The following is a 104,825-nucleotide window of genomic DNA, read 5'->3' as shown; positions in this document are numbered from 1 at the left end:
TATAGCTGCACGGGGACACCAAAGCGCTGCTGATAGCGTTTGAAGAACTCGGGTCCTTGCGGCATTTTTGCAGGCGGGACACCCGCCAGCGTGCAGTAGGTATCGTTGTTCATCGACGAGCCGGCCAGCTTGATGAACTGCGGGGTACACGCTTCATCGCCGGCGATGAACTTGACCTTCAACCCAAGCTTTTGTGCCTGCTGCACGAATGCTGCGGCTTGCGTGTCGCCACCCGTGAAAGCGATACCTTCTGGTTGACGGCTCTTGATGGTCGTGAGAATCGCCATCCAGTTCGTCGTCTTGTCGGTGCCAAATTCGCGGGCGACCACGTTGCCTCCGGCAGCCTTGACTGACTTTTCGACCTCATCGGCAAGACCTTGACCGTACGCGGTACGGTCATCGACGATGGCAACCTTGTGCGCGCCAAGATCGCGGACCAGATACAAGCCGATGACCGAGCCCTGCCTCACGTCATTCGCAACCATACGGAACACGGTCGTGAATCCTTGCTGCGTGAGCTTCGGATTGGTTGCCGATTCGGTGATCATCGGGACGCCGGCATCCGAGTAGATTCTGGAAGCAGGTATCGATGTCCCGGAGTTCGCATGTCCAACGACGCCCGCCACACCGTCGTCCACCAGCTTCTGCGCGACGGTCACCGCCGTCTTGGGATCGGCCGCATCGTCCTGCGAGTCGAGCACGAACGTCACGTTTTGCCCGCCAATGCGAATCCTTTTGCTGTTCAGATCTTCGATCGCGAGCCGCACACCGTTCTCGTCGTCCTTTCCGATGTGGGAGAGTTCGCCAGTCAGCGGAGAAACCTGCCCGATCTTTACCGTGAGATCTGCGTGAGCCGCGAGAGGTTGCAGGAAAACATCAGGGACGCGAGGCAAATCAATGGCCGGAATAGTTGCATGGTCGTACTCACGATAGGTTGGCTGGGGAACGGATCGACAGAACCCGCGACCCGTTGGGCTCGGCAACACTGCGCTCGCCCTGTAACCATCGTAATGACGCGGCACAGTAGCCAAAATCAGTCGCGAGGAGCTTTCTGCAAACTTCGATCGAAATGCAGGCAGTTTTCGATAATTTTTCTCGATGCCTGCTTTCCGGGCAGCCTGATCCTTTGCCCCGCTATCGAGGCGATTGAGAAACCCAGGCTACCCCTCGTGCCGAAGTCAGACATCCGAAACGTGGCGCATTGATCACACCGATGCGCCACCGTTGCGCGCCGCAGTCGAGCCAGCGAGAACGAGGACAGCCAGTACGAGCGGAACAGAAGACAGCCGAAGCACCGTGTCCCATCCATATGCCGTCAGCAGGCCACCCGACAGGAACGAGCCCAAGGCCATCGTTCCGAATACGACGAAGTCATTGAGCGACTGCACGCGTGCCTTTTCTTCCGGGTAGTGACATTCGAGCACGAGAGCCGATGCGCCCACAAACCCGAAGCGTGCCATTGAATGCCGAGGTTGGACGCATCATCGCTATGTACGCTCCGAGCTTCTTTACCAGGCGGTTGATTACGCGCTTCGGTGCGCATCGGGTGGTCATGGCCGGCCTGGCGCTCACAGCCCTATCGGCTGCAGTCGGCATGTTGGGCGTCGATGTCGCGCATTTCTGGCTCACGCGCATCCTGCTGGGCATCGGCTCGTCGCGGACGGGTAACTCAGGTGGAACGCCTTATGCAGCAACGGTCTCAGCGATGTCGCAGTTCGCTGAATTGAAGTGGAGGGTTGACGGATCACCGGATGAGGAGTCCGGCGTCGCTCCAGCCAGAGCTAGATCCGTCATGCGGTGCATTATCGGCTTGCGCTGCCGTCGCGTCATCATGCAAGTGAGCAAGAGACTCTTTCCGCATGAGTCAAAATGCAAGCGGCAAATCCATCCTCGAAGACAGGCCGCGCTCGCACATCCGTTAATATGTCGGATGCACCCGCGCCTTTAAATCACCGTTCGCCGCCCGCTTTGCCGACTTTTACGCTGCCCTCGACGCTTCACGCGGAACTCGAAATCCGCAAAAGCCGCTTCATTGCCTACGCGATTCCCGTGGCCGACCGCGACGCCGCGATGGAGGAATTGCAGCGCCTGCGCGCGGAGCACCCCACTGCCACGCACGTATGCTGGGCACTGCTCGCGGGCGGCCAGTCCGGCATGTCCGACGACGGCGAACCGTCCGGCACGGCAGGCCGACCGATACTCGAAGTGCTGCGTCACCACGATCTCGACGGCGTGCTGGCCGCCGTCGTGCGCTACTACGGCGGTGTGAAGCTGGGCGCGGGCGGCCTCGTGCGCGCCTACACCGACGCCATCGCGACCGCGCTGCACGACGCGCCGCGCGTCGAGCGGATTGCGCTCGCGTCGCTGAGCGTCGAAATCGGCTATCCCGACGAAGCACGCGTTCGCCGCTGGATCGAACAGGAAAATCACACGCTCGAATCAAGCGCGTATGGAATGAGCGTGCAATTGACGATACGCATGCCCATCACCGCCATCGACGCCGCGCGCGAAGCACTGCGCGATATGACGCAAGGGCGCGCGAGCTTTCCCGAAGACGTCTGAGCCGATTCGCGAGAACAAAAAACAAAGCGGCTGCGCGCCGGAAAACCATTCCGTACACGCGATCGCTGGCTTCTTCAGATAAGCCTGGCGAGCGGCGACCATCTCAGTTGCCACTTCGCGCACCTGCGCGCCGCCCGCTTGCGCGTCTTCGAGAACATTCGAAGAACGCATGTTGATGGGGCAAATTGACACCCAGACGACGAAGCACCAACGGATCGGACCGATGTATGGAAATGCGTCTATTCGAATGCTGCTTTAAAGACGCAGAAAGCGGCAGAACTGCCGTTAAGCGAGCCGGCATCGCGCCGGCTGCGAGTGACGGCGCGGCGGTTAATGCACCGCGCCCAGGGAAATGGCCGGACCTCGTGAGATCCGGCCGGGTCGTATCGAAGCGTTTGCGTCAGACGCGCAGCTCAAGCCTCGCCCGTAGTCTCGGCGGGCGCCTGTACTGCCGCCGGCGTTTCAACGACAGGCTCCACGGTCTTCACGGGCGCTTTCTTCGCGCTCACTTTTCTTGCGACGCCCTTCTTTGCGGGCGTCTTAGCTGCGGCGGCTTTCCTGGCGACCGTCTTCGTGGCGACCGCTTTCTTTGCAGCCGTCGGCGCGGCTGACTTTGCAGCGGTCTTTCTGGCTGCTGTCTTCTTGCCGGCTGCCTTGACGGACGCTTTCTTCGCGACCTTGCTCGCCGCGGACTTTGCCGTCACTGTTTTCCTGGCCGCGGTCTTCCTTGCGGTTGCCTTCTTTGCAGCCGTTTTTTTCGCGGCTGCCTTGACGGTCACAGCCGGTTCGGAAACAGCCTCAGCCGGATCGATCAGAAACTTGCTGCGGTCTTTCACATTCTTGATCCATGCCGGCGGACGCGCATGACCGCTCCACGTCGCCCCTGTCTTCGGATCGCGATATTTAGGAGGCAACTTGCCTTTCGTGGCCGTCGCCGACTTTGCCTTGCCGCCTGAAACACCGAGACGCTCTGCGAGCACGCGATCGCGTCGTGCCTTTGCACGCCGCTCGATATCCTCCGTCGTGAGACCGTGCTTGATCATCAGTTCGCGGATCTGGTCGAGCGCGCCCTGAGCGCGTTGCGCGACAATCGCTTCGGCCTGGGTTTGCAGCTTCTTTATACGTGCCTGGATAGATTCCAATGTCGCCATTATTGCCTCCCTTTGAATTGCATAGGCCGACTATGCCACGGAATTGCTTAGAAGCGCTATGGTTTTGAAGTATGAATAAGACAATCGTTGCGCGTTTATATCGCCTTCGCCCTTAAGTCCCGCATAAGGTTTGTAACACCTGGCCGGCAAGGCGGCTTTGATGCGCTTTAAAGAACATTGAAGCGGCTTTGGCGCCCCGTCGAAACCGCCTTGAAACGTCGTGCCTGGAAGCGTCGCCTCCACGGCATTGCAAGTCGCAAGAATAAGCAGGGGCTTTCGAACGTTGAGTCTTTAGATCCTGCTTGTGATGCACAGCCGCATGTCTGCGCCCGGCGTGAGCACACTGGTAGACTTTCATGGAACGATTTGCGCGTCATGCGCGTCACCGTGCTGCGTCGCTGTGCTCTTGGATAGCAGCTTCAATACCCGGAGAAATCGATGGAGCACGCGTACGTCCAGTTGCTGCACCTGCTTGCAGGCCATACGGCGTGGACGTTGGTCGTCGTCTTTCTTGCGGCCTTTCTCGAAGCCGTCGCTATCGTCGGCACGTTTGTGCCGGGCAGCACGGCGATGTTCATTGCGGGCGCGCTCGTCGGAACGGGCACGCTGAATCTCGGCTGGCTGCTGGTGTGTGCGATTGCAGGCGCCGTCGCGGGAGACGGAATGAGCTACTGGATCGGCCACCGCTATAAGGACAGAATCGGCAGGTTCTGGCCGTTCAGCACGCATCCGGGCCTGCTCGAAAGCGGCCAGAAGTACTTCGACAAACACGGTGCAAAAAGCGTCGTCTTCGCACGCTTCGCCGCGCCGCTGCGTGCCGTCGTGCCCGTGGTCGCGGGCATGCTCGAAATGCCGCCCGCGCGCTTCTACGCAATGAACCTGCTCTCGGCATTGCTATGGGCCCCCGCGCATATCCTTCCCGGCGTCGTATTCGGCGCGTCGATCCAGCTGGCGGGTGCCGTATCGTTCCGCCTCGTCGCCGCGCTTGCGATCGTCGTCGCCCTCGTGTGGGTCTGCTTCTGGGTCATGCGCGTGGTGGTCTCGCATGCGCGGGCATGGGCGAGCGCATCGCGCCAGGGCATCCTGCACTGGGCACGCAATCACGAAGCACCCTATGGCCGGCTGATCTATCGGATCGTCGATCCCGAACGCGAAGCTATTGGCCTGCTCGTCGGCATCTCGGTGTTCGTGCTACTGTGCGCGGGCGTATTCTTTGGCGTCATGCAGGACGTCGTGGCGGGCGATCCGCTCGTTCAGGTGGACATGTCCGTCTATCGCTTCCTGCAATCGTCACGCGCGCCGTGGATCGACGAAGCGCTTGCGCGCGCTTCGACGCTCGGCAGCATTCCGACGCTGATGGCGCTCGTCATCACGTCCGTCATTCTGATGGCCTATGAGAAGCGTTGGCGCACGCTCATCTATTGGCTCATTGCCGTGCTGTTCTCGCAACTGCTGATCTTCGCGATCCAGGTCATCGTCCATCACACGCCGCCGGCCGCCACGCAACCCGATATCTACGCGTTTCCCAGCAATCACGTTGCGGCGAGCGTCACGGTGTACGGCTTTCTCGCGTTCGTCGTCGCGCGGCGTGTCGGCATGCTGACGGGCATCGCAGTGACGGCGTTTGCCACGCTGACAGTGATCGTCATCGCGTTCGCGGGCCTGTACTCGGGACGCTTCGCGTTCTCCGATGCCGTGGGCGGCGCGGCATTCGCGGCCGTCTGGGTGGCCGTGGTCGCGCTGACGGCCGTATGGCGGCATCCTGAAACGCCGCCGTTGCGCGAAGCCATGCCCGCCATACTGCTCGCGGTGCTATGCGCGAGCGTGGGCGTGCAGATCAGCTTGGGACGCCAGCCGGATATGCCGAAAACCGCGCGCGAGCGTCCTCCTGTCGTCGTCACGCAAGCGCAATGGACGGACTCGTTGTGGAAGATCTTTCCCTGTTACCGCTCCGACATGAAAGGCGACCGGCGCGAGCCGATCACCGTGCAATGGACAGCCGATCCGCAGCAGATCGTCGCGCAGCTGCGCAGCCGCGGCTGGATGGAGGGCACGCATTTCAATGCGCGTAGCCTGTTCTCGCTGGTGTCGCCCGACGTGCCCGCGATGGATTTGCCCGTGCTGCCTAAGCTCAACGACGGCGAACCGTCGACGCTCGTATTCAGCAGACCGCGCGAGCGCCGCGACGAACGCGACGTGCTGCGCTTCTGGCGCACGGGCTATGCCGTTGCGCGCCGCGATGGCATTGTGCCCACACCGATCTGGCTCGGCTCGCTCGTACACGAACGGCTGCTGAGGCCGTCGTGGCCCTTCAATGTGTTGCGCACCGACCGGCAACTCGATCCGCTCATTTCGTCGAAGTCGCATGACGGCGAGTGGCGAGAGCTCGAAATCTCGCACAGCATCGGATGCACCGACATTCCTGTCACGCTGCTTGCGTCGAACCGGCGCTAGTGTCGCGTGTTCTCTTGGCTCAAGCTTGGTGCGCTCTTACGCTGACACGCGCGATGCGTTTAGCCGTGCAACAATGAGCGGCTGCCGGCGCGAATCACGCGACAGGCAACGCGAGACGCGAAGCGATGCAGAGCGCCAAGGAGTCGCTGCAATTGGTCGAGTTCCACTCATCGGCAATATCAACCTGGGGCGCAACCGTCGTTTTCGCGAACGTGCTGCTCACGCGCCTCGGCGTTCCCGTGCCCGCCGTGCCCGTGCTGCTGCTTGCGGGGACGGCCATCGCGAATGGCCATCTGTCGTTCTGGCACGTGCTGACAGCGGCCCTCGCAGGCGCACTGATCGGCGACGGCACGTGGTTCCTGGCGGGCCGCCTGCTCGGCCGACGGCTGATCCGCGCGCTCGCCCGCCTGTCGGCTGCTGTCGAAGTGCACATGCGTAAAGCGCGCGCGCTCTTCGTTCGCCTCGGCCCGGCCATCGTGTCGGTGTCGAAGTTCGTGCCGGGGCTTGCGATCATCACGCCGCCGCTGATGGGCACGACGCGCGTCGGCGCCGTGATTTTTTTCGCATGGGATGCCGTGGGTATCGTCGCGTGGGCGACGTTCTGGTTGCTCGGCGGCGCGATATTCGAGCATCAGCTCAGCCTGTTGATTTTCGAAGTGCGGGCTCATGGCTGGACGATCGTCGATGTGCTGTTCGCAATCGCAGTCGCGTATCTGGCGTTCCGCCTGATCCAGCGCTGGCGGCTGCAACAGCCGCTGTCGCTTGCGCCCGTCTCGTCCGAACAGCTCGATGCGATGATGCACGCCGACAAGCCGCCCATCGTGCTCGACGCCCGCCCTGCAGCAGTGCAAGCACAGGCGCCGCAGCGCATTCCGGGCGCACTGCCGCTCGACATCAATTCGCCCGGCACCGTCGACGCCGCATTGCTTGCACGCGATGTCGTCGTCTATTGCGTTTGCGCCGACGACGTCACGGCAAAGGCGTTGTCGCAGCATATGCGAAGCAAGGGCTTTACGCGAGTGCGCGCGCTAAAAGGCGGACTCGACGCATGGGAACGGCGTGGCTATGCGGTCGAGCCTTCGAGCGCCGAGGAAGAGAGCGTCGCGCATCCCACGCACGAAAAAAGCCGCGCGGTGCGCAAAGAGCGCGGCATTACACTGCGCGGTATTGCGCCGAGAGGCGCCGTTTCCTGAAGCGCGCATTTAATGCGTACGCGATTCCATGTGTCGGCAAGCGCCTCAACGCGTGCGATCGGCCGATCTGCTACGTCGTCAAATGGGCGCTGTTCCGTTCGAATTTGCGGGCGTTATTTACGTGCTTCAAAGGTGCTTCGCCTGAGCACTATTCTCCAGGCGTGTGTCTTGAGACTGCGTTAGCGCGACGCGCCGCTTTAGCCGCGCGCGGCTTCCTGCACGGGTGCAAACCCGCCGACGACGATCCGGTCGCGCCCCGTCGTCTTCGCCTGATACAGGCTGCGGTCGGCCTCCAGCAGCCACGTGTGATAGTCGGATATATCGTCGGTGAGTTGGGCGATACCCACGCTGATCGTACACGGACATTCCGCCGATGCTTCTTTGCACTTCTCCCGCACGCGCTGCACGAGTGCTTTCGCGACGGCATGCGCTTCGCGCAACGTCGCACCCGGCAGCACGACGCCGAACTCCTCTCCGCCGTAGCGTCCAATGCTGTCGCCCGCGCGGAAATGGCGGCGCAGCAGATCCGCGAATGCCTGTAGCACAGCGTCTCCAGCAGGATGGCCCATCGTATCGTTGATGCGCTTGAAGTGGTCGAGGTCGATCAGCAGAAGGCATGACGCGTAGCGGTTCGCGCGGCATCGTTCGAATTCGTCGGCGAGCAGCCCTTCCCAATGCCGCCGGTTCCACAAGCGCGTCAAGCCGTCTGTCCGGCTCAGACGTTCCAGTTCCCGTGTGCGCTGCGCAAGCTCGAGCGACAACCGGTAGCTCGTCAGACCGAAAGCGGGCGGATAAACGACAAGGAACGGCAGACACCCGAGAACCACGGGCATCTGCGATATTGGCGCAAAGATAAAGCCCAGTGTGACGAGCCCCACAAGCAATCCGAGTACATGCGCGACCGCGCCGCGTGCAAATAGCCGAAGACCGCCGGCCGCGATGTTGTCCATGCTGAGCATCGCGAGAATCAGTACACTGGGCAGCACATTGAACTGCATCGCGACGACCCAGAAGCCGCCCAGCAGCGTGTCGACCATCAGGTTCACGCGCTCGCCCCGAGAGGGCACGGAACAGGCAAGAGCGGCACGCCGCGCGACATGCGGCCAGAAGAAACCATGGAACACGAGCAGCGCCCACAGCACGAATCCGCGATGCTGTTGCGCGAATACGGAAGCGACACAGAAGAAACCAAGTCCTAGCCCGGCAATGCGCAAACGGTAGATGCGCTCGACAAAGCGTGTCCCTTGCGCGGCCTTGCTATTCGTTGCCAACTTCATCGCTCTCTGAGCAAGTGACTGCGGGGAATTCAGGCACGCGCGACGGTCATTGCGCGTGGTATGTGGGCCTTGCATTCAATGCAGACGCAAGGTCGTGGATTGATATAAAAAGAATACCAGCACCGCAACCTGCATTGAGCCCAATTAATGGGTGGAAGCGCTTCTGTCGCTCGTGTGTGTTGTTTTCCCACAAGAGGTTGATCGAGGCCTGGTGTGATCAATGGCCGCTTGTCAGTGGCACGGCCGATGCCGCCAATGTTTCGAAGCCAAGCAGGCGTTTTAGCGCTTTAGCCAACGCGCTCTTCTTTTAAGGCACTACAACATCGCATGCACGGACGAGCGCGCATCGCCGTTCAAAAACCCCTTGATTCAGGGCATAAACGTTAAGGGGCAGCATCCGTCACGCCGTTGTCATCGTACAGACATACTGCCCTTGCAGCATCGTAAATCCCCCGAACCTTCCCCCGAGGCCCAGGCCATGCCGGAACTCTCCTATCCGCAACCAGGTACTGCAACCGCGAAGAACCGCAATTTAGGCGTCGCCGTCTTTTTGATCGCGCTTGTCGCGGGCGTCATCTATTGCGCGTTCCAGTTGACCGGTGACCTCGAATCCGTGCGCATGGGTTCGTTTGTTCCGTATCTGCTTCTCGGTATTGCCCTGTTGATCGCGCTCGGCTTCGAATTCGTCAACGGCTTTCACGACACGGCGAACGCGGTCGCGACCGTCATCTATACCCACTCGCTGACGCCTGGCGTGGCCGTCGTCTGGTCGGGCACATGGAATTTTCTCGGCGTGCTGACTTCGACGGGCGCAGTCGCATTCGGCATTCTTCAATTGCTGCCCGTCGAACTGATTCTGCAGGTGGGCACCAGCGCCGGCTTTGCAATGGTCTTTGCGCTGCTTATCGCCGCAATCATCTGGAATCTCGGCACGTGGTGGTTCGGCTTGCCGTCGTCGAGTTCGCATACGCTGATCGGCTCGATCATCGGCGTCGGCTTGATGAACCAGATGCTGCACGGCCCGAACGGCACGAGCGGCGTCGACTGGGCGCAAGCGCTCGGTGTCGGCAAATCGCTGCTGTTTTCACCTATCGTCGGCTTCCTGCTGGCAGCGCTGCTGCTGCTGATCCTCAAGGCGGTCGTGCGCGTGCCCGAACTCTATGCCGAGCCGAAGGGCAAAGAGCCGCCGCCGTTCTGGATTCGCGCGTTGCTGATTCTGACCTGCACGGGCGTTTCATTCGCGCACGGTTCGAACGATGGACAGAAGGGCATGGGCCTCATCATGCTGATCCTGATCGGCACGGTGCCGACGGCTTATGCGCTGAACAAGGCTGTCAATGCAACGGAAACGCAGACGTTCCTCGCCGTTTCGCAGCAAGCTTCCGCGACGCTCGGCAAGTATGCAACCGAGGGCGCGCCGCCCGTCGCAGCACCACGCACCGAAGTGGAGAACTATGTGCGCACGCGTCAACTGACGCCCGCGACGGTGCCCGCACTGCAGAAGCTGTCGGAACAGATCGGCCAGCAGGTCAGCGCGTCCGGTTCGATGGCGAACGTGCCGCAAGACATGGTCGATAACGTTCGCAACAACATGTATGTGGCGTCCGAAGCGATCCGTCTGATGGAAAAAGCGAAGCAGCCCGCGTTTGCACCGGGCGACGCCAAAGCGATCGACAACTTCAAGAAGCAGATGGATCACGCGACGAAGTTCATTCCGACCTGGGTCAAGGTCGCGGTGGCGATTGCGCTGGGTCTCGGCACGATGGTGGGCTGGAAGCGGATCGTCGTGACGGTGGGCGAGAAGATCGGCAAGCAGCATCTGACCTATGGCCAGGGTGCGTCGGCCGAGCTCGTCGCGATGGTGACGATCGGTGCCGCCGACGTCTACGGTCTGCCCGTCTCGACGACGCACGTACTGTCCTCAGGCGTTGCAGGCACGATGGCTGCAAACGGCTCGGGGCTGCAATGGGGCACCGTGCGCAGCCTCGTGCTGGCATGGGTGTTGACACTGCCGGCGTCGATTGCGTTGTCGGCGTGCCTGTACTGGGTGTTCCGGCATACCTTCTGATCGACGGCCTTTCGCCCGCGAGGGCAAACAAAAAAGCGCGGCCAGCAAGCCGCGCTTTCATTTGAGCCCTATGAACAGGGCCTATGACCAGGGCCTATGACCAGGACCTATCAACCGGGTATCGATCAATAGACTTCTGGCACGATCATCGTCGACGGCACAGGCTGACGAATGTAATCGTCGTGATACACGCGTTCCGGCAACATGATGGACGGATGTTCGATCTCGTGATACGGGACCTGACTCAGCAGATGATGAATGCAGTTCAGGCGCGCACGCTTCTTGTCGACGGCCTGCACGACCCACCACGGCGCCTCGGGGATATGAGAGCGCTGCAACATCACTTCCTTCGCTTGCGTATAGTCCTCCCAACGCCGACGGCTTTCGAGGTCCATCGGGCTCAGCTTCCATTGCTTGAGCGGATCTTGAATGCGCGCCTGGAAGCGGATTTCCTGTTCCTCGTCGGTGATGGAGAACCAGTACTTGAGAATCTGGACGCCGCTGCGCACCAGCATCTTTTCGAATTCGGGTACTGAGCGGAAAAACTCTTCGTACTCGTCGTCGTTACAAAAGCCCATGACGCGTTCGACGCCCGCGCGGTTGTACCAGCTGCGATCGAACAGCACCATTTCGCCGCCTGCGGGCAGATGGCTCACATAGCGCTGGAAGTACCACTGCGTGCGCTCGCGGTTGTTCGGTGCGGGCAGCGCGGCGACGCGGCATACACGCGGATTCAGTCGCTGCGTGATGCGCTTGATCGCACCGCCCTTGCCTGCCGCATCGCGGCCCTCGAAGATCACGACGAGGCGATGACCCGTCTTGACGATCCAGTCCTGGAGCTTGACGAGTTCGCCTTGCAGCCGGAACAACTCGCGGAAATAGTGCTTGCGGGCTTCGCGTGCCTCGGGCGTAAAGCCCTCCGAGCCGTCGAGAATACGGTCGTCCACTTCCATTTCCAGTTCCTCGTCGTACGCGTCGACAAGGTCTTCTTCGAAACGGCGCTGCCGCGCGGCGAGCGCCGCGTCGTCAAATTCCTGCTCGGATTCCTTCATCACAGTGGCTCCTGGTTTCTTCCATTCCACGGAAGGGGGTTACTCTGCGCGTGGGCTCTTGTGATTGTGGCGATTGTGGGTATCATTCATATTACTCCATCTGCCGATGCGCCCAACAGCGCGCCAGCAGTGGCTTGCCTTGCGTTTGCGCGGCCGCAGACGAAAGGCGTTAAAGCCTCTTTGCAATACTGATCTCATGTCCATCGGGATCGCAAATATGAAAGTACCGCTCGCCCCATGAAGCATCGGCGGGCGCGGCCTCGGGCGTGAATCCCGCCGCAAGCGCGTTGCGATAGACGGCGTCCACGTCGGACACGTGAACGATAACCCGTCCCCACCACAGAACGGGCCCTCGCGTGTCGACGATCAGATTCAGATAAGTGCCGCCGAATGCAAACGACGTAAATGCTTCGGACGGCCCGCCATAAGAAAGCGGAAACCCAAGCGCAAGGTAAAACGCAACGGCGCGCTGCATGTCGTGCGTGGCCAGCGTAACGGCGCTCAATCCTTCGAAGCGCGGCCCGGCTGCATCGTTCTGTTTGACTGGCTGATTCATCGCTCTCTCCCGCTGCTGAAAGTGAAAACAGCGGACACTGCCATTCCGGCAATGCCCGCTGCAAAGCGAATCAACACGACGTGCCGATGCACGTCACGCTGTTACGGTATCACTCGCGTCACACCGCGTCCACGTGGGTCGGATACGGGTTGCGGCGTCTCTCCGTTGATCTTGATCGCCTGAATGTCGCCGTTGAAATTCTGTGCCTGCAACGTGTAGCCCTTCGCTTCGACCTGCTTCGCGAGGTCTCCGTCGATCGGCTTGTACGGCTCCCAGAAAATCGTGTTCGGCGGCAGCAGCTGATGGTGAAAACGCATCGCGCCAACGGCTTCGTTCAACGGCATGTTGAAGTCGTACACGTTGTTGATCACCTGGAAGATCGACGTGAAGATGCGCGAGCCGCCCGGCGTGCCGATCACGAGCGACACCTTGCCGTCCTTCGTCAGAATGGTCGGCGTCATCGACGACAACGGACGCTTCTTCGGTTCGATCGAGTTCGCGTCGCTGCCCACCACGCCGAACATGTTCGGCACGCCCGGCTTCGACGCGAAGTCGTCCATCTCGTCGTTCAGCACGATACCCGTGCCTTCCGCCACGACGCCCGAGCCGAAATAACCGTTGACCGTGTACGTGTTCGAGACGGCGTTACCCCACTTGTCGACCACCGAGAAATGCGTCGTCTCGGCTTTCTCGGGCATCGACGTGCCCAGCCCCGGCTGCACGCTCTTCGTGTCCGACGGCGTGGTCGGGTTCACTTCCGATGCGCGCTTCGCGATATACGCATCGTCGGTCAGTTGCGTAATCGGCACCTTATAGAAGTCGGGATCGCCAAGGTATTGCGCGCGGTCCGCAAACACGCGCTTTTCGATTTCCGAAATCAGATGGATGTACTGCGGCGAATTGAGCGCGACATTATTGAAGTCGTCCTTCCGGTCCGCCTTCATCTTCAGCAATTGCACGAGGCCGATACCGCCTGAGCTCGGAGGCGGCGCGGTAATCACGCGATAGCCGTTCCAGTTCGCCTGGACGGGCTGACGCCACACGGCCTTGTACTCCTGCAAGTCGCGCTTCGTGATGAGGCCGTGGCCCTTCTTCATCGACGCCGCGATCAGGTCGGCCGTCTTGCCGTTATAGAACTCGCGTGCGCCCTGATTCGCGATGCGCGTCAGCACAGCTGCAAGATCCGGCTGCCTGAAATTGACGCCCTGTTTCAGATTGCCGAAATAGGTGTCGAAATTCGTTTTGTCGCCAAAGTCCTTTTCCGCATTTTCGCGCCGCTGCGCAAGCTGCTCGTCGACTTCGAATCCATCGCGCGCATATTTGATTGCGGGCGCCAGCACCTGCTTCCACGTCAGCTTGCCGAAGCGATGCTGCGCTTCCCACATGCCTGCAACCGTTCCCGGCACGCCAACGGCATCGTAGCCATAAAGGCTCTTGCCCTTGATGACGTTGCCCTGCTCGTCGAGATACATCGTGCGCGTCGCAGCGAGCGGCGCACGCTCACGATAGTCGATGAAATACGGCTTGCCGTTCATGTACAGCGTCATGAAACCGCCACCGCCGATATTGCCCGCTTCGGGATACGTGACGGCCAGTGTGAACGCAATTGCGACGGCCGCATCGACGGCATTGCCGCCTTCCTTGAAGATCTGCTCGGCGGCATCGGCGCTGTACTTGTCCGCGACGGCCACGGCCGATGCATCGAGTACGACTTGCTGTTTGGGAGGGGCCTTGGCGTAGGCCGGTGCGGATTCGAGAAATCCCGCGGAGGTTGTGAAAAGCCCGGCCACTGCCAGGGCTGTTGCAGAGAACTTTGCTTTATCGATTAGTTTCAATGCGTGTCTCCAAAGACATTCTTCCGGTTCAGGAACGAAAAGCCTGTCTTTGGGCTTATAACACGCAATGCGCACAAATGCGAAGCGGCCCCATGCACTCGTCGTGCATGGGGCCGCTTTCTCACTCGATTACGCCAATTGCAATTCAGCGACGACGCTGTTATGCCGTGGCCGTATCCTTGAGCACCTGCGATGCGACTTCATCGACGGCGGCCTTGGTCAGCGAAACGATTTCGTCGACTTCGGCGCGCGTCGTGATGAGCGGCGGCGCAAAGCCAAGGATGTCGCCGTGCGGCATCGCACGCGCAATCAGACCGCGTTGCAGCGCGGCAGCCGACACGCGCGGACCGACCTTCAACGCAGCATCGAACGGACGGCGCTCTTCCTTATGCGCCATGAATTCGAGAGCAGCCAGCATGCCTGCGCCGCGCACTTCGCCGACGAGGGGATGCGAGTCGAACGCAGCGTGCATCTGCGCGAGCAGATAGCCGCCGACGTCGGCCGCGTTTTGCGTGAGCTTCTCGCGCTCGAGGATGTCGAGGTTCGCGAGCGCCGCAGCGGCGCAAACGGGATGCCCCGAATACGTCCAGCCATGTCCCATCGGGCCGTGTTCCTGCGAGCCCTGGGCGATCACGTCCCATACCTTCTCGCCGACGATCACGGCCGACAGCGGCGCATACGCGCTCGTCAGGCCCTTCGCGACGGTGATCAGATCCGGCTCGATGCCGAAGTGCTGCGCGCCCATCTTCGAGCCCAGACGTCCGAAGCCGCACACCACTTCATCGCTGATCAGCAGAATGTCGTGCTTCTTCAGCACCTTCTGGATCGCGGGCCAGTAGCCGGCCGGCGGCGGCAGGATGCCGCCCGTGCCCATCACGGGTTCGGCGATGAAGGCGGCGATCGTATCCGCGCCTTCCCTGGCGATCAGCTTCTCGAGTTCTTCGACGCAATAGTCGACGAACTGCGCTTCGCTCATGCCCGCGGGCGCCTGACGATACCAGTGCGGACATACCGTGTGCTTGACGCGCTCGATGGGCAGATCGAAATGCTGATGGAAGCTCGGCAGGCCCGTCAGGCTACCCGTGACGATGCCGGAGCCGTGATAGCCGCGCTGGCGCGAAATGATCTTCTTCTTGTTCGGGCGGCCCTTCACATTGTTGTAGTACCACACGATCTTGATCTGCGTTTCGTTCGCATCCGAACCGGACATGCCGTAGTACACCTTCTTCATGCCCTTCGGCGACCAGTCGATGATGCGCGACGACAGCTCGATGATCGTATCCGTCGAATGGCCGACATACGTGTGGTAGTACGCGAGCTTCTTCGCCTGCTCGTAGATCGCGTCGGCGACTTCCGTGCGGCCATAGCCGATGTTCACGCAATAGAGGCCGGCGAACGCGTCGATGAACGACTTGCCTTGATGGTCTTCGATGCGAATACCCTTCGCGCCCGTGACGATACGGCCGGGCAGCGCGCCGCTCGCGTGATCGTGAGCGTGCGTCGACGGGTGCATGAAGTGAGCGCGGTCCGCGCTAAACAGTTGATCGAGCTGGGTCATGGGAAACTCCGTTTTCTGATCGATAGTTGAATGACAAGTCTCAAGCGGCGTGGGGCCGATGAGCACAAGAAGCAGCGTCGGCGACAGGCAAGCCCAGTTGACCGAGGCAGTAGTAACGCGTTTCGACGAACGGCTCGAAACCTTCGAGTCCGCCTTCGCGGCCGAGGCCCGATGCCTTCATGCCGCCGAACGGAATCGGTGCGCCCGTGAACTTCACGCCGTTCACGGAGACCATCGCGAAGTCCAGTTGACGAATCACCTGGAACACCGTGTTCATATCCTTTGCGCAGAGATACGCAGCGAGGCCGTACTCCGTGTCGTTGGCGCGGGCGATCGCTTCGTCGAGCGTATCGAACGGCGATACAGCGGAAATGGGCGCAAAGTTCTCCTCATCATAGATGCGCATGCCCTTGCCCGCATCGGCGACTACGGTCGGCTCGAAGAACCAGCCGCCGCGCGCATGCGGCGCACCGCCCGCGACAATGCGCGCGCCCTTCGCCCGTGCATCTTCGACGCGTTGCACCGTTGCGTCGAACGCGGCCTGGTGCATCAGCGGACCTACTTCGCTACCCGCTTCGAATGCCGAGCCGACTTTCAGCGCGCGCACGGCTTGCGCATAGCGCTCGACGAAAGCGTCGTAAATCGGGCGCGCAACCAGAATGCGATTCGCCGCGCAGCAGTCCTGGCCCGACGTCTGGAACTTCGCGCCCACGGCGACGCGCACAGCCTGTTCGAGATCGGCGTCTTCCGTCACGATGAACGGCGCATTGCCGCCCAGTTCGAGCGCCGTCTTCTTGATACCGCTTTGCGCGACGGCCTGCATCACGAGTCCGCCGACACGCGTCGAACCCGTAAAGCTCACCGTGCGCACGCGCGGATCGCGCACGAGCGTTTCCATCGCCATTTGCGGTTCGCCGAGCACGACGTTGAACACGCCGGCCGGAAAGCCCGCTTCTTCCGCGAGTTGCGCAAGCGCGAGCGCAGAGAACGGCGTTTCGTGCGCGGGCTTCACGACGATGGTGCAACCCGCCGCCAGTGCCGCCGCCGCCTTGCGCGTGATCATCGCGTTCGGGAAATTCCACGGCGTGATCAATGCGGCCACGCCGACGGGCTCCATCATCGTGCCGAGATGCGCGCCGTCGATATGCGTCGGAATCGTGCGGCCATTCAGGCGCTTGCCTTCGTGCGCGAACCATTCGATGAAGCTCGCGCCATACGCGATTTCACCGGCGGCTTCTGCGAGCGGCTTGCCCTGTTCGAGCGCGAGAATGCCCGCGAGATCGTTCTGATGGCGCAAGATGAGTTCGTGCCAGCGCAACAGCAAGGCCGCGCGCTTCGCGACGGGCACCCAGCGCCACGTTTCGAACGCGCGCTGTGCGGCGTCGACGGCTTGCGTGATTTGCGGCGCTTCGAGCATCGGCACGTGGCCGATCACTTCCTGATCCGCGGGATTCTGCACGGCCACCGTGGATGCCGTTTCGCTATGCACCCAACGGCCATCGACGTAACACAGCGACTTGAACAGAACGGGATGACCCAGCAACATGACGATCTCCTATGTGCGTTATCTGACTGTTACTGTACGGGCGATACGCATCGTGTTTTTTTGGTTCGGAGCGTCGGCGCTGTGTGTTTTTTCTGTTTTAGCGCGGCGCTACGCGAAGTTTTTTTGGCCGCCCGTTTAGCACTGCATCGACGGCTTTATTCGCCGCCGCTGATTGCATCCGAGGCCCAGTCCGGCATCGTCTCGGGCACGTTCTTCACGACCTTCGTCACGATGTACGTGAAGTAACGCTCGATACCCAGCTCATCCGTGAGCAGCGCATCGATAAAGCGCTGATAGTGATCAATGTCGCGCGACATCACGTGCAGCACGTAATCGACCCCGCCGCCCGTCGCGTGACATTGCGTCACTTCGGGGGCGGCGGCGACGCGCTCTTCGAAACGGCGCATGTCTTGCGCCGTATGCCGCGCGAGCGTCACCTCGACGATGATGCGGCTGCCCTTGAATGCGCGTGCCCAGTCGATATCCGTCCGATAGCCACGAATCACGCCGCTCTCTTCGAGCCGCCGCACGCGCTCCCACGCAGGCGAGATCGACAGGTTCACTTCCTCGGCAAGACGCGACTTCGTGATGCGTCCGTCCTGCGCGAGGATGCGAAGAATCGCGAGATCGTAGCGATCGAGTTTCATCATCGGCACGTGCCCTTACTTTTTCGCGGCGGCCGTCGAAACGGGAATGCCGCGCTCGACGATATCGGCCACCACGGCCACCGTATCGCCGATATGCACGAGTCCCGGAAAATGCCGTGCCGCGAGCAGACCGCTGCGTTTCGCGCGATATTCGAACGGCTTTGCGCCCGTGCGCGTCGCGTCGTGAACGCGCGCGATCACTTCGCCTGCCTCGACGCTGTCGCCCAGGTCCTTGCACAATTCGAGCAGGCCGTCGTGCTCGCTCGTCGTGTAGCAAGTGCCGTCGGGCATGTCGAGCAACGTCGTCGTGCGCATCGATGCGTCGTCGGCAGGTGCCGCCGACAGCACACCCGCATTCGCGAGGAAGCCGCGCACGCCGCGCTCGGCCACGGCGACGCTTGCGACCGTCGCCGTTCCGCCGCCGCCCAGTTCCGTCGACACGAACACCTTGCCCGCTTCTTCGACAGCCGTATCGAACAGACCGACGCTATCGAGTTCGAGCATCCGCATCGAATACGGTGCGCCGAATGCGCGCATCGCCGCTTCGCAACGCGCCTGCTGCTTCGCATCGTCGAGCACGTGCACGGCTGCGAATGGCACGAAGTCGAGCGTGCGTCCGCCCGCGTGCAGATCGAGCACATAGTCCGCGAGCGGCAGCAGATAACGCTGGAAATAGTCGGCGATCTTCTCCGTCACCGTGCCGTCCGGCTTGCCCGGAAAGCTGCGGTTGAGATTGCCGCGATCGATCGGCGACGTACGGCTGCCCGCGCGAAACGCCGGATAGTTCATGAACGGTACGATGATCACGCGTCCCGTCACCTCGCTTGCCTTCAGCGTCGACGCGAGCTTCGACAGCACGATCGGACCTTCGTACTCGTCGCCGTGATTGCCGCCTGTCAAAAGAGCGGTCGGACCATTGCCGCGACGGATCACCGTGATGGGGATCATCACGGCGCCCCACGCGGAAGCGTCGTGCGAATACGGCAGTTTCAGAAAGCCGTGCTGTTCGCCGTCCGCTTCGAAATCGACAGTGGCATGAATGGGTGATGCCCGCATTGCACTACTCCTTGATGAACAGCTTGCGCGGCGTGTTGCAGAAGGGCTCGACACCCGACTCGGTAATCAGGATGCTCTCCGTGATTTCGAGTCCCCAGTCGTCGAGCCACAGGCCCGGCATGAAGTGGAACGTCATGCCGGGTTCGAGGACCGTCTTGTCCCCGGGACGCAGGCTCATCGTGCGCTCGCCCCAGTCCGGCGGATAGCTCGCGCCGATGGGGTAACCACAGCGGCTGTTCTTCTCGATGCCCGATTTGCGCAGCACCGCAAAGAACGCATTCGCGATGTCTTCACACGTATTGCCCGGCTTCGCGGCCGCAAGCCCCATTTCGATGCCTTCGACCACGGCCTTTTCCGCATCGATGAAATGCTGCGGCGGCTTGCCGAGATACACCGTGCGCGACTGCGGGCAGTGGTAGCGCTTGAAGCAGCCGGCGATTTCGAAGAACGTGCCCGCGTTCTTTTCGAATGGCGAGTCGTCCCAGGTCAGATGCGGCGCGGCGGCATCGGCGCCTGTGGGCAACAGCGGCACGATCGCCGGATAGTCACCGCCGTAGCCGTCGATGCCCGTGATCCCCGCCGAATAGATATCGGCGACGAGATCGCTTTTGCGCATGCCCGGCTCGATCCGCTCGACGATACGCGTGTGCATCTTCTCGACGATGCGCGCGGCGATGCGCATGTACTCGATCTCGCGCGGCGACTTGATGGCGCGCTGCCAGTTGACGAGCGCCGTCGCATCGCGCCACGTCGCGTTTGGCAGATTGCGCTGCAACGATGCGTAGGCGGCGGCGCTGAAATAGTAGTTGTCCATCTCGACGCCGATGCGGCGCGACTGCCAGCCGCGCGCCTCGATCACTTCGCGCGCGAGATAGTCCATCGGATGACGCTCGGTGGACTGCACGTAGTGATCGGGATAGCCGATGATGTTCTCGCGCTTCATGAACACGGTGCGCAGCGCGCCGTTCGCGTCCTGACCGCGGCCGTACCAGACGGGCTCGCCGTCGAGCGCGAGCAGCACGCATTGATGCACGTAGAACGACCAGCCGTCGTAGCCCGTGAGCCACGCCATGTTGGTCGGATCGGTGACGATCAGCAGATCGATCTGCGCCTTTTCCATCGCCTTGCGTGTCTTCGCGATGCGTGCGTCGTATTCGGCGCGATCGAAAGGCAGGCGAACCACGGGAGTCGCCGCCTGTTGGGGTGTATCTGACATGGTTTCCTCTCAGCGCTTCATGTCGTTACGGAAAATGGTGCCTGCGTTGGCCGCGCGGGCGCGCGCGACGGCGAGGGTCGCGATGGCCGTGTCCTGCGCGCCCGTGCCCGTGAGATCGCACAGCGTGATATCGCTGTCGCTCGTGCGTCCTTTGGCCTGTCCTGCGATGACCTGTCCAAGCTCTGCGTGCCTCGCATCCGCATCGACGACACCGGCTTCGATCGCGTGATGCAGTTCGCCGAGCACGCGCGTCTGCGTGACGCGATCGCATACGTAGCGCGCCGCTGCGAGTGCTTGCGGCGCGATTTCGTTCTTGTGTTCCGCATCCGAGCCCATCGCCGTGATGTGCAGGCCGGGATGCAGGTCGGCGGCCTGGATCAGCGGCTCGGTGCTCGGCGTCGTGGTGATCGCGATGTCGGCTTCGGCGAGCGCGTGATGAACGTCGCGCGCGACTTCTGCGGCAACGTGCAATTGCGCGGACATGTCCGCCGCGAATTGCTCGGCGTTCGCGCGATTGCGCGCCCATACCTTGACGCGCTCGATCTTTCGCACCATCGACAATGCCTGCAATTGCAGACGCGCCTGCTCGCCCGCGCCGATCACGGCAACGCTCGGCGCCTGCTGCTTCGCGAGCCAGCGCGCCGCGACGGCGCCTGCGGCCGCCGTCCGCACGGCCGTCAGATAGCCGTTGTCGAGCAACACCGCTTCCGTGAGGCCTGTTTTCGCGGACAGAACGAGCATCAGTCCGTTAAGGCTCGGCAGACCGAGCTTCGGGTTATCGAAGAAGCCGGGGCTCACCTTGATCGCGAAGCTGTCGAAGCGCGGCAGGTAGGCCGTCTTCACATCGACTTCGCCGCGATGCTCGGGCAGATCGAGCCGCAAGATGGGCGGCATCGCGACGGGCTCCGTGGCAAGCGACAGAAACGCGGATTCGACCTGATCGATTGCGGCGAGATCGAGCGGTACGAGTTCGCGCAATTGCGATTCGCCCAAGAGAGTAATGGCAGTCATGCAGTGTCTCCTTTGTCGACCAGAGTTGGCGCTTTAGCTGTCGGCTGGAGTTGGTGCTTCAGCACTTACTCCCGCCCCATGCAGAGCACTTACTCTGGTCCCATGCAATTCGTTCAGCCAGCGCGCACGATGCGGCGATGCTGGTTCATGTCGATATTCGCGCCCGTCACGATCAGCACGATTGGGCCTTGAAAATCAGGGGCATTGTGCAAACGCTGCGCGAGCAGCGCCGCGATGCCGACGGCGGCCGCGCCTTCGAGCACGAGCCGTTCGTGTTCGTACGCATGCACGAGGCCGCGCGCGATCGTCGCTTCGTCGAGCAACACGACTTCGTCGATCAGCTCGCGCGTGATCGGGAACGTGTACTGGTTGTCGAGCCCGATGCCGCCGCCCAGCGAATCCGCGAGCGACTCGACTTCATCGACGAGCACAGGCTTGCCCGCCTGGAGGCTCGCGTGCATCGCGGCGCCGCGCTCCATCGTCACGCCCGTCATGCGCACCGCGCGATTGATCTGCTTCGACGCAAATGCAATGCCTGCGAAGAGCCCGCCGCCCGACAACGGCACGACGATGTGCGCGACATCGGGCAAGTCTTCCGCGATCTCGACGCCGATGGTCGCCTGTCCGGCGATGACGTCGAGATGATCGAACGGCGGCACATACGCATAGCCTTCTTCGCGCACGAGGCGTTGTGCTTCGACCTGCGCGTCATCCTGGCTCTTGCCGACGATGCGCGCCTGCGCGCCCAGCGCGCGCACGGCCTCGACCTTGTTCGAAGGCACGAGCGACGACATGCACACAGCCGCCTCGATGCCGAGCGCGCGCGCCGCATGCGCGACGGCGCGCCCGTGATTGCCCGTCGAGGCCGTCACCACGCGCTTGCACCCCGTTTCCGCAAGACGCACGAGCGCGTTGGTCGCGCCGCGCAGCTTGAAGCTGCCCGTCGGCTGGACCGTTTCGAGCTTCAGATAGACAGGTTTTTTTGCAATCGCCGACAACGTGGGCGATTCGACGAGCGGCGTGCGCAGCACGCGCCCTTCGATACGGCGTCGAGCGCGATAGACATCGGCAAGCGAGAGAACAGACATTGGCATCGGCCCTGCATGAGAAACGCGACCGATGCGGAAAACCCCAGACGTCAGTATTTCAGTACCTTGAACGCGGGCCACACCGGACTCAGTGCGGCCAGTCTAATGTTCTAAATATTCTTTTCTATTGTCCTGGTACATTTCGTTTTGTATCGCTGCACGCTCACCCGATGCAGCCATACGATCACCCGAAGTCATGCACCTGCGGATACTGCTCGAACACGTCGTGCATCGTTTCGAGTGCTTCCTGATACACCTCTTCGCTCACCTCCGCGCCCACGCACAGCCGCACCGCATTGGGCCGTTCCGCGCCACGCACGAGGAAAGGATCGGGCGACGTCACGGCGATATCGCGATTGCGCAACTCGCGCACGAGCCGGTCCGCCTGCCAGTGATCGGGCACGCGCAGCCACACGGACAGCGCATGCGGATGCGACCCGAGCACATACGGTCCGAGTATCTTCTGTACGAGCGCCTGGCGCTTCGCGAGCCGCTCGCGCTGCATCTCCACCAGACGCGCGGCCGTGCCGTCGTTGATCCAGCGCGTCGCCACTTCCGCGATCGGCGAGTTCGCCATCCAGCTGCTCACGCGCAACACGCTCTCGACGCGCAGCGCGAGACGGCGCGGCGTCGTCATATAGCCCGTGCGCAAGCCGGCCATCACCGACTTCGTCATGCTCGTGCAGTAGAACGACAGCTCGGGGATGTGGCTCGAAATCGGCGCGGGACGCGTGGCGGGTAACGGGCCATAGACATCGTCTTCAATCACATACACGCCATAGCGCTCGGCGATGCGCGCAATCGCGCGGCGCCGCGACTCGGGCATCAGCGCGACGGTGGGATTGTTGAGCGTCGGCGTGCAGACGAGCGCGGTAATGCGCTCGCTATCGCACATCTCTTCGAAATGCTCGGGATGGATGCCGTATTCGTCGATCTCCAGCCCTTTCAACGTAAACCCCAGGACATTCGCGGAGCCGATCACGCCGTGATCGGTCAGACTTTCACACAGCACGGTATCGCCGGGACCGACCAGCGATGCGAGCGCGAGAAAGATGCCGTGCGCCGCGCCGTTGGTGACGAGCAGCGTATCGACGGAAGCCGGCATGCCGAGCGACTCCAGCCACGCGATGCCCGCCTGCCGGTGATGCTCGAAGCCCGCGATGGGCCTGAACGCGCGTATCCACGGCTGGTCGTCGATCTTCGCGAGCGTTGCGCAGACCTTGCGCCACATCGCGTCGTGCTCCGGTGTATGGATGATGCGTGCAATCGAGAAGTCGACCACGGAGCGCTCGGCCGTATCGAGCATATAGTTCGACATCGTTTCCGTAACGCGCTCGGCGACGAAACTGCCGCGCCCCACTTCGCAGCGGATCAGCCCTTGCCGCTCCAGTTCCTTGTATGCGTTCGTCACCGTCTGCACGCTGATCGACAGTTCGGACGCCACATCGCGCTGCGGCGGCAGACGCGCGCCCGCGCGCAGCGACTCGCTTTCGATATCCGTCGCAATCGCCTTCACCAGCCGTTTGTATTTCGACTCGACGCCACGCACCGCGCCGACCGCATCCCGCCATTGCTCTATCACTGCACTCTCCAGGTTTACAGCATGCATAGTGCGACGAAAGCAGCCCAGAAAATAATTGTCCTAGTGCAATGGGAACAAAAAAATGGCTTTGTATGCTGCGCTCATGGTTCGGTTCCGGGGTCGCTCAAAGCGCTGGAACGCTTGCCACACCGGGTTTTCCCGGGGATCGCGCCGCTGTGGCACGACATTCATTACTTTTACTTTCGCCCTACGGAATCGACATGAAATCGAAGCGCACGTCCGTCATGCTCGGCGCCCTCTGCCTCACGGCAGCCGGCCTTGCCATGCACACCCAGTTCGCGTCGGCTGAAACGACGTTGCAGCGCATCCAGCGCACCGGCGAAGTCCGCATCGGCTATGCGAACGAAGCACCGTTCGCCTATACGACGCCGGATGGCAAGGTGACGGGCGAATCGCCGGAAATCTCGCGCAAGGTATTCGAAAAGCTCGGTGTGAAGAAAGTGGATGCCGTGCTGACGGAATGGGGCTCGCTGATTCCGGGCCTGCGCGCGGGACGCTTCGACGTCATTGCCGCCGGCATGTACATCACGCCGGAGCGCTGCAAGCAGGTCGCTTTTGCCGATCCGCAATATCAGATCCAGGACACGCTGCTCGTGATGAAGGGCAATCCGAAGAACCTGCATAGTTTTGCCGATATCGCGAAGCAGCCAGACCTGAAGCTGGCTGTGATGGCGGGTGCCGTTGAAGTCGCCAATTCGCGCGATGCGGGCGTGAAGGACACGCAACTGTTGCAAGTGCCCGATACGACGGCGCAACTTCAGGCCGTGCGTACGCGCCGCGCAGATGCGGCGGCGGGCACGGCGCTCACGATGAAGGGCCTCGCCGCGAAGGACGCGGGCCAGGTCGAAACGGTCTCCGTCTTCAAAGACGATCCGAAGCATACGGGCTATGGCGCGCTCGCGTTTCGTCCGGAAGACACCGATCTGCGCGATGCGGTGAACAAGCAGTTGCACCAATGGCTCGGCACGCCCGATCATCTCGCGACCGTCGGACCGTTCGGCTTCGACAAATCGAATCTGACCACGAAAACGGCCGCCGAAATCTGCGGCCAGTGATTCGCCGCTCACGCATCGGGCCGCAGACAATGCAGCGCGATCGCACGCCGGGGGAGGCACTCAAAATGCTTCCCCCGTTCAATCCGAGGCGCGCCGAGGCGCCGTCATGCAAGCGAGGCCACCGCCATGCGTGAACTGTTTCCCCTGCTGCTGCAAGGCACGCTCGTCACGGTCGAGATCGCCGTGTTCGGCACGCTGCTCGCGATCGTGATGGCGTTCGTCGGCACGGCCGCAAGGCTCTCGCCGTGGACGCCGTTGCGCTGGATCGGCAACGTGTATGTCGAGGTGTTTCGCGGCACGTCGCTGCTCGTGCAGCTCTTCTGGTTCTTCTTCGTGCTGCCGCTGCCGCCGTTCCGGATCGAACTGACGCCGTTCACAGTGGCGATCGTCGGGCTCGGGCTCCACTACGGCGCGTATGGTTCGGAAATTCTGCGCGGCGCGCTGCGTTCAGTGCCGGGCGGCCAGTTCGAAGCAGCGCTCGCGTTGAACATGTCGGCGTTCTCGCGCATGCGCCGCATCATCCTGCCGCAAGCGATGATCAACGCGTTGCCGCCCGCGACCAATCTGATGATCGAATTGCTAAAGGGCACGTCGCTCGTATCGCTGATCACGCTGTCCGATCTCACGTTCCGAGCGCGCCAGCTCGACGAAGCGACGTTCAAGACGGCCGAGATCTTCTGCCTCACGCTCGTCATCTACTTCGTGCTCGCGCAATTGCTCGCCACGCTGATGCGCTACTTCGAGCGGCGCGTGAGCCACGGCATCGTCGTTCGAATCACCGTGCCAAAGGCGGCGTCATGAATCAATTCTTCGATTTGCAGTACGCCGCGCACATCCTGCCCCAACTTGCGCGCGCGTCGGTGTACACGATATTGATCACGCTGGTCGGCTTCGCGATCGCGCTCGTGCTCGGCCTCGTGCTCGCGATTCTGCGGCGCAGCCACATCAAGGCCGTGTCGCGCACGGTCGCGTTCATCGTCGAGTTCATCCGCAGCACGCCGCTGCTGATCCAGGTGTACGTGCTTTACTATGTGCTGCCCGTCTACGGCATCACGATGTCCGCGCTGATGGCAGGCACGATCGGCATTGCGCTGCACTATGCGTGCTATACGTCCGAGGTGTATCGCGCCGGGCTGAACGGCGTCGCGCGCGGACAGTGGGAAGCGGCATGCGCGTTGTCGCTGTCGCCGTGGCGCACGTATGCCGGCGTGATTCTGCCGCAAGCGGTGCGGCCCGTCATTCCTGCGCTCGGCAACTACCTCGTCGCAATGTTCAAGGACACGCCCGTGTTGTCGGCCATCACCGTGGTCGAACTGATGCAGCAGGCGAAAAACGTCGGCTCGGAAACGTTCCGTTATCTGGAGCCGATCACGCTCGCGGGCCTGTTCTTTCTTGTCATCAGCATTACGTTCGCACAACTCGTGCGGCGGCTCGAATTCAGTTTGAGGCTGCCATGAAGTCGCGCACCGACATCGATACCCACTTGCACTCCGAGTCCCCCGTGATGGAGAAAGACATGAAACGAGACGCCGTTTCCGCGCACAAGGACGCACCGAATGCCAACGGCCAGCAGCCAATGGTGCGGTTTGCCGGCGTCACGAAGCGCTACGGTGCGCTCACCGTGCTCGACGAACTCGATCTGGACATTGCGCCCAACGAGAAGGTCGCCATCATCGGGCCGAGCGGCTCGGGCAAGTCGACGCTGCTGCGCGTGCTGATGACGCTCGACCCGTTGACGGGAGGCATGATCGAAGTCGACGGCGAGCCGTTGACTCACATGCGCAAGAACGGCGGGCTCGTGCCTGCATCGCCTGCGCATCTGCGGCGCGTGCGCAGCAAGATCGGCATGGTCTTTCAGAGCTTCAACCTGTTCCCGCACATGACGGCGCTCGCGAATACGATCGAAGCGCCGATGCAGGTGCTCGGGCTGTCGCGCAAGGAAGCGACGGACCGCTCGCGCGAACTGCTGTCGATGGTCGGGCTCGAGGACAAGTGCAATCACTATCCGTCGCAACTGTCGGGCGGTCAGCAGCAGCGCGTCGCGATTGCGCGGGCGCTCGCGATGCGTCCGAAAGTAATGCTGTTCGACGAAGTGACGTCCGCGCTCGACCCCGAGCTATGCGGCGAAGTGCTGAACGTGATTCGTCGGCTTGGCGCAGAACACAATCTGACGATGCTGATGGTCACGCACCAGATGGGCTTCGCACGTGAATTCGCGGACCGCGTGTGCTTCTTCTCGCAAGGCAAGATCATCGAGCAAGGGCCGCCGCAGCAATTCTTCACGTCGCCGCAACATGAACGCACGCAGCAGTTTCTGCGTGCGGTGCGCGAGGCCGTTTGACGTCTTGATCGCAGGCTTCGACGCGGCGTTCATGCAAGGTCGCGCTGAGCGCGCGCGTCAAGCCTGCCCTCTGCCGCCGCGCGCGAGTTCTTCGCCGCTGTTGTGCGGCAGCTTCGCCGTGACGGGGATAGAAGCCAGCGAGAACAGGCCGATTGCGAGAAACGCGGGCCAGAAGTCGGTCCACACGATGGTCGGATGGCCCTGCAGTTCGTGCGAGATTTGCAGCACGATCCCCGCAACCGTCACGCCAAGGCCCAGCGATATCTGCTGGACGACGCTCGCGACGCTCGTCGCGCGTCCGACGTCGCTGCTCGGAATGTCCGCATACGCGAGCGAGTTCAGCGACGTGAACTGCAGCGACGGAAAGATGCCGCCGAACAGCACGACACACCAGATCAACCCGTGCGGCGTATCCGGCGTGAACAGTGCATAGCTCGCGATCGCGCAGCCGGCGAGCAGCGCGTTGAACATCAGCACGCGTCGAAAGCCGAAGCGCGCGAGCACAGATGAAGCAATCGTCTTCATGAAGATCGAGCCGAACGCCGATGCGCACGTGATTGTGCCCGCAACGAACGGCGTCATGCCGAGCCCTTCCTGCAGCTTGAGCGGCAGCAGAAACGGCACGGCGCCAAGACCGATGCGAAAGAGCGAGCCGCCGACCACGCTCGCGTGAAAGCTCGGAATGCGCAGCAGCTTCAGGTCTAGCACCGGCCGCTCGACGCGGCCCGCGTAGCGCCAGTAGATCAACAGCAGTGCGGCGCCGAGCACGCACATCGTCAGAGAGACGCTGTTCGACACCAGTTCGCCGCCCACCAGCGACAACCCGAGCATGAAGAGCGACGCGCCGCTCGCGGACAAAGAAAAGCCCGTCCAGTCGAGCGGTCCCGGATGCGCTTCGCGCATGTTCGCGATGTGCCGGTTCGTGAGCCAGATGCCAAAGAGGCCGATCGGAATGTTGACGATGAAGATCAGCCGCCAGTGCAGATACGTCGTGATGAAGCCGCCGAGCGGCGGTCCAATCACGGGCCCGAGCAGCGCTGGCACGGTCAGATAGTTGACGGCACGGATGAAGTCCGACTTCGGCACCGAGCGGAAGATGATGATGCGTCCGACGGGCACCATCATCGCGCCGCCGATGCCTTGCACGAAACGCGCGGCGACAAAGAGCGGCAGGTTCGTCGAGGCGGCCGCCATCAGCGAGCCCGCCATGAAGATGCCGATTGCCGTGCGAAACACGGAACGCGGACCATAGCGGTCGGCGACCCAGCCGCACACGGGAATGAAGACGCCCAGGCCGATCACGTAGCTGGTGATCGCGAGCTTCAGCGTGATGGGATCGTGCCCGAGATCGCGGGCGAGAACCGGCAGGGATGTGACGAGTACCGTCGAATCGACGTTTTCCATGAACATCGCGCACGCGACGATCAACGGAACGATGAATGCGCCTATTGCCAGGGGCATGGTTGACGAGGCGACAACGGGGCGACCGTCGGCGTAAAGCCGCAATTATCGCATCGGCTCGACAAACGATGTTGCGACGCTTGCAGCAAAAGAAAATCGCGTGCCGGTTGCACGTGCACGCGATTCTTTACAGCGCTGTCTATGATGCCTGCCTAGCGCGCCGCGCCCACCAGCGGTTGCAGCATCGGCAGGATTTCCGCCGCCGCGCGCTCGACGTCGTTCTGGAAGTCGATCTCGATCCACGGCGCGCCCGTCACGTCCGCCGTGTCGAACACGTGGCTGCGTTCAAGCAGCAGATCGCGCACGGCTTCTTCGTGAGGCATGTTCGCGCGGCCACTGTCGACGTAGCCCGCGACGATCTCGGCAAAGCGCTTCGCCGTTTCTTCGCGCAGACGGAAGAAGCCGACCGATTCGCCGATCGTGTCGTAGTCGAGACCGACAGCCAGTTGCTTGCGCAGCTCGACAGGCACGCCGTTTTTCAGGCACAGCTTGACGGGCTCGTCGCCCGTTTCGAAATCGCGGTCGATGAGCAGACGGTTCGTGTGCTCGCCCGCGACCAGCGCGCTCAGGATGCGCTCGTCGTACAGCACGTCGGCGTCCATCAGCAGCACGTCGCCGCCGCGCGTCAGCGCCTCTGCGACGGTGTGCACGGTGAGCACACTGCCGAGGTCGAAGCGCGGGTTCAGCTTGATCTCGACCTTGTGCGGCCATTCGATCCGCTTCAGTTCGGCTTCGACCAGTTCCGGCTGGAAGCCGAGCGCGAGCACGACTTCATCGACGCCCGCCGCATCGAGCATCTGCAGATGACGCTCGAGCAGGGTCACGCCGTCGAAACGCAGCAGGCATTTGGGAAACTGTTCTCCGGCGGGTTGCTGGAGACGCAGGCCAAGACCTGCAGCAAGAATGATGGCGCGCATTCGCGGTCCTTTCCAAAGATATCAATCGACAGCGGGCAGACGCGTTGCGCGTCGCCGCTGCCAGCTACGTTCGCTGAAATGCAGATAGAGCAGGCCTGGCAAGCCGAGCAGCAGCTCGCGCGCGCGCTTCACCAGCGACAGCGCCAGCGCCGCTTCGGGCGGCAGGCCGACGAGCGGCGCGAGCAGCAGATAGCCGCCTTCCTGGATGCCCAGCGAGCCGGGAATCGCGAAGGCTGCGCCGCGGATCGCCTGGCCGAGGCTTTCGAGCAGCAGCGCGTCGATCCAGCCGACGGGATGCCCGAGAAAGCGCAGCGCGAGCCACACTTCCACCGTGCCGACGATCCAGCCCGCGAGGCTCAGCGCGAAGCTCGCGGCGACCTTGCCGCGCTCGCCATAGAGTTCGCGCACGGCGACATCGACGGCATCGGCGCGTGTCGTCAGCGACGACCAGTCGCGCTTGCCGAACACCTTCGACAGCACGCGCAGCGCCTTGCCGAACAGGCCGCGCCGCTGCGCCATATAGAAGCCGGCGATCAGCGCGCCGAGCACGCCCGTCGCGATCAGCGCGGCTGTCTGCAGGTCGTGCATCGCGCCGTGCGCCGCCGATGCGCCGAACAGCAGCAAGCCGAGCATTGCGAACACGATCTGCGCGAGCGCCTGCAACGTCGTGCTGACGGTGACGGCCGCGGCGGCATCGCGCATGCGCAGACCGCGTTGCGACAGTTGGCGCACCATCATCACCGGCCCGCCGATCTGACCGGCCGGCAACAGGCTGTTCACCGATTCGCCGATCCAGCGCGCGAACACTGCGTCGCGCCCGGTGACGTGCTTCGCGTTCCTGTCGAACATCACGGAGATCGCGCCTGCGTCGAGCACGAGCGGCAGCAGATGGAACGCGGCGACGAGCGCGAGGCCCCAGCCCGCCGCCATCAGCGTCGACACGACGGGGCCGAAGCCCTGCCACGCGAGCAATGCGACGAACAGCGCGCCGCCGATCGTCAGCAGGATCATCGCCGCGCGCGTCACACACCTTCTCCCTTGGCATTGCGGCGCGCGAACTGGCTAAACACCTGGCGGAAGCCGAAGTACGCGATCGCGTCCTTCAGATTCGAAATTACGCGGCGCCACGGGCGCATGTTCGGGTCGGTCACGTATTCGAACGTCAGCGACACGCGCATTTCGTTGTCGAGCGCGGGCGTGATGCGGTGACGCAGCTTGTCGCCGTCGAAGAACACGAGGCCGCCCGGCGGAATCTGCACCGAACCAGGCACATCGGCCTTATCGGGATTGCGCGTGTGCAGCTCGTAGTCGAGGCGGCACGACGATTCGTCGATCACGCCGAGCAGCAGCGTATAGCGGCGCCCGTCGTAGTACGACGTGTCGTAGTGCCAGCCGATATGGTCGCCGGGCTTCGTGTAGTAGTAGAGCGCGTACGCGTGCGGATCGTCGGCCGGCGACAGTTGCAGCTTGTCGCCCGTCAGATGCTCGAGCCAGCCGATCAGCTCCTTCGAGCGATAAAGCTGCGCGATGAACGGCGCGAGACGGTCGATCGTATGACGGCTGACGCTGCCGCCCTGCTTGTGCCCCGGCAGATAGTTGCGGTTCACTTCGGGCAGCAGCGCGCGCGCGGCTGCGATTAGTTGCGCCGTCACTTCCGGCGCGAGGAAATCTTCGAGGTACAGAAACGCGCTTTGAACGTCGAAATCCTTGCGCAGTTGCGCGTTATCGAACGTGCGGATGCGGCTCGCGACGGCGCGATCCGCATCGGGCGCGCCATTCGCGGACGTCGAAGCAGCCCCGGAAACAGCAGAAGCCGGCGCGAGGCCGGCATTGTTCAGCGAGTTGGATGTGGTCACGTGTTCTTCTGCGGGTGTGCTCATCGGCTCACCCATGCCTGACTGGTTTCTTGCGCCGAGCGCGATCGGCGCACGACGCGACGGTAGTCGATCACCACATACGCGGCAAAGAGCGGCGCGCCGATCGACGCGGCCACGAGAAACGGCGCGACGCCGTCCGTCAGCGTGACGAGGGGCAGCAGATACAGAATGTCTTCCGTCTCGAAGCCGCCGACGGATGCCTGTCTGGTGCCCGCCTTGCCGGCCATCTCCTCGATGCGCATGCGCAGGAAGAAGATCAGCGCAACCGCAATGCCCGCGATCGTGCCGAGCAGGAACGGCGGCACGGCAAGGCCGATCAGATTGCCGACTTGCGATGACGTCATCCCGTAGCCCATGCCCGCAAACAGCAGCACGGTGACGAGCGCATCGCAGGCGAGGTCGTAAAAATGACCGATGCGGCTCGATTTGCCGCTGACGCGTGCAAGCTCGCCATCCGTGTGATCGACGAAGTTCGACAGCACGATCAGAAACGCGCCGACGTTGGTCCACGCAAAACCGCCGCGCGCCAATGCAAGGCCGCCTGCGAGACCGATCAGCAGGCGGACGGTCGTCAGATGATTGGGCGTAACGGGTGTATCGACGAGCGGCATGATGAGCCGCCGGGCGAGCCGGGCATCCCACATTTTGGGCGGCAGGACATTCCGGGGAGGATTGGATTGCGAAGTCATAACCCGGAAATATATACGGGATCGCGATTTCTTGCCTCGGTCGCTCACAATAATGTTGCTTTTCAATGACCTACCCGTGGATGACCTGACAGCACGAATTATCGAACGCAGGTAGAGTGCGCGTCTGTCGCGCAGGAGTTACCGGGTTTTATCGCGTTTGCCGCGTGGCGTGCGTTTGCCCGTGCGTTTGCTGGTTATGTACTCGTTATTTTGATTCGCCTCGCGTGAATCGCCGTTGCTTTTCCCTCTTGCTATTTCATTTGAAGTAGTCGTCCGCGCGCGAGCCGTTGCGCGGACTTCGTGTCGATACCATGAAACGCTTTTCTGTCCATCCTGTTCTGTTTGCGCTGATGTTGTCGGCGCTACCGTTCGCCGCGCGCGCCGCGTCGCTCGATGCCGCGCTCGCTTGCGACGAATCGGCGCACAAATTCATCGCCGACCTCGCCGCCCAGCAACTGATCGATCCGAAGCCGATGCGCGTCGAGAGCAACTCGATCAACGCGTTTAGTCCCGTGCGCGGCGCAAACCTGAACGCGTATGGCTTCAGTGTGTTCGCCGTCGTCGGATACGAACAGGGCGATCCCATCTTTCGCGTCGGCAACGGCGAGCCGCTGGCGAAGTCGGCTTATGGCGCCGTCGTCTGGGGCAGCGACGAGAAGGTGCAAGCCGCCGTCACCGCAGCGGGCAGCACGGCCATCGTCCATCACGTTGCGCCGCATGTGACGGCGATTTTTTGCAAGCGGAGTTAGGTTAAGGCGCTTGCGGTTCCCTATTGCCTGGCGCATGCAAAGCGCGCCGGTTATCAACACTTTTCGTGGGTAAGGCTGTGAGTAACCTGCGCATGAATGCGACAAGTCGTTGATGTGGCTAGGAATGTGTGGACTGCATGCGTCTGCGCTTTCGTCATCTGTCGACGGGCCTGTGCAGCGTGTATTGGCAGTGAGGTTGTCCACACTTTCTGTTCAAAAGGCTGTGAGTAACCTGGGCAAGACCCAGACAAGTCATTGATGCGACTCGAATTGCGCACGATGCACGCGCCGTCTCTTCAGTGACGCCCCCCTCGCCCGTGCCCAACCGTAACGCGAGCGTTGTCCACAGAATTCGTGGGTAACGATGTGGACAACCTGAGCACACGCCGCGTAAGTACCGGGCGCGAAAGAGAAATCGATGCGCGTTGCGGATCGATGCAATAAGACGATGCAACAGGTCCACGCATTGAGTCGATGCCCCAGGGAATGCAATACGTCCGATCTGGTCGGCTAAAATCTCCGGATCATTCATGCACGGCCTTCGACCCACAGCCGATGCGCCCGACCACCGGAGACTCCTATGCCCTACGATCAGCAGAACCCGTTTGCCCGTATCCTGCGCGATGAACTGCCGTCGATCCGCATCTATGAAGACGAGCACACCGTCGCGTTCATGGACATCATGCCGCAGGCCGAAGGTCACGTACTGGTTCTGCCGAAAGAGCCCGCCGCCGAACTCTTCGAACTGTCCGAGGACGCAACGGCCGCCGCGATCCGCACGACGCGCAAGGTAGCCATCGCCGTGAAGGCCGCGCTCAATCCGCCCGGAATGATGATCGCGCAACTGAACGGCGCCGCTTCCGGACAGACCGTGCCTCACGTGCACTTCCACGTGATTCCGCGCCACGACGGCATCCCGCTCAAGATTCACGCGGCCGAACGCGCCGACCTCGATGAATTGCGCGCGCTGGCCGAGCGCATCAGGACGGAGCTGGGCAAGAACGCGTCCGCCTGAGCGCAACTAGAACGATATAGATCGGATATCAAGCGGCGTCAGCCCGGCCGGCGAAATTCGTTCTCGACCCACGACGCTGCGCTCGCTCTGCTGAGCTTGAAGGTCGGCGCGACTTTGACTTGCGCCAGTTGCTCGCCGAGTGCGTCGAATGCGGTGAGCAACGCATAGGGGTCGTCCTCGTCGGGGACGATGTCGAGCGTGACTTCGACGCTCCCATCACCCGATTCCACCGTCAGCCGCTTGTGCAACTGCGCGTGCAGTTGCTGCTCATGCCGGCGCAGCACTTCCGATGCCGTCTTCACCAGCGTATTGAAAGCGGCAACATCGAGCGGCTTGGGATTCTTCTTGTCGCGGCCCATCGTCCATGGGCCCACCAGCGCAGGCTCCGCCTCGCCGTCCTTGATCATCTCGACGGCCCAGCCGTCGTCGTCTTCATTCTTGATGATGCGCGCGGTCCAGCCGTTGTCGCACCACAGACGGTCTTCATGCACGGCTTCGGATGCGTTGCCAGCGTCGGATTCGGGAAGAAGCGTATCGGTCATTGCGGGGAGGCTCGCGTTTCGTCAGGCGCCATCAGTGATTTCGGCGCGAAGGCATGCATTCTACCCGCGCATGCCGTCGCAAATCCGGCCAATGGCCATGCCTATAACGACAGGACAAGAAAACGACATCAATTCACGGTGCAAAAGGTTCAAATAAACTCACTATCGATTTGCGAAATAGTCTATTGCCGTTTATTCAAACGACCTTGGCTCCTATTTGAATCAGCCCAAAAAAAGCGGCCCGGAGGCCGCATAAAAAAGATGAAAAAGACAACCCTTGGTCGAAGGGGTAAAGGGATTCTATAAGTTACACCTACCCGGTTCGAGCCCATTCGCTGGAACAGTACCTTTCCAGAAATCGCATGAATCGATGCTTGCGGATATCGCCGAAGACAGCTTACAACCGGGTTAACCTGGTAGATCTCCCTTTCATCGTCGCGTCAGCGCAACAATCGACTGATTGACAATACCCAGCCCGATACTCAGCGGCTTCAGAAAACCGTTTAAACAAAAATACTTAGCGGCGTTAATTCGTCTATTCCCGATTCTGGAAGGTATTGTTGCACCGGATGGAAATAAGCAAATGCACATCGGTAATACACTTCGCTCCGGATCGACAGCACGCATTGCAGCACGTGTTCTGTATTGCGATCTCCACGCAAAGTCTCGGAGTAATAAAGCATGAAAAAAAACCTTATCGTCGCGGGCATTCTCGGTGCATTCGCAGCAACGGCCAACGCGCAAAGCAGCGTGACGCTGTACGGCACGCTGGACGCCGGCCTCGTCTACACGAACAACCAGGCGGGTCACAGCAACTGGCAGCAAGGTAGCGGCACGGTCTCGGATACGTACTTCGGCCTGCGCGGCAGCGAAGACCTGGGTAACGGCCTGCATGCGATCTTCACGTTGGAAAACGGCTTCGATCTGAACAACGGCCACCTGAAGGAAAACAACACGCTGTTCAACCGTCAGGCTTACGTCGGCCTGCAGAGCAACCAGTTCGGCACGCTAACCCTCGGCCGCCAGTACGACTCGATGGTCGACTACCTGGCGCCGCTGTCGGCAGCAGGTTCGGGCTTCGGCAACAACCTGGCCGGCCACCCGTTCGACAACGACAACCTCGACAACTCGTTCTCGATCAAGAACGCAGTCAAGTACACGAGCGCGAACTACGCTGGTCTGCAATTCGGCGGCCTCTATGGCTTCTCGAACGAAGCTAACGGCTTCGCGGACAACCGGGCATGGAGCGCGGGCGCTTCGTACAAGAACGGTCCGTTGAACATCGCGGCGGCTTACCTGCAACTGAACAACGCGGGCAGCAACAACACCAACGGCGCGATCTCGGCAGGCCAGGGCGGCGCAGCGCAGCTGGCGGCACAGACGCAACGCTCGTATGGCGTCGGCGCGAACTACACGTATGGTCCCGCAACCGTCGGCCTGCTGTGGACACACACGCAACTCGACAACCTCCAGAGCGCGAACGTCGGCGGCACGTTCATCAACGGTCTGGCAGGCACGAACCTGCACATGGACAACTACGAAGTGAACGGCCGCTATGAACTGACGCCTGCTCTCGCACTCGCCGCTGCGTACACGTTCACGGACGGCAAGGTGTCGGGTTCGAACGGCTCGGGCTCGCCGAAGTGGCACACGGTTTCGCTGCAAGGCGACTACTCGCTGAGCAAGCGCACCGACGTGTACCTGGAAGGCGTCTACCAGCACGCTTCGGGCAACCTCGGCAACTTCGGCGAGAACGTCGCGGCGATCAACACGCTGACGCCGTCGTCGACGCAAAACCAGACTGCCGTGGCAGTGGGTCTGCGTCACCGCTTCTAAGCAGGTATTCGCGAGGGGGAGGCGAAAGCCGGCTCCGTCGTCGACGGCAAACGCGCGCGTGCAGTCCGACGCGCGCGTTTTTTATTGCCACGCGAAAGCATGCGCCGATCGCCCTGGCCGCGTTTCGCTTCGATGCAATTTCTAACACGATGTGGCAATTGCACGCGACTCGCGTGGCTATACTTCGACGTGAGCCGTTTGCAATCGTCGAAGGATCATTCGATGCACGGACGTTGAATCAACGTTGTGACGACGCAAGCGGTCTCGTCGCGACGCATTGCATCCCGCTTGCGCCCTACGATCCCGCCGCATGGAGACGCCGACGACATCATCATGAAACGACTCATTCTTCTCGCCCCATTGGCCGTTCTCGCTGCATGCGGATCGTCGCGCGGCCCTGAATCCGGCGCTTCAACCGAACCGATGGTCTATGCGTCGTCGGCGCGGCCCGCATCTGAAATCGCGCGATGCCTCGACAGCCGTCTGTCGCGCGTGCATGTTTTGAAGAACAATGGCGTAACCGATCTGACGATCGGCTCTTCGTCGAACAGTTCGTATTTCATTTCATTGACGCCTTCAGGTCACGGCTCGGTCATCAAGGTCGTGCGCGGCACGGGCGACGATCCGCCTGAAGAAGAACTGCGCTTTGCAATCGCGCGCTGCACGACCTGATGTGTAAGTCTTCGTAACAGCACGCCCCACGCAAGAGCCCGCGAGAATCGCGGGCTATTTTTTTGCGCATGCTTCTGCGAAGATGGCCGCCCGTGTTTTACCGCGTCGTGCATCGGCGCGCGATATCAATGGCATCGAGCAACGCACATCACGCGACGGGTTGGGCGGCGGGAGCGATCTCCGCTGCACTGGCCGCGCGTTACGGGTACCGCGGCCCTTTTCATGTGTGGATCTGGCTGGCGTTTGCAGCGGGGCTCGCCGGCGCGACAGCGCCCGACTGGCTCGAAGTGGCGTGGTGGTCACGCAAGCGGCGTCTCTGGATCACGCATCGCACGGCGACGCATTGGGGTGTCGGCTGGATCGCGATGCTGTTCTTTTCGTGGCATGCGATGCCGCATCATCCTGCCGCGGCCGTCGCGTTTGGATTCGCTTGCGGCGGCGTGATGCATTTGCTCGCGGACTGGCCGAATCCTTTGGGCGTGCCCTGGCTCCTCGGACGTCATTCGCTGAATCTGTGGAATAGCGGGCATTGCGATCTGATTGTTGTCGCCGCGTCCTGGGCAGGGGCGTGGTTCGTGGTGTCTCATGTGTGGATGCAGGGCGCTGGGCCGCTGGGCTTGCTGAAGCATCTGTTCTAGCTTGCTACCGCAGACACCGCCATCATCATCGACGCAACCGTCACACGACGTTCTTCTCCACGAACGGCCGGTTCTCCAGCACACGATCGAAGCCAAGCGCCGACAAATCGAGCGTCACATAGCGCCCGTGCAAAATGAGTTCGCTGACGCCGCGTCCCGTAGCCGGTCCCTGCTGCAATCCGTGCCCGCTGAAGCCATTGGCGAAAATGCAGTTATCGACATCGGGATGATGTCCGATGATCGCGTTCTGATCGAACACGTTGTACTCGTAGTACCCGGACCAGCAATGCTCGACGCGCAACGCCTCGAACTGCGGCACACGATGTGCGAGCGTCGGCCAGATCACGTCGTCGAACAGCGCGTGATCGACTTCGTCGAGCGGCAGATCGTCGGGGTCCTTGTCGGGCGAAGGCGAAGTCCCGCAAATGAACGTCGCGCCCTCGGGACGAAAGTACACGCCCGTCGGGTCGATCAGCAGCGGACAGCGTTCGAGCCTCGCCGGCGAACTCACGTTGAAGATACTGCGGCGCCGCGCGAACACAGGAATGTCGATGCCCGCCATCGACGCCACGCGCCGCGCCCACGCACCCGCCGCGTTCACGATGACATCGCACGCATACGTCTCGCCGCGTGAGGTTACGACGCCCGTGATGCGGCGGCCTTCGCGATTCAACGCTGTTACGTCGTCGGCGATATAGCGCGCGCCGAGCGCCTGCGCCTTCTTGCGCAGCGCCTGAACGAGGCCGTAGCCGTCGAACCAGCCCTCGCCCGATTCGCCGAATGCGCCCGCGCTCAGATCGTCCGTGTTGAGCCACGGAAAGCGCGCGCCGAGCGAACGCTTGTCGAGCAGCGTGATATCGGCGCCAAGGCGCTTTTGCAGCGCATGGTTCTCGCGCAGCGTCGCCTCGCCGGAAGGTGTCGCGAGAAACAGATAGCCGCCTTCGTGCAGATCGATCGAAGGCTTCGCGCCGTCGACCTTCAGCCGCTCGCCGATCGATCGCAGGAACTCGATGCCATACAGCGACATCTGGATCGACAGCGGCGTCGAGAACTGCTGCCGGATCGATGCCGCCGACAGCGCCGACGACGACCGCGTATAAGCGGGATCGCGTTCGATCACCGTCACGCTGACCGTCGGGTCCGACAGCCGCAAGAAATAAGCGATCGAACTGCCGATCACGCCTCCACCGACAACGACGACTTTCGAACTCACATGCCACTCCAGACGAAGCGGGTCAGCGGACATCGAATGCAAAAGTCCGCGACGAATTGAAGAATGCGAGGCAGCTTAAGTACGAGAAGCGGCGCGCAGTATGAACACGCGCCGCCCTTCACGATCAGCCGAGATTGAAGTCGATGCCTTGAGCGAGCGGCAGTGCCGACGAATAGTTGACGGTGTTCGTCGCGCGTCGCATGTAGGCCTTCCACGCATCCGAGCCCGATTCGCGTCCGCCGCCCGTTTCCTTCTCGCCGCCGAACGCGCCGCCGATTTCCGCGCCGCTCGGTCCGATGTTCACGTTCGCGATGCCGCAATCGCTGCCCGAGTCCGACGTGAAGCGCTCGGCTTCGCGCAGGTCGGTCGTGAACACACACGACGACAGCCCGTGATGCGCCGCGTTGTTCGCCGCGATCGCATCGTCGAAGTCCTTGTAGCGCAGCACGTAGAGAATCGGCGCAAAGGTCTCCTTGAGCACGACGGCCGTTTGCGACGGCATTTCGACGAGCGCGGGACGCACGTAATAGCCGCCCTCATAGCCCTTCACTTCGACGCGCTCGCCGCCGAACACCTTGCCGCCTTCGGCCGCCGCCTGTTGCAGCGCTTCCTGCATGCGCGCGAACGACTGCTTGTCGATCAGCGGCCCCATCAGCGTGCCCTTTTCGAGCGGATTGCCGATCGGCACTTTCGCGTAAAGCTGCTTCAGCCGCTCGACGGTCTGCTCGTACACGCTCTCGTGCACGAACAGGCGCCGCAGCGACGTGCAACGCTGCCCCGCCGTGCCGACCGCCGAGAACAGGATGCCGCGCAGCGCGAGTTCCTGGTCCGCCGTCTGCGTGACGATGCCCGCGTTGTTGCCGCCGAGTTCGAGCAGCGAGCGGCCAAAGCGCTTCGCCACTTCGACGCCGACCGTGCGGCCCATTTCCGTGCTGCCCGTCGCGCTGACGATCGACGCGCGCGGGTCCGCGACCAGCTTCGCACCGACATCGCGCCCGCCAATGACGACGGTCGTGAGGCCCGCGGGCGCATCGCCGAATTCCTTCAGTGCCTCGTCAAGGATGTGGTTGACGGCGAGCGCCGTCAGCGGCGTCTTCTCGGACGGCTTCCAGACCACGGCATTGCCGCACACGAGCGCGAGCGCCGCATTCCACGACCACACGGCCGCCGGGAAATTGAACGCCGAAATGACGACGCAGGTGCCCATCGGATGCCACGTTTCGGCCATCCTGTGACCGGGGCGCTCCGAAGCGATCGTGAGGCCGTACAACTGGCGCGACAGGCCGACGGCGAAATCGCAGATGTCGATCATCTCCTGCACCTCGCCGAGACCTTCCTGGAGGATCTTGCCCGTCTCCAGCGTGATGATGCTGCCGAGCGCCTGCTTCTTCTCGCGCAGCTTCTGCCCGAGGATGCGCACGAGTTCGCCGCGGCGGGGCGCGGGAACGTTGCGCCACTGCTCGAATGCCTGCTTCGCGTTGGCCAGCAACGTATCGACTTCCGCCGCTGTGCGGCTCGCCACGCGGCCGATGAGCTCGCCCATGATGGGGGAATGGACGGCGATATCGCCTGCTTGCGCCGCGTTTGCAATGCCGAGATCGGCAAGGATGCTCGATGCGTTCATCTGGATTCCCTTGATTTCCGATACGAAACAAAAGTAAGTCTGGAAACTATACACGCCGCGATTTCTGGCGACAAGCGGCGCTGCGACACGTTCTTGCGGGATTTCGTGCGTTCATAAAACAGGGGAAATATGAGGGTTTTTCCCGAGTTTTCGTGTCGCGCGCTTTTCGGCGCGAATGGTGCTCAGGCACACTGTCCGGGTTCGTTTCAGATCGGAAATTCGTCGGCACGCCCGTACTTGCCGCCGGCCGGGAAAGGGTGCGCGGGCATACGGATGTTATGATCGGAAACAGCACCCGAAACGGCCCGAAAGCGCCACGCCGCATTGTCATTCACGCTCATGGACACCTCACTCACCAAGTCGCCCGAAAGCTCGACGTCGGACCTCGGCCGGCGTGTGCGTGCCGCTCGGCTCGCGCACGATCTGACGCTCGAAACGGCCAGCCGTTTGTGCGGCGTGTCGCGCTCCACGTTGTCGAAAATCGAAAACGGCCTGATGTCGCCCACTTTCGACGTGCTGCAAAAAATCGTCGTGGGCCTGAAGATCGATCTCGGCGAACTCTTCGGCTCGACGCCGAAGGTCAACGCGAGCGGCCGGCGCGCGCTCACGCGCAAGGACGCGGGCCAGCGTCACGCGTATCGCGGCTATCAGATGGAACTGCTGGCGACGGACCTCGCGCACAAGGCGATGCTGCCGTTTCGCATCCGCATCACGGCGCACACGCTCGACGCCTTCGACGACTGGGGCCGCCACGAAGGCGAAGAGTTTCTGTATGTGATCAGCGGCAGCGTGTGCCTGTATTCGGAGCTGTATGCGCCGACGCATCTGAACGCGGGCGACAGCCTCTATTTCGACAGCCGCACCGGCCACGCGGCTGTTTCGACGAGCGAAGAAGACGCCGAAGTGCTGTGGATGGCGACGAACGCCGATCTGCCGCATGCGGGCAAGGGCAGCAATACGTCAAAGAAATAAAACGCGGCAGGGCCGCTCATGAAGCCGCGCGCGCCTGCGCAAGCGCGCTGAGATTACCTTCGCCGAAACCGTGATGGCCTTTGCGCTGCACGATTTCAAAGAAGATTTCCCCTTCGCGCCGCAGTACGAAAGTCTGGAAGAACAGTTGCGGCACGCCGTCCGCGCCGATCTCGCCATCGACGAGAATCCGGCCTCGCTTGAGCCGCTCGATATCGAGCCCATGCCCCGGCAAGCGCGCGTCGATCCGATCATAGTAGCGCGCCGGCGGCTCCACGAGTTCGATGCCGTTCGCGAGCAACCGGTCGACGCACGCGAAGATATCGTCGGTGGCGAGCGCGATGTGCTGCACGCCTTCGCCCGGATGATCGGGCAGATACTCGTGCATCAGGCTCGTGCGCGGCGTGCCTTCCTCGTAGAGCGGAATGCGGATCGCGCCGCACGGCGACACCATCACGCGCGATTCGGCTGACACATGCCAGTTCGCATGCAGCTCGTGAATCTCGCGGAAGTTGAGCAGATCGCGATAGAAGTCGAGCCATTCCTGCATGCGGCCCGCGCCGACTGTTTGCGTCAGATGATCGACGGCGACGAGGCCCATGCCGGCGTGGCTCAGATCGGCCTGCGCAGTGGCGACTTCGATCGGACGAAAATCGATATCGAAGATGGAAATGTCGCCGAGGCCGCCCTTCTGGCCGCCGCGTCCGCGCCAGCGGTCGACGAAATAAATGTGCGAATCGCCGATGCCCTGTATGGCCGGGATGACGAGCTCACCCTTGCCGACGCGCTCGCCTTCGAATGCCCATGCGCCCAGTTCGATGGCGCGATCGTAAGCGCGCTGCGCATCGGCGACGCGAATGCCAATCGCGCAAATGCCCACGCCGTATTCCTCCGCGTAACGCTCGGCGAACGAATCCGGCTCGGCGTTCAGCAGGAAATTCATGTCGGCCTGGCGGAACAGCGTCACGTCCTTGCTGATGTGACGCGCGATCGGCTTGAAGCCGAGCTTTACGAAGGTATCGGCCAGCACCTGCGGATGGCGCGCGGCAAATTCGACAAACTCGATACCGGCCGTGCCGAGCGGATTGTGCTCCGGGTCCGCGACGGCCTTGAGCGCGTCGGTGGGGGTCGGCAGGTCGCTGGGCATGTGCGTCTCCATGGCTCGTGCTGGTTCAACTCGACAGACAAACGGATCAGGTTGTCGCGCCCCGTGTTTTACACCGCGCGCCGCCCCTCCCGCAAGCTCGATTTTGTACTAATTGGTTCAAAGATGCATCTCTAGCGCGGCGCTTTTGCGTTTTTTGCGTTGCGTCGCGGCTTCTCGCTCTTCCTCGCCGCTGTCTTGCCGCGCCGCTCGCTCCCGCGCGCAGTGCCCGCGGTGCCCGCCGCGCCCGCATTCCGATTGCGCACGAGACGCTCGCGCGCGACCTTGCGCACCGCGTCGATCAGCGCGCGGCCTACGGGCGTGGGCTGCGTGTCCGAACGCAGGATCAACCCGACGGGCTCCTCCGTGCCCGCAACGGGCAACGGCAACGGGACGAGCAAACCATGCGCCAGTTCGTATTCGATCGCGCTGCGGGGCACGAACCACACGGCATCGTTCTCGAGCGCGAGCGCGCGCCCCACCGACACCGACAGCACTTCGACGAACGACGACAGCGGCGGCACGGCCCACGCGCGCAGCAGGCTTTCCGCCGACTGCCGGATCAGCGTGCCGTACGGCGGCACGACGACGGGATAGCGATGCAATTGTGTCGCGGGCGATGCCGCGCCCGAAGCCATCGCATGCCCCACGCGCACGACGGCCACGAGCGGCTCGCTAAACAACTGCTCGAACGTGAGGCCCACCATCCGCTCGGGATCGGCGAGCCTGCCGACCGCGAATTCGATCGTGCCCGCCTTCAGGCGCTCGAGCAGTTCCGTATTCGAAGCCGTCTTGAGCCGCACGATCGCATTGGGCCACAGCTGCGCGAAAAGCCGCAGCACGGGCGGCACGAGCGACGTGGCAACCGTCGGCAGCACGCCGATATCGAGCGTCGCGGCGGCTTCGCCTTCCGCGCGCGCAAGCAGATCGACGCCCTGGCGCAGCGCGCTCACACACGCGCTCGCGTGCGGCATGAAAAGCAGCCCTTCGCGTGTCGGCACGGCGCCGTGGCGGCCCCGCTCGAAAAGGCGCACGCCGAGGATGTCTTCGAGTTCGGCGACCGTCTTCGACACGGCAGGCTGTGTGATCGACAGGCTCTCGGCCGCCTTCTGCACGCCGCCGAACTGCGCGACGGCCAGAAAACACTGCAGATGACGGAACTTGACGCGGCTGTCGGCGAGGCTGCGTTGCATAACGGATCGTTATACGAGACGGGAAAAAACGTCATTTTGCATAACTTCTTCGCTTCTATAAAGTCACGTCATCCACTACCCATAATCGAATCCCCAAGGAGACATCTGATGGACGATTCCAGTCTGAGTCCGCGCGACTTCGCTTCGCATCCCGCCTATGTCCATTCGCCGTATGGTTCGTCCGTCAAGCGCGGCCCGACGCGTCCGCTGATTCCGCTGAAGGAGCGGCTGCGTGACCAGCGCGTGCCCGTCTACGGCGCGGAAGATCTCGGTGCGCTCGATCACGATCTCACGCGCAATGCGGTGAAAAACGGCGAGCCGCTCGGCGAGCGCATCATCGTGACGGGACGCGTGCTCGACGATGGCGGCCGCCCGGTGCGCAACACGCTCGTCGAAGTGTGGCAGGCGAATGCCGCCGGCCGCTACGTGCACAAGAACGATCAACACGATGCGCCGCTCGATCCGAACTTCCTCGGCGCGGGCCGCTGCCTGACCGATAACGAAGGCCGCTACCGCTTCCTGACGATCAAGCCCGGTGCGTATCCGTGGGGCAATCACCCGAACGCATGGCGCCCGAATCACATTCACTTCTCGCTGTTCGGCGATTACTTCGGCTCGCGACTCGTCACGCAGATGTACTTCCCCGGCGATCCGCTCCTGCAATACGACCCGATCTTCCAGGGCACGCCCGAACAGGCCCGCGACCGGCTGATCTCGCGCTTCACGCTCGACGTGACGCAGGAAGGCTTCGCGCTCGGCTACGAATTCGACATCGTGCTGCGCGGCGCAAACGAAACCCCGATGGAGCGCTAAATCATGACGACGCTTAAAGAAACCCCTTCGCAAACGGTCGGACCGTACTTCGCATATGGCTTGTGCCCGCAGCAATACGATTTCGATTTCAAGAGCCTCTTCACGGGGACGTTGGCGGAACGCGAAGCAGCGGGCGAGCACATTACGCTCATCGGCCAGGTATTCGACGGCAACGGCGAGGTGATCGGCGATGCGATGCTCGAAGTGTCGCAAGTGGATAGCGAAGGACGCTATCCGCAATCGCGCGAGGAACTGGCAAAGACGGGCTTTCGCGGCTTTGCGCGCTTCGGCACGGGCACGGACCCGCACAAGCGCTTCATCATCGAGACGGTGAAGCCCGGCCGCGCATCGCCGGAAGAAGCGCCGCATCTGGACGTGATCCTGACGATGCGCGGCATGCTGCTGCACACGTTCACGCGCGTTTATTTCGACGACGAAGCCGCGGCGAACGGCAAGGACCCCGTGCTCGCAAGCGTTCCCGCAGAGCGCCGCGGGACGCTGATCGCAAAGCGCGAGGAGCGCGGCGGCAAGGTCGTGTATCGCTTCGACATTCACATGCAAGGCCCGAACGAAACAGTATTCTTCGACCTGTGACCTGTAATGCGGCGCACGCTGAATCGGCATCACGCGAGCCTTGCATGCATTCCATGCAAGGTTCATCGCGTATTCACAAATTGGCGTTAGGATGCGTTGCGCGAGTCAAATCGCGCAACGAAACTCCGAGCAGTATTTTCAAAGCCCGCTGCATTGCGGGCCTTTTTTCGTTTGAACGCTTCTGGGCTCGACGACGTGAGAGTCACGCTCAGACGCGGAAGTGCTCGATGTCCTGCCCTGCGTTGATCGCGCGCGTGAGCCAGTCGGGGCGCTCGCCCGTGCCGTCCCATTCGTGTCCAAAGGCATCGCGATATTTGGGTATCGCGGCATCGGCGATCAGCGCCGCTTCGAGCGCTTCGAGCGTGATGCCGAATTCGTCCATGCGGCGCCGAATCCACAAGATCAACCGTTCACGCGCTTGACCGTCGAGGTCGAGCGTCCGTTGTTCCTCTCGCTCTTTCATAACGTGCCGATAACGTTTAGAACGACGCGGCCTATAAGCTCGCGTCAAATAGATTAAAGGCCTCGCGCTTGCAGCGAAGCCTTAATACGACTCTGCCAATATTTACGGCCCGCAGATAATCGGCCCAGGCTAACTGATTTCCGGCCGAGTGAATGGTCGTGAAAACCCGCACGGTGAGTACTGGATCTCATCAACGGACCTTGAAGAGCCAAGGCCGGTTCCCTGAATTGAACCCAATTCTAGCATTCATTCCCGCGTTCGCGCCGCTTTCCCCATGATACGCGCGCCGCGAAAAGCGGCGCGGGCTCTCGCTTTCCGGACGTCGCGCGAATGGCGTGCTAGGCATCCCCGCGCGTCTGGTCGATTGCACTCGACGACTTCACGCGCGCGCGCAATTCGAACTTTTGAATCTTGCCGGTAGAGGTTTTCGGTAATTCGCCAAACACGACGGCTTTCGGCAATTTGAACCCGGCGAGGAATTGCCGGCAGTGCGCGATGATTTCTTCGGCGCTTGCGTCCATGCCCTCTTTCAGTTCGACGAATGCGCACGGTACTTCGCCCCATTTCGGGTCCGGCATCGCGACGACGGCGGCAACCGACACGGCAGGATGCCGGTACAGCGCATCTTCGATTTCGATGCTGGAAATGTTCTCGCCGCCCGAAATGATGATGTCCTTGCTGCGATCCTTGATGCGCACATAGCCGTCTTCCGTGATCACGCCGAGATCGCCCGTGTGGAACCAGCCGCCGCGAAAGGCGGCATCCGTCGCGCGCTCGTTCTTCAAATAGCCCTTCATGCAGATATTGCCGCGAAACATCAGCTCGCCGATCGTCTCGCCGTCGCGCGGCACGGGTTCGAGCGTATCGGGATCGCACACGTCGATCGCCGCCTGCAGGTGATACCGCACGCCCTGACGCGCATTGAGCCGCGCACGTTCGTCGTCGGGGAGCGCTTCCCACGCGTCCTGCTTCGCGCACACGGAGGCCGGTCCATACACTTCCGTGAGGCCGTACACATGCGTCAGATCGAACCCGATCGACTTCATGCGCGCGATTACGGCAGGCGACGGCGCCGCGCCCGCGACCATCGTCGACACGCGATGCGCGATGCCCTCTCGCCATTCGGCGGGCGCATTCGCGAGCGCGCTTTGCACGATGGGCGCGCCGCAATAGTGCGTGACGTGCTCGCGCCGGATCAGCTCGAACACGAGCTTCGGATCGAACCTGCGCAGACAGACGTTGACGCCTGCGCGCGCCGCGACCGTCCACGGAAAACACCAGCCATTGCAGTGAAAAAGCGGAAGCGTCCACAGATACACCGCGTGCTTCGGCATGTCCCATTCGAGGATGTTGCTGAGCGCGTTCAGATACGCGCCGCGATGGTGATAGACGACGCCCTTCGGCTCGCCCGTCGTGCCCGACGTGTAGTTGAGCGCGATGGCGTCCCATTCGTCGGCGGGCGGCGTCCACGCGAATTGCGGATCGCCGTCTTGCAGGAACGCTTCGTAGTCGGTCGCGTCCGCGAAGTGTTGCGCACGCGCGGGCATCGCGTCGCTCACGCTGACGATGCGCAATTGCGTGCATTCCTGCGCGGCACGCTGCGCAAGCTCGCCGAATTCCGTATCGACGATCAGTACTTTGGCTTCGCCATGACGCAGCATGTAAAGGATCGACGGCATATCGAGCCGCGTGTTGAGCGTGTTCAGCACGGCGCCCGCCATCGGCACGCCGAAATGCGCTTCGATCATCGGCGGGATATTGGGCAGCAGAGCCGCGACGGTATCGCCACGGCCGACGCCCGCGCGTTGCAGTGCGCTCGCGAGTCGACGCGCGCGCTCATACGTCTCGCGCCACGTGCGGCGCATATGGCCATGCACGACGGCGAGACGGTCGCCATAGACATCGGCGGCCCGCGCGATGAAGTCGATCGGCGTCAGCGGAACGTAGTTGGCCTCGCGGCGCTCGAGGCCCGCGTCGAACATGTGCGTCATGGCTGTGTCTCCTGCGGAGCGCGTGCGGCTCCGTCACGTGAAGTCGTTATGCGAAGCATCGCAGCAGCGCCCGATGCGTGCAGCAGCTGAACAGCACGTCGAATCGACATGCCTTCGCGCGCGCTTGATCGCCACCGGACAAGCGCCGCAATGACCCGCGCCGATTACGGACTAGAAGCGCGGCAAAAGCATCCCGTGCCGGAAAGTGGCTGAGCGCGCAAAGCGAAAACGCGTGAAGCCGACGCGCGCGCGGCATGCGAATCATGCGTGCGTCGCACGCGAGAAACGCAGTACCGCGTAATGCCTTTTATTAAATCACCGGCTGAAACGCGTGCTAAACGCGCAATCAGACACGCGGCAGATCGTCGATGAACTTTTCGACGTGGCCATCCGGCACGTCGGTGTCGATCCCGTCGATGCCATCGGCGTGCGAGACCGTTTTGATCTTGGGACCCAACAGCTTCATGCCGCCGAGCGTGAAGAGGGACCAGACGGCATTGCCGGAATGAATCGCCGTCACGACGTCAGAGACTTCGACGATTTCGTGCGGCGAGAGCCATTCGTTCGTTTTTGGATTGACGAGGGCCCACCGGACGTGGGTGACGCGATCCGTCATAGGGTTAATGCGTACGGCATCGATAGCATAGGTTGCCATTTCCACCTCCATCGTCGTCTGAAGGCATCGTAGCACTTATGTCTGGTTAGACGAAGCGAACCCGCGCGATCGGTACTTTTGGGGCGGTGCGCAAGCGCCGCGAACGCATCAGGAGCGATGCAGTAGAGAAGAAGACGGACGCGGCCCGCGGGCCGCATACCGATGGACCCATTCGAAGGCGGGCGCTTCCCTGCACGGCCGTTGTCCGGATGTACTCTGCGACGCCGACCGCCGCGTGACAGCCGCTGTGCACGGAATTGACTGCTACTTCGCATTGCTTCCAATTTGTATAACGGTCGTGCGCAAATCGGAATGAACCCGGGTTTGCCCCAATACAGGATGCGGCTTTACGCGGATCGTCCCCGAATGCATTTTCGCAACATGCAGTACGATGACCGCACTGACACGCACATATAGCCCGCCATGTCGATCGAAGTCGGGACGGCGTCGTGGACCGACGCCACGCTTATCAAATCCGGCCGCTTCTATCCGAAGGGCTGCACGAGCGCGGAAGCGCGCCTGCGTTTTTATTCGAGCCAGTTTCCGATGGTCGAAGTCGATGCGTCGTACTACGCGATGCCCAGCGCGGCGAACTGCGCGCAGTGGGCCGAGCGCACGCCCGAGCACTTTACGTTCAACGTCAAGGCGTTCCGGCTTTTCACGGGACACCAGACAGAGCGCAAGTTCTTTCCGCCCGACATCCAGCCGCTGCTGCCGCAGAACGACAAACGCAACCTCTATTACCGCGATGTGCCGCCCGACATCGTCGACGAGATGTGGCGTCGTTTCTTCGAGGCACTCGAACCGTTGCGCGCGGCAGGCAAGCTCGGCGCGATCCTGTTCCAGTTTGCGCCGTGGATCTCGACCGCCTCGCGCGACAAGGCGCACGTCAAGCACTGCGCTGACCGGATGGAACCGTATCTGACGGCCTTCGAGTTTCGCAACGCAAGCTGGTTCGATGAGCGGCACCGCGAATCGACGCTTGCTTTCGAACGCGAGCGCGGCCTCGTGCATGTCGTGATGGATGCACCCGAGAGCGTCGCGAACCGCGCGCATACCGTGTGGGAAGCGACGTCGCCGGAACTGGTGATCGTGCGCATGCATGGCCGCAATGCAGAAACGTGGAGCGGCAGCACGACGGCATCGGGCCGCTTCAACTATGACTACTCGGAGCGCGAACTGGAGGAGATCGCGGTGCCCGTGCGCGAGATCGCCAGACGCGCGGGGCGCACGCATGTGGTTTTCAACAACTGCTTTGAAGACTCCGCGCAGCGCAACGCGCATTCGATGATTCGCATCCTTCAGCAAGAGCGTTTCGAGTAGCCCGTTGCATTGCCATTGAATAGCCTTTAGCGAGCCGCGCATTTGCGCGGGGCATTCGTTGCACTACTTTCCCGGTTGCAATTCAGTCTGCATCGACTAGCCTCGTCTTATTCAAAGCAATTACAAACCGCTTTCATAAGACGAATAAGGCAAAGCGATGCTCATGAATAACGACGCCTGGGTATATCAATGCTATTGACCGGCTATGTACAGGCCAGCGAGCCGGGCATGCTGCAACTATGGGTCGGCATATTCGGCGTGGCCGTGCCGCCCGCGCCACAGGTTTTCATCGACCGGCAAGCGGCCGTTCCACTCGCGCCTGCGCAGTTCTTTCCGATCCGCGATTTCAGTACCGACGACGCCGGCGAACCGATCAATCACCAATGCGTGATGCGCTTCAAGGTGTCCGACGAATCGAGACCGCGCCAGATTCGAATCGACGCCGACGGCGAATCGTTTGAATTCGCGAGTACTTCGCTGCCTCAAGAAGTCCCGACGCTGATGAACGGCAGCTTCAATATCCTGCTGTCGTCGTGCTATTCGCAGCCGGAAGATCTCGACGGACTGCTCGGCACGATCGTCTCGCAGATCAAGGTACAACCGCATCTGACGGTGCTCGCAGGCGATCAGGTGTACCTCGATCAACCGCTCACGCAGCATGTGCCCGATCAGAATCCGGACCGCGCGCATCTGCTTGCCAACAAGTACTACCTCAACTGGCTCTCCGGCGCACTGCGCGTACCGGGCCTGCAATCGGTACTGGAGCGTGCACCCGTCGTGTGCATTCCCGACGATCATGAGTTCTGGAACAACTACCCGTTCGCGCAAAAGCAGTTGCCCGACACGTGGACGGATGCATCGCGTCAACTGCTCGGCGATACGGCGCGCGCGCTATACGAGGACTATCAGATCGGCGGGCCGCCCGGCGGTGCGGGCGGTGCAATACGCCTCGATGTCGAGCCATTGAAGATGCTCTTCGTCGATATGCGCTGCGATCGCGACAGTACGCTCACGTCGTTGATGGGCCCCAAGGCTGTCGCCGCAATGAACGCGTGGGAAAAAGATCTTATCGATTCGCATGCAGCGGGCAAGCCCGTCGTCGGCCTGCTCGCGTCGGGCCAGGCGCTCTTTATCGATCCGCCGCAAAGCGACTGGAGCATAAAAACGTTCGATGCGGAAATGCCGAATTACCAGCAGTTCGGCGTATTGCAATCGACGCTCGGCCGGCTTGCGGATAACGGCATTCCCGTCGTCTACATGACGGGCGACGTGCACTGGGGGCGCGTCGCATCGGGTCACGATCTGCAGACGAACATCGCGCTCTATGAAGTGATTGCATCGCCGTCTCGGCTCATTCGCGTGCCGTTTCTCGACACGGCCAAAGAAGCGGCCAATTCAATCAAAGGCATTTTTGGCGCGAAAGCGCCGTGGCCGCGCCATTCCGATCCGGAGCCGGTGCCTGATCGCTTCGGCCTCAATCATCGCTTTGCGCTCAAGCAGGAATACGCGCAGCGCGGCGACCAGGTGGCGATCGTGTCGTTCACGCGCGTCGGCAGCGGCGTCGATATGCAGGTCATGTACTACGGCATTTCAAGCGACAAAGCGATTTCGCAATCGGTATCCACGTCGCGCTTCGAACTGCGCTCACGCTAACAAGAAATGAGGCGAGGCCATGCTCAAGATCGTACGATCGACAACGACGCAATCGAATCCGCAGTTCGTTTCATTCGACCGCAAGGACGGCGAGAGCAATACCGCATGGGGCGAGCGCGCCGTGCTCGACATGAAAGCGGGCGGTCCCGACGAGTGGACCTATGTGGTGCTGCTCGGCGGCAGCGATACATTGGCGTTTCGCGTGCGCGTCGCGCAATCGCATTTGCGGCACGACATGTTGCCGTCGTTCTGGTCCGAGTCGATACTCGTCAAGCTCGCCGATGCGTCGCTCGTCAACGCTCAAGCGCTGCATGTGCCTTTGCATCAGCCCGAAGGGCCTGCATTCGCGGCGCGCGTGAATGGCGTCGTCGCGCGTCCGCTCACGGATTTCGACGACACGAAGCGCTTTCCGAACATCGCGGTCATTGCATTGCCCGTTGCGCAAGAGAAAGTGGTCGGCAAGGTGGCGAGCTTTCAGCAGTCGCGCGCGACGCTCGATGCGCTCGAGCATGTGTTGCACTGGCTTGCGTATGCATGGGGCGCGGCGCGCACGCCGAATCCGTTGCATGACAACTATGGCTTGCCGTCGACGTGCATGATCGAAACAGTCTGCGCGGCCGCCAATTTCGACCTCACGCCAGGGCTCGAATCGAGAGCGTCATGTCCCGAAGCGATCTGGGCCGCTGCGAATTACTGGCACGAGTACTTTGAGAAGTTCAACGGCAGAGAACCGATTGGCCGCTATTTCACGCCGCATACCTATCCGATCGTCGAGCCGTCCGCGCCCGATGCGCCTTCGCCGTCATCTGCACCTAAGCGCAAGGCTAAGCGATGAGCGCCGGATCAAGGCTGCGAAGCAGGCGCACTGTCGGACGGCAGAGCAGGCGTTGGCGCAAGCACGGGGGGCTGTGATTCGCTCGTGCCCGCAGCGGGCGCGCTCGCCGATGCCGTCGCGCTGGCCTGGCCAGGCGTTGGGAGAATCGGCGGCTGCGATGCGGCAGGCGAGATGATCTGCGGCGGCTCGACATCCGTCGGCGCGGACGCTTCGGAAGCAGGCTGCGCATTCTCCACGACAGGCGCAGCAGGTGCCGGACGCGGCTTCATGCGCGGAGCGGGCGCAGGCGTTTCGCTCTTGCCCGACGACGGGAACAGATGCTCCATCCACGCGCGCAGTTTCTCGCGGAACGTCTCGAACATGCCCGGCGGCGGCTCTTGTTCGAACTTCACGTGCGAATCGACAAGACGCGAGCGCAGCGCGCGCTGGAAGAAGTCGCCGACGATCGGCAACGCGCTATGCGCGCCCTGCCCCCAGTAATCGCTGCGCAACGTGACGCGGCTGTCGTTGAAGCCGACCCATGCGCCCGCAACGAGCTGCGGGTGCATCAGGATGAACCAGCCGTCCGCGTTGTCCTGCGTCGTTCCCGTCTTGCCAGCGACGTCGGCGCGAATGCCGAAGCGCGTGCGAATCGCCGAGCCTGTTCCTTTGTTGACGACCGAGCGCATCGTGTCGATCAAGGTCAGTGCGCTCGCGACGGGCATCACCTGATCGGCGCGCGACGGCTGAAATTCGGCGAGCACCTCGCCCTTGCGGTCCTCGATGCGCGTGACGATCATCGGCGCGAGCCACGCGCCTTCGTTCGCGATCGTGCTGTACGACGACACCATCTCCTTCAGCGTCACGGGGCTCGTGCCGAGCGCCAGCGACGGCACCGCTTCGAGCGGGCTCTCGCGCACGCCCATCGCGCGCGCAAGCCGCGCGACCTTTGCCGGGCCGACCGTCTCCATCAGTTGCGCAGTGATGCGATTGCGCGAATACGCAAGGCCGTCGCGCAACGTGATCGGACGGCCGCTCGGCGCATCTTCGTCGCTCGGCCGCCAGACCTCGCCGCCTGCAAGCGGAATTTCGACGGCCTGATCGGGGAACGTATCGTCGGGCTTCGCGCCCTGCTCGAATGCCGCACCGTACACGAAGGGCTTGAACGTCGAACCCGGCTGACGCCGCGCCTGCGAAACGTGATCGTACTGATCCTGGGTGAAGTCGCGGCTGCCCACCCACGCCTTGATTTGCCCGTCGCGTGGGTCCATTGCGATGAATGCGGCCTGCACGCGCGTCTTGCTTTCGCACAGCGACTTCATGAACGTGCGATCCGCAGACAGATGCTTGATGGCATCTTCATCGCTCGTGCCCGAGTCTCTCGCGGTGCGATATTCGGGCGTCTCGCGAATGAACGCGTCGAACAGATCCTTATGGCCGGAGCATGCGCCGTGTGCATTCCAGGCCGCATTGGCAATCGATTGCAGTTGATTGCCCTGCCACGTCAGCGCCTGTGTGGCCATCGTCTGAAGACGCGCGTCGATTGTCGTGCGCACAACGAGGCCATCCGAATAGATGTTGTAGTCGTTCGCATCGGCCCATGCGATCAGCCATTTTTTCAACTGTTGTGCGAAATGCGGCGCGGGACCGGGCGGTTCCGTTTGCCGTTCGAAATCGACACGCAGCGGCCTGCCCTTGAGCGAATTGAATTGCGCCACCGAAAGACGGCTGTATTTCACCATCTGTCCGAGCACGATATTGCGCCTGTCCAGCGCGCGCTCGGGATTGATCACCGGGTTGTAATAGCTGTTGCCCTTCAACATGCCGATCAGCGTCGCGCTTTCGAGCACGGTGAGATCGTGCGCGGACTTGTCGAAATAGGTGCGCGCCGCCATTTCGATGCCGTAAGCGTTATAGAGAAACGGCACCGTGTTCAGATAGGTTTCGAGAATCTCGCTCTTTGTATAGACGGCTTCGATCTTGAATGCCGTGATCGCTTCCTTGAGCTTGCGCGTGAGCGTCGGCGCGCGGCCGATGTCGTCGGGATAGAGATTGCGCGCGAGCTGCTGCGTGATCGTCGATCCGCCCTGGCGGTCGCCCGAAAACGTATGCAGTGCGGCGCCCGCCGTGCGGCGAAAGTCGATGCCGTGATGTTCGTAGAAGCGGTGATCTTCCGTCGAGATCAATGCGTCGATGACGTGTGGAGAAATATCGGAGAGCTTCACCCACACGCGGTTGGTCGGCTTGAATTCGGCGAGCAGCTTGCCGTCGGCCGAATAGATTTGCGCAGGCTGCTCGATCTTCGCCTTGCGAATATCCCCGATACCCGGAGTGAACGGAATCAGGATCAGCACGTAAAGCAATACGAGCGCCGGAATGGCCGCAATCGACAACGCGACGCCACGCCGTGTCGGGTGCCGCAGACGTTGCACCGCGCTCATTGCATACGGCTTCAGAAGGGCCCACGCCCTGAAGAAGATTTCCCGGAGAAACGACAGTATCGATCGTCCCACGCTAATGCACCATCGGCAGAAAAGCGTGCATCCTACCAAAAGAGCGGGAACGTACAGCCGTTTTGCAGGAATCGTCGACCCGCCGATGCAACGCCGGAAACGACAACGGCCGAACCCGCGCCGCTTGCGCAGACGGGTTCGGCCGTAGCGTAATGCTAAAGCGTTATCAGGCGTGCGCGCGCTTTGGCGTGATCATCGAAACGACGAACGTCACGACGATATTCACGACGAGCGCGATCAGACCGATATAGATCGGCCACGTCGAACCGGCGATATGCAGCGCGAACACGGGCTTGAGGCCTTGCGAAATTGCGAGCCCCGTGCCGACGACGATGCCGACCAGCCAGCCGAGAAACAGCCCCGGCGTATTCAGGCGGCGCGTGTACAGCGTGAACACGATGGCCGGGAAGATCTGCAGAATCCACACGCCGCCGAGCAGTTGCAGATCGATCGCATATTGCGTCGGCAGGAACACGATGAAGAGCAGCGCGCCGAACTTCACGACGAGCGACACGATCTTCGCGGTGGACGCTTCCTCAGCCGGCCCCATGCTCGGCGACACAATAGGGCGCCACAGGTTGCGCGTGAACAGATTCGCTGCGCCGATCGACATGATCGCGGCGGGCACCAGCGCACTGATCGCAATCGCCGCCGCCGCGAAGCCGACGAACCACGACGGGAACAGCGTGCCGAAGAGCGTCGGCACGACGTCGGATGCCGATTTCACGTGCACGCCGGCCGCAATCGCCATATAGCCGAGCAGCGCGATCAGGCCGAGCAGCAGCGTGTAAGCAGGCAGGAAGATCGCGTTCTTGCGCACCGTCTGCATAGACGAGGACGACAGCACGGCCGTCATCGTATGCGGATACATGAAGGCCGCAAGCGCCGAGCCGAATGCAAGCGACGCGTACGCGGTGAATTGCGAAGGCTTGAGGATGATGCCCGTCGCGCCGCCCTTCGCCTGGAAGTACTGGTCCGCCGCGTCGAACACATGACCGTAGCCGCCGAGCTTCACGGGGATCAGCCATACCGCCGCGATCACGACGATATAGATCATGATGTCCTTGACGAAAGCGATCATCGCCGGTGCGCGCAGGCCGCTCGTGTATGTATAGAGCGCGAGGATCACGAACGCGATGACGAGAGGCGCCTCGCCCGTCACGCCGAGCCCCTTGATCACGACCTGCATGCCGACCAGTTGCAGCGCGATATACGGCATCGTCGCGACGATGCCCGTCAGCGCAACGGCAGCGGGAAACCATATGCCGCCGTACTCGCCGTGCACGTAGTCGGCAGCCGTGATGTGGTTTTTCGCATGCGCGATCTTCCACAGTTTCGGCATCACCGCAAACACGAACGGATAAACGATGATCGTATAAGGAAGCGCGAAAAAGCCATACGCGCCGACGGAATAGACCAGCGCGGGCACGGCGATCACGGTATAGGCCGTATAGAAATCGCCGCCGACGAGGAACCACGAAATGATCGTACCGAACTGGCGTCCGCCGAGGCCCCACTCGTGCAATTGTGTGAGGTCACCTGCTTTCCATCGCGCGGCAATGAAGCCGAGTACCGTGACGAGCAGAAAGAATGCGATGAATACGGCCATCGCGACCGGGTTCACGGGGTTGAGTTCGCTCATTTAATACCCCGGTAAACGACGTAGATCAGCAGCGACGTGAGCGGAACCCACAGGAACTGATACCAGTAGAAGAAAGGAAAACCCGCGAACGAAGGGCGCGTGTCGTTATAGAACGGCAGCCACAACAGCGCGATATAGGGGATCAGCAAGATGAGCCATAGCCACGAGCGGCCGGCCGGTTCGGTAGGTTCCACGATTGTCCCTCTTTGGTCTATCTGATTGATTCAGCCTTGCTATGGCGCGGCGTCAATATGCGCCTGTGTGCATATTTCGGCCGATGCCCGCAAAGGTACGCGCATTATCTGCGAAAACTTTCAAAAGTGCTGGCAGGGGAACCAGTCCTTAGGGTCTCCCGGCAGACCGACGGGCCCCACTGCGTGCAAACGGGTTGCAGGTTATTTGCGCAACGCCTTGGCAAAACGGTCGCGCAGGAACTGCGTGAACGCGCGGATCGTCACGGAAGCCTGCCTGTGTTGCGGGTACACGGCATATAGCGTCAACGGCGGCGAGACGAATGCGTCGAGCACTTCGACGAGCTTGCCGCTTGCCAGCGCATCGGCCACGATGAACTCCGGCAGGCGCGCAATGCCCAGCCCCGCGATCGCCGCGTCGCGGATCACTTCGCCGTTGTTCACGCGCAGCGGACCATGTACTTCGATCGTCTTGCTCGCGCCATCGACGATGTACTCCCAACCGGTGCGCCCTTCCTGTCCATATAGCAGACACGCGTGGCGCGCGAGATCGTCGGGCGTCGCGGGCGGGCGGCGCGCTTTGCGATAAGCGGGACTGCAGCACGACACCATGCGTATTTCCGCGAGCTTCTGCGCGATCAGCGTCGAGTCCGCCAGCGTGCCGATACGCAGCGCCATGTCGAAGCCCTCGCCCACCACGTCGACGACCCGGTCGCTCAGATCCATATCGATGCGCACATCGGGGTTCGCGCGCAGGAATGCGGCCACGAGCGGCGACAGATGAATCATGCCGAACGACATCGGCGCGCTGACCCGCAGCAGGCCGCGCGGGTCCGAGCGCCCCGACGACATCGCCTGCTCGGCATCTTCCACGTCCGCGAGGATGCGCGTCGCGCGCTGATAGAACTCATAGCCCAGATCGGTCACGGCGAGCTTGCGCGTGTTGCGCACAAGCAGGCGCACGCCGAGGCTCGCTTCGAGCGCCATCACACGCCGACTGACGAACTGCTTCGACAGTTGCAGGCGGATCGCGGCCGCCGTGAAATTGCGCGCGTCGACAGTCGCGACGAAGATTCTCAGATCGTCCAGTTGCATCGGTTGCGCCTCGTTTGTCCACAAAAATGCGACAGTGATTCCAATTTTACGTCGATTATCGTCACTCCGATTGACCTACACTTCTCTCACCGCTTCAGACAACGACACCGTCGCTGTCATGAGAAGCAAAGGCAAATCCATAAACGGAGGTGGGAAATGATCGACATCAGACACGCAAACGAACGCGGGCGCGCTGAACACGGCTGGCTCAGCTCGCGCCATACCTTCTCGTTCGCGAACTACTACGACCCGAAGCAGATCGGCTTCTCCGATCTGCTCGTGATCAACGACGACCGCGTGGCCCCGGCCCGTGGCTTCGGCAAGCACCCGCATCGCGACATGGAGATCTTCTCGTACGTGCTGGAAGGCGCGCTCGAGCACAAGGACTCGATGGGCACGGGCTCGGTGATCGTCCCCGGCGACGTGCAGCTGATGAGCGCAGGCACGGGTGTCACGCATAGCGAGTTCAACCATTCGGCAAGCGAGCCGGTGCACTTCCTGCAGATCTGGATCGCGCCGTCGGTGAAGGGCGCGACGCCGCGTTACCAGCAGCAGAACTTCTCCGCGCAGGACAAGCGCGGCACGCTGCGCCTCGTGCTGTCGCCCGATGGCGAGAACGGGTCGCTCGAATTGCGCCAGGACGCGCGCGTGTACGCCGGTCTTCTCGACGGCAACGAAACGGCAGGCGTCGATATCGCCGCTGACCGCTACGCGTACGTGCATGTCGCACGCGGCAGCGTGAAGGTGAACGGCGTCGAACTGAATGAAGGCGACGGCGCGCGCATTCGCAACGAACGCCGACTCGAATTGACGGATGGGCAAGACGCGGAAGTACTCGTATTCGACTTGCGCAATAACGAAGTATCGGAACTGTGGTCGTAAGCGGCAGACGCTGACGGCTCAACTAACTTGAAAGAGACATTGAACATGAACGCTTTTATCGAACAACGCAAGGACGCACTGCTGCTCGTCGGACGTGTGCTTTTGGTCGTGCTTTTCGTGCTGTTTGGCTGGAGCAAGCTCACCGGCTTCTCCGGCACCGAGCAGTACATGGCGGCAACGGGCGCACCCGCGCCTGCCGTGTCCGCGATCATTGCGATCGTGATGGAACTGGCGGTGGGCATCGTGATCGCCATCGGCTTCAAGACGCGCCCGCTCGCGCTTCTGCTTGCCGTCTATACGCTCGCCACCGCGTTTATCGGCCACCACTTCTGGACGCAAACGGGCATGGAGCATTTCGTCAATATGATCAACTTCTACAAGAACATCAGCATCATCGGCGGATTGCTGCTGTTGTTCGTGACGGGTCCGGGCAAGTACTCGATCGATCGCGTCTAAGCAAGGTTAGAGCGTTGTCAAGCGGGGCGGCCACTGGCCGCCCTTTTGTTGTTGGACTCGCAACCGGGTACAACGCGGCGCAAATCGCTGCAATTGAGGCATCGGCACAACACTATTGTCACGTTCGCGGCGTCGCCGAAAGTGATGTGATAAGAGTCCGCCTGCCTGCATTGAGCAAGGCGCGCACGAGCCAGGAGACTCTCACAATCAGCCTGTCTGTTTGCAAAGCGCTATTTGCAACTCACGCATTGGAGACGCAAGTGCAGATCGGCTCACCCGTCGCGCGTAAAACAAAAAGCTCATGCAGGGTTCTCAACTGAAAAGACAACCATGAACAAACAACTCAAACGAGCCGCCGCGGCATTGGGCACATCGGCGATCGCACTCGCCTGCCAGTCCGCATTCGCGCAAAGCTCGGTCACGCTGTATGGCGTCGCGGACGTCGGCATTCGCTATCTGACGCACTCCAACGCGAACAACGAAGGACGCATCTTCATGACCAACGGCGCGATAACGAACAGCCGTTTCGGCCTGAAGGGTTCCGAAGATCTGGGCAATGGCCTGAAGGCGATCTTCCAGCTGGAAAGCGGCATCGATCTGCAAAGCGGCGCGCAATCGGATAGCAAGCGCCTCTTCAATCGCGCCGCCTATGTCGGCCTGTCGAGCAACTACGGCACGCTGACGCTCGGCCGTCAAAAGACGCCGCTATTCGATCTGCTCGGCGATACGTACGATCCTCTCACCGTCGGCAACTACTTCGAAAACGCGTGGCTGCCCGTTGCATTGGGCGCAGGCCTCTACGCGGACAACGCCGTGAAGTACGACGGCACGTTCGGCGGCCTGAACGTCAAGGCGATGTATTCGTTCGGCACGGACTCGACGTCGACGGGTGCAAATGGCTTCTCCGGCCAGATTCCGGGCCACCTCGGCGCGGGCAGCATGTATGGCTTCACCGCGTCGTATACGTTCGGTTCGCTGAGCGTCGTAGCAGGCGTGCAGCAGAACAGCGACAACTCGAATCACAAGCAGACGATCTTCAACGCGAATGCCGTCTACGCGTTCAGCACCGCGAAGATCTATATCGGCTATCTGCATTCGAAGGACGACACGGGCTTCGTCGACAGCACGCTCTCGCAGCGCGATCTGACGCTCGGCGTCGACATCCTGAAGGGCTCCGGCCGCAAGGACGACGGTCCGTTGGCAGGCGTGACGTGGCAAGCAACGCCCGCCCTGCTGCTGACGGGCGCGTTCTACTACGACCATATGAAGAACGCGGCAATCGGCGGCGGCGCGCTCGGCAGCGGCAACCGCTACACAGGCGTGGCCGTCGCGGAATACGCGCTGTCCAGGCGCACGGAAGTGTATGGCACCGTCGACTTCAACAAGGTCACGGGCGCAGCGGCAGTCGAACTCCCCGGCACGTCGAACCAGACGGGCGTTTCGGTCGGCATCCGCAACATCTTCTGATGATGAACGGCACGCATCTTCGGTAACGCGCGTGCTTGCTTCAAGGCGGGTGACATGGCATTTGAAAGGCCACGTCGCCCGCATTCCATTTCAGCCGCGCAAAGCCGCACGAAAAACCTGCCGGGAAGAACTATGATATATAGGGAAAACCCTTGATTCACATAGCTCTGTTCGAGCAGTACCCGCATGAAACGCATTGCCGCCTTTTGCCTTACAACGTGGGCCGCCGCAGCAGTTCTCTATTTTGGCCAGCACTCGGTTTCACTCATCGTGTTGAGCGGTGTGATCGTGCTCGGCGGATTCGATCTATTGCGCCCCTGAGCCTCCCGCGCGCCGCTTTACGGCGCTATCCATGCGTCGTCCGCGTGGCATGATGGAAATCCATCATTTTTCGGCGTGAGGCCAAGCTCTCCTTCTACTATCTTTGTGCATACGGAATAAGTCCTGAAGCGTCCCGCTGAAGGAAAACCCGCAAACGCAAAGCATGCAAAACAAGCTTGCATGGGACCAGAGTAAGGAGACAACTCATGTCCTCGACTTCAGCCGTCGATGGCCGCGCAACGGCGCCCCAGGAAGACGACTCCGCCTTCGACACGCGCCTCGCGCAGCAGTGGTATCAGCCACGCATTCCGCGCGCGGTGCTCAAGGAACTGATGAAGCGCGACGATGCCGCGGGCCTGCGCAATTTCATTCCGTGGCTCGTGCTGCTCGTCGCGTCAGGCGCGGTGGCAGCCTTCGCGTGGAGCACGTGGTGGGCCGTGCCCGCGTTCTTCGTCTACGGCACGATCTATTCGTCGAGCGACGCGCGCTGGCATGAGCTGTCGCACGGCACGCCGTTCAAGACACGCTGGATCAACGACGCGCTCTATCACCTGTCGTCGTTCATGACGATCCGCGAAGGCTACTGGTGGCGCTGGAGTCATGCGCGTCACCACACGCATACGTACTTCCAGACGCGCGACCCGGAAATTCAGGTCACGCGCCCGACGAAAGTACTGCCCATCATTCTCGATTTCGTCGGACTGGTCGGCAGCTCGCTCGAAATCAAGAAGATCGTGCGCCACGCATTTGGCCGCGTCGATGCCGCCACCGACGCCTTTCTGCCCGCAAGCGAAAAACCCAAGATGATCTGGTCGTGCCGCATTTATCTGGCCGTCGTGATCGGCACGATTGCACTGGCGATTGCGATGCGCAGCTTTCTCCCACTGATGTTCGTGTGGACGCCGCGCTTTTATGGCGGCTGGCTGCATCAACTGCTCGGCCTCACGCAGCATGCGGGGCTTGCCGTCAACGTGAAAGACCATCGGCTGAATACGCGCACCGTGCACACCAACTTCGTGTTCCGCTTTCTTTATCTGAACATGAACTATCACCTCGAGCATCATCTGCTGCCGATGGTGCCGTTCCATGCGCTACCGCGTCTTCACGAAGCGATCAAGGACCAGTTGCCGCCCCCGTATCCGAGTGTGTATGCGGTGTACCGCGAAATGGTGCCCGCGTTGTGGAAGCAGCGCACGGACCCTACGCATGTGATCGAACGAAACCTTCCCGCTGCCTGACGTACAAGAACATTCGAGGAGAGGAGAACACCATGAGCGTCGAAACGAATGCAAAGATCCACTGGATTGCGGCCTGCGCGCCCGACGACATCGACGAAGAAGACGTCATGCGCTTCGATCACGCTGGCGCGAGCTACGCGGTCTATCGGATCGCGGATGGCTTTTATGCGTCGGACGGCTGGTGCACGCATGAGCAGGCACATCTCGCCGATGGCTTCGTCGTGAATGGCGAAATCGAATGCCCGCTGCACCAGGGGCGCTTCGACATTCCCAGCGGCAAGGCGATGAGCGCGCCCGTCTGCGTGCATCTGAAGACGTACCCTGTGCGTGTCGAAAACGGCGAAGTGCTGCTTGGCGTTCCCGTGCAGGAGGCGTCATGAGTACACGTCCCGCAATGGTGATCATCGGCGCAGGCCAATGCGGCGCGCGCACCGCGCATGCACTTCGCCAAAACGGCTGGGACGGCGAGATCACGCTGCTCGGCAACGAATGCACTGCCCCTTACGACCGGCCGCCACTGTCGAAAGCCGTGCTGCTCGGCGAACGAAGCACGGCGCAATGTGCGTTCTATGATGACGCGTTCTACCGCGATCAACGCATTGATCTGCGCGTCGATGCGTGCGTGCAGCAGATCGATCGCGGCGCGCGCAAGGTCATCCTGAAGGATGGACGCAGCATCGACTATCAGCGTCTGCTGATCGCGACGGGTGCCGAGCCGAGGCGTCTCGACGTGCCGGGCGCGAATCTCGAAGGCGTGTATCTGCTGCGCACGGCAGACGACGCCAATGCGCTCGCCGAAGCATTGCAGCCTTCGCGGCGCATCGCGATTGTCGGCGCGGGCTTCATCGGCCTTGAAGTCGCTGCGTCGGCCGTTGCGCGCGGCTGCGAAGTGGTCGTCATCGAAGCGGGCGCGCGGGCGCTGATGCGTGCAGTGCCTGAAGTCGTCGCGGGCTATCTGATCGACAGGCATCGCGAGATGGGCGTGAAGATCCATTTCGCCGCGCAGATCGAACGGCTGTTGGGCACGACGAGCGTGACGGGCGTCAAGCTCAAGGACGGCACGCAGATCGCGTGCGATTGCGTGGTCGTCGGCATTGGCGTGAAGCCGCGCACGGAACTGGCGGAGGCCGCGGGCATCGACGTTGCGGACGGCATCGCCGTCGACGATACGTTGCGCACGAACGACCCGCACATCTTCGCAGCGGGCGACGTGTGTTCGTTTCCGCATCGTCTGTTCAGGCGGCGCATGCGGCTCGAATGCTGGAAGAACGCGGAAGACCACGCGCGCATCGTCGCGCGCAACATGCTGGAGCGCGGCGAAACGTACTCGGAAGTGCCGTGGTTCTGGTCGAATCAATACGATATGACGATCCAGATTGCGGGCATGCCCGCATTCGGCGTGCAGACCGTCGTGCGCGAAACGGGCGCGACGTCGCGCATTTTCTTCGCACTCGATCGCGACGGCGTGCTGGTCGGCGCGAGCGGCGCCGGCAAGCTCGCCGAGATCGCACGCGATGTGCGCGTCGCGCAAGCGCTGATCGCGCAACGTGCCCGCATCGAGCCTGCGCAGCTCGAAGATCCCGCCGTCAAGCTGAAAGATCTCGTCGCCACGGAGACGGCATGACGCAACGGCTCGCCGTCTATCAGTCGCTGTGGGCCATGGAGCGCCGTCATACGGATGGCTTCGAGCGCTCACTCGAAGAAAACATCGCGCTGATCGCGCAAGCGGGCTTCGAAGGCGTGAGTGCGTCGTACGGATCGCGCGACGATGTACGGCGCCTCGCGCAAGTTCTCGCGCCATACGGTCTGCGAGCGGAAGCGCAATGCTTTCCGCGAACGATCGACGATCTCTGCCCGATCCTCGAACATGCCGTCGAGTTCGGCGCGCATCATATCGACCTGCAACCGGATGTGAGGCCGCGCCGCCTCGCCGATGCGCTCGCGCTGATCGACGGCTGGCAGCGGCTCGCGGAACAGGTGGACGTTCCCGTCTACATCGAGACACACCGCGACCGCATGACGACCGATCTGCATTTCACGCTCGATCTGCTCGATGAAAGGCCGGATCTGCGTCTGCTCGGCGATCTTTCGCATTACCTCGTCGGCCGCGAATTCGCGTGGCCCGTGAACGAAGAAAACGAAGCCGCGATGCAACGGATCATCGAGCATTCGTGGGCGTTTCATGGGCGCGTCGCGAGCCGCGAGCAGGTGCAGATCGAGATTTCATTCGAGCCTCACCGAACGTGGGTCGATCTGTTTCTGCGCTGGTGGCGCGATGGTTTCGTTTCATGGCGCAAGCGCGCGGGCCCCGACGACACGCTCGTGTTCACCTGCGAGCTCGGACCGAAACCCTACGCGATCATCGGGCGCGACGGCAACGATACGACGGACCGCTGGGCCGAATCGCTGCTGATGCGCGACTGGATACGCGATCTGTGGAATGACGTGACGCGGAACGAAGCGAAGCGGGACGAAACAACCGCGCCCGCGATCAATCGGTAAGCGGCAGGTTCTCGCGCAACAGCACCGACACGGGAATCTGCTGCGCCAACGTCACGCCCGGATCGCGATGATAGTGACGCAGGATGATTTCGATCGAATGCAGCGCTTCTCCGATCGGGTTTTGATCGAGCACGGCATCGAGCACGCCTTCTATCAGAAGACGTCGCGATGTGTCGTTGAGTTCGTGCCCGATCAGCACGGTCTTATGCACGCGGTCCGTTGCGCGCAACGCGTTGCCGACGCCTTCGTCGCCGACCGAGATGTTGTAGATGCCGCGCAGGTCCGGATAGCGGCGAAACGCGTCGCGCGTCAGGCTTTCGGTGATCGACGACTGCTCGCGGCTCTCCACTGTCTCGACGATGTCGCAAGCAGGAAAGCGCCGCCGCAGCACGGAACGAAAACCGCTTTCGCGCTCTTCATGGCCGAGAAAATCATGCATGCCTGTCATCACGAGCACCTTGCCGCCCGCATCGCCGAGAAAGCGGCCCATCAGTTCGCCGGCGACGCGCCCCGCGCAACGGTTGTCGATGCCCACATAGGCGAGCCGCCCCGTGCCCGGCAGATCGCTTGCAAGCGTGACGACGGGCATTCTGTGACTCACGTGGCGCAGCGCCGCCGTGATGTCCGGATGCTCGTACGCGACGATCACGAGCGCATCGGCCTTGCGCGTCGCCCGCTCGATTGCTTCGACGACGGCGTGCGGTTCGAGGCTGTCGAAGTACGTGACCGCGCAAATCACGCGCTGCGTTTCGAACGTCTTTTGCGCGAGTTCGAAACCCTGCTTCAGATGCACGTAGTACTGCGCGACAGGCTGCTGCAACAGGATCGCGATGCGCAGCCAGCGCACCGACACGGACTCCAGCGCGCGATCGATTTTCAGCTTGCGCGCCCATTCGAGCACGCGCGTTTCCTTGTCGCGCGATACGCCTCCGCGCCCGTTCAGTACCCGATCGACTGTCGCCTCGCTGACACCCGCCGCGCGCGCGATGTCAGTCATGCTCGTCTTGCGGCGCCGGGACTCGGTCATGATCGGATTCGTTGTGATCGGAATAGCGCAATGATCGCATCGACGCCGCGCGCGCAGCAAGCCGCGTGATTGCGCTATTCATCGCAGTACCTTGCTCTCACCATTGAACGAATCACAGGAGACAACGTATGGGCCAATTCGATTCGAAGATCGCCATTGTCACGGGCGGATCGCAAGGGCTAGGCGCCGCCATTGCCGCGCTATTCGTCGAGCGCGGCGTGCGTGGCATCGTCATTTGCGGCCGCGCGAAAGAGAAAGGCGAAGCGAAAGCACGCGAGCTGAGCCAGCTCGGCAAAGCGCGCGGCGCACAGGTCGTGTTCGTCCAGGCGGACCTCGCGAATGTCGACGACTGCCATAACGTCGTCGCCACTGCCGATCGGCAATTCGGGCGCATCGACGTGCTGGTGAATGCGGCGGCACTGACCGATCGCGGCACGATCCTCGATACCGATTCCGCGCTTTTCGACCGCATCTTCGCAACCAATGTGCGCGCACCGTTCTTTCTGATGCAGGATACGATTCGCGTGATGCTGCGCGAGCATATCGAAGGGACGATCGTGAATATCGGCTCGATGTCCGCGAAGGCGGGACAGCCGTTCATTTCCGCGTACTGCGCATCCAAAGGCGCGCTCTCGACGCTCACGCAAAACACCGCGTACGCGCTATTGCGCAACCGTATTCGCGTGAACGGGCTGAACCTGGGGTGGATGGCCTCAGCCGGCGAAGACCGCATTCAACGCGCGTTTCATGGCGCAACCGACGACTGGCTGCAACAGGCATCCGTCGCGCAACCTTTTGGCAGACTGATCGATCCAGCGGAAGCCGCACGCGCCGTCGCGTTTCTCGCAAGCGATGAATCGGGCTTGATGACGGGCTCGATCGTCAACTTCGATCAGACGGTGTGGGGCGCATATGAAAATGCGCCGCATCCCGCCGAGCCCTTGAAGTCAATCTGAACGTTGTTGCCTGCTGCGTGGCCTTAAAGTTGCATTGCGCAGCAGGCAAACGCGAGCGTCACTCTTGCGTGATGCGCAGGTCCGGGTTCTTCTGCGCGATTTCCGATACCCAATCGACGAATGCACGCAGTCGCGAACTGAGATTGCGGCGATGCGGATAGACGACCGAAAGCGGCGTCGACGGAATGTTGTATTCGCTCAGGATTTCCCGCAGCGCGCCCTGCTTGATGAGATCGGCCACCATGAAGCGCGACGGCTGGATGATGCCGTGCCCCAACGCGCCTGCATTGATATAGACCGAGCCGTCATTGACGGCCAGCACGCTCTTCATCTGCACCCTCACCACTTCTCCGCCGACGCTGTACTCGAATGGAAAAGTTCTTCCCGAGCGCGCCGACACGTAATTCACCGCTTGATGCTGGCTGAGCTCTTCGAGCGTCTTAGGCGTGCCGTGCCGTTCGAGATAAGCGGGCGATGCGCACGTGACAATCCGTGCATTGCCGATGCGCTTCGCAACGAGACTCGACTCTTCGAGCATGCCCATGCGGATCACGCAATCCACGCCGTCCTGGATCAAATCGATATTGCGGTCGGCGAGACCCAGGCGCACATCGATTTGCGGATAGCGTTGATAGAAGTCTTCCAGCGAAGGCAGGAGCAACGCGCGCGCAAGCGTGCCCGACGTATCGACGCGTATCGTGCCCGTCGGACTCTCGCGCTTGTTCGACAACGACGATTCCGCATCCGCCACTTCGGCGAGAATGCGCACGCATCGCTCATAAAACAGCGCGCCGTCTTCCGTGACGCTGACCTGACGCGTCGAACGATTCAGCAGGCGCACGCCGACGTGCTCTTCCAGCGCCTGAATTGTTCTGCTCACTTTTGCGCGCGGCAAATCGAGCATTTCAGATACCTTTGAAAAGCTGTTCGCGTCCACGACGCGCGTGAAGATCTCCATTGCCTCGAAGCGGTCCATTTCCTGTGCCCTGTCATTGTTTGGCGGCGAAACATCCAGCGTGGCGGATTGCCATGTCGGAGGGGTTCGACGTGCCGTCGGTCCGGCTGCCCGTCTGCCTCTCGCGTGCAGCCTGGCTGACGCAAAAATAACATGGAGAAAATCGCCGCGCGCGAGAAGGGGCGCGAACAACGGAGCTTTCCTGCGAACGGTCAATCGCTCACAGCCGGTTTTTAACGGCCATAAAAATAGCGCCGATTTCTACTGCCCTGGGCATCGGACAATAGCCCGAATATGACTAATATTATTTCCTTCCGAGGGAAATGCCCATATTCACTGCTAAAGCGACGCTTTATCTATGATTCAAATCCGGCTGCCGGTTTTAAGCAAATCCGATCCCGCGCAGTGTCTGCAAACGCAGATTTTGGATCGTATCGACGCCGCTAAAAGTGTGACTATCTGATGTCAAGATCCACATAATACCTGTGAGGCGCTCCGGAAGCCGGTCGCGAGAGGCAGGCAAACGATTGCCAGATAGCAGAAAAGACACCGGTACATTTTCCTTTTAATCGTGGTTTGCGCAGGCAATAATTGCCGCGCGCTCCCGCGACAAAACCGGCCGCAAATATACTGCTAATTCCGATTGTAATTTGACAATTGCCGCATTAGTATGAGTTCCCCGTCGATGTGCAGCGTCTTCAGACGGATAACGTCCAATCAATATTTGCCGCTCGAAATGCATTTAAAGGTCATTTATGCATGCGAGCGGGCGCGATGCGCCTTTCAGGAGACACACGTGCTCAGTCCACACGAATTTGCGACGCTCATGCTTATCAAGGACGCGAAACATCAGCCGGACCTCGATCAGGCTGACCTGATCGCGCTGGCCGATCGCAATCTGATCACCATCGGCCTGCCTGACGCGCCCCGCATCGCTCCGTGCGTCACTGACCGCGGACAGGCTTTGCTCGCGCGGCTCGGCGCTGCGCAGCCATGACGTCACGCGACGCGAATACGCGCCGTCGCCGTACAGATAAACGAGTTACGGCAGTTCCCATGCAACCGGTTGGCGCCGATCGTCCAGCGATCGGTGCCAGTCAATCTTTCGCGCATTCAACCTTGCGAGGCCCTGCGATGTTCATGTCCATCGACGAAGTGACTGCCGCACAGAAAGCCCGGGTTCAGACGTTCTACGACATCGCGAATGAAGCGGTGAGTGGCTTTGAGAAGCTCGTTCAATTGAATTTCCAGGTATTGCGCGACGGCACGCAGCGCGCGATGAATGCACTGGCGAACGGCGAGATGCCGGGCGCCAGTGCGATCAAAGCCGGCGATCTGTCTATCGTCGAGCGCACCGCGCTGTACAACCAGCAGGTGTGCGACATCATCGCGGGCACGCAGGCGGCCATCATGAAATGTGCGACCGCGCAGTACGAATCGCAGATCGGCGCGGTCAAGGCCGACCTGGACGACGCCGCACAGCGCGCGCCGGCGGGCGCCGAGGTCGCCGTGACGGCGATGAACACCGCCATTGCGGCGGCGAACGAGTTTTACGAGAGCATCTGGAAGACGGCGCGGCAGGCAGTCGAAACCGCGGAGAGCAATCTGAACGTGGTGACGCGCAACGCGAAAAACATCTCGCACGCAGCCTGAATAGAGAGGTTCGCGGCAAAAAAGGAGTAGGAAACCGGACGCGATTCCCCGCGTCAGGCGCATTTTGCAGCCCGCTTTCGAGCGGGCTTTTTTTCGTCCGCTGTCGTCCCTCAGTCGTATTTCTGCCGCTGTACTTCTCCCACTGTACTTCTCCCACTGGTCATTGCATGTCGAGAGCGAGGCACGCGACGTGCTATTTCGCCACGGACGTCTTTACCGGCACATGCCGTCCGCCCATGCCACCCACGCAAACGTTTCTACACCGATGAAAAGACTTCCAGGTCTACTCGTCTGCTGCGCCGCCAGTCTGCTCGCGGCTTGCAACGGCGTCGGACCGACGCGGCTAAAGGCCGATCAGGTCGACTATTCGCGCGCACTCGGCGAAGCAAAGAAGCGGGAAATACTCGCGGCCATCATCGCTTTGCGCTTCGCCGACGCGCCCTCGTTTCTGACCGTCAGCCAGATCATTGCAGCCTATAACGTCGACGCGTCGGCTTCGTCCACGCTCAATGCCGGCTCCGGCACCATGCCGAACTATGCGTCCGTGACGGGAACGGTGTCGTACTCGAACCACCCGACATTCACATTCACGCCGACGACGGGCGAAGCCTATGCGCAGGCGTATATCCGTCCACTCGCGCCGACGCTCGTCCTTCCGCTCGCTGAAGGCGGCATACCAATCGATCTGCTGCTGCGCATTTCGGCGCAATCGATCGGCGGTCTGCAAAACGGTAGTGCGCTTGGCGGAGAAAACAGTGCAGGGTCGCCGCAGTTCTTTCAACTGATCCAGGCGTTGCGCCGCCTGCAAATGGCGGGCGAACTGAATGTCGAATCGCGTACCGTGAAGAACGAGCAGCACGTCTATCTGATACTGGGTACGGCAACGACGACGGATGCCCAAAAAGCCGCGCCCGATCTGCGACTGGTACGCAAGCTCCTGCATCTCAATGCGAAAACGGGCGACTATGAAATCGTTTACGGACAGTCGTCGCGCGGCGGCAATCAGATCGCCATGCTGACACGCTCGGTGCTCGGCATTCTGACCGACCTCGGTGCACAGGTGCACGTGCCCGATCAGAAGATCGACGATGGTTCGACGAAGCCCACTGTCACGCTGGTCGGCGGCGAAACGCGGCCGACGATCATCGTGCGGACGGGTGACACGCCGCCCGCCGATGCCTACGCCGCCGTGCGCTATGGCCCGTCGACGTATTGGGTCGACCGCGCGGATTTCGATTCGAAATATGCGTTCACGGTCGTCCAGAATCTGATGGCGCTCGCCGAAGCGGAAACGAACAGCAAGGCGCCCATTGTGACGATTCCCGCGAACTGATGCATACGCCAGTGCGGGAACACAGAAAACCGGGCCGCATTTTCACGCGGCCCGTCCTCGCTGATCGTCAATAGTCTTTCTTTAGTTGCCCGACCAACGCTGGCTTACCGGCCGAAATAAACGCCCTTCATGCCGTCGTTATTGCGCTTGCTCATTGGTTGCGGCACCATGCCCGACGCTGTCGTGCCGTTCGCCACGCCGCCGTAGCCTTGCGTTTGGGCCTGCTGTTTCGACAGACGGCGTTCGGCTGCCTGCGCGTTTTGCGGATAATCGGTGCGGTCGCCATCGCCCGGACGATAGCCTTCGCTTTCGACGTTTCTCAAGTCCTGTTTCACTTCGCCGCGCGTAAGCGGCTGATTCTGCTGGACGGCTGTTTGCGCGCAGGCCACGGCGGAAATACCCGTTACTGCTGCAAGAATAGCTACGTGCTTGACCAGTTTCATGACTCCCTCCATGAGGTAGCTAATACAAGTGTTATTGCGCAAACCCTGTACCAGTTGGACGTGATGAAAAAAGCATGAAAAGACGCTAATCGATGCGCATCGTCTATTTCCTTGCAGGTCCTACCGGACGCGTAACAGATACGCCTTTGGAAGATTTCGACGTGCTCTCGTTGCACGCGCCGCAAATCAACGCGACGCCTTCTGCCGCCGTTGCGCGCAGCGAGGCCCGCGAATCGCCGGCGCGCGAACGCAGCGCGAGGCTATGCATGATCGCGGACGCGACGCGCGCCAAAACGACAGCGTCCGCATTGGCGGAAAGTTCTCCGTCAGCCTGCGCGCGCCGTATGCGCTTTTCGAACGCACGATCAAACGATTTGAGTCCCTGCGTCAATCGGGTGCGCACTTCTTCATCGACTTTCGATTCGACAACCGCCGTCCCGATGAGAAAGCAGCCACGCGGCGTGCCGCCCGCTGGCAAGTAAAGCGCGAGCGCTCCGTCATAGACGCGTTGCAATGCTCGCGCCAACGGAATGTCGTCGCTCAATGCAGATTCCATTGCCTGCACACCCGCTTCGACGTAGCGGTCCAGCGTGCTCAGGTAGAGCGCATGCTTGTCCCCGAACGCGCCATAGAGGCTCGGGCGGTTCATGCCCGTCGCCTCGCTCAATGCGTCGAGCGACGTGCCCGAATAGCCGTTCAGCCAGAACGCGTCAGTGGCATTGCTCAGCGCTTCGTCCGCGTCGTAAGCGCGCGGCCGGCCACGCGCACGCTTTTCGTTTTTTGTACTGTCTCGCATAGAAATATTTGACACCGTCTAATTTTGTTCACTATAGTACAAAAACAATCCAACGATCGGGAGACATCGCCATGGATCTCTATTTTTCTCCGCTCGCATGCTCGATGGCTACGCGCATCGCGTTTTATGAAGCCGGCGCGCCGGCCGGGTTCATTCAGGTCGACACGAAAAAGAAGAAGCTGCGCGACGGTTCCGATTTCCATGCAATCAACGCACTTGGCCAGGTGCCTGTCTTGCGCACCGACGAAGGCTGGCTGTTGACGGAAAACACGGCTATCCTGCCCTACGTCGCTGACCGGTTTCCCGCCGCAGGGCTCGCGCCTTCACCGGGCACACGGGAGCGCGCGCAACTGCAGCAATGGCTCGGCTTTATCAGCACGGAATTGCACAAGGGCGTATTCGTGCCGGTGCTCGATCCCACCGCGCCGCCTGAAGCAGCGGAATACGCGCGGCAGAAGCTCGATCGGCGTTTCGATCTGTTGCAGACGCATCTCGCGGCACACGAGTACCTGCTCGATCGTTTCAGCGTCGCCGATGCATATCTGACGACCGTACTGAACTGGGCGAAGTATTGCGGCGTCGAACTCGCGGAATGGCCGGCTGTCGATGCGTATTTCCAGCGCATCGCCGCGCGCCCGCACGTGGCGAGAGCGCTATCGGAAGAGATGGCGTTGTTTCGTGAAGAGCAGGCCCGGCAATAGCGGGCCATCTGAGGCTTGAGCGATGAAAGTCAACCGGATCGTCTCGAACATCGAGGTCAAGGACATGGCGCAAGCGCAGCGCTTCTATCAGGAGATTCTCGGCCTCGATCTGCTGATGGATCTCGGCTGGATTCGCACATACGGTTCTTCGGACCAGTCGATGACCGTGCAAATCAGCTTCGCCCGGGAAGGCGGTTCGGGCACTCCGGTGCCCGATATTTCAATCGAAGTCGATGATGTGGACGCTGCATTCGGCGCAATGAAAGCAGCCGGTTTCGCGGTCGAATACGGTCCCGTCGACGAGCCGTGGGGCGTGCGGCGCTTTTATGTGCGCGATCCGTTCGGCAAGCTCGTGAACATCCTCGCGCATCGCTAACGCACAAAACGCCTTCGCGTGAAAGCGTCGTGAAGACTGAAGGCCGCGCTACTTGCTCTCGATCACCTTGACGAGCGTATGCAACAGCCGGTTCGACGGCGTGGCCACGCCGAGCGCTTCGCCGCGCCGCACGATCAGCCCGTTCAGATGGTCGATCTCGCTGCGCTTGCCGCGCGACAGGTCCTGTGCCGTGGACGAGTACTGCCCCGGCATCGTCTCCGCGATCATGCGCACGGCCGCATCGACGTTGCCGGGAACGGTGACGCCGTCCGCCTTCGCTACGGCAACACATTCGTCGACGATGTCGCGCATCACGGCCGTCACGCCCTCGCCCTGCACGAGCTGCCCATAAGGCAACTGCGTGATCGCCGACAGCGCGTTGTACGCACAGTTCAGAATCAGCTTCGCCCACAGCGCGCCGCGCACGTTGTCCGAGATCTCCGTCGGCACGCCCGCCGCGATCAGCGCCTGCGCAACTTCCACGCTTGTCTTCGACGGCTCGATCACCAGCTCGCCGCGCCCATGATGACGGACGTGCCCCGGCCCCGCCATTTCAGTCGCGACATAGACGACGGCCGCGGCCACTTCCTGCGACACGACGTTGCGCACTTCGTCGGCATTCTCGACGCCGTTTTGCAGCGAGAGCACCAGCGTATCGGGCGCGAGAAAGGGCTTGATTGCAAGCGCGGCGCTATGGGTGTCGGTGGACTTCACGCAGAACAGCACGAGCTTTGCGCCCTGCACGGCACTCGCGTTCGTGCTGGCGGCGAGAGGGATGTGCTCGTCGAATGCCTGCGTTTCGAGTCGAAGTCCGCGACGCGAAATCGCGTCGACATGCTGAGGGCGTCCGATCAATACCACCTCATGTCCCGCGCGCGCCAGCATCCCGCCGTAATAGCAGCCCACTGCGCCCGCGCCCATTACCACAACTTTCATAAGCAACGCTCTTTCGAATGGATTTGAACCGTCAAAAGTTACCACATGGCGTGCAAGGACGGATCGTCGGAGAACATGCGTAGAGGCTTCTGGTCAGGCGCGCGTGCGCACGGCGAGCAGCGCGTCGGCGAATGCGTCGGGTGCTTCCTGCGGCAGGTTGTGTCCGGCATTCGCGATCACGCGATACTCGTAAGGCCCCGTGAAATGCGGCGCATGATGCGCAGTGCCGCCGACGGGCATCACGCCGTCGACGCTGCCGTCGAGTGAAATCGACGGCACGCCGATGGGCGGCTGCGCCGCGAGCCGCCGCTCGATGTCGTCGTAACGCGGGTCGCCTTCGACGAGCGCATAGCGATGCCGGTACGAATGAATCACGACATCGACGAAATCGGCGTGATCGAACGATGACGCCGTGCGTTCGTAGCACGCGTCGTCAAAACGCCAGGTGGGCGACCAGAGCGTCCATAGCAGGCGGCACAGCGCGCGCCGGTTTTCCGCGAGCCCCGCGCGGCCCCGCTCGCCGTGAAAGTAGTACTGATACCAGTGGCGTAGCTCGTTCTCGGGCGGCTCGGGCTTGCCCGACGCCGCGATGTCCTGGATGTTGTAGCCATTGCCCGTCACGAGCCCCTGCACACGCTGCGGATACAGCGCCGCGACGATGCAGCCGGCGCGGCCGCCCCAGTCGTAGCCGCCGAGCAGCGCGCACTCGATATGCAGCGCGTCGAGCAGCGCGAGCAGATCGGCGGCGAGCGCGGCCTGCTGGCCGGAACGCGGCGTGTCGGCGGAAAGAAAGCGCGTGGGCCCGTAGCCACGCAGATACGGCACGATCACGCGCGCGCCCTGCGCGGCCAGCAGCGGCGCCACCTCGTCGTATGCACGGATGTCGTACGGGAAACCGTGCGACAGCACGACAGGCCAGCCTTGCGAATCGCCCGTTTCTTCATAGGCGATGTCCAGCAGTTCGGTGTTCACGTGCTTCAGCATGATCGGCGGCTCCGCATCAAGGGCTGACGGCGACTACGCAGCGAGCGTTCATGGTAGCGCCGCCGCGCGAAATGCGCTGACGGCCGCACGCATGCGCCTCGTAAATGACCGACACGAAAGAGAAGTCGTTTTACCGCAAACCGATGTCGGATTCGTGCCATGCCGGCGACGCACGCGCCCGCTACATTCGACGAGAGAAAGCCCGCAAAACGTCGCGATCCGGGTGCCGCGAAAGACGAACGAGACTGAGCACGATGAAACAGGCACACGATTCGGCGGCCGGCCAGCCGTGCGGCGCATTCTCTCTGCCGGATGCGCAGCCGCGCGCCGATTTCATCGAAAGCGGTCCTTCGTCGAACGCGCGGGTCGCGCCTGTTCATGAGGCCGGTTATGAGCCGGGTTATGAGCCCACTCATGGGTCCACTCATGAGCCCGTCCCTGCGCCGCTGCCTCCCGTCAGCAGCCTGCGCTCCACCGCGATCCTGCTGCTCGGCTACGCGATCCTCATCACAGGCAATGGCCTGCTCGGCACGCTGATCTCGCTGCGGCTCATCCAGCAACAGGCGCCGTCGATCGTCGTCGGCGTCGTACAGTCCGCGTACTACGTCGGCTTCATGCTGGGCGCCGTGTACGGCGGCTCCCTGATCGGGCGCGTCGGCCATCATCGCGCGTTCGTTACGTTCGCCGCGGCATCCGCGTGCTGCGCGCTCGGCTATGCGGTGTGGAGCAGCGCCGCGACCTGGGCCGCGCTGCGCTTCATCACGGGCTTCTGTCTCGTCGGCATCTTCACGGCGATCGAAAGCTGGCTGCATCAGGTCGCGAGCAACGCGCAGCGGGGACGCGTGTTCTCCGCATATCTGATCACGAACTATCTCGGCGTCGGCACGGGCCAGTTTCTGATCGGCCTCGCCGACCCCGCAGGCTTCGAGCTCTTCAGCGCCGTCAGTGCACTGTTTGCGGCATCGCTGATTCCTGTCGCGCTCGCGGGTACGGCGCCCGCGCCCGCCATCGCTCACGATGCGCACGATGCTAACGGCGTGGCCTACGGCTCACGTCTCGCGCGCGGCCTGTCGGGGCTGCGGACGATCTGTCGATGGGCGCCGCTCGGCGTGATCGCGTGTCTTGCGGCCGGGCTGCTGAACAGCGCTTTCTATACGATGCAGCCGGTGTTCATGCGGCGCGTCGGCTATTCGGTGCCGGACGTATCGCACTTCATGGGATTTGCGCTGCTCGCGGCGCTCGTGCCGCAATGGCCCGTCGCGCGCGTCGCCGACCGGTTCGACCGGCGCAAGGTCCTGCTCAGTCTGGCCGCAAGCGCCGGAACGTTGAGCGTGCTGCTGTTCGTGCTGCGCGACGGCGTGCTGATCGAAGCACTTGGTTATCTGTACGTTGCCGTCGCGTTTTCGATGTATGGCGTCGTCGCATCGTATGTGAACGACTGCATTCCCGCCGATGAACGGATCGCCGTGAGCGCCGCGCTGCTGCTGATCTTTTCGTTCGGCGCGAGCGGTGGCCCGACGCTCGCATCCGCGATGATGGCGATTGCGGGCCCCGCCGGCCTGTATCTGTTCACGGCCCTCGTGATGGGGGTGCTCGTATTGCTGACGCTGCGCAGCCTGCGCGCGTCGGGATCAGTGAGGCGTTCGGCCTAGCCCTGCTCGCAGCGGAAAAAGTCGATGCTTTGGCCCGATGCGACAGCGCGGCGCAGCCAGTCGGGCAAGTCGCCGTGGCCGTCCCAGACATGCCCGAGCGCATCCTGATAACGTACCGCGCGAGCCGACTTTTCGTCTTCGGCAAGCGACTGTTCGATCGCGTCGACCGTGATGCCGAACTCGGTCATCTTGTGCCGTATCCACGCGATCAGGCGCTCTCTGGCCTGGCCGTCGAGTTTTGCGATTGATGTAGACATTGCTCGTGCGATTCGAAAGGTGATGGGTTCAACAATCCATTCGTACGGGCGTAGCCATGCGTGACGAACTCAATTGCGCCGCCGCGCGTCGTTGCGAACCGCCGAGTCGAACAGCGCCTGCGCACGCGCGAGCTCGTCGAGCGCGCGGTCCAGTTGCGCGACGGCGGCTGCATATTCGACATTCGATGTGCCGTCTTCCGGCTCGCCGCGCATTGCGCGAAACGCCAGATCGACATTTCGCGTCGCCTGGACAAAACGCTGCGCGGCCTGAGCCTGCCGCGAATGTGTGATCGCCGACATAGGCATTCCTCCGTTTCGTTTCAGGTTCGTGTACTTCACTTGTGCGAGCTCACGGTGCAGCAATAGCTATGGCGTCGAGCCAGCGACTTGAACGGATATCGGTTGCAATGCATTGCGCGACACGCCGATTTTCTCTCCGCTTGCGGCTAAGCGCCAGGGCGGGAATACAACAACACGCGCTTTTTTTAATGTGAGCACTGGAAGGTCAGTGTTCGCAGATTCAATGCAGTAGACACTCGCTGACCGTCCGCATCAGTCATGTCGCGAAGCCAGGCTGCGCATGTGCCGCGTTGCTGAATGCAGCCATCGCTTCGATGGGCGGCATATCGAACAGATCGCGCGTGAAGCCGCGCACCCGCTCTTGCGGCGGCCGGCTGCGCAAACGCCCGACCATATCGATGAATGTCGCGAGATCACCGTCGCGCGTGGCCTTGTTGATCTCCGCGAAATCGCGCGCCTTGAGCACGCCGGGTTGCGTGAGCCGCACGAAATACGGCGCTTCGAGTTCGACGGCGAGCGCAATCGGATAGCTCTTGCTGGTCTTGCCGCTCTCGCCATTCAAGTTGGCCGCGCGCGCGATGCAATCGACGACGGCCGCGCCATGCGCGGCGCCGAGCGCTTTGCCCGTGCTCACGCTGCGCAGATGTTCGGGGTACACGCGCAAGCGCGTACCCATGCTCAGTTCCGTCGGCGACGAGCACACCAGCGCGTAATGCTGTTCCCTGCGCTGCCCGGACGGCAGCGTCGCGCGGCTGACGATGAACGCGTAAGGCGGAAGCTGCCGCACCTGCCCCGTGCTGTCGATCCAAGCGTTCCACAGCAGCATGTCTTCCTTTTTGCGGCCGGCAGCTCTTGGCTTGCTCGATGCCGGCGAAAAGAGCGCGAGCAGCGAGCCCGTGCGGTGCGCCGCGACTTGCGCGCTGTTGCCCAGCGACTGCCCGACGCCCCACAGAAAACGCCCGCCGCCCAGCCTGCGCTCCCATTCCTTTTGAAGGACGACGACAGGCAGATCTTCACTGGACTCATGGCCTGTCTTGGTCCAGCAGAACGTGGGCGGTAGGTGCTTCAGTGTCATTCACTTCCTCGGGAGGCGGGCATTCGTCAAAATTGATCGGCCAATTCAATAAGCGTTAATGTATAGATATAATGCGTCGAATGGAAGCCCCGAAGAGCGATTTTCCCGTCCAGGACCTGATGCGCCGCTTGCTGGCGGATACGCGTTCGTCCAGCGAAATCGCGAGGCTTTCTGGAGTCAGCCAGCCTACTGTGTCGCGGCTCCGGCTGTCGGAGGGGCAGCGTGTTCGCAAGAGCGCTTCATTCAATAAGCTATGCAGTTTCTATGGCGTGGAGCCGCGCCGTGCAAGCGGCCGCGCAGCGGGCTATAACGAACTGCTACGCAATGCGATCGTCGACGCGTGGGACGGCTCGGAAGAGCACGGCCGCGCACTGCTCGTCGTGATCAAAGGGCTGAAGGGGTTGAGCGGGAAGATGGGGTGAACGGCGCGTGTCGCGACGCTCGACGGGCTGAGCCGTGCGGGATGAGTGGATGCGGGACGCGAAGGAACGGCCGCATAGCGGCCGTTGGTGAAGAAGGAGCGAGCAAATAGCGAATGCCGTTTTGTTGCTTGTCTGCGTCGCTACGCATTGAGTGGAACATCACGGGCAGCGTTGGATGTCGCTGCCCGCTCCGATAGGCTTGTCAGTGCCTGTCCTTAAAACTGATCTTCCGACAGCGCCAGCACGCCTTCGGCGCCCTTCGCGCTGACGATCGACGCTTCCAGCGCGACTGCCTGCGGCAGCACGTGCTCCGCATAGAACTGTGCGGTGGCGATCTTTGCGCCGTAAAACGACGGGTCATCTGACTTCTTCGCTTGCGCGACGAGCATCGCGCGCGCCATCTGCCAGCCGCCCAGCACGATGCCCGCGAGCTTCAGATACGGCACGCTGCCCGCAAACACCGCGTTCGGGTCGCGCTTCACGTTTGCGACGACAAAGGCCACTACCGATTGCAGTGCATCGTGTCCAAGCGACAGATGTTTATGCATCGCCGCGAACGCCGCGCCATCGTGCTGCTTCAGTGCGTCGACAGTCTGCGCGATCTCCGCGAGCAGTGCCTTCGCGACCGCGCCGCCATCGCGCACCGTCTTGCGTCCGATCAGGTCGTTCGCCTGGATCGCCGTCGTGCCTTCGTAGATCGGCAGGATGCGCGCATCGCGGTAGTACTGCGCCGCGCCCGTCTCCTCGATGAAGCCCATGCCGCCGTGCACCTGCACGCCGAGGCTCGCCACGTCGATCGACAGCTCCGTGCTCCAGCCCTTGACGACCGGCACCAGGTACTCGTAGATCGCCTGATGTTCGGCACGCTTCGCCTCGTCGGGGTGACGGTGCGCGAAATCGCAGTTCGATGCCGCGACATACGCTAGCGCACGTGATGCTTCCGTGAGCGCGCGCATCGTTGCGAGCATGCGGCGCACGTCGGGGTGCTGGATGATCGACACGGCCTGCTTCGCCGAGCCATCGACGGGCCGGCTCTGCACGCGTTCTTTCGCGTATGCGACGGCCTTCTGGTATGCGCGGTCCGATACCGCGACGCCCTGCATGCCGACCGAGAAACGCGCCGAGTTCATCATGATGAACATGTACTCGAGGCCGCGATTCTCCTCGCCGACCAGATGACCGATTGCGCCACCGTGATCGCCGAACTGCAGCACCGCCGTCGGGCTCGCCTTGATGCCGAGCTTGTGTTCGATCGACACGCACTGCACGTCGTTGCGCTTGCCGGGCGAGCCGTCCTCGTTGACGACGAACTTCGGCACGATGAAAAGCGAAATGCCCTTCACGCCTTCGGGCGCATCCGGCGTGCGTGCCAGCACCAGATGGACGATGTTCTCCGCCATGTCGTGCTCACCCCACGTGATGAAGATCTTCGTGCCGAAGAGCTTGTACGAGCCGTCGCCCTGCGGCTCGGCGCGCGTGCGCACCAGCGCGAGATCGCTGCCCGCCTGCGGCTCGGTGAGGTTCATCGTGCCCGTCCATTCGCCCGAGATCAGCTTTGGCACGTAGGTGCGCTTCTGTTCTTCGCTGCCGGCCGTGAGCAGTGCCTCGATGGCGCCGTCCGTGAGCAGCGGGCACAGCGCGAACGCGAGGTTCGACGCGTTGAGCATCTCGATGCAGGCCGCCGCGATCAGCTTGGGCAGCCCCTGGCCTTCGTATTCGACGGGATGCTGCACGCCCTGCCAGCCGCCCGCGGCGAACTGGCGGAACGCATCGGCGAAACCGGGCGTGGCCGTGACCACGCCGTCTTTCCAGCTGCTCGGATTGCGGTCGCCTTCGAGGTTCAGCGGCGCCAGTACTTCGCCGCACAGCTTCGCGGATTCCTCGATCACGGCCTGCGCCGTTTCAAGGCCGGCCTCTTCGAAGCCGGGCAACGTTGCAATGTCTTCGATGCCGCTCAGCTCGCTGAGCACGAAAAGCATGTCTTTGACGGGGGCGGTGTAGCTCATGGTGATTCGTCCAATCAAGCGGTCGATGAATAACTGCCACGACGCCTGAAAAGGAAATGGCCAAGGCCGTGACGATGCAACCGATCGTACCGGCATATGCCGCGCACAAGCTGTCCAAACCTGCCCACGTAATGACAAATCCGGCCACGGCGAACAGGCGCGCCTCGCCGCCTGGCGTATCACGCAGCGTCGACGGGCCGTCGGTAGGTGCCGGGCGCGCTGCCCGTGCAGTGGCGGAACGCGCCGTGAGATGCGCTCGGATCGTCGTTCCCGACATTGCAACGGGCGGCGCCCATCCGGCAGCTCTTTAAGGTACAGCGGTCGTTTGTTGTCTCTGCACATCCCCAACACCGCATTGCCCTGCTTCGTGCCGCCTCCTACATTGTGATGGTATCCGGGACTTCCCTCGACTCGCCTCACACCTCGAAGCATGGGCATTGGGCAGGCGAAAGTTGCTCCCGCCCGCTCCATCGAGTCCACGCGCCGCTACGGAGGCAAGGCATGTGTCCTGTAATCGTCGATGTAGCAGAAGAAAAGCGCTTGAACGACGCGCGTGCTGCGCAAGTACCGTGGAAGAAGTGGGGGCCGTACCTCAGCGAGCGGCAGTGGGGGACGGTCCGCGAGGACTACAGCGAAGACGGCAACGCCTGGAACTATTTCACCCATGATCATTCCCGTTCGCGCGCCTACCGATGGGGCGAAGACGGGCTCGGTGGACTGTGCGACGACCAGCAGCGGCTGTGCTTCGCGCTTGCGCTATGGAACGAGCGCGACGCGATACTGAAGGAGCGCCTCTTTGGCCTGACCAATAGCGAGGGCAATCATGGCGAGGACGTGAAGGAGTATTACTTCTACGTCGACAGCACGCCCACGCACTCGTACATGAAGTATCTGTACAAGTATCCGCAGCGCGAGTATCCGTACCGGGACCTGGTCGAGACCAACCGGAAACGGTCGCGGGACGAACTCGAGTACGAACTGCTCGACACCGGCGTCTTCGATGATGACCGGTATTTCGACGTGTTCGTCGAATACGCGAAGGCAGGTCCGGAAGACATCTTCGTGCGCATTTCCGTGCACAACCGCGCACCGGAAGCGGCACGGCTGCGGGTCCTGCCTACTCTCTGGTTTCGCAATACCTGGTCGTGGGGCGACGCCGATCGCAGGCCATCGCTGTGCGCAGCGGGCTTAGGCGCCATTCACGCGACGCATCATGATCTGGGCGAGTACTGGCTCTTTTGCGACGGTGCGACCGAACTGCTTTTCACGGAAAACGAAAGCAACGCACAACGTCTGTGGAATCAATCCAACGCTTCACCCTATGTGAAGGACGCGTTCCACGCGTATGTCATCGCAGGGCAGCGCGAGGCTGTGAATCCCGCCAGGACGGGAACCAAGGCGGCGGCCCATTACGTCTGCGATGTACCCGGCGGCGGCAACGCGACGATCCGGCTGCGCCTGACGGCCGTAAAGCGCGACAACGCCTTCGACAACTTCGAGAAAACCTTCAATGACCGCATCGCCGACGCGGACGCGTTCTACGCGCATATTGCGCCCAAATCGCTGACGGAAGATCAGCGCCGGGTTCACCGTCAGGCTTTGGCGGGCATGCTGTGGGGCAAGCAGTATTACTACTTCGATCTCGAACTGTGGCTGCGCGAGCATGGGAGCCATCCCTTGCTCGAAGGCGAGCGGCCCAATGTACGCAATACCGGGTGGTTCCACATGTTGAATGCGGACGTGATTTCGATGCCGGACAAATGGGAGTATCCGTGGTACGCGGCCTGGGATCTGGCCTTCCATACGATCTCTCTGGCGCTGGTCGATTTCGATTTCGCGAAAGAGCAGTTGCTGCTGATGTTGCGAACCCTGTATGTCCATCCAAGCGGCCAGATCCCAGCCTATGAGTGGAACTTCAGTGACGTGAATCCTCCCGTGCATGCGGCCGCGACGCTCTGGCTCTACAAGTACGGGACAGCGCTGGGCCAGGCTGATCCGCGCTTCCTCGAGCGGTCGTTTCAGGGGCTGATGCTCAATTTCAACTGGTGGGTGAACCGCAAGGACCCATCAGGCCGTAATGTCTTCGCCGGCGGTTTTCTGGGGCTGGACAACATCGGCATATTCGATCGCAGCGCGCAGCTTCCGACGGGTGGAACCCTGGAACAGGCGGATGGGACGGCATGGATGGCGTTCTATTGCCAGTGCATGCTTGAGATGGCACTCATCCTGACGGAATACGATCCGATGTACGAGGAGATCGCCTTCAGGTTCGTCCAGCACTTCATGTGGATCGCCTACGCGATGGACCGGCGTGGCGAACATCCAGACGAGATGTGGGACGAGCAGGACGGTTTTTTCTATGATCTGCTGCGCCTTCCCGACGGCCAGACCATGCGTCTGAAGGTAAGGTCAATGGTGGGACTGCTGCCGCTGTGTGCGTCGACGGTGTTCGAAGCAGATTCGATCACGCGCTATCCGAAACTGATGGAGCTGATCGCGCAATTCCGAAAACGCTATCCGGAACTGGTCGCCCATGTAGCGCCAACGGAAGCAGGCTTCATCGGCCATCGCGAACGCCGGCTCCTGTCGATTCTGAACAAGCGCAAACTCGAGCGCGTGCTCGGATATCTGCTGGACGAAAATGAGTTCCTCGGACCGCACGGCATTCGTTCGCTCTCTCGCTACCATCTCGAGCATCCGTATGTGCTGAGTATCGGTGGGACGGAATACAACGTGCAGTACCTGCCGGCCGAATCGAATACGGGCATGTTCGGCGGAAATTCCAACTGGCGCGGTCCGGTATGGATGCCGGTGAACATGCTGATTCTCAGGGCACTGATGAATCTCTACAGCTTTTTCGGCGATGAGTTCAAGGTTCAATGCCCGACCGGGTCGGGACATTACATGACGCTCTTCGAAGTGACGCGAGAGATAGTCCGGCGGCTGGCGGGTACGTTTCTGCGCAATGCGGATGGGAGGCGTCCCGTCTACGGCGGGACGGGCAGGTTCCAGAGCGATCCGTATTGGCGTGACCTGATTCTGTTCTACGAGTACTTCCACGGCGACAACGGTGCGGGGCTTGGTGCCAGTCACCAGACGGGCTGGACGGGTCTCGTCGCGCCTCTCCTGGACCTGTTCGGGCGCATCGACGCTCAAACCGTTCTGGAAAGCGACCGCTGGCGCGTCATGGCCGGCGTCGTCGGGCAACAGGTGAGCGGAGAACAAGTGGACGGCAAGTGAGGAAGAAAATCCGTTCGAAGCGCATCCAACCCTGTTTGCCGTGCGCGGGGACCTCGCCATTTCGATTGTCGGCACATCGAGCGGCAGCAACCGGGCAGAACGTTCGATCAGCCTGCGCTGCCGCTGCGTAAGGCTGATGTGATCGCTTTACGGCAATGCCACTTTGCGACTACGCTCGTATTCGAGGCGTTCCGGTCAACAACCGTTTTCGAGCGCCTGGGGGCAACAAGCGCGTCAACTCAATATCCTTCGTGTCTGGAGCCTGTCAATGAACACCGAGCCGTATCAGCCGTGTATCGAAGCCTGTGATGCCTGTGCCGCCGCCTGCGACCGCTGCGCATCTGCCTGCCTTGGCGAACCGGGTATTGCGAACATGGCCAAGTGTATTCGCCTCAACGCCGACTGCGCTTCGCTGTGCCGCTTCACATCAGCCGCATTGGCTCGGGAAAGTCATCTGGCACCCGAGTTTTGCGCGCTTTGCGCACAGATCTGTGACGAGTGCGCAGAGGAATGCTCCCGGCATCCGTCCGAGCAATGCGGAACATGCAGCGATGCTTGCCGGACATGCGCGGAAGTGTGCCGAGGAAGCTGGTCCCAGTAGAAACGATCATCGCGATTCGCACGCTCCCTGGTCTGTGCGCCGCGGTCCACGCACGTAAGTGCGGATACGCGATCTCTACTTCGGTCGTGCAATCGATCAGTCAGCCCGCGCCCCATGCAAAGCATCGCGCGTGTCGTTGCTACGCATCGCGCTCGCCGTTGCCAGACTGCTGCTCAAACAGCGACGATCGTTCCATAGTTCCATAGGAACGCGGCGCGGCACATCTGAGCAAGACACAGCAGGCATGTTGATTGCAAGCCCGGCGCAGTGTCCAGATCTGGACGCTCTCCCTGTCTTGTCCTGCGTAGACGTGTAGTCTCTATCTTCGTGAACATCCACTTCATCAAACACTGGCTGAAAAACCCCGCCGCCGTTGGCGCGATCGCTCCATCTTCCCCGCACCTTGCGCGCGCGATGGCGCAGCCGGCCGACCAGTTCGATACGATCATTGAGCTTGGTGCCGGCACGGGCGTCATTACCGATGCGCTTGTCGAGCGCAACCCTTCTGCAAGGCTGATAGCCTTCGAACTGGACCCGGCACTGGCTGGCAAGCTTGCCGCGCGACATCCCGGCATCGAAGTCGTGGCTGGCCGCTTTCACGAACAGGCGCAGATTCTGGATTCATTGCCGGAGCGCGCGCTGATCGTCTCGGCGCTGCCGTTCCGCTCGCTGCCGAAGGAGGTCATTCGCCCGACGACTGTGATTCTGGCAAGGTTTCTCATGCAAAACGTCGCGCGCAGCCTCGTGCAGTTCACCTATCAACCCAGAACGCCATTTGATGTCCCGACGAGCCTCACCTGGCGCTGGCGGCGTGTCATCTGGCGCAACACGCCGCCGGCGGGCGTTTGGGAACTCCGACAGGGGTAAGCCCAAGCAGCCTGATGGTCGCCGGACTCCGTCGCATGCGCGTCTTTCGCACGATCACGCGCCGTTGCAGCCCGCTTATCCTCCTGTTGAAGAGCCGAGAGCCGATACATGCGTTCCTTGCGATAAAACCACCGCCTTGCAGGAGGCACAAAAAAGTCTTGTAGAACCCGCTACAGACGCGTAGTTTACGCTACATGAGCACTTCAACCGTCTGGTCCCTGCTGGTTCTCACGCTTCCAACCGAAAACGCCACGGCGCGCATGCGCTTCTGGCGAACGCTGAAGGCAAAGGGATGTGCGGTGCTGCGCGACGGCATCTATCTACTGCCCCACACGGAAGAACGCGAGCAGATGCTGCGCGAACTGGCGAGCGCGATCGCGGGTAGTGGCGGCACCGCGCATCTGCTCCGTGCACCGAGCCTCGATGCCGCCCAGGAAGCGGAATTCCGGGCGCTCTTCGACCGCAGCGAAGACCATGCCGAATTCATGCGCGCTCTGAAGGACGCGCGCAAGACGGTGTCGGGCCAGTCGGCGGCTGAGCTGACAAAGCTGCTCCGCAAACTGCGCAAAGACTACGAAGCCATCGCCGCGATTGATTACTTTCCGGGCGACGCTGCGACGCGCGCCGAAGCAGCGTGGCAGGACTTCATCGGTCTGGTCGATACCGTGCTGTCGCCCGGTGAGCCTCATTCCGCCGAACGACCCATCCGTAGCCTGTCAGTCGGCGACTATCAGGGGCGCACCTGGGCCACGCGGCAACACATGTGGGTCGATCGCGTTGCGAGCGCCTGGCTGATCCGGCGATTCATCGATCGCGATGCACGTTTCATCTGGCTCACGTCACCGTGCGCCTGCCCGGCCAACGCGCTCGGCTTCGACTTCGACGGTGCGGCCTTCACCCACGTCGGCGAACGCGTGACGTTCGAGGTGCTGGTCGTCAGCTTCGGTTTCGACAAGGACCCCGCGCTGCTCCGGCTCGGCGAGATGGTTCATGCGCTCGACGTTGGCGGCGCCCCCGTGCCCGAGGCCATCGGCTTCGAGGCCGTGATGGCGGGGGCAAGGGAGCGTGCAGCAGATGACGATCAGTTGCTTGACGACATGAGCCGGGTGCTCGATTCGCTCTACACACACTTTGTATCCACGACAAAAAGCAAAGACGAGAGGAAGCGTTAGTGAACATGACTACAGCGACAGCGCCGGGTTACACGCTCGGTCAGTTGGTCCTTTACATGCTGCGGCTGGGCGCGTTCGGATTCGGCGGACCTGTGGCGCTCGTCGGCTACATGCACCGCGATCTCGTCGAGCAGCGCAAATGGATCAGCGAGTCGGACTACCGTGAAGGACTGGCGCTCGCGCAGATGATGCCCGGACCGCTGGCCGCACAGCTTGGCATCTATCTGGGTCACGTGCACTATCACATCGTCGGTGCGACGCTCGCCGGTATCGCGTTTGTGTTGCCATCATTCCTGATGGTGGTCGGCCTTGGCTGGGCCTACGCGCACTTCGGCGGGCTCTCGTGGATGCAGGCCGCCTTCTATGGCGTGGGCGCCGCAGTCGTCGGGATCATTGCGATGAGCGCATACAAGCTCACGACGAAAACCATCGGCAAGAACAAGCTCCTGTGGGCGATCTACCTGATACTCGCCGCTGTGACCGTCATCACCGAATCGGAGATCGCGTGGCTTTTCATTGCGGGCGGCCTCATCAACTGCTTCGTCGTTGCTCCGCCGAAATGGTTGAGCAAGGGCGGACTGAATGCAGCGGCAGCGGCACAGCTACCCGTCGCAAGCGGCGTGTTCAGTGGCGTTGATTGGCCATTGCTCGGCCAGATCGGTCTGTTCTTCGCGAAGGCCGGCGCTTTCGTGTTCGGCTCGGGACTGGCGATCGTGCCATTCCTTTACGGTGGTGTGGTTACCGAACATCACTGGCTCAATGACAAACAGTTCGTCGATGCCGTGGCCGTCGCGATGATTACGCCCGGACCCGTCGTGATCACGGTTGGCTTCATCGGCTACCTGGTGGCGGGGTTCGCGGGCGCGTGTGTAGCCGCACTCGGCACGTTCCTGCCCTGCTATCTCTTCACGGTGCTGCCGGCGCCCTACTTCAAGAGATACGGCAAGCTGCCCGCCGTCAAGGCGTTCGTCGACGGCATCACTGCCGCAGCCGTCGGCGCGATTACCGGCTCCGTGATCGTGATCGCGCGGCGCTCGATCGTCGACTGGCCGACTGTCCTGCTCGCACTCGCGACCGCGCTGTTGCTGTGGCGCTTCAAGAAGCTGCAGGAGCCGGTCATCGTCATCACCGCCGCGCTCATCGGACTTGCTGTGTATCCGCTCATTCATTCGCACGCGATTTGACCGCACGCGCGTGCGTGTACCTGCGAGGACAGACCCATGCCGACAAGTCGTACATTCCTGCTCAACACGGCTGACGTCAGTGCGGGTGTCGATCTCGCGGCAGAGTCAGCGGGCCTTGACGTAATTTCCGTCGGGATGTCGCGCACCTTTGCAGACGATCGCGAACAACTGCGTTACGGCGTGCTCATGGATGACGCACTCTATGTGTGGTGCAAGGACAATGCCCATACCCGGATGCACCGCTGATGGAACGCGCAGATCAAGGCTGTCTGCGTTGCTCCTTCCCGAAGGCGCTGAACGCGGCGCCCTGGTCCTGCTTGTCGCCCGCGGACTGCGCGGCATGTGCGACGGCTTCATTGCGGTGCTGCTGCCCGGCTACCTGCTCAAGCTCGGTTTTGGGCAACTGGATGTCGGACTGGTCAGCACGACCACCCTGTTCGGTTCGGCCTTCGCGACGATCCTGGTGGGTCTCTCAGGCAATCGCTTTGCGCCGCGCGGCCTGTTGCGCCTTGCGGCAGCACTGATGATGGCCACGGGTCTCGCATTCGCGGGGCTGTCATCGCTATGGCCGCTGCTCGTCGTCGCGTTCGTCGGCACGTTGAACCCGAGTTCCGGCGATGTCAGTCTGTTTCTCCCGCTCGAACACGCAAGGCTCGCCGAAGCCGCAACGGGCGACGCGCGAACCGCGCTATTTGCACGCTATAGCCTCGTCGGCGCGCTATCGGCCGCACTGGGTGCACTCGCGGCAGGCTTGCCCGATTCGATCGCAGCCCACACGGCTGCTTCGCCGCTTATGGCGATGCGCATCATGTTCATCGTCTACGCGATAACAGGAGCCGCCATCTGGCTACTCTACGCGCGCCTGCCGGCACGCCCGTCCAGCATCGACACGCCACGCGTATCGCTTGGGGCATCGCGCGGAATCGTCACTCGCCTCGCGATGCTATTCAGCGTCGACGCCTTCGCAGGTGGCCTGCTCGTCAACTCGCTGCTGACTTTGTGGTTGATCGAGCGGTTTGGGCTTTCGCTTGGCGCTGCCGGGCAGTTCTTTTTCTGGGCCGGACTGCTCAGCGCGGGTTCGCAGCTTGCTGCGGCACCACTGTCGCGCCGTATCGGTCTGCTCAACACAATGGTGTTCACCCATATCCCGTCGAGCGTATGTCTGATTGCCGCGGCGTTCTCGCCGTCTCTCACGCTGACGCTGCTGCTACTCCTCGCGCGCAGCGCCCTTTCGCAGATGGACGTGCCCACGCGCAGCGCCTACGTGATGTCCGTTGTAACGCCGGGTGAGCGTCCCGCTGCGGCAAGCTTTACGGCCGTGCCAAGAAGTCTGGCAGCCGCGCTCGCGCCCACTCTCTCAGGGGCGCTTCTCAGCCTCGGGTGGCTCGGCGCTCCTCTCGTCGCGTGCGGCGCATTGAAGATTGCGTACGACTTATCGCTGCTCGCCGCATTCCGTCACGTTAAACCCGACGGAGGTTCGTCATGAACAATCGTATCGGTATCGATCATCGTCACGTTGCAACGATGCTCGTCATGCTTGTGATCCTCGCGATTGCAGCACTGATCGTCCATCACGACTCGAATGCTGCCGGTAAGCCCGCAGTTGCGGAACTGCCGTTGGCGCACGTCGCCGACATTCCGCTTCCGGGCCGCGCGTCCAGGCTCGACTATGAAAGTGTCGACCCGGACCGGCATCTGCTGTTCATCGCCCACCTGGGCGACAGCGAGGTCATCGTCGTCGACACACAGACCTCCCGTGTCGTCGCTCGCATCGGCAACATCGCCGCAGTGCATGGAGTACTTGTCGTGCCCGAACTGTCGCGCGTCTATGCGTCAGCGACGGGCACGAACGAAGTCGTCGCCATTGACGAAGCCACGCTGAAAATCACCGCGCGCATGCCGGGCGGCGTCTATCCGGACGGAATGGCCTACGCGCCGGACATGCGAAAACTTTATGTGTCGGACGAAACGGGTGGGACAGAAACGGTGATCGACACCCAATCCAATCGCCGCCTCAATACGATCCCGCTGGGCGGTACGATCGGCAACTCCCAGTACGACGCTGCATCGCGCCACATCTTTGTCAACGCGCAGTCGCGACGGCAACTCGTCGAGATCGACCCGTCGAACGACTCGATCGTTGCGCGGATCGATCTGCCTGGCGCAAAGGGCAACCACGGCCTTTACATCGTTCCTCATCTCCACCTGGCATTTGTCGCGTGCGAAGACAATGCCAGGCTTCTCGAGCTGAACCTGCGCACGAAAGAGGTCTTACAGTCGTTTGACGTCGGTGACGGTCCCGACGTACTCGCGTTCGATCCCGGTCGCGGCACGCTCTTCGTGGCAGGTGAAGCCGGCATCGTGTCGATGTTCGCTGTCGGCTCATCGACCGTGTCGAAGACGGGAGAGGGCAGCATTGGGCCCAACGCGCATGTGGTCGGCGTCGATCCATCGACGCATCGCGTCTATTTCCCGCTGAAGAACGTCGATGGGCGTCCGGTGCTTCGTGTCATGGCGCCACGGTGAATCATGCACGCGATCGCCCTGCTACCCGTTCCTGAGTTCACCGAGCAGTGCCCGCGCCGCACGCACATCCGTCAGTCCGCTCCCCTCACTCATGGCTTCGCAGGCGGGCTGCAGCACGGCGCGGGCATGATCGAAGTCGCCCGTCGATGCCAGCTTGCGTGCAAGGGTGATCGCCGCACGAAGACCCGGAAAGCACGCGCCCTGCCTTTGTGCAACCACGACTGCTTCGCGAATGAACGCGACCCCTTCCTCGCATCGCGCACTCCGCTGGGCTGCGAGCAATTCGCCTTTGAGCCGCAGCATTTCGGAGAGCTGGAAACGCCCGCCATGCTCATCGACAGCCGCGAGCGCCCGGTCGATTTCGACGAGTCCCGCCTCCCGTTTGCCGGCTCGGCCAAGCGCTTCGCCAAGCAGCGCGTTGAAGTACGGCAAGCCCATTTCCGCCCCCGTTGCGCTGATTGCCGCAATACCCTCACGCATCCGTTCGATCCCTTCGTCGAGGTCGCCGGATTGCGTCAATGCCCAGCCCAGTTGAAACGTCCCCTGTGACAGCAGCAAGGGCAACGCGTATTCCTCGCATAGGGAGATTTCCAGTGCCGCCCACTCCCTTGCCAATTCCGGCTCGCCACGCAGGATATGCGCAAAGCTGCGTGTCCAGTACGCGAGAGCCGTCGTCAGCGGATGATCGAGTTCGCTTGCGAGCTCGAGCGTCTCGTCGGAAATCGACAGCGACTTGTCCGGATAGCCGCGCAGGCACTGCACGAGCGCGGTGAAGCACCGGCAGCACACACCCGGATCATGTCCGGAGTACTTGAACGTCAGCGCATGGTCCCGTTCGCGCTCGTACAATGCGATGCCCTTTCCACAATGGAACGCGGCCGCCGCGTATTCCCCCATGAAAAAGCTGTTCGTCCAGAACAGATGATGCGTTTCGATATGCATCGCAGGATCGTGCGAGTCCGCTGTCAGCGCGGCGCAGCGGTTGCCGAGTTCACGGGCGATTTCCGACTCGCCACGGATCATCCGGTACTGCCCTTCCCCTCGCAATACGGTGAACAACTCGCTCTCGTCACCTAGCTCCTCGCATAGCAAACGGGCCTGCGTATACGCGTCAAGCACTTCTTTGGCGGCCCAGCCTTTCGCCGCCATCATCGTCACGCCCAGGACCTTTTGATAATCGAGTTCATGCCTGAGCAGCGCCGGCGTGCGAGGCAACGTCCGGATGATGTCGAGTCCCCGGTTCAGGTACTCGACCGTCTGCTGATAGGCGGATCGCTGCAGCGCCTTGCACGCCGAGCGGTACAGGTAATCGACAGCCTTCTCCCACAGCTCACCCGCAAGCGCGTGATGCGCGAGGCGCTCGACATGCTCGTCGAGACGTTGCGCATGGAGCCGCTCGATCACCTCCACGAGTTGCACATGCAACGATCGCCTTCGCTCCTTGAGCACGCTTGCATAAGCGACACGATGCGTGAGCGCATGCTTGAACGTGTACTGCTGACGCGGCAGCAAGCGCGTCTGATAGAGCAGTTCTGCTGCCTGCAACTCGCCGAGCAGATCGAGCAGCGACTCGCGTTCGAGCTCGGCCACCGGCTGCAGAAGATCGACCGCGAACTCCTGCCCGATCACGGCTGCCATCTGCAGCACAGCCTTTTGTTGCGCGGACAGTCGATCGATCCGCGATGCAAGGACGGCATGCACAGTCGATGGGATCTCGAACGTGTCGATGGTTCGAACCATCTGGTAGGCGCCCGTCTGACCGACCAGCGCACCCGCATCGACCAGTGCGCGGACCGACTCTTCGAGGAAAAGCGGCGTGCGGCCCGTGCGCTCGATCAGCCGTCTGCGCAGCGCCAATACCCCGACATCGTCGCCGAGCAGCGAGCGCAGCAGCAGGTCCGCGCTTTCGGCGGCAAGACTGTCCAGATGAAGCTGCGAGAAATAGCTCTTGCCGAACCACGCGTGCCGGTATTCGGGCCGATGCGTGACGAGCAGCAACACGCGCGCGGCGCCAATGCAATCGACGAGATGATCGAGCACGGCTTGCGTGCCATCGTCGTTCCAATGCAGATCCTCGACGACGACGACCAGCGGATGGTGCTCACTTGCGCGGATCACGAGAGAAGCGACGGCTTCGAGCGTGCGCTTGCGCTTTTGCGGCGGACTCGCGATCTCCCATTGCGGATCGTCGGGCGGCAAGTCCAGCAGCGCAGCCAACGCGGGACGCGTCACGGCAAGTTCCGGGTCGACAGCCCCGATGCCCTGATGCAGCCTGTCAGCCGCTTCAGCCAGCGTGTCGCGCTCGCCGATGCCGAACCACGTTCGCAGCAGCTCGGCGACGGGAAGATAGATTGCGCTATTGTCGTGCGAGCTCGTACCCGTTTCGAGTGTCGTCCATCCGGACGCGCGTGCAGCGCTGATGAACTCGTGCACCAGACGGGATTTGCCCACCCCCGCCTCGCCGACGATCGCACACACCTGCCCTGCGCCTCGCGCGGCACGCCCGAGCAGCCCCTGCAAACCGGCCATTTCCGTGTCGCGGCCGACAAACCGCGAAAGACCGCGTGCCGCGCGAGCGTCCCAACGAAGCCGCAGCCCAGACCTCGCGCGTAGTATGAAGATCTCGACGGAGGGCGCCGCGCCTGGCAGCACGCGCGCCCTGCGATCCGCGAGTTCGATGAATCCTTCGGCGCACCGCGCGGTGTCGGCGCTCACGCCGATCTCATCGGCGGACAAGATGGAATCGATCAGGTTCGCCAGTTGCGGTACGGCGCCCAGCGCGTCGTAGTGCTGCGCCCGGTCGCTGCCGATCGTCCGGACGACGGCGTCGCCGGAATGGATGCCGATCCGCACGTCCAGCGGCCGTCCCACGACCGCCCGCATCGCTTCGCGCATCGCGAGCGCGGCATAGCACGCCCGTACCGCGTGGTCCTCCTGCGAGACGGGCGCCCCGAACAGCGCCGTCACGCCATCGCTTCGAAGCTGCGTCGTGAGGCCGCCGAACCGGTGGACGGCATCGACCATCATCTTCAGCACAGCGTCGACCCGCTCCAACGCGAGCTCGGGGTCCATGTCGCCAATCGGCTCGCGCACGCGCGTGCAGAGCACGCTCAACGGCTTGCGCTCCGCCGGCGATATCGCCTCATTGACGGCTTCATTCACGCCGCGCGGCGCAGCGCGACGCTGCTCTGCCTGCACTCCGGCAATGCCAACTGACGTGGCGGGCACGCTGTACCCATTCTGCTGGATGTCGGCAGCGAGACGTTGTGTCCCTTCCGTGGGAACCATGCCGAGTTCGGCGTTGAGCACGCGGACGCATTCCTGATATTGACGCATGGCAGCATCCCGGCGCCCCGCGCTCGCATACAGCCTCATGAGCGCCGCATGCGCCCACTCCAGCAACGGGTCCAATGCCAGAATTCTGCTTGCCGCCGCTATGGCGTGACTGGACGCGCCGGATTGCTCGTAAAGGCTGACGAGTTTGGCGAACACTTCCACTGCGCGCTCATGAAACCAGCGGCGCTCGACGGTCATCCACTGTTCGAACGGGTCTTCATGCAGACCAAAGCCATCGAGCAGCGCGCCTCGATAGAGCGCGACAGCCTTGGCCAGTGACTCGGCAGACCGCTCGCCTGAGAAGTGCGTGAATTGCAGCGCGTCGACGTCGACAAGATGAGCGTCGAGCCATATCGCGTCCGGCTCCGTCTTCAATAGCGGCGCGGCGTGCGACAACATCCGGCGCAGGCTCGACAGCGTCTGCCGCAAACTCGCTCTCGCCTGCTCTTCGGCGCTGCGCTCCCAGAACACGCTTGCCAGCTGCTCGCGCGAGCGCAGCATGCCCGGCGACAAGGCGAGGTAGGCCAGGATCGCCTTGCTCTTCTTCGTCGGAAAGTCCAGCGGCACGCGCTCCCCGGCAAGGCGGATGTGCAGGCCTCCAAGGACTTCGATCGTGAGCCGGGTCATGACGTGCGAGAGATGAAGCGTTACCTACGAACAGTTTACTTCGCGGCGCTCGATATTCACGCATCATCCCGCCCGCACTTCGCACAGGCCGGGCTTTTTTTCATTCGATTTTTTTACGGCGATTTCACGCGGCCCCGCGCGCTGTTCACGGATCGATGACGTCCGGCAACGATAGTTGGACTGTGGCGATGCGGCCCGGCCAAGGTGGCTGGCACATTCGAAGGGACATCCCTGCGGCATCGGCACTGTGAGTATCGATGAACCGCAATTGAAGGAGATGTTTCAATGGAAATCACCACCGATGTGAACCAGATCGACGCCAACCGCTACGCAAAATGTATCGCTGCATCGAAACGCGTCCGCTGGGACATCGACCGCGACGTGATTCGCGGCCGATCTTTCGACTTCTCGAAGAAATTCCTGCCGGACGCGCTATCGAAGGTCGATTCCCTCGCCTTCCTCGGCCCCGACGAACAGCGCATGCTCAGCCAGATTCAGGGACGCACGTATGCAAACATGTTCGGCCTCGTCGAACGCTTCATTGCTGCCAAGGTCCTGGAGATGAGCGGTCCGTACCACCTCGGCGACCAGAACGCCCTCGAAGCGCTCGTCCGGTTCAGCGATGAAGAAATCAAGCATCAGGAACTGTTTCGCCGCATCGAACGCATGTGCGCCGAAGGCATGCCCACCGGCTATGCGTTCTTGCCCGAAGCCAACAGCGTCGCCTCGTTCGTCCTGTCGAAATCCACCTGGGCCGTGCTCGCGCTGACCTGCCACATCGAGCTCTTCGTGCTCGCGCACTATCGCGGCAGCATCGACGGTGACGCGAACGCATCCGAACTGTGGAGGGACGTCTTTCTCTACCATTGGCGCGAGGAATCGCAGCACGCGATCCTCGACGAACTCGAATGGCAACGCGAAGACGCCCGGCTTTCGCCTGAAGAGCGCGACAAGGCAGTCGACGAGCTGATCGAACTGGTCGCTGCCGTCGACGGCATGCTGCAAACGCAGGCTCGCGCGGATGCCGACTACTTTGCAACGATCTGCGGACGGCCTCTGACGATGGCCGGAAAAGAGTCCGTGCATGCAGGTCTGCTTGGCGCGTACCGGTGGCAATACATCATTTCCGGTGTGCAGGAACCGCGCTTCAGTCACGCGCTCGGCAGCATGATTACCCGCAATCAGGCGTCGCGGATCGAAACGGCGATGACGCCGATCATGAGCTAACGCGCGCGACGGGCCGCTGCCGTAGCGGACATCGGCGCGGACGTTGCGCAAACGGCTGTGCATCACAACCCCAAGATGCCGTTCGGTCGCGTGACTGAACGGCATCAGCGCTTGAGCCGACACGCGCGGCGCCACCGCTACCCGCTCACTTATTCATCGCGCGATGTCGTCGAGTGCAAGACCTGTGGTACGCGGCCCGAACAGCGCGACCGCGAGCACGACGATCGTCGGCACTGCCGGCCCGCAAGGCGACCCGGTCAGATCCAGCGTTCGGCATTGTTGACAATAAACAAACGTGTAAGTTAGTGTTTGACAGGTCAGACGTTCATCCGTCGCCCTTCGCTTGCATCGACTGCCATGACCAGCTCCAACCTGCCCAGCGCCTTTGAACTCTTGCAACGACATTCGCTCGCGATGCTCGTGCAGGAGAGTCTCGAGCAGAGCATTCTTTCGGGCGAGCTTGCGCCCGGCGAAAAGCTCAATGAAGTGGAAGTCGCCACGCGGCTGAACGTATCGCGAGGGCCCGTGCGCGAAGCTTTTCGCGCGCTCGAACAGGCAGGGCTGCTCAAAACGGAAAAGAACCGTGGCGTGACCGTGCGGGTCGTTTCGCTGCGCGAAGCGCAAGAGATCTACGAAGTCCGCGCGATGCTCGACGAGTCTGTCGCGCGCTGGCTCGCAAATCACATGACGCCCGAAACGCTCGGCGCGCTGAAAGGCATCATCGCTGCAATGAAGGCCGCGAAGAAAACGCGCGATCTCGTGCGCTACACCGAACTGAACATCCAGTTGCACGATGCGATGGTCGCGGGCGTCGGCAATCAGCATCTGATCTCGACGTATCGGCATCTCGTGCGCCAGCTCGGCCTGTTGCGGCAGGCGGCGATCGAAACGGATCAAGGCGCGCTCGGCGAATCCGTCACCGAACACGAGAAGATCGTCAATGCGCTGGCTCGCGGCGAAGAAGAAAATGCGGTCCTGCTCGTGCGCGAACATGTCGCGCACGGTCTTGCGAGGATGCAGCGCGCGCACGAGCGCTGGACCGAGACTGCGAGTCAGGATCGCGCATCCGTTGCCGGGTCTTGACGGCCCCCCTTATGTGCGGCCACCTTATGTGCGGCCACCTTACGCGCGGCCACAGAATTGGCCGCACGAATGCTTGCCCAAATGACGTGACGTAAAAAGACCCCGCCGCCTCGAAGATTTCGCACCATCACCCGCACGAAATCTTCGAGCGTGGCTGCGTGTGTCACGCAAGCGCTTTCGGCGACACCTGCGTGATACCCATGGCCTTCAGCGTATCGGCGATCGCGGCGACCGCGCCGGGAATGCCCGTCTTGCCGAAGTGCCCTATGCAACCGACGCGGAACGTTTCAATCTGCGTCAGCTTGCCCGGATAGAGGATGTATCCGCGCTTCTTCACCTCCTGATAGAACGTCTTGAAGTCGTAGGCGGGATCGTCGGGCGCATGGAAGGTCACGATGATGGGTGCCTGGATCGACTGATCGAGAAATGGCCGGAAGCCCAGCTTGCCCATGCCTTCGATCAGCGCGCGACAGTTGCCTGCATAACGCGCGCCCCGCGCTTCAAGACCGCCCTCCTCGTTGTACTGCGCGATGGCCTGATCGAGCGCGGCGACGACATGCGTCGGCGGCGTGAAGCGCCATTGCATCGTGCGATTCATGTAGACCCATTGATCGTACAGGTCCATTGCGAGCGAGTGGCTATTGCCTTCGCAGCGCTCCAGCGTGCTGCGCCTCACGATCACGAAGCCCATGCCGGGCACGCCTTCCAGGCATTTGCCCGACGCGGCGACGACGGCATCGAACGGCGTCTGCCGCGCGTCGATATCGATCGCGCCGAAGGAGCTCATCGCATCGACGATCAGACTGCGTCTGTGCTTGGCAACCACCATCGCGATCTCGTGCAGAGGGTTGAGCACGCCCGCGCCTGTTTCGCAGTGAACCAGCGCAACGTGCGTGATGCCCGGATCGGCGGCGAGCGCACGGTCGATGTCGGCGGGCTTGACCTGCGTGTCTTCCGGATAGTCGATGGTCTGATGACGCCGCCCCAGCGTCCGGCAGATCTTCGCGATGCGCTGGCAATAGGCGCCGTTGTTCGGCACCAGCACATGCCCGTCGCGCGGAACGATCGTGCCGATCGCCGCTTCGACGGAGAATGTGCCGCTGCCCTGCAACGGCACGCACTCGTGCGTCGCTTCGCCGTGCACGATGCGCAGTGTCTCGCGGCGAATGCGCGCGGTGATTTCGTTGAAGTCGCTATCCCAGGATCCCCAGTCGCGCAGCATCGCCTCGCGCGTGCGGTCGGATGTCGTAAGCGGACCGGGAGTGAGCAGAATCGGTTGGCTGGACAGGTTCACGTGAGCTCCTTGATAGACGCGGTGAAAGTACGGTTCAGCCACGGCGCGAAGTGCGCCATGCCTGGGTTCTACGCAACACGCCGTGCGACACGCCGGCGAACAGCAGACATGCAAACGAAGCCGTCACGAGCACGAGCGTCGCCATCGCGGCGGCCGGCCCGATCTGTCCAGCGTCGTCGAGATTGAGGATCGCAACGGATGCAGGCTGCGTGTCGGGCGAATACAGAAACGCAACCGCCGACACCGTCGTCATGCCGTTGACGAACAGGTAGCGCGCGATCTGCAAAATCGACGGCAGGCACACGGGCACCGTGACGCGCCAGAACGTCTTGTAGAAAGGCACTTTCAGCGATGCCGAAACGGCTTCGAACTCGTTGTCGATCTGCCGCAACGCGGTTACGGCCGTCAGATGACTCGACGAGTAGTAATGCACGACCGTCACGATCGCGAGCAGTGCAAGCGTCCCATAGAGGCCATTGAGCGGGTTGGCGGGCGCATTGAAGAGAAAGATGTAGCTGATGCCGAGCACGAGCCCCGGCACGCCCATCGGCAGGATCGCGCAGAGATTGATGAAGCCACGCAGCCAGCGCGGACCGCGCGTCTTCTCGACGAGATACGCGCCGCCGAACACGATCGCCGTGCCGCCGATCGCCACGCACGCCGCCATCTTCAGGCTGTTCATGTACGCGTCGAAAATGCCCGCTGCGATCAGGCCCATCTTGTAGTGCTGCAAGCCGAGGCTCATCTGATACGGCCAGAACTTGACGAACGACGCGAACACCGAAATGCCCACCACGGCGATCATCAACAGGCACACGACGGCGCAATATGCGAGCATCGCCATGTCGAAGCCGCGCGACGGCTTGGGCTGGAACGGCGTCGAGCGCGCGCCGAGCTGCGACTGCTGCTTGCGGCGAATGAAGAAGTCGACGGCAAATGCAACCAGCGCGGGACACAGCAACAGCAAACTGACCACCGCGCTGCGATTGAAATCCTGCAAGCCGATGATGAGCTTGTAGATATCCGTCGACAGCACCGTGTAGGGCCCGCCGATCACAACGGGAACGCCGAAGTCGTTGATGCAGATCGTGAACGACACCATCGTCGCGCTGATCAGGCCGTACTTTGCGCCCGGCAGCGTGATCGTCATGAACTTGCGCAGACGGCGCGTGCCCATCGCGTCGGCGGCTTCGTACAGGCGTCCGTCGGATAGCGACAGCGCCGTCACGAGAATCATCAGCACGTGTGGAAACGCTGCATAGACGAGGCTGCATACGATGCCCGCGAAACCGTAGATCGACTGGCCGTGCAGCAGCGGCTTCAGGATGCCCGAATTGCCGAACCAGTAGATGAATGACACGGCGGATAGCAACGTCGGCGCGAGCAACGGCAGCAGCGCGACCGTGCGCACCGCGTTTTTCATCGGCATGCACGAGCGCGTGAGCGCATAGGCAAAGGTGAATGCCATCGGAATGACGATCGATGTGACCGTGCAGGCGACGGCTAGAGAGTGAAGCGCCGACGTCCACACGGCACTGTTCGCCAGATAGCCGCTGAAGTTCGCAAGCCCGATGAAGCGCCCGTCCGCATCGACGAAGCACTTGCCGATCACGAGCGCAAGCGGCAACAGGAGGAACACGGTAAGCAGCGCACACATCAGCAGAAGCGCAAGCTGTCCGATCCTGTCATGCCAATGCGTGATTTGCCGCACTTCGGCGTGCGCTTCTTCGCCGGCACGGCGTTCGATCAGAACGGCGCTCATTGCAGACGCTCCTTCGCGGCCGTGAACACGCACACGTTTTCGCGGTTGATGGCGAGATCGAAGCGCGCGCCCGTTTGCAGACCCGTGCGGCGCATCTCATGAAACGACAGATCCGCGACGATCTCCTGCCCTGCCAGCCCGTCGACCTTGAAGCTGACACGGCAGAATGCGCCGAGAAATTCGAGCTTTTCGACACGAGCGGCCAGCAGGTTGTCGGGCGCGCCGCCGGGCATGCGAATATGAATGTCTTCGGGACGCACGAATGCGGACACCTTCGAACCGGGCGCGGGCTGTGCCGTGCCGCATCCATAGCGCAAGCCGATCTCGCCCGCCTTCAGCGTGCCGTCGTGCATCACCTCGGCGGGAATCATGTTGACCTTGCCGATGAAATCCGCGACGAAAGGCGACGCGGGCTCGCGATAGATCTCATGCGGCGTGCCGATCTGCTCGATCACGCCATGATTCATCACGACGATGCGATCGGCCATCGACAGCGCCTCTTCCTGATCGTGCGTGACCATGATCGTCGTGACGCCGAGGCGCTGCTGCAACTGGCGAATCTCCTGGCGCAGCCGCACGCGCACGCGCGCATCGAGCGCGGACAGCGGCTCGTCGAGCAGCAAAAGCCCCGGTGAAGTGGCAAGCGCACGCGCGAGCGCAATGCGCTGCTGCTGGCCGCCCGACAACTGGTTCGGATGCTTGCGATGCGCGTCCGGCAAGCCGACCAGCGCGAGCAGTTCATGCACCCGCCCGGCAATCGCTGCGCGCTTCATCTTGCGATTCACGAGGCCGTAGGCGACGTTGTCGAAGATCGTGAGGTTCGGAAACAACGCGTACGACTGGAACACGATGCCGTAGTCGCGAAGCTGCGGCGGCAAACGCGAGATGTCGCGGCCGTCCTGCATGATGCGGCCGGTGCTCTGCGTCTCCAGTCCCGCGATGATGCGCAGCAACGTCGTCTTGCCGCATCCCGACGGCCCCAGAAAACAAAGCATCTCGCCCTTCTTCACGCCGAGATCGATATCCGTCAGAACGGGCGTGTCGTTGAACCGCTTGGAAACCTGCTGCACGCTCAAATAGGCTGTCATCTGTTCCTCCGCCTTCGCTTCTTCTGCCTGCATCGCGGCGGCATGCGCCGCTGCGTCGGTCGAAGCGCGCGAATCACTCATGATTCACGCGCTTCACGCGAGACCCAGTGCTACTTCTGCTCCTTGCTGCCGTAGCGCTTTTGCCAGTCATCGAGAATCGCCTGGCGGTTCTTCGCGGACCACACGAAGTCGTTTTTCACGAGCATTTGCGAATAGTTGTCGGGGATACCGGAGAGCTTGTTCGCGACACCCGGATACGCGACGATCGCCCACCATTGCGCGGTGATTTCATTCGCTTGCCGGCTTGCCATGAAGTCCGCGAGCTTCTTCGCTTCGTCGGGGTGCCTGGTCGTCTTCATCACGCCTGTCGCTTCCATGTCCCAGCCGAGCCCTTCTTTCGGGAAGATCAGATCGATGGGCGCGCCTTGCGCCTGCAGCTCATGTCCGCGGAACTCGAATGAAATGCCGATCGGGAATTCGCCCGTGCCCGCCAGCGTGCAAGGCTTCGAGCCCGAATGCACGTATTGCGCGACGTTCTTGTCGAGCGCATCCATGTACTGCCAGCCCTTCTCTTCGCCGAAGGTCTGCAGCCACGAGGTGACGTCCAGATAGCCCGTGCCCGACGAGACCGGGCTCGGCATCACGATCATCCCTTTGTAGACCGGCTTCGTGAGGTCTTCCCACGAAGTCGGCTTCGGCAAATTGCGCTTCTCCGCCTCGACGCGGTTGTAGCAGATGGTTGCGCCCCACACGTCCATGCCGACCCAATGCGGCGGATTGTTGCTGTCGCTGTACTTGCGCGTGAGGCTGTCGAAACCCTTCGGCTCATACGGCATCAGCATGCCTTGCAGGTCCAGCAGCGTGAGGCTCGATGCGGCGAGGCCGAGCACGACGTCGGCGCGCGGATTGTTCTTTTCGGCCAGCAGCTTCGCCGTGACAGCGCCCGTCGAGTCGCGCACCCAGCGAATCTCGATGTCCGGGTTCGCTTTTTCGAACGCATCCTTGTACGGCTTCATCGCCTCGTCTTCGAGCGCCGTGTAGACCAGCAATTGCGTCTTCGCGTGCGCCAGCTGCACCGCGCCGAACGCCAGCGACGCCGCCACGACACAGCGCGCCGCCACGTTCAGAAGACCTTTGCAACCGTTGAATCCCGCTTGTTCCTTCATCTCCAGACCCCTTGATAAATGGCGTCGCGGCCAGCGACGGAAACGGCCAGTGCTGCGGTATGTGGTTCCACTGCGGTGGTGCCGCCGCGATGGTTCCACTGCGGCTCGATGCTGCACCCTCGTCGACTGCTTCGTTGTTGTCTGTTGTTGACAATCTACAAAACGTCAATTTTAATGTCAAGTATTGCCACACTTTGCCACACAACGCCTCATAACCGATTCCCGGATTACCCTGGTCCAAAGGAGAAACACATGAGCGAATCCCCTGTATCCATCGAAGTGAACGGCCGTCGCTACAACTGGATGCGCAAGCCCGTCGTCGTGGTCTGCGTGGACGGTTGCGCGTACGAATATCTGGAGATGGCCGCCGCCGCCGGCGTCGCGCCCTTCATCAAGAAGCTGTTGCAGCCGGCGACCGCCCTCAAGGGCGACTGCGTCGTGCCGAGCTTCACGAACCCGAACAACCTGTCGATCGTGACGGGCGTGCCGCCTGCCGTGCACGGCATCAGCGGCAACTACTTCTTCGATCGCGAGAGCGGCACGGAAGTGTTGATGAACGACCCGAAGTACCTGGTCGCGCCCACGGTGCTCGCGCGGTTCGCCGACGCGGGCGCGAAGGTCGCCGTCGTCACGGCCAAGGACAAGCTGCGCCGCCTGCTCGGCAAGGGCTTGAAGGGCATCTGCTTCTCGTCGGAGAAAGCGGACGAGGCCACGCTTGACGAGAACGGCATCGACGAGGTGATCGAACTGGTCGGCAAGCCGGTGCCGAGCGTGTACAGCGCGGACCTGTCGGAGTTCGTGTTCGCGGCGGGCGTGCGCCTGCTGGAGACGCGCGACATCGACCTGATGTATCTGTCGACCACCGACTACGTGCAGCACAAGTGCGCGCCCGGCACGCCCGGTGCGAACGCGTTCTATCAGATGATGGACGGCTATCTGCAGCGGCTCGACGAACTGGGCGCCATCGTCGCGATCACGGCCGATCACGGCATGAATGCGAAACACAACGAAGACGGCGAACCCAACGTTATCTATCTGCAAGAGCGCTTCGACGAATGGCTCGGCGACGACAAGGCGCGCGTGATCCTGCCGATCACCGATCCGTATGTCGTGCATCACGGCGCGCTCGGATCGTTCGCGACCGTCTATCTGCCCGCCCTCGCCTCCGCCGATGTCGATGCGCTGCGCCGCAAGCTCGCCGCCGAGCCGGGCATCGAACTCGTGCTCACGGGCGCGGAAGGATGCGCGCGCTTCGAGTTGCCGCCCGCGCGAATGGGCGATCTGATCGTGATCTCGAAGCGCGATGTCGTGCTCGGCACGCGGCGCGTCAAACACGATCTTTCGGGACTCGACGCGCCGCTTCGTTCGCACGGCGGCCTTGCCGAGCAGACCGTTCCGCTGATCTTCAGCCGGCCCGTCGCAAAGTCGGCGGCGCAGCGCGAACGGCTGCGCAACTTCGACATCGTCGACATCGCGCTCAACCATCTTCAGTAACGAGGACACGCCCATGAACGCCATTGCAGACACGACGAAAGGACAATCGCAGGTTCGCCACGAGGCGCTGCGCATCGACGGCGAAAAGATCTATCGCGACGAGGTGATCGATGTTCGAAATCCGTATGACGGCACGCTCGTCGGCACCGTGCCGAAGGCGACACTCGACGACGTGCGCCGCGCGTTCGACGTTGCGCGCGCGTATCGTCCGACGCTCACGCGCTACGAGCGCTCGGCGATCCTGCGGCGCGCGGCCGATGCCGTGCGCTCGCGCACGCACGAGATCGCCGCGCTAATCACGGCGGAAGCCGGCTTGTGCATGAAGGACTCGACATACGAAGCGGGCCGCGTCGCGGACGTGCTCGTGTTCGGCGCGGGCGAGGCGCTGAAGGACGACGGGCAGATCTTCTCGTGCGATCTCACGCCTCACGGCAAGAAGCGCCGCGTCTATACGCAGCGCGATCCGCTGCTCGGCGTGATTTCGGCCATCACGCCGTTCAATCACCCGATGAACCAGGTCGCGCACAAGATCGTGCCGTCCATCGCGACGAACAACCGGATCGTCGTGAAGCCGTCGGAGAAAGTGCCGCTGTCGTGCTATCTGCTCGCCGACATCCTGTACGAAGCCGGCTTGCCCGTTCAGATGCTGCAAGTGGTCACGGGAGACCCGGCCGTGATCGCCGACGAACTCATCACGAATCGCGCGATCGATCTGATCACGTTCACGGGCGGCGTATCGATCGGCAAATCGATCGCGTCGCGCATGGGCTATCGGCGCGCGGTGCTCGAACTGGGCGGCAACGATCCCATCATCGTGATGGAAGACGCCGATCTCGACGAAGCCAGCACGCTCGCCGTAGCGGGCTCGTACAAGAACTCGGGGCAACGCTGCACGGCAATCAAGCGGATGCTGGTGCACGAGGCCGTCGCCGACCGTTTCACCGATCTCGTCGTCGACAAGACGCGCGCGTGGAAATACGGCAATCCCGCCGACACCTCCATCGATATGGGCACCGTGATCGACGAAGCCGCCGCGCGCTTCTGCGAGCGCCAGGTCGACGATGCGATTGCACGCGGCGCGCGTCTGCTCGCCGGCAATCAGCGCGACGGCGCGCTCTATTCGCCGACTGTCGTCGACGGCATCACGCCGGATATGCCGCTCGTCAAATATGAAACGTTCGGTCCCGTATCGCCGATCATGCGTTTCCGCACAATCGACGAAGCAATCCATATGTCGAACAGCACCGACTATGCGCTATCGTCTTCCGTGTGCACGAACCGCTTCGACTACATCACGCGCTTCATTTCGGAACTGGAAGTGGGCAGCGTCAATGTGCGCGAGGTGCCGGGATACCGGCTCGAACTCACGCCATTCGGCGGCGTCAAGGATTCCGGATTAGGCTATAAGGAAGGCGTGCAGGAGGCGATGAAGAGCTTCACCAATACCAAGACCTATTCGCTGCCGTGGTGAACATCTGACGAATCAGATGGCTTTGCGGCCGGCGTGAAGTTCCACACAGGAGGCTATATGCACCTAGGCGTTCCGAAGGAAATAAAGAACCATGAATATCGCGTCGGCCTCACGCCGTCATCCGTGCGCGAGATCGTCGCGCACGGACACACAGTGAGCGTCGAGACAGGCGCGGGCGCGGGCATTGGCGCATCCGACGACGCCTACCGGGCAGCGGGCGCGCAAGTGGCGCCCGACGCCCAGGCGCTATTTTCCGCAGCCGACATGATCGTCAAGGTGAAGGAGCCGCAAGCGCGCGAGCGCGCGATGCTGCGCGAAGGGCAGATTCTCTTCACCTACCTGCACCTCGCGCCCGATCCGCAGCAATGCGCCGATCTCGTCGCGAGCAACGCCG

General features: G+C 62.0%; 94 protein-coding genes and 3 pseudogenes (1 of these 97 only partly in view). 49 read left to right on the top strand and 48 right to left on the bottom strand.

Annotated elements, in window-relative coordinates; all coding sequences use genetic code 11:
* Both BMW76_RS16725 and BMW76_RS16720 read right to left on the bottom strand, forming a co-directional pair.
* Positions 1-916: pseudogene (locus BMW76_RS16725) on the bottom strand (branched-chain amino acid ABC transporter substrate-binding protein); the annotation flags it as partial.
* A gap of 289 nt (positions 917-1,205) precedes the next feature.
* Positions 1,206-1,451, bottom strand: a pseudogene (locus BMW76_RS16720) (MFS transporter); the annotation flags it as partial.
* A 29-nt stretch (positions 1,452-1,480) separates the two neighbouring features.
* Between BMW76_RS16720 and BMW76_RS41875 the strand changes: the two are divergent.
* A pseudogene (locus BMW76_RS41875) lies at positions 1,481-1,651 on the top strand (MFS transporter); the annotation flags it as partial.
* Between the two features lie 272 nt (positions 1,652-1,923).
* Positions 1,924-2,562: an IMPACT family protein gene (locus tag BMW76_RS16710; RefSeq protein ID WP_090866903.1), complete on the top strand. Its 639-nt coding sequence runs from the start codon at positions 1,924-1,926 to the stop codon at positions 2,560-2,562.
* A 413-nt stretch (positions 2,563-2,975) separates the two neighbouring features.
* Here BMW76_RS16710 and BMW76_RS16705 read toward each other — a convergent pair whose 3' ends face one another.
* The gene (locus tag BMW76_RS16705; protein WP_090866901.1) at positions 2,976-3,713 is read right to left on the bottom strand and encodes an H-NS histone family protein; all 738 of its coding nucleotides are present in this window, start codon (positions 3,711-3,713) and stop codon (positions 2,976-2,978) included.
* Between the two features lie 438 nt (positions 3,714-4,151).
* Between BMW76_RS16705 and BMW76_RS16700 the strand changes: the two genes are divergently transcribed.
* On the top strand, positions 4,152-6,167 hold the full coding sequence (locus BMW76_RS16700; RefSeq protein WP_090866898.1) for a bifunctional DedA family/phosphatase PAP2 family protein: 2,016 nt from the start codon (positions 4,152-4,154) through the stop codon (positions 6,165-6,167).
* 125 nt (positions 6,168-6,292) lie between these two features.
* Complete coding sequence (locus BMW76_RS16695; protein ID WP_090866895.1) at positions 6,293-7,360, top strand: VTT domain-containing protein; 1,068 nt, start codon at positions 6,293-6,295, stop codon at positions 7,358-7,360.
* Positions 7,361-7,557: 197 nt separating this feature from the next.
* On the opposite strand, the gene BMW76_RS16690 is transcribed toward BMW76_RS16695, so the two are convergent.
* Positions 7,558-8,637: a diguanylate cyclase gene (locus BMW76_RS16690; protein WP_245763255.1), complete on the bottom strand. Its 1,080-nt coding sequence runs from the start codon at positions 8,635-8,637 to the stop codon at positions 7,558-7,560.
* 478 nt (positions 8,638-9,115) lie between these two features.
* Between BMW76_RS16690 and BMW76_RS16685 the strand changes: the two genes are divergently transcribed.
* Positions 9,116-10,705 (top strand): inorganic phosphate transporter, encoded by a 1,590-nt coding sequence (locus tag BMW76_RS16685; RefSeq protein ID WP_090866893.1) that lies wholly within the window; start codon positions 9,116-9,118, stop codon positions 10,703-10,705.
* A 125-nt stretch (positions 10,706-10,830) separates the two neighbouring features.
* Here the strand turns inward: BMW76_RS16685 and ppk2 are convergent, their stop codons facing one another.
* The 11 genes from ppk2 to ehuR all read right to left on the bottom strand — a co-directional run bounded on the left by ppk2 (position 10,831) and on the right by ehuR (position 23,879).
* Entirely contained in the window at positions 10,831-11,757 is a 927-nt protein-coding gene (gene ppk2 / locus BMW76_RS16680) for a polyphosphate kinase 2 (protein ID WP_090866891.1), read from the bottom strand.
* 169 nt (positions 11,758-11,926) lie between these two features.
* Positions 11,927-12,313: a VOC family protein gene (locus tag BMW76_RS16675; RefSeq protein WP_090866889.1), complete on the bottom strand. Its 387-nt coding sequence runs from the start codon at positions 12,311-12,313 to the stop codon at positions 11,927-11,929.
* Positions 12,314-12,414: 101 nt separating this feature from the next.
* Positions 12,415-14,148 (bottom strand): gamma-glutamyltransferase, encoded by a 1,734-nt coding sequence (gene ggt / locus BMW76_RS16670; protein ID WP_090866887.1) that lies wholly within the window; start codon positions 14,146-14,148, stop codon positions 12,415-12,417.
* A 160-nt stretch (positions 14,149-14,308) separates the two neighbouring features.
* The gene (locus BMW76_RS16665; protein ID WP_090866885.1) at positions 14,309-15,706 is read right to left on the bottom strand and encodes an aspartate aminotransferase family protein; all 1,398 of its coding nucleotides are present in this window, start codon (positions 15,704-15,706) and stop codon (positions 14,309-14,311) included.
* Between the two features lie 40 nt (positions 15,707-15,746).
* Positions 15,747-17,252 carry an NAD-dependent succinate-semialdehyde dehydrogenase gene (locus BMW76_RS16660; RefSeq protein WP_090866876.1) on the bottom strand — a complete coding sequence of 502 codons (1,506 nt, stop codon included), beginning with the start codon at positions 17,250-17,252 and terminating at the stop codon, positions 15,747-15,749.
* A 155-nt stretch (positions 17,253-17,407) separates the two neighbouring features.
* Positions 17,408-17,899 (bottom strand): Lrp/AsnC family transcriptional regulator, encoded by a 492-nt coding sequence (locus tag BMW76_RS16655; RefSeq protein WP_090866948.1) that lies wholly within the window; start codon positions 17,897-17,899, stop codon positions 17,408-17,410.
* 15 nt (positions 17,900-17,914) lie between these two features.
* A complete protein-coding gene (gene doeB, locus BMW76_RS16650) occupies positions 17,915-18,955 on the bottom strand; it encodes a N(2)-acetyl-L-2,4-diaminobutanoate deacetylase DoeB (RefSeq protein ID WP_090866874.1) in 1,041 nt (346 codons plus the stop codon).
* 4 nt (positions 18,956-18,959) lie between these two features.
* Complete coding sequence (gene doeA, locus BMW76_RS16645; RefSeq protein WP_090866872.1) at positions 18,960-20,171, bottom strand: ectoine hydrolase DoeA; 1,212 nt, start codon at positions 20,169-20,171, stop codon at positions 18,960-18,962.
* 9 nt (positions 20,172-20,180) lie between these two features.
* Entirely contained in the window at positions 20,181-21,182 is a 1,002-nt protein-coding gene (locus BMW76_RS16640) for a cyclodeaminase (protein ID WP_090866870.1), read from the bottom strand.
* Between the two features lie 113 nt (positions 21,183-21,295).
* Positions 21,296-22,270: a hydroxyectoine utilization dehydratase EutB gene (gene eutB / locus BMW76_RS16635; protein ID WP_090866868.1), complete on the bottom strand. Its 975-nt coding sequence runs from the start codon at positions 22,268-22,270 to the stop codon at positions 21,296-21,298.
* Between the two features lie 184 nt (positions 22,271-22,454).
* Positions 22,455-23,879: a MocR-like ectoine utilization transcription factor EhuR gene (gene ehuR / locus BMW76_RS16630; RefSeq protein WP_177200403.1), complete on the bottom strand. Its 1,425-nt coding sequence runs from the start codon at positions 23,877-23,879 to the stop codon at positions 22,455-22,457.
* A gap of 194 nt (positions 23,880-24,073) precedes the next feature.
* Here ehuR and ehuB point away from each other — a divergent pair, with 194 nt between their 5' ends.
* The 4 genes from ehuB to ehuA all read left to right on the top strand — a co-directional run bounded on the left by ehuB (position 24,074) and on the right by ehuA (position 27,269).
* Positions 24,074-24,928 (top strand): ectoine/hydroxyectoine ABC transporter substrate-binding protein EhuB, encoded by an 855-nt coding sequence (ehuB, locus tag BMW76_RS16625; protein ID WP_090866866.1) that lies wholly within the window; start codon positions 24,074-24,076, stop codon positions 24,926-24,928.
* A gap of 126 nt (positions 24,929-25,054) precedes the next feature.
* Positions 25,055-25,729 carry an ectoine/hydroxyectoine ABC transporter permease subunit EhuC gene (gene ehuC / locus BMW76_RS16620; protein ID WP_177200402.1) on the top strand — a complete coding sequence of 225 codons (675 nt, stop codon included), beginning with the start codon at positions 25,055-25,057 and terminating at the stop codon, positions 25,727-25,729.
* Complete coding sequence (ehuD, locus tag BMW76_RS16615) at positions 25,726-26,385, top strand: ectoine/hydroxyectoine ABC transporter permease subunit EhuD (RefSeq protein ID WP_090866864.1); 660 nt, start codon at positions 25,726-25,728, stop codon at positions 26,383-26,385. Before ehuC ends, ehuD begins: the two co-directional genes overlap by 4 nt.
* A gap of 59 nt (positions 26,386-26,444) precedes the next feature.
* Complete coding sequence (gene ehuA / locus BMW76_RS16610; RefSeq protein WP_090866944.1) at positions 26,445-27,269, top strand: ectoine/hydroxyectoine ABC transporter ATP-binding protein EhuA; 825 nt, start codon at positions 26,445-26,447, stop codon at positions 27,267-27,269.
* Between the two features lie 57 nt (positions 27,270-27,326).
* Here ehuA and BMW76_RS16605 read toward each other — a convergent pair whose 3' ends face one another.
* The 5 genes from BMW76_RS16605 to BMW76_RS16585 all read right to left on the bottom strand — a co-directional run bounded on the left by BMW76_RS16605 (position 27,327) and on the right by BMW76_RS16585 (position 32,213).
* The gene (locus BMW76_RS16605; protein ID WP_090866862.1) at positions 27,327-28,730 is read right to left on the bottom strand and encodes an MFS transporter; all 1,404 of its coding nucleotides are present in this window, start codon (positions 28,728-28,730) and stop codon (positions 27,327-27,329) included.
* Positions 28,731-28,882: 152 nt separating this feature from the next.
* The gene (locus BMW76_RS16600) at positions 28,883-29,647 is read right to left on the bottom strand and encodes a phosphocholine cytidylyltransferase family protein (protein ID WP_090866860.1); all 765 of its coding nucleotides are present in this window, start codon (positions 29,645-29,647) and stop codon (positions 28,883-28,885) included.
* Positions 29,648-29,668: 21 nt separating this feature from the next.
* Positions 29,669-30,673 carry a flippase-like domain-containing protein gene (locus BMW76_RS16595; protein WP_090866858.1) on the bottom strand — a complete coding sequence of 335 codons (1,005 nt, stop codon included), beginning with the start codon at positions 30,671-30,673 and terminating at the stop codon, positions 29,669-29,671.
* Positions 30,670-31,527 (bottom strand): HalD/BesD family halogenase, encoded by an 858-nt coding sequence (locus BMW76_RS16590; RefSeq protein ID WP_090866856.1) that lies wholly within the window; start codon positions 31,525-31,527, stop codon positions 30,670-30,672. The genes BMW76_RS16595 and BMW76_RS16590 overlap by 4 nt, the downstream gene beginning before the upstream one ends.
* Positions 31,524-32,213 carry a CDP-alcohol phosphatidyltransferase family protein gene (locus tag BMW76_RS16585; protein WP_090866854.1) on the bottom strand — a complete coding sequence of 230 codons (690 nt, stop codon included), beginning with the start codon at positions 32,211-32,213 and terminating at the stop codon, positions 31,524-31,526. The genes BMW76_RS16590 and BMW76_RS16585 overlap by 4 nt, the downstream gene beginning before the upstream one ends.
* A 311-nt stretch (positions 32,214-32,524) precedes the next feature.
* On the opposite strand from BMW76_RS16585, the gene BMW76_RS16580 reads away from it, so the two are divergent.
* Positions 32,525-32,962 (top strand): hypothetical protein, encoded by a 438-nt coding sequence (locus tag BMW76_RS16580; RefSeq protein WP_090866852.1) that lies wholly within the window; start codon positions 32,525-32,527, stop codon positions 32,960-32,962.
* 580 nt (positions 32,963-33,542) lie between these two features.
* On the top strand, positions 33,543-33,977 hold the full coding sequence (locus BMW76_RS16575; protein ID WP_090866850.1) for an HIT family protein: 435 nt from the start codon (positions 33,543-33,545) through the stop codon (positions 33,975-33,977).
* 38 nt (positions 33,978-34,015) lie between these two features.
* Here BMW76_RS16575 and BMW76_RS16570 read toward each other — a convergent pair whose 3' ends face one another.
* Complete coding sequence (locus BMW76_RS16570; RefSeq protein ID WP_090866848.1) at positions 34,016-34,519, bottom strand: hypothetical protein; 504 nt, start codon at positions 34,517-34,519, stop codon at positions 34,016-34,018.
* A 681-nt stretch (positions 34,520-35,200) separates the two neighbouring features.
* On the opposite strand from BMW76_RS16570, the gene BMW76_RS16565 reads away from it, so the two are divergent.
* The 3 genes from BMW76_RS16565 to BMW76_RS16555 all read left to right on the top strand — a co-directional run bounded on the left by BMW76_RS16565 (position 35,201) and on the right by BMW76_RS16555 (position 37,665).
* Complete coding sequence (locus tag BMW76_RS16565) at positions 35,201-36,355, top strand: porin (protein WP_090866846.1); 1,155 nt, start codon at positions 35,201-35,203, stop codon at positions 36,353-36,355.
* A 333-nt stretch (positions 36,356-36,688) separates the two neighbouring features.
* The gene (locus BMW76_RS16560) at positions 36,689-37,027 is read left to right on the top strand and encodes a sugar ABC transporter ATPase (protein WP_090866942.1); all 339 of its coding nucleotides are present in this window, start codon (positions 36,689-36,691) and stop codon (positions 37,025-37,027) included.
* A gap of 128 nt (positions 37,028-37,155) precedes the next feature.
* Positions 37,156-37,665 carry a metal-dependent hydrolase gene (locus tag BMW76_RS16555; RefSeq protein ID WP_090866940.1) on the top strand — a complete coding sequence of 170 codons (510 nt, stop codon included), beginning with the start codon at positions 37,156-37,158 and terminating at the stop codon, positions 37,663-37,665.
* A 40-nt stretch (positions 37,666-37,705) separates the two neighbouring features.
* Here the strand turns inward: BMW76_RS16555 and BMW76_RS16550 are convergent, their stop codons facing one another.
* The 3 genes from BMW76_RS16550 to BMW76_RS42460 all read right to left on the bottom strand — a co-directional run bounded on the left by BMW76_RS16550 (position 37,706) and on the right by BMW76_RS42460 (position 40,843).
* Complete coding sequence (locus BMW76_RS16550) at positions 37,706-38,878, bottom strand: NAD(P)/FAD-dependent oxidoreductase (RefSeq protein ID WP_090866843.1); 1,173 nt, start codon at positions 38,876-38,878, stop codon at positions 37,706-37,708.
* A gap of 124 nt (positions 38,879-39,002) precedes the next feature.
* Positions 39,003-40,502, bottom strand: a complete 1,500-nt coding sequence (gene amaB / locus BMW76_RS16545) for an L-piperidine-6-carboxylate dehydrogenase (protein ID WP_090866841.1) — start codon at positions 40,500-40,502, stop codon at positions 39,003-39,005.
* Positions 40,503-40,708: 206 nt separating this feature from the next.
* The gene (locus BMW76_RS42460; protein ID WP_281248525.1) at positions 40,709-40,843 is read right to left on the bottom strand and encodes a hypothetical protein; all 135 of its coding nucleotides are present in this window, start codon (positions 40,841-40,843) and stop codon (positions 40,709-40,711) included.
* Here BMW76_RS42460 and BMW76_RS16540 point away from each other — a divergent pair.
* Entirely contained in the window at positions 40,842-41,474 is a 633-nt protein-coding gene (locus tag BMW76_RS16540) for a helix-turn-helix domain-containing protein (RefSeq protein WP_090866839.1), read from the top strand. The genes BMW76_RS42460 and BMW76_RS16540 overlap by 2 nt on opposite strands.
* A gap of 16 nt (positions 41,475-41,490) precedes the next feature.
* On the opposite strand, the gene BMW76_RS16535 is transcribed toward BMW76_RS16540, so the two are convergent.
* Positions 41,491-42,618: a 4-hydroxyphenylpyruvate dioxygenase family protein gene (locus BMW76_RS16535; protein ID WP_090866937.1), complete on the bottom strand. Its 1,128-nt coding sequence runs from the start codon at positions 42,616-42,618 to the stop codon at positions 41,491-41,493.
* 131 nt (positions 42,619-42,749) lie between these two features.
* Positions 42,750-43,808 carry a pca operon transcription factor PcaQ gene (gene pcaQ / locus BMW76_RS16530; RefSeq protein WP_090866837.1) on the bottom strand — a complete coding sequence of 353 codons (1,059 nt, stop codon included), beginning with the start codon at positions 43,806-43,808 and terminating at the stop codon, positions 42,750-42,752.
* A gap of 108 nt (positions 43,809-43,916) precedes the next feature.
* On the opposite strand from pcaQ, the gene pcaH reads away from it, so the two are divergent.
* The gene (pcaH, locus tag BMW76_RS16525; protein WP_090866836.1) at positions 43,917-44,621 is read left to right on the top strand and encodes a protocatechuate 3,4-dioxygenase subunit beta; all 705 of its coding nucleotides are present in this window, start codon (positions 43,917-43,919) and stop codon (positions 44,619-44,621) included.
* A gap of 3 nt (positions 44,622-44,624) precedes the next feature.
* A complete protein-coding gene (pcaG, locus tag BMW76_RS16520) occupies positions 44,625-45,215 on the top strand; it encodes a protocatechuate 3,4-dioxygenase subunit alpha (RefSeq protein ID WP_090866834.1) in 591 nt (196 codons plus the stop codon).
* Positions 45,216-45,423: 208 nt separating this feature from the next.
* Here the strand turns inward: pcaG and BMW76_RS16515 are convergent, their stop codons facing one another.
* The 3 genes from BMW76_RS16515 to BMW76_RS16505 form a co-directional block, all read right to left on the bottom strand.
* Positions 45,424-45,678 carry an H-NS family nucleoid-associated regulatory protein gene (locus tag BMW76_RS16515; RefSeq protein ID WP_090866832.1) on the bottom strand — a complete coding sequence of 85 codons (255 nt, stop codon included), beginning with the start codon at positions 45,676-45,678 and terminating at the stop codon, positions 45,424-45,426.
* A 338-nt stretch (positions 45,679-46,016) separates the two neighbouring features.
* A complete protein-coding gene (locus tag BMW76_RS16510; protein WP_090866830.1) occupies positions 46,017-47,669 on the bottom strand; it encodes an acyl-CoA synthetase in 1,653 nt (550 codons plus the stop codon).
* A 346-nt stretch (positions 47,670-48,015) separates the two neighbouring features.
* Positions 48,016-48,324, bottom strand: coding sequence for a hypothetical protein (locus BMW76_RS16505; protein WP_090866828.1), 309 nt, complete (start codon positions 48,322-48,324; stop codon positions 48,016-48,018).
* A gap of 423 nt (positions 48,325-48,747) precedes the next feature.
* Between BMW76_RS16505 and BMW76_RS16500 the strand changes: the two genes are divergently transcribed.
* The 3 genes from BMW76_RS16500 to BMW76_RS16490 all read left to right on the top strand — a co-directional run bounded on the left by BMW76_RS16500 (position 48,748) and on the right by BMW76_RS16490 (position 52,135).
* Complete coding sequence (locus BMW76_RS16500) at positions 48,748-49,647, top strand: DUF72 domain-containing protein (RefSeq protein WP_090866826.1); 900 nt, start codon at positions 48,748-48,750, stop codon at positions 49,645-49,647.
* 189 nt (positions 49,648-49,836) lie between these two features.
* A complete protein-coding gene (locus tag BMW76_RS16495) occupies positions 49,837-51,300 on the top strand; it encodes a metallophosphoesterase family protein (protein ID WP_090866824.1) in 1,464 nt (487 codons plus the stop codon).
* Between the two features lie 19 nt (positions 51,301-51,319).
* Positions 51,320-52,135 (top strand): hypothetical protein, encoded by an 816-nt coding sequence (locus BMW76_RS16490; protein WP_090866823.1) that lies wholly within the window; start codon positions 51,320-51,322, stop codon positions 52,133-52,135.
* Positions 52,136-52,143: 8 nt separating this feature from the next.
* On the opposite strand, the gene BMW76_RS16485 is transcribed toward BMW76_RS16490, so the two are convergent.
* From BMW76_RS16485 to BMW76_RS16470, 4 genes are all read right to left on the bottom strand, one after another.
* A complete protein-coding gene (locus BMW76_RS16485) occupies positions 52,144-54,555 on the bottom strand; it encodes a penicillin-binding protein 1A (protein ID WP_090866821.1) in 2,412 nt (803 codons plus the stop codon).
* A gap of 238 nt (positions 54,556-54,793) precedes the next feature.
* Positions 54,794-56,269 (bottom strand): monocarboxylate uptake permease MctP, encoded by a 1,476-nt coding sequence (gene mctP / locus BMW76_RS16480; RefSeq protein WP_090866819.1) that lies wholly within the window; start codon positions 56,267-56,269, stop codon positions 54,794-54,796.
* Complete coding sequence (locus tag BMW76_RS16475; RefSeq protein ID WP_007731907.1) at positions 56,266-56,463, bottom strand: DUF3311 domain-containing protein; 198 nt, start codon at positions 56,461-56,463, stop codon at positions 56,266-56,268. The genes mctP and BMW76_RS16475 overlap by 4 nt, the downstream gene beginning before the upstream one ends.
* 201 nt (positions 56,464-56,664) lie before the next feature.
* Positions 56,665-57,555 carry a LysR family transcriptional regulator gene (locus BMW76_RS16470; protein ID WP_090866817.1) on the bottom strand — a complete coding sequence of 297 codons (891 nt, stop codon included), beginning with the start codon at positions 57,553-57,555 and terminating at the stop codon, positions 56,665-56,667.
* Positions 57,556-57,711: 156 nt separating this feature from the next.
* Here BMW76_RS16470 and BMW76_RS16465 point away from each other — a divergent pair, with 156 nt between their 5' ends.
* The 8 genes from BMW76_RS16465 to BMW76_RS16430 all read left to right on the top strand — a co-directional run bounded on the left by BMW76_RS16465 (position 57,712) and on the right by BMW76_RS16430 (position 64,421).
* Positions 57,712-58,437, top strand: coding sequence for a pirin family protein (locus BMW76_RS16465; protein WP_090866815.1), 726 nt, complete (start codon positions 57,712-57,714; stop codon positions 58,435-58,437).
* 45 nt (positions 58,438-58,482) lie between these two features.
* The gene (locus tag BMW76_RS16460) at positions 58,483-58,893 is read left to right on the top strand and encodes a DoxX family protein (protein WP_087737315.1); all 411 of its coding nucleotides are present in this window, start codon (positions 58,483-58,485) and stop codon (positions 58,891-58,893) included.
* 330 nt (positions 58,894-59,223) lie between these two features.
* On the top strand, positions 59,224-60,360 hold the full coding sequence (locus BMW76_RS16455; protein WP_090866814.1) for a porin: 1,137 nt from the start codon (positions 59,224-59,226) through the stop codon (positions 60,358-60,360).
* 186 nt (positions 60,361-60,546) lie between these two features.
* Positions 60,547-60,681 (top strand): hypothetical protein, encoded by a 135-nt coding sequence (locus BMW76_RS42455; protein WP_090866812.1) that lies wholly within the window; start codon positions 60,547-60,549, stop codon positions 60,679-60,681.
* Between the two features lie 206 nt (positions 60,682-60,887).
* On the top strand, positions 60,888-61,919 hold the full coding sequence (locus tag BMW76_RS16445; RefSeq protein WP_090866810.1) for a fatty acid desaturase: 1,032 nt from the start codon (positions 60,888-60,890) through the stop codon (positions 61,917-61,919).
* 32 nt (positions 61,920-61,951) lie between these two features.
* Complete coding sequence (locus BMW76_RS16440; RefSeq protein WP_090866807.1) at positions 61,952-62,299, top strand: MocE family 2Fe-2S type ferredoxin; 348 nt, start codon at positions 61,952-61,954, stop codon at positions 62,297-62,299.
* Positions 62,296-63,543 carry an NAD(P)/FAD-dependent oxidoreductase gene (locus BMW76_RS16435; RefSeq protein ID WP_090866805.1) on the top strand — a complete coding sequence of 416 codons (1,248 nt, stop codon included), beginning with the start codon at positions 62,296-62,298 and terminating at the stop codon, positions 63,541-63,543. Before BMW76_RS16440 ends, BMW76_RS16435 begins: the two co-directional genes overlap by 4 nt.
* Positions 63,540-64,421 (top strand): sugar phosphate isomerase/epimerase family protein, encoded by an 882-nt coding sequence (locus BMW76_RS16430; protein WP_090866803.1) that lies wholly within the window; start codon positions 63,540-63,542, stop codon positions 64,419-64,421. The genes BMW76_RS16435 and BMW76_RS16430 overlap by 4 nt, the downstream gene beginning before the upstream one ends.
* Here the strand turns inward: BMW76_RS16430 and BMW76_RS16425 are convergent.
* On the bottom strand, positions 64,411-65,448 hold the full coding sequence (locus BMW76_RS16425) for a LacI family DNA-binding transcriptional regulator (protein ID WP_090866935.1): 1,038 nt from the start codon (positions 65,446-65,448) through the stop codon (positions 64,411-64,413). The genes BMW76_RS16430 and BMW76_RS16425 overlap by 11 nt on opposite strands.
* Before the next feature lie 128 nt (positions 65,449-65,576).
* On the opposite strand from BMW76_RS16425, the gene BMW76_RS16420 reads away from it, so the two are divergent.
* Positions 65,577-66,404 (top strand): SDR family oxidoreductase, encoded by an 828-nt coding sequence (locus BMW76_RS16420; protein ID WP_090866801.1) that lies wholly within the window; start codon positions 65,577-65,579, stop codon positions 66,402-66,404.
* Positions 66,405-66,462: 58 nt separating this feature from the next.
* Here the strand turns inward: BMW76_RS16420 and BMW76_RS16415 are convergent, their stop codons facing one another.
* On the bottom strand, positions 66,463-67,380 hold the full coding sequence (locus BMW76_RS16415) for a LysR family transcriptional regulator (protein WP_090866799.1): 918 nt from the start codon (positions 67,378-67,380) through the stop codon (positions 66,463-66,465).
* Between the two features lie 775 nt (positions 67,381-68,155).
* Here BMW76_RS16415 and BMW76_RS16410 point away from each other — a divergent pair.
* From BMW76_RS16410 to BMW76_RS16400, 3 genes are all read left to right on the top strand, one after another.
* Positions 68,156-68,356 (top strand): hypothetical protein, encoded by a 201-nt coding sequence (locus BMW76_RS16410; protein ID WP_090866797.1) that lies wholly within the window; start codon positions 68,156-68,158, stop codon positions 68,354-68,356.
* 143 nt (positions 68,357-68,499) lie between these two features.
* Entirely contained in the window at positions 68,500-69,012 is a 513-nt protein-coding gene (locus tag BMW76_RS16405; RefSeq protein ID WP_245763254.1) for a phasin family protein, read from the top strand.
* A gap of 265 nt (positions 69,013-69,277) precedes the next feature.
* Positions 69,278-70,345 carry a hypothetical protein gene (locus BMW76_RS16400; RefSeq protein WP_090866793.1) on the top strand — a complete coding sequence of 356 codons (1,068 nt, stop codon included), beginning with the start codon at positions 69,278-69,280 and terminating at the stop codon, positions 70,343-70,345.
* A gap of 104 nt (positions 70,346-70,449) precedes the next feature.
* Here the strand turns inward: BMW76_RS16400 and BMW76_RS16395 are convergent, their stop codons facing one another.
* Positions 70,450-70,788: a DUF4148 domain-containing protein gene (locus BMW76_RS16395; protein ID WP_090866791.1), complete on the bottom strand. Its 339-nt coding sequence runs from the start codon at positions 70,786-70,788 to the stop codon at positions 70,450-70,452.
* Between the two features lie 103 nt (positions 70,789-70,891).
* Positions 70,892-71,584, bottom strand: coding sequence for a TetR/AcrR family transcriptional regulator (locus BMW76_RS16390; RefSeq protein ID WP_090866790.1), 693 nt, complete (start codon positions 71,582-71,584; stop codon positions 70,892-70,894).
* Between the two features lie 71 nt (positions 71,585-71,655).
* Between BMW76_RS16390 and BMW76_RS16385 the strand changes: the two genes are divergently transcribed.
* Both BMW76_RS16385 and BMW76_RS16380 read left to right on the top strand, forming a co-directional pair.
* Positions 71,656-72,285, top strand: a complete 630-nt coding sequence (locus tag BMW76_RS16385) for a glutathione binding-like protein (RefSeq protein WP_090866788.1) — start codon at positions 71,656-71,658, stop codon at positions 72,283-72,285.
* 22 nt (positions 72,286-72,307) lie between these two features.
* Complete coding sequence (locus tag BMW76_RS16380; RefSeq protein WP_090866787.1) at positions 72,308-72,661, top strand: VOC family protein; 354 nt, start codon at positions 72,308-72,310, stop codon at positions 72,659-72,661.
* A 48-nt stretch (positions 72,662-72,709) separates the two neighbouring features.
* Here BMW76_RS16380 and BMW76_RS16375 read toward each other — a convergent pair whose 3' ends face one another.
* A complete protein-coding gene (locus BMW76_RS16375; protein WP_090866785.1) occupies positions 72,710-73,597 on the bottom strand; it encodes a ketopantoate reductase family protein in 888 nt (295 codons plus the stop codon).
* 93 nt (positions 73,598-73,690) lie between these two features.
* On the bottom strand, positions 73,691-74,581 hold the full coding sequence (locus tag BMW76_RS16370) for an alpha/beta fold hydrolase (protein ID WP_090866783.1): 891 nt from the start codon (positions 74,579-74,581) through the stop codon (positions 73,691-73,693).
* Positions 74,582-74,835: 254 nt separating this feature from the next.
* Between BMW76_RS16370 and BMW76_RS16365 the strand changes: the two genes are divergently transcribed.
* On the top strand, positions 74,836-76,233 hold the full coding sequence (locus tag BMW76_RS16365; RefSeq protein WP_090866781.1) for an MFS transporter: 1,398 nt from the start codon (positions 74,836-74,838) through the stop codon (positions 76,231-76,233).
* Here BMW76_RS16365 and BMW76_RS16360 read toward each other — a convergent pair.
* The 3 genes from BMW76_RS16360 to BMW76_RS16350 form a co-directional block, all read right to left on the bottom strand.
* Complete coding sequence (locus BMW76_RS16360) at positions 76,230-76,490, bottom strand: H-NS family nucleoid-associated regulatory protein (protein WP_090866780.1); 261 nt, start codon at positions 76,488-76,490, stop codon at positions 76,230-76,232. The genes BMW76_RS16365 and BMW76_RS16360 overlap by 4 nt on opposite strands.
* Before the next feature lie 69 nt (positions 76,491-76,559).
* Positions 76,560-76,790, bottom strand: coding sequence for a hypothetical protein (locus BMW76_RS16355; RefSeq protein ID WP_090866778.1), 231 nt, complete (start codon positions 76,788-76,790; stop codon positions 76,560-76,562).
* A 256-nt stretch (positions 76,791-77,046) separates the two neighbouring features.
* Positions 77,047-77,865, bottom strand: a complete 819-nt coding sequence (locus BMW76_RS16350; protein ID WP_090866776.1) for a hypothetical protein — start codon at positions 77,863-77,865, stop codon at positions 77,047-77,049.
* Between the two features lie 80 nt (positions 77,866-77,945).
* Here BMW76_RS16350 and BMW76_RS16345 point away from each other — a divergent pair, with 80 nt between their 5' ends.
* Positions 77,946-78,287, top strand: coding sequence for a helix-turn-helix domain-containing protein (locus tag BMW76_RS16345; protein WP_090866774.1), 342 nt, complete (start codon positions 77,946-77,948; stop codon positions 78,285-78,287).
* 215 nt (positions 78,288-78,502) lie between these two features.
* Here the strand turns inward: BMW76_RS16345 and BMW76_RS16340 are convergent, their stop codons facing one another.
* Positions 78,503-80,293 carry an acyl-CoA dehydrogenase gene (locus tag BMW76_RS16340; protein ID WP_090866772.1) on the bottom strand — a complete coding sequence of 597 codons (1,791 nt, stop codon included), beginning with the start codon at positions 80,291-80,293 and terminating at the stop codon, positions 78,503-78,505.
* A gap of 501 nt (positions 80,294-80,794) precedes the next feature.
* On the opposite strand from BMW76_RS16340, the gene BMW76_RS16335 reads away from it, so the two are divergent.
* The 8 genes from BMW76_RS16335 to BMW76_RS16300 all read left to right on the top strand — a co-directional run bounded on the left by BMW76_RS16335 (position 80,795) and on the right by BMW76_RS16300 (position 89,883).
* Positions 80,795-83,533, top strand: coding sequence for an MGH1-like glycoside hydrolase domain-containing protein (locus tag BMW76_RS16335; protein ID WP_090866770.1), 2,739 nt, complete (start codon positions 80,795-80,797; stop codon positions 83,531-83,533).
* 268 nt (positions 83,534-83,801) lie between these two features.
* Positions 83,802-84,134, top strand: coding sequence for a four-helix bundle copper-binding protein (locus BMW76_RS16330; RefSeq protein WP_090866768.1), 333 nt, complete (start codon positions 83,802-83,804; stop codon positions 84,132-84,134).
* 327 nt (positions 84,135-84,461) lie between these two features.
* On the top strand, positions 84,462-85,001 hold the full coding sequence (locus BMW76_RS16325) for a class I SAM-dependent methyltransferase (protein WP_090866766.1): 540 nt from the start codon (positions 84,462-84,464) through the stop codon (positions 84,999-85,001).
* Positions 85,002-85,195: 194 nt separating this feature from the next.
* Positions 85,196-86,173: a chromate resistance protein ChrB domain-containing protein gene (locus tag BMW76_RS16320; RefSeq protein WP_090866764.1), complete on the top strand. Its 978-nt coding sequence runs from the start codon at positions 85,196-85,198 to the stop codon at positions 86,171-86,173.
* Positions 86,173-87,357 (top strand): chromate transporter, encoded by a 1,185-nt coding sequence (locus BMW76_RS16315; RefSeq protein WP_090866762.1) that lies wholly within the window; start codon positions 86,173-86,175, stop codon positions 87,355-87,357. The genes BMW76_RS16320 and BMW76_RS16315 overlap by 1 nt, the downstream gene beginning before the upstream one ends.
* 36 nt (positions 87,358-87,393) lie before the next feature.
* Positions 87,394-87,603 (top strand): chromate resistance protein ChrB domain-containing protein, encoded by a 210-nt coding sequence (locus tag BMW76_RS16310; protein WP_090866760.1) that lies wholly within the window; start codon positions 87,394-87,396, stop codon positions 87,601-87,603.
* Positions 87,578-88,843: an MFS transporter gene (locus BMW76_RS16305; RefSeq protein ID WP_090866758.1), complete on the top strand. Its 1,266-nt coding sequence runs from the start codon at positions 87,578-87,580 to the stop codon at positions 88,841-88,843. The genes BMW76_RS16310 and BMW76_RS16305 overlap by 26 nt, the downstream gene beginning before the upstream one ends.
* On the top strand, positions 88,840-89,883 hold the full coding sequence (locus BMW76_RS16300) for a YncE family protein (RefSeq protein ID WP_090866756.1): 1,044 nt from the start codon (positions 88,840-88,842) through the stop codon (positions 89,881-89,883). Before BMW76_RS16305 ends, BMW76_RS16300 begins: the two co-directional genes overlap by 4 nt.
* Positions 89,884-89,904: 21 nt before the next feature.
* On the opposite strand, the gene BMW76_RS16295 is transcribed toward BMW76_RS16300, so the two are convergent.
* On the bottom strand, positions 89,905-93,846 hold the full coding sequence (locus tag BMW76_RS16295; RefSeq protein WP_090866754.1) for an AAA family ATPase: 3,942 nt from the start codon (positions 93,844-93,846) through the stop codon (positions 89,905-89,907).
* 285 nt (positions 93,847-94,131) lie between these two features.
* Here BMW76_RS16295 and BMW76_RS16290 point away from each other — a divergent pair, with 285 nt between their 5' ends.
* Entirely contained in the window at positions 94,132-95,073 is a 942-nt protein-coding gene (locus BMW76_RS16290; protein WP_090866752.1) for a hypothetical protein, read from the top strand.
* Positions 95,074-95,430: 357 nt separating this feature from the next.
* Positions 95,431-96,156: a phosphonate utilization associated transcriptional regulator gene (locus BMW76_RS16285; protein WP_090866750.1), complete on the top strand. Its 726-nt coding sequence runs from the start codon at positions 95,431-95,433 to the stop codon at positions 96,154-96,156.
* Positions 96,157-96,319: 163 nt separating this feature from the next.
* On the opposite strand, the gene BMW76_RS16280 is transcribed toward BMW76_RS16285, so the two are convergent.
* From BMW76_RS16280 to BMW76_RS16265, 4 genes are all read right to left on the bottom strand, one after another.
* A complete protein-coding gene (locus tag BMW76_RS16280) occupies positions 96,320-97,450 on the bottom strand; it encodes a 2-aminoethylphosphonate--pyruvate transaminase (RefSeq protein ID WP_090866748.1) in 1,131 nt (376 codons plus the stop codon).
* A 34-nt stretch (positions 97,451-97,484) separates the two neighbouring features.
* Complete coding sequence (locus BMW76_RS16275; RefSeq protein WP_090866747.1) at positions 97,485-99,212, bottom strand: putative 2-aminoethylphosphonate ABC transporter permease subunit; 1,728 nt, start codon at positions 99,210-99,212, stop codon at positions 97,485-97,487.
* Positions 99,209-100,300, bottom strand: coding sequence for a putative 2-aminoethylphosphonate ABC transporter ATP-binding protein (locus tag BMW76_RS16270; protein WP_090866933.1), 1,092 nt, complete (start codon positions 100,298-100,300; stop codon positions 99,209-99,211). Before BMW76_RS16270 ends, BMW76_RS16275 begins: the two co-directional genes overlap by 4 nt.
* Positions 100,301-100,410: 110 nt before the next feature.
* Complete coding sequence (locus BMW76_RS16265) at positions 100,411-101,466, bottom strand: putative 2-aminoethylphosphonate ABC transporter substrate-binding protein (RefSeq protein ID WP_090866744.1); 1,056 nt, start codon at positions 101,464-101,466, stop codon at positions 100,411-100,413.
* 252 nt (positions 101,467-101,718) lie between these two features.
* Between BMW76_RS16265 and phnA the strand changes: the two genes are divergently transcribed.
* The 3 genes in view from phnA to ald are tightly spaced (at most 57 nt apart) and all read left to right on the top strand, a layout consistent with a single transcriptional unit that may run on beyond the window.
* Positions 101,719-102,960: a phosphonoacetate hydrolase gene (gene phnA, locus BMW76_RS16260; RefSeq protein ID WP_090866742.1), complete on the top strand. Its 1,242-nt coding sequence runs from the start codon at positions 101,719-101,721 to the stop codon at positions 102,958-102,960.
* A gap of 13 nt (positions 102,961-102,973) precedes the next feature.
* Positions 102,974-104,431 carry a phosphonoacetaldehyde dehydrogenase gene (phnY, locus tag BMW76_RS16255; protein ID WP_090866740.1) on the top strand — a complete coding sequence of 486 codons (1,458 nt, stop codon included), beginning with the start codon at positions 102,974-102,976 and terminating at the stop codon, positions 104,429-104,431.
* Positions 104,432-104,488: 57 nt separating this feature from the next.
* On the top strand, positions 104,489-104,825 hold the start of the coding sequence (ald, locus tag BMW76_RS16250; RefSeq protein ID WP_090866738.1) for an alanine dehydrogenase. Its footprint extends 782 nt past the window's final position; 337 of the gene's 1,119 nt are visible here — the first part of the coding sequence; it begins with the start codon at positions 104,489-104,491; the stop codon falls past the right edge of the window.

This window comes from Paraburkholderia diazotrophica, from assembly GCF_900108945.1.
Taxonomy (GTDB): domain Bacteria; phylum Pseudomonadota; class Gammaproteobacteria; order Burkholderiales; family Burkholderiaceae; genus Paraburkholderia; species Paraburkholderia diazotrophica.
Note: the sequence above shows the minus strand (reverse complement) of the source record. Positions and strands in the feature narration are given on the sequence as shown.

Excerpts from the sequence above, each read along its gene's own strand:
- BMW76_RS16710 (WP_090866903.1), top strand. The coding sequence starts at position 1,924 with ATGTCGGATGCACCCGCGCCTTTAAATCACCGTTCGCCGCCCGCTTTG.
- BMW76_RS16705 (WP_090866901.1), bottom strand. The coding sequence starts at position 3,713 with ATGGCGACATTGGAATCTATCCAGGCACGTATAAAGAAGCTGCAAACC.
- BMW76_RS16700 (WP_090866898.1), top strand. The coding sequence starts at position 4,152 with ATGGAGCACGCGTACGTCCAGTTGCTGCACCTGCTTGCAGGCCATACG.
- BMW76_RS16695 (WP_090866895.1), top strand. The coding sequence starts at position 6,293 with ATGCAGAGCGCCAAGGAGTCGCTGCAATTGGTCGAGTTCCACTCATCG.
- BMW76_RS16690 (WP_245763255.1), bottom strand. The coding sequence starts at position 8,637 with ATGAAGTTGGCAACGAATAGCAAGGCCGCGCAAGGGACACGCTTTGTC.
- BMW76_RS16685 (WP_090866893.1), top strand. The coding sequence starts at position 9,116 with ATGCCGGAACTCTCCTATCCGCAACCAGGTACTGCAACCGCGAAGAAC.
- ppk2 (WP_090866891.1), bottom strand. The coding sequence starts at position 11,757 with ATGAAGGAATCCGAGCAGGAATTTGACGACGCGGCGCTCGCCGCGCGG.
- BMW76_RS16675 (WP_090866889.1), bottom strand. The coding sequence starts at position 12,313 with ATGAATCAGCCAGTCAAACAGAACGATGCAGCCGGGCCGCGCTTCGAA.
- BMW76_RS16665 (WP_090866885.1), bottom strand. The coding sequence starts at position 15,706 with ATGACCCAGCTCGATCAACTGTTTAGCGCGGACCGCGCTCACTTCATG.
- BMW76_RS16660 (WP_090866876.1), bottom strand. The coding sequence starts at position 17,252 with ATGTTGCTGGGTCATCCCGTTCTGTTCAAGTCGCTGTGTTACGTCGAT.
- BMW76_RS16655 (WP_090866948.1), bottom strand. The coding sequence starts at position 17,899 with ATGAAACTCGATCGCTACGATCTCGCGATTCTTCGCATCCTCGCGCAG.
- doeB (WP_090866874.1), bottom strand. The coding sequence starts at position 18,955 with ATGCGGGCATCACCCATTCATGCCACTGTCGATTTCGAAGCGGACGGC.
- doeA (WP_090866872.1), bottom strand. The coding sequence starts at position 20,171 with ATGTCAGATACACCCCAACAGGCGGCGACTCCCGTGGTTCGCCTGCCT.
- BMW76_RS16640 (WP_090866870.1), bottom strand. The coding sequence starts at position 21,182 with ATGACTGCCATTACTCTCTTGGGCGAATCGCAATTGCGCGAACTCGTA.
- eutB (WP_090866868.1), bottom strand. The coding sequence starts at position 22,270 with ATGTCTGTTCTCTCGCTTGCCGATGTCTATCGCGCTCGACGCCGTATC.
- ehuR (WP_177200403.1), bottom strand. The coding sequence starts at position 23,879 with ATGCATGCTGTAAACCTGGAGAGTGCAGTGATAGAGCAATGGCGGGAT.
- ehuB (WP_090866866.1), top strand. The coding sequence starts at position 24,074 with ATGAAATCGAAGCGCACGTCCGTCATGCTCGGCGCCCTCTGCCTCACG.
- ehuC (WP_177200402.1), top strand. The coding sequence starts at position 25,055 with ATGCGTGAACTGTTTCCCCTGCTGCTGCAAGGCACGCTCGTCACGGTC.
- ehuD (WP_090866864.1), top strand. The coding sequence starts at position 25,726 with ATGAATCAATTCTTCGATTTGCAGTACGCCGCGCACATCCTGCCCCAA.
- ehuA (WP_090866944.1), top strand. The coding sequence starts at position 26,445 with ATGAAACGAGACGCCGTTTCCGCGCACAAGGACGCACCGAATGCCAAC.
- BMW76_RS16605 (WP_090866862.1), bottom strand. The coding sequence starts at position 28,730 with ATGCCCCTGGCAATAGGCGCATTCATCGTTCCGTTGATCGTCGCGTGC.
- BMW76_RS16600 (WP_090866860.1), bottom strand. The coding sequence starts at position 29,647 with ATGCGCGCCATCATTCTTGCTGCAGGTCTTGGCCTGCGTCTCCAGCAA.
- BMW76_RS16590 (WP_090866856.1), bottom strand. The coding sequence starts at position 31,527 with ATGAGCACACCCGCAGAAGAACACGTGACCACATCCAACTCGCTGAAC.
- BMW76_RS16585 (WP_090866854.1), bottom strand. The coding sequence starts at position 32,213 with ATGACTTCGCAATCCAATCCTCCCCGGAATGTCCTGCCGCCCAAAATG.
- BMW76_RS16580 (WP_090866852.1), top strand. The coding sequence starts at position 32,525 with ATGAAACGCTTTTCTGTCCATCCTGTTCTGTTTGCGCTGATGTTGTCG.
- BMW76_RS16575 (WP_090866850.1), top strand. The coding sequence starts at position 33,543 with ATGCCCTACGATCAGCAGAACCCGTTTGCCCGTATCCTGCGCGATGAA.
- BMW76_RS16570 (WP_090866848.1), bottom strand. The coding sequence starts at position 34,519 with ATGACCGATACGCTTCTTCCCGAATCCGACGCTGGCAACGCATCCGAA.
- BMW76_RS16565 (WP_090866846.1), top strand. The coding sequence starts at position 35,201 with ATGAAAAAAAACCTTATCGTCGCGGGCATTCTCGGTGCATTCGCAGCA.
- BMW76_RS16560 (WP_090866942.1), top strand. The coding sequence starts at position 36,689 with ATGAAACGACTCATTCTTCTCGCCCCATTGGCCGTTCTCGCTGCATGC.
- BMW76_RS16555 (WP_090866940.1), top strand. The coding sequence starts at position 37,156 with ATGGCATCGAGCAACGCACATCACGCGACGGGTTGGGCGGCGGGAGCG.
- amaB (WP_090866841.1), bottom strand. The coding sequence starts at position 40,502 with ATGAACGCATCGAGCATCCTTGCCGATCTCGGCATTGCAAACGCGGCG.
- BMW76_RS16540 (WP_090866839.1), top strand. The coding sequence starts at position 40,842 with ATGGACACCTCACTCACCAAGTCGCCCGAAAGCTCGACGTCGGACCTC.
- BMW76_RS42460 (WP_281248525.1), bottom strand. The coding sequence starts at position 40,843 with ATGAGCGTGAATGACAATGCGGCGTGGCGCTTTCGGGCCGTTTCGGGT.
- BMW76_RS16535 (WP_090866937.1), bottom strand. The coding sequence starts at position 42,618 with ATGCCCAGCGACCTGCCGACCCCCACCGACGCGCTCAAGGCCGTCGCG.
- pcaQ (WP_090866837.1), bottom strand. The coding sequence starts at position 43,808 with ATGCAACGCAGCCTCGCCGACAGCCGCGTCAAGTTCCGTCATCTGCAG.
- pcaH (WP_090866836.1), top strand. The coding sequence starts at position 43,917 with ATGGACGATTCCAGTCTGAGTCCGCGCGACTTCGCTTCGCATCCCGCC.
- pcaG (WP_090866834.1), top strand. The coding sequence starts at position 44,625 with ATGACGACGCTTAAAGAAACCCCTTCGCAAACGGTCGGACCGTACTTC.
- BMW76_RS16515 (WP_090866832.1), bottom strand. The coding sequence starts at position 45,678 with ATGAAAGAGCGAGAGGAACAACGGACGCTCGACCTCGACGGTCAAGCG.
- BMW76_RS16510 (WP_090866830.1), bottom strand. The coding sequence starts at position 47,669 with ATGACGCACATGTTCGACGCGGGCCTCGAGCGCCGCGAGGCCAACTAC.
- BMW76_RS16505 (WP_090866828.1), bottom strand. The coding sequence starts at position 48,324 with ATGGCAACCTATGCTATCGATGCCGTACGCATTAACCCTATGACGGAT.
- BMW76_RS16500 (WP_090866826.1), top strand. The coding sequence starts at position 48,748 with ATGTCGATCGAAGTCGGGACGGCGTCGTGGACCGACGCCACGCTTATC.
- BMW76_RS16495 (WP_090866824.1), top strand. The coding sequence starts at position 49,837 with ATGCTATTGACCGGCTATGTACAGGCCAGCGAGCCGGGCATGCTGCAA.
- BMW76_RS16490 (WP_090866823.1), top strand. The coding sequence starts at position 51,320 with ATGCTCAAGATCGTACGATCGACAACGACGCAATCGAATCCGCAGTTC.
- BMW76_RS16485 (WP_090866821.1), bottom strand. The coding sequence starts at position 54,555 with ATGAGCGCGGTGCAACGTCTGCGGCACCCGACACGGCGTGGCGTCGCG.
- mctP (WP_090866819.1), bottom strand. The coding sequence starts at position 56,269 with ATGAGCGAACTCAACCCCGTGAACCCGGTCGCGATGGCCGTATTCATC.
- BMW76_RS16470 (WP_090866817.1), bottom strand. The coding sequence starts at position 57,555 with ATGCAACTGGACGATCTGAGAATCTTCGTCGCGACTGTCGACGCGCGC.
- BMW76_RS16465 (WP_090866815.1), top strand. The coding sequence starts at position 57,712 with ATGATCGACATCAGACACGCAAACGAACGCGGGCGCGCTGAACACGGC.
- BMW76_RS16460 (WP_087737315.1), top strand. The coding sequence starts at position 58,483 with ATGAACGCTTTTATCGAACAACGCAAGGACGCACTGCTGCTCGTCGGA.
- BMW76_RS16455 (WP_090866814.1), top strand. The coding sequence starts at position 59,224 with ATGAACAAACAACTCAAACGAGCCGCCGCGGCATTGGGCACATCGGCG.
- BMW76_RS42455 (WP_090866812.1), top strand. The coding sequence starts at position 60,547 with ATGAAACGCATTGCCGCCTTTTGCCTTACAACGTGGGCCGCCGCAGCA.
- BMW76_RS16445 (WP_090866810.1), top strand. The coding sequence starts at position 60,888 with ATGTCCTCGACTTCAGCCGTCGATGGCCGCGCAACGGCGCCCCAGGAA.
- BMW76_RS16440 (WP_090866807.1), top strand. The coding sequence starts at position 61,952 with ATGAGCGTCGAAACGAATGCAAAGATCCACTGGATTGCGGCCTGCGCG.
- BMW76_RS16435 (WP_090866805.1), top strand. The coding sequence starts at position 62,296 with ATGAGTACACGTCCCGCAATGGTGATCATCGGCGCAGGCCAATGCGGC.
- BMW76_RS16430 (WP_090866803.1), top strand. The coding sequence starts at position 63,540 with ATGACGCAACGGCTCGCCGTCTATCAGTCGCTGTGGGCCATGGAGCGC.
- BMW76_RS16425 (WP_090866935.1), bottom strand. The coding sequence starts at position 65,448 with ATGACCGAGTCCCGGCGCCGCAAGACGAGCATGACTGACATCGCGCGC.
- BMW76_RS16420 (WP_090866801.1), top strand. The coding sequence starts at position 65,577 with ATGGGCCAATTCGATTCGAAGATCGCCATTGTCACGGGCGGATCGCAA.
- BMW76_RS16415 (WP_090866799.1), bottom strand. The coding sequence starts at position 67,380 with ATGGACCGCTTCGAGGCAATGGAGATCTTCACGCGCGTCGTGGACGCG.
- BMW76_RS16405 (WP_245763254.1), top strand. The coding sequence starts at position 68,500 with ATGTCCATCGACGAAGTGACTGCCGCACAGAAAGCCCGGGTTCAGACG.
- BMW76_RS16400 (WP_090866793.1), top strand. The coding sequence starts at position 69,278 with ATGAAAAGACTTCCAGGTCTACTCGTCTGCTGCGCCGCCAGTCTGCTC.
- BMW76_RS16395 (WP_090866791.1), bottom strand. The coding sequence starts at position 70,788 with ATGAAACTGGTCAAGCACGTAGCTATTCTTGCAGCAGTAACGGGTATT.
- BMW76_RS16390 (WP_090866790.1), bottom strand. The coding sequence starts at position 71,584 with ATGCGAGACAGTACAAAAAACGAAAAGCGTGCGCGTGGCCGGCCGCGC.
- BMW76_RS16385 (WP_090866788.1), top strand. The coding sequence starts at position 71,656 with ATGGATCTCTATTTTTCTCCGCTCGCATGCTCGATGGCTACGCGCATC.
- BMW76_RS16380 (WP_090866787.1), top strand. The coding sequence starts at position 72,308 with ATGAAAGTCAACCGGATCGTCTCGAACATCGAGGTCAAGGACATGGCG.
- BMW76_RS16375 (WP_090866785.1), bottom strand. The coding sequence starts at position 73,597 with ATGAAAGTTGTGGTAATGGGCGCGGGCGCAGTGGGCTGCTATTACGGC.
- BMW76_RS16370 (WP_090866783.1), bottom strand. The coding sequence starts at position 74,581 with ATGCTGAAGCACGTGAACACCGAACTGCTGGACATCGCCTATGAAGAA.
- BMW76_RS16365 (WP_090866781.1), top strand. The coding sequence starts at position 74,836 with ATGAAACAGGCACACGATTCGGCGGCCGGCCAGCCGTGCGGCGCATTC.
- BMW76_RS16360 (WP_090866780.1), bottom strand. The coding sequence starts at position 76,490 with ATGTCTACATCAATCGCAAAACTCGACGGCCAGGCCAGAGAGCGCCTG.
- BMW76_RS16355 (WP_090866778.1), bottom strand. The coding sequence starts at position 76,790 with ATGTCGGCGATCACACATTCGCGGCAGGCTCAGGCCGCGCAGCGTTTT.
- BMW76_RS16350 (WP_090866776.1), bottom strand. The coding sequence starts at position 77,865 with ATGACACTGAAGCACCTACCGCCCACGTTCTGCTGGACCAAGACAGGC.
- BMW76_RS16345 (WP_090866774.1), top strand. The coding sequence starts at position 77,946 with ATGGAAGCCCCGAAGAGCGATTTTCCCGTCCAGGACCTGATGCGCCGC.
- BMW76_RS16340 (WP_090866772.1), bottom strand. The coding sequence starts at position 80,293 with ATGAGCTACACCGCCCCCGTCAAAGACATGCTTTTCGTGCTCAGCGAG.
- BMW76_RS16335 (WP_090866770.1), top strand. The coding sequence starts at position 80,795 with ATGTGTCCTGTAATCGTCGATGTAGCAGAAGAAAAGCGCTTGAACGAC.
- BMW76_RS16330 (WP_090866768.1), top strand. The coding sequence starts at position 83,802 with ATGAACACCGAGCCGTATCAGCCGTGTATCGAAGCCTGTGATGCCTGT.
- BMW76_RS16320 (WP_090866764.1), top strand. The coding sequence starts at position 85,196 with ATGAGCACTTCAACCGTCTGGTCCCTGCTGGTTCTCACGCTTCCAACC.
- BMW76_RS16310 (WP_090866760.1), top strand. The coding sequence starts at position 87,394 with ATGCCGACAAGTCGTACATTCCTGCTCAACACGGCTGACGTCAGTGCG.
- BMW76_RS16305 (WP_090866758.1), top strand. The coding sequence starts at position 87,578 with ATGCCCATACCCGGATGCACCGCTGATGGAACGCGCAGATCAAGGCTG.
- BMW76_RS16300 (WP_090866756.1), top strand. The coding sequence starts at position 88,840 with ATGAACAATCGTATCGGTATCGATCATCGTCACGTTGCAACGATGCTC.
- BMW76_RS16295 (WP_090866754.1), bottom strand. The coding sequence starts at position 93,846 with ATGACCCGGCTCACGATCGAAGTCCTTGGAGGCCTGCACATCCGCCTT.
- BMW76_RS16290 (WP_090866752.1), top strand. The coding sequence starts at position 94,132 with ATGGAAATCACCACCGATGTGAACCAGATCGACGCCAACCGCTACGCA.
- BMW76_RS16285 (WP_090866750.1), top strand. The coding sequence starts at position 95,431 with ATGACCAGCTCCAACCTGCCCAGCGCCTTTGAACTCTTGCAACGACAT.
- BMW76_RS16275 (WP_090866747.1), bottom strand. The coding sequence starts at position 99,212 with ATGAGCGCCGTTCTGATCGAACGCCGTGCCGGCGAAGAAGCGCACGCC.
- BMW76_RS16270 (WP_090866933.1), bottom strand. The coding sequence starts at position 100,300 with ATGACAGCCTATTTGAGCGTGCAGCAGGTTTCCAAGCGGTTCAACGAC.
- BMW76_RS16265 (WP_090866744.1), bottom strand. The coding sequence starts at position 101,466 with ATGAAGGAACAAGCGGGATTCAACGGTTGCAAAGGTCTTCTGAACGTG.
- phnA (WP_090866742.1), top strand. The coding sequence starts at position 101,719 with ATGAGCGAATCCCCTGTATCCATCGAAGTGAACGGCCGTCGCTACAAC.
- phnY (WP_090866740.1), top strand. The coding sequence starts at position 102,974 with ATGAACGCCATTGCAGACACGACGAAAGGACAATCGCAGGTTCGCCAC.